Consider the following 114,552-nt stretch of genomic DNA (forward strand, 5'->3'; position numbering starts at 1 on the left):
GCGCTGCGGCAGATGCTCGGCGCGGTGCCAGGGCTGCGCGCGAGCACGGCGCTGAACCTGGCCATGCACATCGGCGTGGAGGACCGAGCGGTGCGGAGGCTGCTCGCCGAGCCCACCGACCATGTGCTGATCCCGGCCTTCACGTGCCCTCGATGCGGCGACGTCGGCGTCCTGGCCCTGCGCGCCAGCGCCCCGGACCTCGCCGACCGGCCCGTGGTGTGCACCGCGCCGGCCTGCCGAGACCAGGACGGCGTGCCGAGCATCTGGACGCAGGGGCAGCTGGCGGCCGCCCTCGAGGTCGGCCGGGCGGCCGCGTGATTCAGGACGACGACGAGCAGTGGTGGGGCACGGCGAAGCAGCTCAGGGAGCACACCCAGCTCCCGATCAGCGACGCCATGCTCCAGCACTGGGTGGCCCGCAAGGGCCTGCGCAAGGTCCGCGGCAGAGACGCCGCGGGCCGCCCGTGCGTGATCTTCCCGCTCGTCGAGGTGGCCGCAATCTGGCGTGCCGTCCACCCCAGTGCTTGATCATCGATCATGGTCTGTGGTAGGACTGTGCAGCAGCACAACTACGCCCAAATCCGGGCAAGGCGATGCGAGGCGATCATGGCCCGCGCCAAGAAGGTCTGCTCCACCTCCGGATGTCCCGCCCTGGTCGACACCGGACGCTGCGACAGCTGCAACGGCAAGGCCGAGGCGAAGCGCGGCAGCGCCGCCCAGCGCGGCTACGACGCACGCTGGCGACGAACCCGAGCAGCACACCTCGGCCGGCACCCGCTCTGCCCCTGCGGCAGCATCGCCACCGACGTCGACCACATCGACGGCCTCGGCCCCAAAGGCCCGCGCGGCCACGACCCCAGCAACCTCAGGTCCCTGTGCCACAGCTGCCACTCGCAGCGCACAGGACGTGACCAGCCTGGAGGGTGGGCTGCCAGGTGAGCGACATGCACATCAGCTTGGATGGCCTGGACGCCATGGCCCACGACCTGGACCAGGCCGGCGACAGGGTGGCTGACGAGCTGTACCCCGTGGCCAAGAAGGCAGCGCAGAACATCAAGACGGGCTGGCGCAAGCGGGCCAAGCGCAGCGCGGGCAAGCACGGCAAGCTCTACTACCTGGCCATCGACTACGACATCGCACGCCTTGGTGATCGCATCGACGCTGAGATCGGGCCACAGTCGGCCAAGCCACAGGGTGGCATGGGACGTGGCTTCGAGTACGGCAGCGTGCACACCGCACCCAAGCCCGACGGGCAAGCCGCGGTCGAGGCTGAGGCACCGAAGTTCTTCGCACAGGTTGAGGCAGCCATCATCAGGGCCCTCGATACCTGAGCATCACGCAGCGTGACGAATCCACGGACCTACATATAGACCCAGGGGGGTATCCCCCAGGGTCGATGGGCTAGGAGACCGCGGGGGAGGTCGCTGGAACCCGCGGAGGGTTCATAAGTTCAGACCCGCGCAGGGCGGTCGCGAAACGTGACTGACTGTAAGCACCGATGCCGCGAAACGCGGTTAGGGGTGATCGATATGGGTCGTGGTGGTGCACGTAATCGATCCGGCCCGGCGCCGGATCCGAAGTCGGGCCGCAGCGATCGACGGCAATACAAGCTCTCGGCACTGCCGGCCGCTGGCTACGACGGGGAAACCCCGGCGTTCCCGCTTCCCCAGGTCCGGGTATACATCGACTTCTCTGACGACGGCGAGCGCAAGCGCAAGTTCGACGAGGACGCAACCAAGAGCCGCCGCGAGCGCGAGCTCGAGCTGTGGGCCCAGGTGTGGAAATCGCCGCAGGCGTGCGCATGGTCGATGGCTTCGTGGCGCTGGCTCTCGGTTGCGATGTGGGTCCGTACCTTCGTGCTGTGTGAGTCCGCGGACGCCACAGCAGCCGACAAGAACTCGCTGCACCGCTTCGCCGACCAGGTCGGAATGACGCCCGCCGGACTCAAGGAAAACGGCTGGGCGATCGTTGACGACGAACTCTCAGCGAAGCGCTCCGAGCAGACGTTCGAGGACGACCCGGACGATCCTCGCGGCCGGTTCACGGTGATCCAGGGTGCCGGCTGAGCCGAACCCGTACGTCGTCGACTTCCCGACCCTGTGGGTAGTGCCGGCCTGGATCCAGAGGCACTGCATCATCCCGGACGGCTTCCGCAAGGGCCGCCCGTTCCGGCCCTACGACTGGCAGCTGTGGTGCACCGCGAACCACTACCGGATCAAGCCGGAAGCCCAGCAGGACCCGGACTACCTCATCGGTGACCCGGACGCCATCCCGATCCGCTCGGAGGCGTTCCACTACCGCCGGTCGCAGGTCATCGCCCCGCAGAAGACCGGCAAGGGACCCTGGTCAGCGGCCTGGGTCGCGGCCGAGGGTCTCGGCCCCGTGCTCTTCTACGACTGGGCCGGCGAGAACGACGCGTACGTGTGCGAGGACGTCGGCTGCGACTGCGGCTGGGTCTACCGGTACAAGCCCGGCGAGCCCATGGGCCACGCCTGGCCCACTCCCCTGATCCAGCTGCTCGCCACCAGCGAGGACCAGGTCGACAACGTCTACCGCCCGCTGCAGGCCATGGCCCGCGGGCCCCGCCTCAAGGGCAGGATGCTCGTCCGCGAGGGCTTCATCCGGCTCCGGGACGAGGACGGTGATCCGGATCAGAACCGCATCGATGTCGTGACGTCGAGCGCGCAGAGCCGGCTCGGTAACCCGATCACGTTCTGCCTCCAGGACGAGTCGCAGCTCTACACCACGACCAACAAGCTGGTCAGCGTCGCGCAGACCATGCGCCGCGGCGCAGCCGCGATGGGCGGTCGGTCGGGTGAGACGACGAACTGCTTCAACCCGGCCGAGAACTCGACCGCGCAGATGACGCACCAGTCATCGAAGAAGGACATTTTCCGGTTCTATGAGCCGCCGCCTGCCGACCTGAAATACGAGCTGAAGGCGGACCGGCTCAGGATCCACGCTTTCAACTACCGCGGTTCTCCGCACGCCGACCTGCACGGCATCAACGCCGAGGCCGAAGAGCTCATGGAGACCGACAAGGCCCAGGCCGAGCGGTTCTACGGCAACCGGCTGGTCTACGGCGCGAGCGCCTGGCTCGACGGCGACCTCTGGGACGGTTTGGCCCGGCTCCGGGAGGTTCCGGACCGCACGGTGGTCGTCGGCGGGTTCGACGGCTCGGACTCCGACGACTGGACCGGGATCCGGCTCCAGACGCGCGAGGGCTACCAGTTCACGCCGAAGTTCGCCGACGGCCGGCCGATGGTCTGGGACCCGAAGATGCACAAGGGCCAGGTGCCGCGCCTCGAGGTGCGCGCGGCGATGGCCGAGGTGATGTCCCGCTTCCAGGTCGTGCGTCTGTATGCGGACCCGCCGTGGTGGTCGACCGAGATCGACGACTGGGCCGAGGAGTTCGGCGACACGGTCGTCGTGCGCTGGTCGACGTTCCGCACGACGCAGATGCACGCCGCCGCGCAGCGCCTGCTCACGGACGTCGGTAAGGCGGCCGCGACGTTCAGGCACGACGGCTGCGAGATCACCAAGGTGCACGTGCGTAACGCGCGGAAGTCGCCCCGGACCAACGAGCGGTACGTGCTGGAGAAACCCTCGCAGGCTCAGAAGATCGACATGGCCGTCGTGTCGATCCTGTGCAACGAGGCCGCCGGCGACGTGACCGCGGATCAGCTCTGGACGCCGCCGTCGCGGCTGACCAAGGTGACAGGCCGCGTACGCGGCTACTGACAGAGGGGGCACGGTGCCAGCACAGCCCGACGCTCCCCTGACCCCGATGTGGTGGGTGAAGCGGCTCTACAAGCAGCTGCTCGTCCAGCGGGACCACTTCGAGCTGATGGACGCCTACTACCGCGGTGCACCCGCCTCAGTGCCGTGGCTCCCGGAACAGGCCCGGCGCGAGTTCTCCCGGCTGCTGAAGCTGACCAAGAGCAACTACATGGGCCTGGTCGTCGACAGCATGGTCGAACGGATGATCGTCGACGGGTTCCGCGTGGGCGACAACGCTGAGGCGGACAAGCCCACCTGGGACATCTGGCAGGCCAACAACCTCGACGCCGGCTTCGACCAGGTCCTGCTCGAGTCAGCGATCGGCGGTTCCGCCTTCCTGCTGGTGGCACCGAACACGGACCGGGTGGAGCGGCCCTTCATCTTCACCGAGCACCCGACGCAGGCGACGGTCGAGTACGAGCCGGGCACCTCCCGCCGCGTGCGCGCCGCCGGCCTGAAGTTGTGGGCCGACGACTGGACCGGCAGGACCTTCGCGACGCTGTACCTGCCCGAGAAGATCTACAAGTTCCAGACGGACAAGAAGTCCGTCATCGGTGAGGTGGCGGAACCTCGCTGGGAGCCGCGCCCGGTCCGCGGCGAGGCGTGGCCGGCACCCAACCCGCTCGGTGAGGTGCCGCTGGTCGAGATCGCCAACAACCCGCGCATGCTCGGCGGTGGCGTCAGCGAGATCGCCGACGTCGTCTCCATCCAGGACCGCATCTCGAAGACGCTCGCGGACCGGTTGATGACCCAGGACTTCGGCGCGTTCCCGCAGAAGTGGGCGATCGGCTTCCCGGACGAGGACGCCGACGGCAACAAGACCGAGATCGACGTCGGTCGGAACCGGATGGTCACCTCCGAGATGGCCGAGACGAAGTTCGGCCAGTTCGACGCGGCCCCGCTGGACCCGTACTCAGCGGCGAAGCGCGAGGACGTCAAAGACATCGCGTCGCGTACGCGCACACCGGCGCAGTATCTGCTCGGCGAGATGAGCAACGTCAACGGCGAGACGCTCAAGGCATCCGAGTCCGGTCTGGTCTCCAAAGTCCGGCAGCGCTCACGCACCTCTGGTGAGGGAGCTGAGGCGGGCGCCCGCCTGGCGCGCAGGACCGCCGGTCTGGGCGGCGACGACGAGTCGATGGAGACGATCTGGAAGAACCCCGAGTTCCGCACCGAGGGCGAGCTCGTCGACGCGCTGGTCAAGATGAGCACGCTCGGCGTCCCGCAGGAGGCGCTGTGGGAACGATGGGGTGCCTCGCAGGTCGAGATCCGCCGGTGGAAGACCATGCTCGAGGAGCAGGACGCCCGCGACCCGGTCGCGGCGCTCGCCCGGGAGCAGGCCGCCGCCGGCGGTAACGTGGTGTAGCCGGTGCGGGCCGAACAGGTCGCCCGAGCCCACCAGAAGCGCCGGGCGGCACTCGCCAAACGCGCCGGCCGCGAAGTCCGGAAGTTGTGGGGCCGCATCGACCTGGCGAACATCGTCCGGTCGTGGCAAGAGGCCATGCCAGACGTCCTTACGGTCGTGGAGTCCGCGCAGACAACCGCGGCGGCGTCGGCGGGGTCGTACCTCGGGCAGCTCGCGGAGGCGTATGACCTCGAGGACGACGGCGTCGCCGCGGTCCACGCGATCACATTCGCAGGACAGGCATCGGACGGACGTCCGCTGGACTCGCTGATGTTCCAGCCGGCGCTGACCGCGCTGACCGCGCTGAAGCAGGGCGCGACCGAAGGCCGGGCGCGGGCATCCGGGGCGTTCACCGCAGAGCTGATCACCCGGACGCAGGTCGCAGACGCAGGCCGGGCCGCGGACCAGGTGGCCCAGACCGTCCGTCCTCAGCTCGGCCGGTGGGTGCGGATGCTGTCGCTGCCGTCGTGCTCGCGCTGCATCCTGCTCGCCGGGACGGTCTACGCCTGGGACGCCCGGTTCAAACGGCATTCCGCGTGCGACTGCACGACCATCCCGGCGCCCGAAGCGGTCGCTGGGGACCTCACCACCGACCCGCGTGCCGCCTTCGAGGCGATGAGCACGGACGAGCAGGACAAGACGTTCACCGCCGCGGACGCCCAGGCGATCCGCGACGGCGCTGACATCGCCCAGGTGGTCAACGCCCGCCGCGGCATGACCGACGCCGGCATCACCACGACCGGCACCACACGCGCCGGCCTGGCCGGGCAACGCCTCGGCGCTCGCCGAGGGACGCGCGTGGTCCGGCTCACCCCCGCCGCGATCTACGTGCAGGCGGCTGGCGACCGAGGCCAGGCGCTGCTGCTGCTGCGGCAGAACGGCTACCTGATCTGAGACCACTCGGGCACCGAAACGGCGCCCGGAAGATCCCGAAACGGGTGTACGGACGATGGCAGAAGAGCAGGAGCAGGCCGGGACCGAGACCGAGACGACCGAAACGGACGTCAAGGACTGGAAGGCCGAGGCCGAGAAGTGGCAGGTGCTGGCCCGCAAGAACGAGGACCGGGCCAAAAGCAACGCCGGTGCGGCCAAGGAGTTGGAGAAGGTCCGCGCCGCGGCGATGTCCGAGCAGGAGCGAGCCGTCGCCGAAGCGAAGACCGCCGGCCAGACGGAGGCCTCCCGCGCCGCCGCGCCGCGCCTGGTACGCGCCGAGCTGCGCGCTGAGGCCGTCGAGGCCGGGCTAGCGAAGGAAGCGCTGGACGGCTTCCTCGAGTACGCCGACCTGTCCAAATTCGTCGGCGACGACGGAGAACCTGACTCGAAGGCCATCGCGGCCGCGGTCAAGCGGCTCGGTGGCGGCAAGGCCACCAACTTCGACGGCGGCCCCCGCACCACGGCCGCCAAGCCAGCCGACATGAACGCGCTCATCCGCCAAGCGGCGGGCCTGGGCTGATCCGGACGCAGCACCCCGTAGGGCGGGGACCGCTGCCCAGCAACAAGGAGTGATCCATGCCCTACAACAACCTGGTCAGCCGCACCGACGCCGGCTCACTGATCCCGGAGGAAGTGTCGACCGACATGATCCGCCGGGCGACGGACGACTCGGCCACGCTCGGCCTGTTCCGCCGTGTCCCGGTCGGCCGCGCGCAGGTCCGCTTCCCGGTTCTGTCCGCGCTGCCCCTGGCGTACTTCGTCAACGGCGACACCGGCCTCAAGCAGACCACCGAGGTCAACTGGGCCAACAAGTACCTCAACATCGAGGAGATCGCGGCGATCGTCCCGGTCCCCGACAACGTGGTCGCCGACGTCGACCTCAACGTCTGGGACGAGATGATGCCGTACCTCGTCGAGGCGTTCTACCGCTGCCTCGACGGCGCCGTGTTCTTCGGCACCAACGCCCCGGGCACCTGGCCCACGAACATCGCCGCAGCCGCGACCGCAGCCGGCAACGTCGCCACCGAAGGCGGCTCGACGACCGCCCAGGGCGGTTTCATGGGCGACATCGACAAGCTCTACGGGCTGGTCGAGGATGACGGCTTCGACATCGACGGCTTCGTCGCAGCCCGCGGTCTGCGCGGCAAGCTCCGTGCCGCCCGCGACACCCAGGGCCGCAAGCTCGACGAGAACCGCATCAGCGGTGCCCTCGACACGCTGGACGGCAACCGGATCGTCTACCCGATGCGAGGCATGTGGGGCACGGCTTCCGGCGCGCCGCGGGTCTTCGGCGGCGACTGGTCGCAGTTCGTCGTCGGTGTCCGGCAGGACATCACGATGAAGATCCTTACCGAGGCCGTGATCCAGGACAACACCGGCACGATCATCTACAACCTCGCCCAGCAGGACATGACGGCGATCCGCCTCACGTTCCGGGTGGGATGGCAGGTCGCGAACCTCCTCAACTACGACCAGCCGACCGAAGGCAACCGGTACCCGGTCGCCCGCCTCAACATCGCCTGATCGGAGACCTGAGAGATGACTGCGCCGTTCTCATCCGGGGTCACCCGGAACACCCCGCCGATCACCACGGTGGGAAACTCCCAGACCACGATCGTTCACTCGGTCCCCCGTGATGGCACCGTCACCTCGGTGACCTGGATCCCGACCGCGGCGGTCACCGGAGCGAACACCAACACCCGCTCGATGTCGCTGGTCAACAAGGGCACCGACGGGGCCGGCACCGCCGTAGTCGCCACGCTGCAGTTCGACGCCGGCGTCAACGCCACCGCCGCGGTCGCCAAGACCATCACGCTGTCGGGTACGCCTGCGAACCTGCAGGTCACCTCCGGACAGGTGCTGCAGTGGCAGTCCGCGGCGGTCGGCACCGGAATCGCTGACCCGGGCGGCCTCGTCAGCGTTGGCATCGTCGCGAAGTACGCCTGAGGAGGCTGGCATGGCAGCTCGTAAGCCTGTGGTGGAGGACCACCCGGAGAACAGCGCCCAGGGTCAGGACGTCAAGAAGGCCGCGATCGCGGCCGACACGTCCACCGCCGAGACGCAGCACCAGGTCGACGACGACCACACCCGCGGCTTCCGCGGCGTGGAAGTCGACCCGACACCGAACGAGAACTACTCGGTGGCCGGCGTCACCACCGGCCTGCCGACTCCGGAGACCGACGACGACCAGGCCGACGTCGCCCGGCGCGCATTGCGCACCGTGGAGACCCAGGTCGCCGGCATCGCCGGTCGCTGACACTCGGAGAGGGTGACGGCCCGTGCGGGTCCGCATCGACACGGACGGCGTCGTCACCTCCGCCGGTGACGACCTCGACCAGCCCTATATTCGCTTTCCGGTCAACTGGCAGCCGGAGCAGTTCATCGGGTTGAAGGTGATCACCGGCCTGTCGGGTCTCCGGCTACTGGTCGATGCCCAGCAGGTCCTGGCACGGGAGGACGTCGCGCCTGGTGACGCCACCCAGCCAGCCTCCGCGGCGATGGCCGCGGCGGTGACCGCGTACATGTCGGCCCACCCGGAGCTCAAGGGAGCCCCGGGGCCGCCCGGCGCGCCGGGATCGCCTGGGCTTCCGGGAGTACCGGGAGTACCGGGCGAGCCGGGTACACCCGGCGCGCAGGGCCCGGGTGGGCCTTCGTCGCTCCGAATCGCGGCGCCCGCGTCGCTGCCACTGCTCCTGATCGGCGTGTCGGTCGACGTCACGTTCACCTGGTCGACGCCGATGCCGACAGCGGGCTATTCCCACGACGTCGCCGTGAGCAGCGTCCTGCTGGGGAAGGTCACTCTGTCGCTCAAGTCGAAGACGGCGGCGGCGCTCACCCTGACGGTAACCCCGACCGCAGGGGTGGCCGCCGGCGGCATAGTCACGGCCGTCGGTTGGATCTCGTCATGACGTACAAACGCCGCCGGGACTACCAAGAATGGGAACTGGCGGCCGGGCACTCTGAGAACACCCGCACCGACCGGTTCGAACTCCTGGCACGCGCCGAGCACGACATCGGCGAGCTGACCCGGGCCACCGAATCGAAGATCACGAAATGGCTGGCGAACCCCGACTGGTCGACGGCGACACGGGCGACCTACTGGGGACACCTGCACAGCTACCTGGTCTGGGCACTAAAAGCCGGGATGATCGACAAAGACCCGATGATCAACTTGCCGCGACCGAAGGTGCCGAAGCGCAGCCCGCGTCCGGCCAGCCTCGAAGCCTACGAGCGGATCATGGCCGCCGGAGAGCAGCGCTGGCAGATCGCGGTCACCCTGGCCCGATACGCCGGGCTACGCGCCTCGGAGATCGCTCGCGCCCAGCGCGAGGACATCGACGACCGGCAGATCCGGGTACGCGGCAAGGGCGGTCGGGTCGACGTGCTCCCGACCCACGCCGAGGTCTGGAAGCTGGTGGCGCCCGCGCCACCCGGCCAGCTGGTGCTGGCGAAGAGCGGCCAGGCGTACAAGCCGGCGGGCATCTCGCACGCGTTCGGCGTCTACGCCCGCGATCTCGGCCTGCCGAGGCCTCTGGGTTTGCACATGTTCCGGCACCTCTACGGCACGCGGCTGCTGATGGACAAGGACATCGGTGGCGCCGGGGCGAACCTGCGGATTACCCAGGAGCTGATGCGGCACGCGAGCCCCGCGACGACCGCCGTCTACACCCAGGTCACCGACGAAGAGCGCCGCCGGGCCATCCTCGCGCTCTGACCAGACCCACCCCTCGCACTGGAGGCCCATGTGGCTGTCTACTCGCAGGCAGGCAAGTTCGGACCTGCACTAATCTCCGGAGCGCCGGTAGGGGTGCCGCTGCGGGTCACCGACCAGACCGGCGCCGGGGCACTGCTCTACGCCGATTCGTCGAAGAACAAAACCGTCAGCCCGATCGTGTACGCCAACGATGCCGGCCTCGTCACGTTCTTCGCCGATCCCGGCAGCTACACGGTCCGGTGGTCCGGTGGGTCCGCGGCTGTCACGGCTACCGGTGGTGTCGTGGATACCGGCCCGGTCGCGCCGGCCCCAGTAGCGGTGGCCCGGAAGTACAAGACGGGCAACCAGGCCGCGACCACGAACTTCGTGGTGGCCGTCACGCTCGACACCCTCGAATACAACCGCGACGCAACCGTCTTCGACACCTCGGTGGCCGACGTGATCAAGGTGCTCAAGCCCGGGCCCTACCTGGTGACAGCGAGCGTGAACTTCGTCGGCGGCACCTCAGGCGACCGAACCGGACTGATCACCGTCAACGGCGCCGTGGCCAAGGAATTTGGCCTCGCTGGCACGGACTCGCGGCCCGCAGCTGCAGACGTCCTGGTGCTCGCCGCTGACGCCGCGATCGGACTGTCGGTCTACACGGTCGGCGGAACATCGATCAACGGAAGCGTCCCCAAGGACGTCGTTCTCGCCGTCACCCGCCTCGGCGCCTGACATGGCCCTGCGGCAACTACCCGCCATCGTCGGGGGCACAATCGGACAGTCGTTCGTCGACCTGGCCGAAGTCGTCAAGAAGGGCGACCTGTTCTTCTGGAACGTCAAGGACCACGGGGTCAAGGGCGACGACTCCACCGACGACACCGTGGCACTCAAGGCAGCGATCGCCGCCTCGCCACCCGCGTCGACAATCGTCTTTCCTCCCGGCGTCTACCTGGTCAACACCTACATCCCGATTCCCGCCGGCCGCCACGTCCTCGGCCTCGGCTACTCGAAGGCCAGCGGCGCGGTCATCAAGCAGAAGAACGGCGCGAACATCACGACCCCCGCTGGCGCCGTGGGCCTATTTGTTCCCCCGGCCTGGGTCGCGAACTCCACCACCTGCGATGGCCAGATCCTCATCGAGAACATGGCCTTCGATGGAAACAGGGCCAACAACCCCTTGAGCACGGCCAGCGGCATCATCCTGATGAACTTCTGGTCGCAGATCAAGGACTGCTACATCTACGACATGCCGCGCAACTCGGTGCTGCTGACCGACGTCGGCAGGGACGACGTCACCGTCATCACCAACACGGCATCCGAGAACAAGATCACCACGACCAAGATGAACGGCTGCGGCCACACCGGCGTCAAGCAGATCTCCAGGAGCCTCAACTCCAACCTCGATGGGCTCATGAGGGACTGCGAGATCTCGTACATGGACCAGAATGCAATTGCGTTCGACAAGGGCTCCGGCTGGACCTTCGACAACACCCACACCTACGGGATCGTTGGCACCGCTATCAGCGTAAGTGGATGCTTTGCGACCAAGATCCTCAACAGCTACATCGAAGATTTTGGCGGCGAGGGCACCGACGGCACCTACTACTCCGGCATCGAGGTCAGCTGCCTGGACGGCCGCGGCAGCACCATCAGGGGCAACATCATCACCGGCAAGGAAGAGGGCCTCAGCTCCGTCTACCACTACATTCGCGTCAACGCGAACACGGGGCAGATGAATGCCGAGGCCATCGTCGCGGACAACATGCTCCGCGGCCTGAACACCGACCGGGGAACCGGCATCGTCGTGCAGCACTCCTCCGGCGGCAAGATGACCGTGACGGGCAACGACGGCAACATCCAGAACATCCACACCAAGCGCTACGTGGCCGGCGGCGACTCCTTCCCGATCGACCCACGGGACGCCATCGTTGCCACGGCACGGAAGTACAAGACCGGGAACCAAGCGGTCACATCCGGGGACGTCGTCGCCGTCACGCTCGGCACGACCCAGTACAACCGCGACCCGGACGTCTTCGACATGGAGACGGCGGACGTGATCAAGGTCCTCAAGCCCGGTGTCTACACCGCGAGCTCCAGCCTCAACTTCGTCGGCGGAACCACCGGGGACCGGACCGGAATCCTGACCGTGAACGGCGCCGTGGTCAAGGAGTTCGGCCTGGCGGGTACGGACTCGCGCCCGGCGGCGGCCGAGGATCTGGTGCTCGCGGCCAACGACACGGTCGGCCTGTCGGTTTACACGGTCGGCGGGACCTCGATCAACGGCTCGGCCTCCAAGGACGTCACCCTGACGCTCACGCGCGTCGGCAACTGACGCATCCCGCATACCAGTAAGTAACTCTCGTCCTCGAGGAGCGCCGTGGCTGACATCATCGGCGACGGCAAGGAGCGCTGGGACTGGGTGCCGGCGATCGCCGTCACCTCATCGCCCACCCTCGAGGAGCTCGCCGCCGGCGTGCGCATCTCGCAGTGGATGACCACCGACGGTGCATCAGGGTTCGCCCCGGACACCGCCGCGGTGTCGACCAGCTCGGTCGAGTTCAATGTCGACACCTCGGCGCCCGGACGCCGCTCGTACTCCGGCTCCCGGCTGCGGCTCAAGCGGCAGGACAACGCGGTCGACACGGCGTTCGATCTGCTCGCCGCCGACGCCGAAGGCTTCCTGGTCCGGCGCAAGTCGATCAGCGCCACGGTCGCGTACGACCCGGGCCAGCTGGTCCAGGTCTACCCGGCCATCTGCGGCGAGGTCGCGATCCTCGACCTCGAGGCAAACATGCCCGAGCGCTACGAGGTACCGATCTTCGTCTCGGCGCCACCGAGCCTGCGGGCCATCATCCCGGGCATCCCGACTCTGCCGGGCACCGACCCGACCCCGACGGACCCGACGCCCGTGGACCCGACACCGACGGACCCCACGCCGGATCCCAACCCGGCGAGCCCGTTCTCCTTCGACGTGGCCTCGGGCCTGGTGGTCATCGACGAGACCGCCGCCGGCGTCACCGAGGGCGCCGGCCTGGTGACCATCGACGAGGCGATCGTCTCCGGCACCACCTACGCCGACGGCCTGCTGACCGTCACCACCATCTGAGAGGCAACCCATGGCGCGGACCCTTGTCACCGTCGCCGGCGGCGAGATCGTCAACCACGACGTCATCAAGCTCGACAAAGTCGCAGACGGCGCTCTCAAGAAGCTGCTGACCGCCGACGAGCGAGCCAACCTGACCGCGCTCGGCATCGGCGGCTACATCAGCACCGTGCTCAAGACGGGCAGCTATTCGCTGATCCTCACTGACGCCGGCGCCCTGGTCGAGGTCAACTCGGCGTCGGCGGTCACGGTCACTATCCCCACCGCCGCGGCCATCGCGTTTCCGGTCGGGACGGTCGTCTCGGTGCTGCAGTACGGCGTCGGCCAGGTGACTCTCGCCGGAGCGGGCGGTGTCACCCTGCGCACCCCGAGCACCCTGACCACCCGCGCGCAGTACTCCTTGATCACGGCCCGGAAGCGATCGACCAACGAGTGGGTCGTCGGTGGCGATCTCACCGTGTCCGGAGGCGGCGGCGGAACTCCCGACCCGACGCTGACCACCCAGACGTACACAGCGTCGACGGAGATCTTCCCCAGCCCGGAGCGCGGCTTCTTCCAGTACACCGAGACCCATTACTCCGGCGGCTCGGGCTTCTCCGCGCTCAACACCTCGACGTTGCAGAGCACCCGGACCAGCTTGGGCCGGTCGCTGGTCTTCCGCTACTACGTCATGGAAGACATGCTCGGCGCCGACACCATCCCGTCGGCCTGGCTCACGGCACTCGCTAACGACATGACCGCGCTGCGGTCCGCGGGCTGCAAGATGCTCCCCCGGTTCTGCTACAACACCTCGGGCGACTACAGCCAGGTGACCGAACCGCCGCTCGCGCGGATCTTGTCTCACATCGACCAGATCGGCAACGTTCTCAACGCGAACGCCGACGTCATCCACGCCGTGCAGATGGGCTTCATCGGCATGTGGGGCGAGCAGTACTACACCAAGACCCTCGGTGGCGCGGCTGTCTTCGGTGACGTGGGCTCGACCAACGACACTCAGAAGAACAACCGCATGGCGGTCCTGAGCGGGTTGATGTCGAAGCTGGCGACGTCGATCTATGTGCAGGTCCGCTACGTCGGGCTGCTGCGCTGGGCCGCTGATGCTGGGCTCAACATGTCCCGCCTGGGCTTCCACAACGATGCGATCGGCTCACCGGACGGCGATTACGGCACGTACAGCACGTACAACTCGCAGTCCGAGGCCGACGCCCGCACCTACTTGATCAACCAGATCGAGCCGGGCCGGCCCCACGGCGGCGAGTCCGCCTCGAACAACCCGCCGGCCACCGACTACCCGGCGATGCGCTCCCAGATGAGCGCGCAGCACTGGAGCTACCTCAACCCCGAGTACTACGGCTCGGTTCTCGCGGGCTGGGGCTCGACCAACAGGGACGAGGTCTCCCGACTGCTCGGCTACCGGTTGCGGCTCGTCTCATCCAAAATGCCCACATCGTCGGCGGCCGGCGCCTCGGTCAGCGTCGAGTTGGTGATGGCCAACGACGGCTTCGGCCGAGTTCTCAGCAACCGGCCGTTGCAGGTGCGATTCGTCAACGGCGGCACCACGATCACTCGCGACCTCGGGTACGACGTCCGGACCATCCCCGCCCTTTCCTCGGGCGTGACGATCACCGGCACCGTCACTGCGCCGACGGCCGGGACCTGGGCAGTCCACCTGGCCCTGCCCGACCCGGCGAGCGGGCTGGCTGGGAATCCGGCGTACGCGATCCAGCTGGCCAACACCGGCCTGTGGGACGGGTCGACTGGCCGCAACAGCCTCGCCCGGAACCTGACCGTCTCCTAAGGAGAGCTACGTGCCGGACATCATCGGCGACGGCAAAGAGCGCTGGGACTGGGTCCTCACCATCGCGAACATCGCCGCGCCCACCGTCGACGAGCTCGCCGCCGGGCTGCGGATCTCGCCATACATGACCGCGGACGGCGCGACTGGGTTCGCCCCGGACACCGCCGGCGCTCCGACCTCGGGCCTGGAGTCGACCTTCGACACCGCGGTCAACGGGCGCCGGTCGTTCTCCGGCACTCGGCTGCGGCTCAAGCGGCAGACCGGCACTGACTTGGCGTTCAACGCGCTGACCCCGGACACCCGCGGCTTCCTGGTCCGCCGCAAGTCCTACGCGGCGGCCACCGCGTACGCCAACGGGCAGCTGGTCCAGATCTTCCCCGTCATGTGCGGGGAGACAGCTTTCCTCGACCTCGAGGCGAACATGCCCGAGCGCTACGAGGTACCGATCCTGATGACGAACCAGCCGAACCTGCGGGCCGTCGTGGCGGTCGGCAGCGGCGGGGGCGACCCCGATCCGGACCCCGATCCGGACCCCGATCCGGACCCGGATCCCGATCCGGATCCCGATCCGGACCCCGGGGTCTCGCCGTTCAGCTTCTACTCCGGGACGCCGGGGATCGTCTACGTCAACGACACCGCACCGGGCGTCAGCTACTCAGCCGGCGTCGTCACCATCGACGACTCGATCGTCCCTGGCACCTCATTCACGGGCGGCATCCTGACCGTCACCGCGGAGCCCGCCACAGGCGGCCCTGGCTTCGTCGTCGGCTCCAGCGCCCCGCCGAGCACGGGCACCCAGGTCAGCATCGACTTCCGAGCCCCGACCTACCCTCTCGACCAGCTCCGGTCGATCGGCTCGACGATCTCCACCTACGGCACCCCGCAGGGCAGCAACATCAACGCCAACGCTGCCCAGCGCACCGCACTGGCCACGCTCGGCCCGATCACCTGGCGGGTGCCGTTCCGGTACGCCGGCGGGTCCCCGGGCTCATCGGCAGGCGGTGCGAACACCGTCGGCGACGCGCTCGCCTACGTGCAGAACATCCGGGCGATGGGCGGCAACCCCTGCATCGCCATCGGCGGCAACGATTCTGACAATGTCTTCCCGGACTCCGACGTTAGTGGATTGGTGACCTTCTTCAACGTCACCAATGCCGTCGCCGCCGGCGGCCCTGTGACCGACTGGATCATCGGCAACGAACCCGAGAACGCCGGACCCAGCTCGGTCAACGCCTACATCGCCGCCCTGGCTGGCCGGATCGCCGCGGCGAAGACGGTCGACCCGACGATCGTGCTCTCCGCGCCGGCCGCTTCGTATTGGGACCCGGACACCATCGCCCGCGCTGCGGCCGTGGATGGTCTCGACGTCCTGAGCTACCACGCATATGACGGCGCGAACACCGACGGCTCGGGCTTCCCGAAGACGGACCAGTACCGGCAGCACATCGTCGACCTGCGAGCCATCAAGCCGGGCGCACGGGTAGGGCTCGAGGAGTTCAACTGGTCCCCGTCCTACGACGGGAAGGTCGACTTCTACACCTGGCGGAACTGCTGCTTCACCGCCTCGGTCATCGGCCAAACGCTGAGCGAGGGCGGCCACGCCTATCAGTACTCCGACTCCAACGGCGCCATCGGCCTGATGAACGACGGCGCTGGAAACGACGACCAGCCGGGATCCATCCGCACCCGATTCCCTGCCTTCTGGGGCATCGGGATGTGGACCGGCATGAACGGGACGTTCAAGCGCTTCGGCGACGCGGTCGTCGAGACCACCTGGACCGGTCAGCCGAACGTCGGCGGTATCGCGATGCTTGACGCGTTCGCTACCAGCAACGGCAAGGTCGTGTTGGTCAACAAGGACGCCACCGTGAACAGCACCATCACGATCGGGCTCGGTGGCCTCACCGCCGGCACCTACGTGACCTGGGCGACCAACCCCGCGGCACCGACCGCGGCCCCGACGCAGACCGGCAGCGGTTCCTTTACTGGCGGGAAGATCACGCTCACCGTGCCTGCCCGGACCGTCATCAGCCTCGACCTCACCACCGCCTAAGTCGGCAGGAGACAAACCCGATGGTTATGCGCAAACTGCCGACCGTCCGCGACAGCGACGGTGACCTGTTCGACCCCGGCGTCATCGACCTCGACGAGATCGCCGACGGCGCGAACAAGAAGCTGCTGACTCCCGCCGAGCGGGCCCGGATCGTGGCTACGTACGGCAGCGCGGCCCAGGCCACCAAGCTCAACAAGGACATCGCGTACCGCGGCGTCAACCTGAGCGGCGCCGAGTTCGGCCACTGGTCCACTGCGAATGCCACCCCGTCGCAGTGGCGGTGGCCGCTCGAGCAGGAGTGGCAGTACCTCGCCTCCCGCGGGCACAAGATCTTCCGTTTGCCGTACCTGTGGGAGCGGATCCAGCCGGACCTGACCCAGCCGAACAACGCGGCGCAGATGACCCTGCTCGACCAGCAGATCAGCTGGGCCGCGAAGTACGGGGTCAAGGTCGTCCTGGACCTGCACAACTACGGCGGGTACAAGGACGTGAAGTTCGGTGCGGTCGGCGGCCCGACCGAGGCCCAGTTCGCGTCGCACTGGGCTGAGATGGCCAACCGCTACAAGGACAACGAGACGGTCATCGGCCACGGCCTGATGAACGAGCCCGGGTCGATGCCGACGAGCGACATCGGCGACGGCCGCGGTTCGCAGACCGGTCAGTTCCGCTGGTACGCGTTCGCGCAGTCCGCGGTCAACGCGATCCGTGCGACCGGCGACACCACCGCGATCATGGTCTCCGGGTACGCCGCCGGCGTCGTCAACAGCTGGCTGAGCAACACCGCCGGCGTCGGCAACAAGGAGATCCACAAGTACGTCGTCGACCCCGTCCTGGACAACATCGTCTACGAGGGGCACATCTACTTCGACTCCAACGGCTCGTACCCGAACACCTACGCCAGCTACAACACCGCGTCGGGGCAGACCGACAGCCCGTACGCCGACGGCATCGTCAAGCTGCAGTGCACGCAGCTGCACGCCTGGCTCGACTGGGCGCAGGAGAAAGGCGTCCGGGTCTACCTCGGCGAGGTCGGCTGGCCCCGCATCGTGGGTGTCACCGACGCGGCTGGCTCGGCAGCCTGGAACGCGCTGGGTGACGAGTACTTCAAGCTGCTCGACGGCTACGGCGCGACCGCCTGGGCCAGCGTGTGGTCGACCGGCTCGAAGTGGAGCGCGGGCTACAACCTGCGCTACTACCTCTCCGGATCAGATCCGGACGTGCTGGCATCCCCAGCCGAGAACGCCGCGGTTGTGGAAGCGCACCCGACCTTCCGGGCCCGGTACGAGCCGCGCGGCCGCCGGCCGATGTCCGCTATCCGGCAGGGCCTCCAGTGGCGCGGGCAGAACGTCGCGGTCGAGACGTGCACCGGTGCATCGGCGATGGTCGCCGGGCAGGAGTTCGGGACCGTGGCCGCGATCGACAACGCAGGCTTCCTCTGCCGCGTCGTCGTCTACGTCGGCACCGCCGGAGCGACCCCGACCGCGGACCAGTGCTTCGCCGCGCTCTACGACCCCGACAGCGGCCTCGAGCTGGCCCGCACCGCAGACATCGGTAGCGTCCTGACCACGACCGGCTACCGGACCCTGGACATGACGACCCGCACCCGGGTGTTCCGCGCTGGCGAGCTGGTCGGCGTGAAGCTGCTCTGGAACGGTGGCACGGCTCCGCAGATTCTGAAGGCGCCGATGCCGGTCGCGGCGATCAACAGCCGGAAGTTCGGTGTGGTCAGCACTGGGGCCACCACGCTCACGTCCACGATGGCGATCAACTCCATGGCGATCGCGACGCAGCCCTTCTGGGCCGCCGTCTCCGGGTTCTGATCATGGCCGATCGTCTCGCCACCATCCCGGACCTGATGGCCATGCCCGGAGTCCCGGCCGACCTGCCGCCGACCACCGCCGGCCTGCTGCTCGACGCGGCCACCGCGCTGGTGCAGGGCATCGTCGGGCAGCGCCTGGTCGAGGTCGTCGACGACGAGGTGACGCTCTACGGCAGCACCGACTCGCTACTGCGCTTGCCGGAGCGGCCGGTCACCACGATCACGGCGGTGACCTACGACGGTGCCGACCTCGCCTACGGCACCAGCGGCGGCGCCTGGTGCACCGGGCCCGGAGGCCTGTGGCGCGAGCACGGCTGGTCCGCGGGCGCGGGATGCCGCCCGGTCCCCATCGTCGTGATCTACACCCACGGCTATCCCGACGGCGACCAGCACCTCGAGCTGGCTCGCACCTCCGCGCTGGCCCTCGCCAAAGGGCCGGCCACCAACCCGTCCGGGATCACGCGGATGGCGATCGACGACTACCAGGAGGCCTACGAGGCGACGAGCGCCGCCCTCGAGGCGTCCACGTCGCTAGCCACCGCGCTACGGCGCCAGTACGGCGCCAAGGCCGGCTCCGTCCGACTCACCTGACCTGGAGGTCCGATGTCCCGCGCTGCACTGCTGGCCCGGGCCCGGGCCGCCGCTGAGGCCGGCATGGTCGACGCCTGCACCATCCGCCGGGCTACCGGCGAGCGGGTGTCCGACGGATACGGCGACGTAACTGACGAGTACGTCGACCCCGACCCGTACGCCGGGAAGTGCCGGGTGCAGCTGTCGCGGTACTCGTCCAGCAGCGAGACCGACGTCGGCGAGGACCAGGTCGTGCTGCTCGCCGTCGAGGTGCAGCTGCCCATGAGCGTGGTCGGCCTCGAGGTCGGCGACGAGGTCCACATGACCGCGTCGCAGACGGACCCGGACCTGGTCGGCCGAGTCTTCGTCATCCGCTCACTGATGCACAAGACCGACGCGAGCTCGCGCCGCCCGCAGTGCACGGAGAGGACGGCCTGACGTGCGCAACGCCCACGCCGAGGCGTTCTTGACGCGCGCCCGCGCCGCTACCGGGCCCGCACTGTCGGTCTTCGACGGCTCGGTCCCTAGCAAGCCGCCGCCGAAGCCGCCGTACGTCGTCGTCTACTTCCGGTTCGTCACGCCGGACGGCGAGCGCGCCCCGCAGTTGGTCAACCTCGAGGACACCACGCTGCCGGTCGAGATGTACGCCTACGTCCACGCCGTCGGCGTGACCGCCCAGGCCGCCCGCGAAGTGGCCGACCGGGTCTTCGGACAGGTCATGGGGTGGACCCCAGAGATCACCGACCGCATCTGCGGGCCGGTACGGCACGACGATTCCCAGCCGCCCGAACGCGACGAGTCCACCGCCCTCGGGACGGTGTTCGACGCGGTCGACGTCTACAGGCTGCAGACCCTGCCCGCCTGAAACCCACGAGTAAGGAGCCGGACTTGCCGACCCCGAAAATCAAGACCTGGCTGGTCGACGAGACCGGCGACCATGCACTCATCGAGGGCGCCGACGAACGCGACCAGCTCCTCGCCCGCGGCTGGGCCGAGGCCAGCGAGCCGACGGGTACCCAGTTCTTGTGGGCGTCCCACGAGGGCGTCGAGAAGCCCGCGCGGTTCAACGCTCTCGCCTTCCCCGACTGGGCGGCACGCGGCTGGACGCCGTCCGGGCCGCCGGCCGATTCGGACCTGGCCGTGACGGCCGTCGACGCTGCGAACGGAGAACCCCGTGGCTGACATCATCGGCGATGGCAAGGAACGCTGGGACTGGGTGCCCAGCGTCGCGAACATCGCCTCCCCCACGCTCTCGGAACTGACCGCGGGCATGCGGATCTCGCAGTACATGACGGCCGATGGCGCGACCGGCTTCGCGCCGGACACCGCCGCAGCGCCGACGTCGAACTTGGAGTCGACCTTCGACACCGCGGTCAACGGCCGGCGGTCGTTCTCCGGGACCCGGCTGCGGCTCAAGCGCCAGACCACCCCGGACACGGCGTACACCACGCTCATCCCCGACGCGACCGGCTTCCTGGTCCGCCGCAAATCCCTGGCCGCCGCGGCCGCATACGTCGCGGCACAGCCGGTCCAGGTCTTCCCCGTCATGTGCGGGGAGGCAGCGCTCATGGACCTCGAGGCGAACATGCCCGAGCGCTACGAGGTGCCGATCCTGATGACCTCGCAGCCGAACCTGCGCGCGACCGTCGCAGCCTGACCCTGACGTGCGCGGCCGGTGCTTGTCCCGACACCGGCCGCGCACCTCGGGACTCGGGGCAGGAGGAAACCGTGAACGACTTTAGGACCCTGCTGGCCGAGGCCGGCCTGCCGGAGACCTCCGTCGAGGTCTGCATGGCCGCCCAGCTGACCGCCGAGTTCGAGCAGGCCGAGCGCGACCTCATCGCCGCCGAGCGAGCCGCGACCACAGGCAGCCTCGAGGGCACCGGAACCGGGGAGTACCTCGCCCGCCTGGACGAACTCCGCGAGCTGATGCAAGCCGGCAGCTACGTCTTCCGGCTGCGTGGCCTGCCACGCAAGCAGTTCCGCAAGCTCATCGACGCTCACCCCGCGCGTACCGATGACGAGGGGAACACCCTCGCCGAGGACCTCATCGCGATCCACGGCGTTGCCCGGTACGCCTTCAACACGTCGACGATGTATGAGCCGCTGCTGAAGGCCACCGTCTACGACCCGGCCGACCTGACCGATGACGAGTGGCGCGAGATGCTCGGCGACTCGGACGCCGAGCGGGAGCGCCGCGAGGCGGCAGGCCTGCCGGTCGAGGACGGGAAGCTGACGGACAGCCAGATCACCGAGCTGATAAATGCGGCCATGGGCGTCTGCGTAGGTGACGTGAGCGTCCCTTTCTCACCCGCCGCATCAAGGATTCGTCGGAATTCCGTGCGCGAGTAGAGCTCGCCGACCGCCTCGAGGTACCGCGCTCGCGGCTAGAGGGCCGCGAGCCGATCGAGGTCACCGAGCACGAGTACGACGATGCCGGGCGCCTCGTCAGGTCGGTCACCCGCCGTGAGGCGGAATGGACCGAGCAGGATGTCGCCGAGCAGCTCGCTCTGGCCGAGTACCGAAACAGCCTGTGTCCGCTGCACGGCGGCCCCCTGGAGGACTGCCAGACCGGTGAGAGCCAGGGCGGCGCGGCGTTCCGGCCGCAGGCGATCCGCTGCCGCGCGGAGTACGAAAAGCTCGCTGCCCAGGAGAACGACGCCCGGATGAAGGACCGCCCGGGCTCGCTGCTGTGGGCTGTCACGAAGGTGAGGTAACCGTGCGGTCGATCGTCGCCAAGGTCAGCCTCGACGTAGCCGAGCTCAAGCGCCGTGCGAAGGAAGGCGGCGAGGCGCTACGCGGGATCGGACGCGATGCCCGCGACGCTTCCCGCCAGGCCAGCACCGAGCTCAAAGCACTGACGAAGAACGCCGCCGACCTGGATAAGCAGATCGGCGACACCCAGAAGTCGATGCGGGACCTGGCCCGGGAGTTCGCGAAGACCGGCGACACCACGCTGCTCAAGCAACTGCAGGGCAAGAAGTCACAGCTGTCCGACCTGACCGGCGTACGGTCCCTGCTGCCGAGCACCGCCGAGCTGGCCAAGGCCGGCCGCAACGCGGGACAGCGCCTCGGGGACAGCATCGGCGATGGGCTAAGCACGGCCCTCACCAAGGCCGGCCCGCTCGCCGGGGGCGCCGGTATCGCAGGGGCGATCCTGGCCCCGACCATCGGTGCAGCCGTCGCCGGGGCGGTCGTCGGGGCCGCTGGCGCAGGTGGAGTCATCGGTGGTGTCGTCCTAGCGGCCCGCGACCCGCGTGTGAAATCTGCTGGTAAGGACCTGGGTGAGGGGATCCTCGGCGACCTGGAATCCCGGTCACGGATATTCATTGATCCCACCCTGAAAGGGATCAACACGGTACGCGGCGCGTGGCGCGGTCTGGGCCCTGACTTGGACAGGATCTTCCGCAGCGCATCCCAGTACGTCGACCCGCTCGTCCAGGGCGCCGGCAAGGGCATCCAGAAGGTCGTCTCCGGGGTCGCGGACGCTGTGGAGAAGGCCGGACCGGTTATCGACTCGTTCGGTAACGCCTTCAACGAGATCGGTGGCGCGGTCGGTGACGTGTTCACCGATCTTTCCCAGGATGCCGGCGCAGGTGCCTCCGCAATCGATGACCTGACCGCTGCCACCGTCAGCTTCGTGAAGGTGACCGGCGGCATCGCCGGCGGCCTCGCTGCGGTGAAGAGCCAATCAGACAGTCTCGATGTCCAGGTCGACAAGGCCCGCTACTGGATCGAGGACAAGTCCGGCCTGTCGAACACCCTGAAAGAGTGGGGTATCGGCCTGGACATTACTGCTGATGGATTTAAGAAGGGCTCCGCGGAAGCGGAAGCGTACCGTCGGCAGACGCTTGGGATCGCCACGGCTGCGGACGAGGCGCTGCTGTCGGGTAACCCGATCCCCGAGATGCTCGGCAAGACCGGGGCGGCCGCCGAGTCCGCGGCTGATGCTCTGGACCGGCAGCGGCGGGCCACCGAGCGCCTGGCTAACGATCTGCGAGCGGCTACGGATCCGGTGTTCGGGTTCATCGACGCTCAGGACAAGGTCGCCGCCGCGCAGAAGCGGGTGGCCTCAGCCACCCGTAAACACGGCGAGAACTCGGACCAGGCCAAGGCCGCCGTGCGCGACCTGACCCGAGAGTCCATCGGTTTGCAAGAGGCTGCCGGGAAGCTGGGCACTGAGTTCGACGGGACGATGACCCCGGCGCTACGGGCTACCCTGCTCGCTGCCGGGGCCAGCGAGGCAACAATCGGCCGCCTCGCCGGTCAGTTCAAAGAGGCGAAGAAGCAGGGCGACCGGTTCTCCAAGGAGTACCGGGCCCGGGTGCGGGGCCTGGACCAGCTCCGCGCGCTTGGGGAGGCACTCGCCCAGCTCCCCGGCCGCAAAGACGTCCTGGTGGCGCTGCGCGTCACGGGCAACACCAACGTCCAGTCGGTCCGTTCGGCCTTGGACAAGCAGTCTCGGAACGCCTACCAGCGCACCGGCGGCGTCATGACGGCCATGGCGGCCGGCGGCACCCTATCGGCGGGGATCTACCCGGCCAGCAACCCGCCGCTGGTCAAGTTCGCCGAGGCCGAGACCGGCGGTGAGGCCTACATCCCGCGCAACGGCAGCCGCTCGCGCAACCTGGAGATCTTGTCGCAGGTGGCGAGCTGGCCGTCGGTCAACGCCGCCCTGGTGCCGATGGCGCAAGGCGGGATCGCGATGGCCGGCGGCGGGTACGTCAACGTCTCCGGGTCGGCATCCTCGACGCCGGGCACCGCGCTCGACACGGCGGCGGCCAGCTTGGACGCGCGCAACGCTGTCCGCTCGCTCAGCGACTCGCTGAAGGAGAACGGACGCTCGTTCTCTGAGTCGACGAAGAAGGGCAGCGAGAACCGGGGCGCTCTCATCCAGGGGATCCGTGCGGCGCAGGACGCAGCGCAGGCCAAGTACGCCGAGACCGGCTCGGTGGCCGCGGCGAACCGCGAGTACGACAAGTACCTGCGGTCGCTGCGCAACGTCATCGGTCAGCAGAAGGCTTCGGCGGCGACGCTGAGGCAACTGTCCCAGCGGCCGAGCTACGACGACCAGGCGGGACCGCGTAACAGCGCCGGGAACATCGCCTACGTCCAGTCCCGGATGGCGCTGGCGGACGCCAAAAGCAAGGCCCGAACGTTCTTCGACGCGAGCTGGGGCAAGCCGGACTTCCACACCGGGACCAGCTTCGGCCGCGACAACCTCAGCACGCTGTTCGAATACCTCGGGTCCGCAGAGGCCTCCGCGCAGGCTCGGTATGCGCAGACCGGCAGCGCGAAGTCCGCCACCCGGCTCTACACCTCGTCGCTGGCGTCGCTGCGGAGCATCCTCGCCGGTGCCGGGATGAAGAAGTCCGAGATCGACGCGCTGCTCGCCTCGTACGGGCGGATCACCCTGGCCAACCGCGAGGGCGGCATCTACCCGATGGCTGGCGGTGGACTGTCCAAGGCCGGCTTCTACCCAGCCGGGGGTAAGCCGCTCTACCAGTTCGCCGAGCCGGGCACGGGCGGGGAATGGTTCCTGCCGCTCAAGGGCGACAAGCGCCGCGGCCAGCAGCTCCTCGCCGCAGCGGCCCCCCACTACGACATGTCCGCGGTCGCCTGGAAGCCCGGCCCGACAGGCCCGGCGGGCGGCGGGGGTGCTCGGAACATCACGGTCACCGCGCCGATCGTCATGCAGCTGGGCTCCGAGACGATCGCCCGCACCGTACGCCTGGAGATCGACACCGTCCTGGGCGAGGTCGCCTCGGCCAACGTCTACGAAACCGTCTGAGGGGCGCCATGGCGACGATCTTCACGGCCACCCCGCAGCCCAGCAACAACCCGCCGCGGACCCTGCTCGAGCTGACCTACACCGGGCAGACCCAGGCGACCGTGACCCGGCTCGACCCGGACGGTGCCGCCCGCGCCGTCCGGCTCGCCGAGCCCGCCACCCTGTCCGGCGGCGCCTGGGTCGGCTACGACTACGAGTCCTGGTTCGGCCGACCGACGACCTACACGGCGATCACCTCGGCGGGCAGCATCAGCACCGGCGCGGTCACCCTGGCCGTGGACCGGCCCTGGCTGCGGCACCCGGGCATCCCGTCGCTGTCCATGGAGATCGACTACCAGGGCGACGGGACACCGGTCCGCCCCGCCAACCTCAGCGTGCTCGAGCCGCTGGGCCGTAGCTCACCGATCGTGCTGTCCGACGGGCAGCGCAAATCCAAGCGCGGCACCATCACCATCCGCACCCGCACCCTGGGCGAGGCCGCCACCCTGCTCGCTCTCACCGACGACCTGAGCGTGCTGCTGCTCGACATCCCGCCGGGTCTGAACTACGGCATCACCCACGAGTACCGTGCCCTGGGCGACCTCAACGAGGACCGCCTGCAGCCCGATTGGTACAAGCACCCGTGGCGGATCTGGACGGCACCGTTCACGACCGTCGACCGACCCGCCGGCGGCCTGCAGGCGCAGCGCACCTGGGCCACCGTGATCGCCGAGGCCCCGACCTGGTCGGCGCTGCTCAACACCTACAGCACCTGGTCCGACGTCCTGACCGGTGACTCCTGATGTACCCGGTCACCAGCATCTTCGGCCCGGCCCTGCGTGCCTCGCACACCGTCGTGGTCCGCGTCGACGCCTACTACGCCGGCACCCTGCTCCTCCAGGACCTGCCGATCACCGGCGGCACGGTGACCGTCAACAGCGGCACCGGCGTACGCAGAACGCTCGACGTGACCATCGCCGACGAGTCGCTCTGGCCGCAGCTCGACGTCATCGGCATCGAGCTACGGCCCTACCGCGGTGTGCGGTACCCCTCCGGCGCGGCCGAGCTGGTGCCGCTCGGCGTGTTCTGCGTCGACTCGACCAGCATGCGGGTCCGGCCCGGATCGGGAATCCAGGTCCGGGCGGCCCCGGACCGCTGGGCCCGAGTCCAGCGCGCCCAGTTCGAGACCCCGCAGGCCAGCGTGCGCGGAAACATGATCCGGCAGGAGATCATCCGGCTGGTCACCGCCGCGGTGCCCGGCATAACGGTGACCGACACGACGACCGCGACGACGCTGGTAACGCCCCTGGTCTGGGACCGCGACCGGGCCGGCACCGCCGCAGACCTGGCCACCGCGATCGCCGCCGAGGTGTACTTCGACGTCGACGGCGGCCTGGTCCTCGAGCCCGCGCCGCTGCTCTCGCAGGTCCCGGTGTGGACCGTCGACGCGTCTGCCAACGGGATCCTGCTGGACGGCGACATCGCCCGCGACCGCAGCCGCACCTACAACGTCGTCGTGGCGAGCATGGGCGCCGTCGACGGGCGCACACCATTCGCCCCGCAGATCGCCGCTGACACTGACCCCACCTCGAGGACGTGGGTCGACGGGCCGTTCGGCCGGGTGCCCTACTACTACTCCAGCCCGAACCTGCACACCACCGCCCAGGCCCTGGCCGCGGCGAAGGCCCTGCTCGCCAAGGTCAAGGCCATCAACGCGCAGCTGTCCGTGGAGTCGGTGGTGCACCCGGGCCTGGACCGCGGCGACGTGATGACCGTGCTCACCCCGGCCGGGATCCTCGAGCGGCACCTCATCGACTCGCTCACCGTCCCGCTCGAGGTCGGCGGCGTGCAGCGCATCACCGCCCGCTCGTCACGGCCCGACGGCGACATCCCGGAAGGCGAGTGACCATGCTGACCGAAGGAGCTCGCCGGCTGGCGGCCGAGCAGCAGCGCGCAGGCCGGCCGCAGGGACAACCCCACGTCGTGATGCGCCCCGGCAAGGTGACCGCGGTAGCCGCCGGCGCCGCATCGGATGGAGCCGCGCTGCTCACCGTCACCTACGACGGCGCCAGCCAGGAGGTCGCCTACCTGGCCTCATACACCCCGACCATGGGCCACAACGTGGTCCTGCTGGTCAGCTCCGACGGGGCGCTGCTGTGCCTCGGCCGGGCTGTCGGAACCCCTTAGGAGAACGCCCGTGGCGACCACTGATCTCGGCCTCCCGTACCCGGCAATCACCGACGCTCCCAACGGCCCGGTGCAGATCGGCGACCTCGCCAAAGCGGTGGACGCGAGGCTGAAGCCGCTGACCGAGCAGACCTGGACCGGCTACACCCCGCTGTGGACTGCGTCCGGCGTCAACCCGGTCATCAACTCCCTCGGGAAGATCTCCGGCCGCTACCAGCAGACCGGCAAGCGCGTGCACTGCGTCGGCCGGATCTCCATGGGCACGAACACCAGCTGGGGCACCGGCCTCTGGTACGTCACCCTCCCCGTGCAGGCGCGCTGGGACAGCGACGTGCAATTCCAGATGCTGAGTCCCGGAGCTGCGTACTGCTTCGACAACTCGGACACCGGTAACCGCTTCGGCGCGATCGCCCTGATCGCTGACCCCAACAAGTTGATGTTCGTGACCAGCAACGGCGCCGGCAACGTGAGCCAAAACATCCCGTTCATCTGGGCCACGTCCGACCACCTGGACTGGTCCATCACCTACGAGGCGGCCTGATGAAGATGATCTCCCGCGCCGGGTGGAACGCCCGCGCGCCGAAGAAGACACCCGAGCACGTCGCGCCGAGCCATCGTGAGTACTTCGTCGTGCACCACTCCGGAGCCACGGCCACCCAGTCGGTCCGTGCCATCCAGGACTGGTGCATGGATGGTCGCGGCTTCGCTGACGTGGACTACAACTTCCTGGTCGACCAGGAGGGCAAGGTCTACGAGGGCCGCGGCTGGGACGTGGTCGGCGCGCACTGCACCGACTTCAACACCAACGGCATCGGCGTCTGCGTCATCGGCAACGACGACCTCTCCGACGCGGTCAAGGCCTCCCTGGCCGAGCTGTACCGGCTCGCGAATGCCCGCTGCGGCAAGACCCTCAAGCTGCGCGGCCACCGCCAGCTGGCGACCACTGGCACCACCTGCCCCGGCTCTCGCATCTACGCCTGGGTGCAGGCCGGCATGCCCCTACCCGCTAAACCCGCCCCTGTGGAGGACCCCATGGCACGACTCGACCCCGCAGACGTCGAGGCGATCGCCCAGCGCCTCGCCGAGCTCAACGCCGACGACAAGCTGGTCACCCTGACCAAGGCCACCGCCGAGCGCCTTGGCCGCGGCGAGAACGAGAAAATCCGCGGCGACCTCCTCGACCAGCGTGCGGTGATCGACGGCGTCGACAACCGCCGCGACATCAAGCAGATCCTCGCGATCCTGCAGGGGACCGCCCAGTCGGCGCCGAGCACCGCCGCCGACGGCCAGTAACCCCGGGAGGCCACTCCCAGAACCCCGTTTCGGAGGTCCACATGAAGATCCGAGACGTGCTTCTCAGCGTCTACGGCGCCGGGTGGGCAGCCGCTGTCGGCGTCGCTCTCTGGCGCACCGGCGAGGTGTCGCCCGTGCTGTGGGCCGCGCTGGCCGGCGGCGTGGGCGCCATCCTCGGGGCGTTCCGCGTCGAGGGCACCCCACCCCCGCCGGCCGCCCCGGCCGAAACCACGGAGGACGCACACCCATGAACTACATCGTCGAGAGCGTCGGCTCCTCGCTGATCGCGCTCACCATCGGCCTGGCCGTCGCACGGGCCGCCCGCGCCGCCTGGCGCACCGACCAGCAAGGGAGAAAGCGGTGAAGCTCAACTCGCGTGTCCTGGCCGGCGTGCTCGTAGGGGCATCGCTGGTCGGGATCGGCATGTCCGTGTGGACGCAGGTCGACCAGCACGACTCCGACGTACGCCGGGCCAAGACGGAGGCCTGCTACGACGAGGTCTTCAACCAGCTGGTCGAGGTCCTGCAGGACACCCGCGACGTCGCGGCGACCGAGCGCGAGACCCAGCGCAAGCTCTACCAGGAGATCCGGGACGACCCGGCCGGCTTCCGGCTGCGGCTCGACGACTACCTCACCCAGCTCAGCAGCGCCGAGGCCGAGCGATCGGCGCGCCCACTCCCGCTGCCACCGAAGGTCACCTGCGGCCATGACCGGGAAGAATGAGGCCATGAGCGCAGAGATCACCTTCGCCCAGGTCGCCGCGGTGCTCGACGAGCCGGGCGAGATCATGACGACCGCGCAGATCGCCGCCGAGCTCGGCGCCGACGTGGAATCGGTGCACGCGGTCTGCGAGCAGGCCTACCAGGGCTGGCGCACGACGAAGAACGGCACCCGGGACGGAAGCATCGCGGGTGTCCGGTGGAGTCTGCGTAACCCCCCTGAGCAGCAGGGCATGGATACCACCACGTAACTCTGATCGAGAGGATCACCATGGACTTCGGCCAAGCGCTCGACGCGCTGAAGAACGGCAGCAAGGTCGCCCGCGAGGGCTGGAACGGCAAGGACATGTTCGTCGTGCACCAGAAGGGCTACCCGGACGGCATCGGCGCCAACGCGAACACCGCCGAGGCGCTCGGGGTCGAAGAGGGCACCCAGCTGGTCTTCCGGCCGTACCTCACGATGCGGACCGTCGACGGCGACTTCGTGCCGTGGGTGGCCTCGCAGACGGACCTGCTCGCCGAAGACTGGGTCACGGCTCGATGACCACCGGCCTAACCGACCATGCCCGCCGTGAGCTCGCCGCGCTGGCTCAGGTCCGCGGGCCACGGCGGGCCGAAGCACTGCTCATCGCTCACCAGCGCCGTGACGTCCAGGGCTGCCTCTGCGGATGGGCGGAGCTGGGCAAGTCGCACGCCGGGCACCAAGTCGGGGTGCTCCGCGAGGCTGGGTTGCTCGTTCAGGACACGTAGTTCAGGTCGGGCGGTGAACCTTCACGCCGTCGTAGTCCTCGTCGTCGTCGACGACTAGCACGACGTCCTCGGGGTGCCTCCACCCGAACGACGGCAACGCCTCGACAAGGTCCTCGTAGGGGAAGAAGTTGCCGGTCATGGCCCACACCTGCCTGGCGCTGAATTTCGTGCCGCCGGCTAGATCCGTGTCCAACTCGACGAACTGCTGACGGCGCGACTGGTCGTTCTTGGCGCACCAGGCGTTTAGTCTGCCGATCGCCTCGTCCTCGAGGTCGCTTCCGACGTAAAGCACCATGTCAGTGATTCGACTCATGTCGGACATGGTCGCACCCGCGATGCCAGTGATACGACACCGTAGCCGTCAGAAGTGGCCTACCCCGGTCACCCACCCTGTTTCGGCTCGCGGCCGTCGATACTGCGGCGCCGCGCCAGCAGGGACCGGGGCAGATTGCCCAGGATAGTCCTGCTAGCTCAGCCGCTCGAGCAAGGCGCGGAGCCGCTGGAGCCGGGCCGGGTCTGAGTCGGAGGCGCTCAACTTCCGGATCGCCGGCATCAGGAGCAACACGAGCTCGTGCGCTTCGGTGTCGGTGAGGTTCACGCGGCGGCCAGGCATGATCTGCACTCTGCCAGCGCTTGCTGAAATCGTCCATTTGCACGTGCGCTGACCTGCGGTGGAGGGATTCGAGACAGTATCCCTCGACTTACATTTGTCGGGTTGAAATGCAAGTCGATCCTGGTTCTCCTACTTTGCTCCCAGGTTCTCCCAAACCTGGGAGAAAGCGCCCTCACCCCAGGCGGGGTGAGGGCGCTTCTGCGTGCCCGGCTCAAGTGGCGGCAGCTGGCTTGTGGTTGGGGCAGGCGCAGGCGATGCCGGAGACTTGCCCCTTCGGGCACTGCGCATGGTGGGCCGCTTTACGCTCCGCGGTGCGGACTGCGTAACCGTGGTGCTCCATCCAGCAGGCCATGCTCAGTGTCCGGGAGGCTGGATTATCGGTCGACCTGCTCATGCTCGCCTCCTCGCGATGATCTGACGCAGCCGGGCCGCGAGCACCTGCTTGCGCTTCAGCAGGATCAGCAAGGCCGCACGGCGAGCCGCTCTACCGCGGTCGCTCACCGCCCTGACCAGACGACCAGGGCGCCGGCCAGGACGACTACCGCGAACAGCACTACTCCGCCGGCCGCCTTCCCCGCGAGCTCGCGGGCCGCCCCCACGTAGCCGGCGGCGAGCACGCTGGCCTGGTGCGCCCGCTCGTACTTCCTACCGGAGCCGAACGCGGCCAGCGCTCCGACGAGCACTCCCAGACCGAACCCCACCATGACCTGCATGATCACCCTCCGTTGACCTTGACCGTGCACACGAGCGTGTGCACGGCACCCCCATAACCGTGTGCACGGCCCGTGCACACGGGTCTTACCAGGACAAACGCGTTCCCGTACGGGGCCGTGTGCACGGCCCCGTACGAACGCACTCGTCATGCACACTGCGTCACGCTGGCTGCCGGACGAGGATCCGGTACGTGCCCCGGCTGGACTTGCGCAGCCGCGGCTCGTCGCCCCTGCAGAGCAGCCCCAGCTGCTTGTGAACCCAGGACGCGGACATGCCGGTCTGCGCGATGACGCCACCCATCTGCTGCGGCTTGAAGTCCTCCTGGCCGGCCTCGGCCATCGCGTCGATCCGCTCCAGGAGCACCGCCCGGGCCTGTTCCGGGGACATGGCGGGCTCGTCGCTGCCGATCGGGATCCGCGGCATGCCGTCCGGGACGGTGATCGGCTGCGACGGGTCGACGTCGTCCGGCGGGTCGTCCGGGTCGACCGCGTCGTTGACCGCTTCCCTGGTCGGGGCCGGGTCGTCGGCGGGCACGACCACCGGCAGCGGCGCGGGCCCGGACCAGCCGCAGGCGTCGGCGACCATCTGCTCCCGGTCGAGGTCGGTGCAGATGTACGAGCGGTTCGGCGAGGCCCACATCGCCTGGTCCCGACCCATCCACTCGAGGTAGAAGTAGCCGGGCTTGGCGGACTTCCACGCCCACGGCCGGGCACCGGCGGCGATCGTGTCCTCGGACAGCGCCGCTTCCGCGTCGTCCTCGCCCTGGACACCGAGGACGACCCAGGTGGTGATGTTCGACCGGGCCGAGGTGGGGAGCCGGTCGTAGGTGGCGCGCTGCAGCTCGAGGATCAGGCAGATGCCGACCGACCGGACGCTCTCGGCCAGGTCGACCACGGTGGACGAGCGGGCGACGATCGCGGAGGCCTCGAACACCACGACCACCTCGAGCGGGATGCCGCACCCCTCCTCCCACTGCTTGTAGCCCGCCTCGCCGAGCTTCTTCGACCGCGCGCTGACCCGGGCGGGGAGGTCCTCGAGGAAGTCCTCGGCCGCTTCCAGCCCGAGCGCGGACTTCTTCGCGGCCTTGCTCACCCAGGCGGGCAGCTGCCCGCCCTTGCGGGCGTCGGCGATGTACAGGTCCGCGTCGTGGCGTGAGGCGACCTCGGCCAGCAGCCGCAGCAGCAGCTCGGTCTTGCCGGAGCCGGACATGCCAACCACACCCATGACGCCGACGGCGTTGCGGTGCACCTCCGGGTCACCGGACAGGATGATCTCGGCGGGGTCGCCGTTCTCGTCGCGGCCGAGCACCACAGGCAGGGCGATGCTGCCCCCCGGCGCGGACAGCCCGGGGTCGGGCAGAGCGTGCTTGAGCTGGTCGACGGGCACCACGGACATCGTGCCGCGGCGCTCGGAGTCCGGGTCCCGCTCGGTCCGGATCGCCGAGGCGGACACGTCGAGGTAGGACGCGGTCTGCGCGCGGGCGGCCTCCACCTCGGCGAACGTGCGCCCGGGTGGCATCTCGATCTCCACGGTCGCCTTCGCTCCGGTGACCTTCGGGCGGCTGATCGTGACGTCCTTCAGCTGCTTCACCGCGGCGCCCAGCTCGGAGAACTCGCCCTGCAGTACGCCGGGCTGCTCCGTGCCGCGGCCCTGCCGCATGACCCGGTACACCGCCACGGCGAGCGACATCAGCACGGTGCCGACCAGCCAGGCCGCCATGCTGAACACGTTGAACGGCCCGACAAGCACGGCGGGCACGGTCCAGAAGCAGCCCGCGACGACGTTGCCCACGGCCATGCCGCGCATCACGGCCCCCCGCGGCCGTGACGCCCAGGCGGTGAACGTCACGATGGCGACGCAGGCCAGCGCGAGCAGGAACCCGGTCCAGCCGGCCACCGGACCGGTGCCGAAGAACCGGTGCGCCACCCACGTGCCGGGCAGCGCCAGAAGGCAGGCGATCGGGGTGATCAGGTACGGCCAGAGCGGGACGCGGACGGTCCACGCGGTGTCGTAGCCATCATTGCTGGGGGTCATCTTCGGCGTCTTCACGGGCGAGCCTTGAAGGCGAATCCGGGGGTGCCCGCGGCCTGGTAGCCGGCGGCCTGGAGCTCCGGCATGTAGACGGCCTCGAACCGGTTCGACGCGGTGATGATGTACCGCGACGCCACGACCAGCGCCTCGGCGGCCTGCCCGATCGGCTTGGCGACGCGCCCGGCCCGGTAGCCGGAGGTGAGCCCGCCGACGACCAGGCCGCGGGAGACCTTGCGCAGCCGGGCGTCGACCTCGGCGGCGCAGATGCCCAGCTCGAGCGCGCCGGTGTGCAGCACGCGGCGGGACTGCTCACACCAGTCGATGAAGGCGATGTTGTCGGTCATCGGCCCACCGGGAGTCAGGAATCCGCGGGCCGAACTGCTTGTGGGCTGTGTCATTGTGTGGGTGCTCTCTGCGCGAAGTTGTGCGGTGGAGGGTGGCGCCGCCCGCCCGGGCTCTGGAATGCGTGGGGCGGGCGGCGCGCTGGCTACTTGACCGGCCAGAGCCAGCCGCCCTTGTCGGCCTCGTACTGCCGCTCGTAGACCTGCTTGGTGTGGGCGTCGTTAGGCTCGATGGGCTGGCCCGCCGGGTGGTCAGGTCCGCGGCGGTCGCTGTGGACCCAGTACGGGTCGCGGATGCCGTCGAAGAAGTGGATGGGGTCCTTGCAGCGGCTGCAGCGGGATCGCTTGCTGATGTGCTCCTTGCGGAACATCTCGCCGGCGCTCGTACCACCGAGCACCTCGGCCACGGCCGCTTTGTCCTTGGCCGTCGCCAGCGGGTGCTGGATCAGGAAGTCCTGGCCGTCCAGGTCGCTCTGCTCGACATCGCTGAGCAGCCTGCGCTGGCGTCCGTTCAAGTCCTGGTAGTTCACGTCGCGCTCCTTCTTCTTGGTGGGGTACTGCACGATGCTGGGCAGCCACATGCCCGTGATCCGGACGCTGGCCAGCAGCGCAGGGATACCGTCGCGAAGCCGTGTCACCAGTGCTTCGCCACGATCGCGACGGCGAGCACGAGGCCGGCGAACAGCCCGAGGCAGATGATCAAGATCTCCATGGGTCACACCTCCTTCGCGATGTCGGACCGGACCAGGTGGACCAGGGCGGCCGCCATGCCGAACACGGCGACCGGCAGGCAAGAGACGGCGGTCGTGATCTGCCACGGGGCCGCGGTTATGCCGGCGGCCGTCATCAGGTGGTAGGCCGTCTGGCCGCCCATGCCCAGAAGGATCGCGGCCAGCGACGACCAGGCGGCGAACGACCGGGCCCGTTCGGGGGCGCCCGGGTGCAGCCAGACATAGAAGGCGTACGCCGCGTAGGCCTCCATGCCGAGCGGCAGGGTGATCGCCGTGTCGACCGTCCAGCCGGACCAGAAGCCGGGCAGAAGGTTGACCTTCCCGAACCCGGTGAGCTTGCCGAGCGCCACCCACCCTGCCCAGATCGCGATGAACGCGCCGAGCGCCACGACCAGGACGGGCCAGATGGCCATAGGCCGCTTGACCTGCGACGGAAGGGCCTCGGACTGGGCAGGCGGACGGGGGCCTTCCATCGGCGTCGGTTGGCCTTCCGGCTGCACCGGGACTCCGTACCTGGTCCATGGGTTGACCGGGCCCATGCCGGGCGAGGTGGGCACGATGGCCGGGTCGTAGACGGTGGCCTTCACCTCGCGCCGGAAGGTCTTCGTCCGGGATCGGGAGGCCAGCACCTGGCCGCGACGAGACCGCGCCTTGGCCGCCTCGGTACGGAGATACTGGTGGATCTCGGTGGCCTTGGGCCGGCCGATCCGGAAGGTCCGCATGAGGCGGTCTTTCGACGGGACGGAACCCTCCCGCCGGGCGAGCTCGAGGGCGTCCGGGATGATCTGGTCGACGGGAGCGGTCATCGTGACGTCACCACGTCGTACCAGTTGCTCTTGATCTCGTGAGGACCGCTGTCGCGCGACACCGCGGTGACCGCCACGTAAGCGAGAGTGGCGTGGACGCCAGCGGCAGCGATAAAGATTTCCCGGTCCGCCTTCTTCCGCGCGGTCTCTGCCTTCTGCAGCAGCTCCTGTGCTCGCTGGTAGTGCTCAGGCCCTGTCATCGATTCACTCCTCGGGTTGTGTGGAAGATCGAGCCGTGCCAGAGGTGCTGGCCGGCATACCGCCAGGCGGTGCAGCGGCACATCTGCAGGTCGGTGGTCTCGCCCTGGCCGCCGAGCGGGACTACGCCGCGGCGAATTCCGGCTACGCGGTGCCAGTGCGGGCGCCACGTCAGCCGGGGCCTCACGGCTGCTCCTGGCGATCGGTGACGACGGCGAGGATCGCGCCGCCGTGGGCGTCTCCCAGCTGGCGCATAAAGGCCGGGACCTCGGCGCGAGGGATACGGATCAGAACCCGCCCGCTCCCGCGCTGCACAAGATCGACACCGTCGACGGTGATCCAGAACTCGATGTCCTCTGCCGGCACGGCGCCGGCGCTCGGAATCTCGATGGGGTTCTCGGGTTGCACGTTCACCTCCTCGTACGGCAGGACTTGTTTTTGTCTTGCCCGAGACACTAACGTAGGCCTAAGTCCTATATGTGTCAAGTGAGACAGAGGTACTAACGTGATCCACGTGCCGAGGCCGACCACCAAACTGACCGCCGACCAGCAGAAGCTGCTCGAAGCGGCGATCACGGCGGCGCAAAAGAGTGACGAGGCTGCGCGTCAGGCCAAGGCCATCGAGGAGGCGGCCTGGGACGCGATCATCACGGCGCGCAACGCGGGGGTGCCGGACGACCTGCTCTGCAAGCAGACGGGTTTCAGCCGGGCCACGCTCAACAGGAAGTTCGGCAAGCGTCCCGAGGTCGACTGAGCCCAAGACGCAGAGCAGCCCCCGTCCTCGAGGACGGGGGCTGCTGCGTTTCCGGTTGGTCAGCTGGTGGGTGTGACCGCACCGATCCCGCCGAACACGGCACCCAGGATCCAGATGATCGCGAACGGGTAGCCCAGGATGAGGCCGGCCACCGCCTGGCCTCGGCCGCTGCGTGCGCCATGCCGCGTGTCCTTGAGGGCGAAGTGACCTGCGATCACGGCCACGATGCAGGGCAGGCCGACGAAGCACCAACCACCGAGGACTCCGATGATGCCGAAGATCAGCGAGGTGACGGCCCAGGCCGACGTGGGCGGTCCGGCAGCGATGACCACCGGCTGCACGTAGACCGGCTGCGGCTGGCCTTGCGGCCCGGGGGCGGGGGGTTCCGGCGGGTAGCTCACGTCGACCTCGATGTCCGGGCTGGGATGGGCTGGTTGCCGCCGGCCCCAGCCCGGAGCCGACGACGTATACCCATCCCCCGGCGAAGGGCACGAAGTGACGGCCTCAGAAAAATCTGAACCGATCGGCCGTTAGAAATATCAACCGAACGGCGGCACCTGAAGATTGCCTTGCCCGGTTACGCTCGCGGAACTGCCCTCATATACGGCCCACCCCCGGCTCAGGACCGATCCTCCTGGCCGGGGGTGGGTCTTTCCAGTTCAGCACCAGACAGCGGACATGGCTATCCGAGTGACGCGCTTACTCAACCGGGGAAGATCCACATTGCTGTGGCACCACGCCGCAATGTGACGCATTGTTAATGATCAACAGTGCACTATTCCGTGCACTGACAGTCCCAGACAAGGACCGTCATGCACTGCCAACGGCAGGCCAGGCAGGGTATGGCAAGGATCTCTGACCAACTCGTAATGCGTAGGTCGACGGTTCGATTCCGTCAGGCGGCTCAGAATGATGCCCTGATCAGCACATGCTGATCAGGGCATCTTTTTGTCCCTGAGAAGCCCCGGATCGGGCGCCGGTGTGACGACCGGCGCATGAACCCCGGCACGTTCTTCTCGTCGTCCCTGCTGGCATCTGTGTTCAGCAGTACGGCGGGGAGGGGTTCCCATGACTTTGCCGATTGTCGAGGTCAGACCATGGCGAAATGGCGACCTGGCTCTGCTCCAAGCGGCGGGGGATTCGTTCTCGGCAGCAACTCTGACGTCCCGCTTCATGACCGGCACGCCGGTGCTCCCACCTGCTTACCTTCGCCGCCTGGAGCAGCTTGACGACCGGGAACAACGGCGGTGGGTCCAGGTGGCCCTCGTCGGCAGGAAAATCATCGGCGTCGCGGAATGCCTCGGCACTAAGAACGGCCGCGGATCCGCGGAGCTCGCCGTTTTCGTCGCTGACGCCTGGCAGCGCCGCGGCATCGGCACGAACCTCGTCAGCGACGTTCTGACGCAGTCCCTCGCCGCCGGGATGACGCACATCACCGCGTTGTCCACAGTTGGCAACGCGGCAACGGCCGCCCTTCTGAAGCCGCGTCAACGGCCCGGCTGGCGGGTCTCGTGCTCAACCCGCCAGGGCGTCCAGCAGTACCTCATCGAGCCGGACAGCTCCCTCTGACGGTCGACCAGGCGGCAGCTATCAACCCCGCGGCCTTCCGACAGGCCCGGCTCCCGTCAGCCGGGCGCGGCTCAGCTGTACTGCTCGTCGTGGGCCTGACGTGGGCCGCAGACCGAGGCGCGGCTGCAGGAGCAGCGGGAGCCGTCAGCGTCCATGCGGACCACCACCGCATCCTTGGGCACGCTGTGCGCGACCACCCGGCCGTCCCCCTCGGGGGTCGTGACGCGGGTGCCCACGGCCGGCGCCGAGGCCTGGAACTTCTGGTAGAGCGGATGCTCATATTTGAGGCAACACATGAGCCGGCCGCAGGCGCCTGAGATGCGCAGCGGGTTGAGCGGCAGGTCCTGGTCCTTGGCCATGCGGATGGTGACCGGCTCGAAGTCGGTAAGGAAGGTCGCGCAGCACAGGTCGCGGCCGCAGGAGCCGATGCCGCCCTGGACCCGGGCCGAGTCGCGGGCGGAGAGCTGACGCAGCTCGACGCGGCAGTGCAGGGTGGCGCCCAGATCGCGGACCAGGGATCGGAAGTCGACGCGGTGCGGTGCCGTGAAGTAGATCGTGGTGCGCGCGCCGCCCGCACCGCCCTGCTCCAGGACGTGGTCGACCGCGACGACCTTCATCGGCAGTTCGTGGGACTTGATCAGTTTCTTGGCGGCGACCTTCGCCTCGGCCTTGCGTTTTCTGAGCAGGTCGTCGCGACGCAGGTCGCCATCGTCCGCGAGACCGGCGACCTTGGGGAACCCGTCGGTGTCCTCGCTGACCCATTGCGCCGCCCAGACGCACTCCGCCACCTCGGGCCCGTCGTCGGTGGGGACCAGGACGCGGTCACCCACCTGGGGCGAGAACTCGCCCGGGTCGAGGTAGTAGAGGCGGCCGTACCGGTTGAAGCTGACCGCGCACAGCATGCCCATGCACCCACCCTACGGCGACGGACCTCGCGTGCGAAATAGCGCAGATAGCCATAGATCCCCGCAACCTGCTGCATCGAACCTCGTTGAGTACTTCCGTAGACGCCGCTGCATGCGGCAAGCCTTGGGGGAGGACTCTTCATGAAGCCTGCCATGCCCAAACGGGACAATCTGGCGGCGACCACTCGCCGCAATTCCGAATACGCAGCGCGGCCGAAACAGGACGACAAACCACGGACCAGCCGAATCAACCGAGCGGCCATCTCCCCGGCGATCGTCGAATTCTCCCGGGGTCGTCAACGCGCGGCGGTGCTGCGCTCGACCCAGCCGAATCCGCTGCCTGAGGTGCCCGCCGCGAATGACGGCGAAACGGCTGACGAAGGCGACGCACGACGCGGAGTTCAATGGCGTCGAGGGCTGACAACCATGGGCACCCTCGGTGCTGTGGGCATTCTTGCGGCACCATTCCCGGCCACTGCCGCGCCGATACCGTGCGGGCAGCCCGAGCGTTATGCCGCGCAATCCGGCAGTCAAATTCTCCGGATCAAAACCCTTGGCACGGGTACGCCCGGAGCCGCCCCGGACGATGCGATCGCCCACATCGGCGACGCCCGGTCCGCGCTGGTCGCCGACGCCCCGCTGAACTCAGCCGCCCTCGCCCGCATGATCGACGCGAAGGACGACGCCACCCCGGCCGGCCTCACGGACGCGGTCCAGCAGCAGGCTCCGCCCACGAACAAGACGCAGGCATCGCGCTCGACACCCGGCACCGAGGTGGGACCGGTCATGCTCGGCGACGGAAAGCTGACCGCTCATGCCCAGTGGCAGGCAGCCATGGCGTGCGCAGCGACCGTCGGTGAGGTCACGCGGGCCGCGGCGCAACTCAGTGACGCCGGGATCCTTTCGGACGGTGACAAGCCACTTGTACGCGTACCAAAAGTGACCAGCGAAAGCACCACGGAGCTGGAGCGGCACGACCTGGCCACGGCATCGGTGGCGACGGCCGGCCTCACAGGCGGTGGTCTTGACCTGTTCGACGGAGCCGTGCGGGTGAAGTTCCTGAAGCCGCCGTCCCTGCGCGCGAGCATGTCCACGAAGGACGGTGGCGAGATCCGGTACATCCCCGCCGTCGTGGAGGTCTCCGGCCCCGGCGTGGAGACATCGCGCCTGAACGCGGCCGGCGACAGCGTCAACGTCACGATCGCCGAGTCCGGACTAGACAAATCGGACGGTAGCGAGAAGCGCGGCGCGGCGAACGCCCCCGGCGACGACAACTCGGCGACGGGCGGGTCCAAGCAGGACGGGTCGAAGCAGGACAGGTCAACGGCTGACGGCTCAACAACTGACGGCCCAACAGCTGACGGCTCGGCGGCCGATGACGCAGCGGCGGACGGCTCGAAAACCGACGGCTCGGCGGCGAACGGCTCGAACGCTGGGTCGCTGGGTGAGATACCGCGTGCCGACGATCTCCAGGACGCCGGCGACGATGGGTCACTCCCTGAGATTCCGGATGTACCCGAGGTCAAGGAGCCCACCACCGAGAGTGCGCCGGTCACCGACTCCGGTACGACGGTAACGATCTCGCTCGGTGACGTTCAGCAAGCCGCCCGCAACCACGCCATCGCCGCCCGCGCGGCAGCCCTGTCGGTCACGATCACCCAAGCCCCGTCGGGCACGCGCCCCGCCCCCGGCTACACCGAGAGCCGCGAGATCGACTTCGATATGGGCGTCATGGAAGTAGCCGCCATCTCCCCCGAACCCGCCGGCTCAGACTCCGGCGGCGAAATCGCCGGAGCCACCCCCGACAAGGGCGGCACAGGCGGCGGCCTCCCCATCACCGGCCCCGCCGTCGACCGCATCATCCTCGGCGGCCTAGCCTTCCTCGCCGCCGGCACCGCAGCCCTGATCTTCGCCCTCCGCACCCGCCCCCGCCCCTGACCCCCACCCCACCAGGCCAAGCACCACCCCGGCCACCCACCCCGGCCCACGTCCACACCCGACACAACCCGCCAGCCAGGCACCACCCCCAGGCACACACCCCGGCCTACGTTCACTCCCGACACGACCCGCCAGCCGAGCGCCACCACGGGCACACACCCCGCCCGATCGAATCGTCCCAACTCCGCTCCCGCCGGCCGTCCGACCCGGTCGAACGCCACCCACGGGCACACGCCCCGCCCGATCGAACCGCCCCACTTCCACTCCCGACGGCCGCCCGACCAGATCGAGCGCTACGCCCCGTGCGCACCACACCCGGTCAAACCGCCCCACTTCCGCACGGCCGCCCGACCAGATCGAGCACTACGCCCCGGGCACACCACACCCGGTCAAACCGCCCCACTTCCGCACGGCCGCCCGACCAGATCGAGCACTACGCCCCGGACACACCACACCCGGTCAAACCGCCCCACTTCCGCACGGCCGCCCGACCAGATCGAGCACTACGCCCCGGACACACCACACCCGGTCAAACCGCCCCACTTCCGGCCCCTGACACCCGCCCCCACCAATCGAGCGCCACCGCGGGCACACGCCCCGCTTCCGCTCCTGGCGGCCGCCCGATCCCGCCGAAGGTGCTGCCGACCGGCCACATCCAGCCGCACTCCCCCCGACGGCGGCCTCACCCAACCGCAGCCTCGGCTAACGGCCTCTCACAACGCCGCAGCAGCACCCGGCTCAGCGCCCACGCGACCGCACTGGATCTTGTGTCCGAGATGCCGTTTGTCGCGTCAGTGGGTGAACGCCAACTCGGCCGACCGATGCAGCAGGTCCGTGCCCCGGTCGTAGGCATCGGCCACCGCCTGAAGCAGAAGAACGGCCAGATCCGGTGCGGCAGAGTCCACATTGTCCGTAAGGAGCGCGACAGCTTCCGTCGAAACGAGGGCTTCGGCGAGCGCATCCGCAACGGCGTCACGTGACGTTTGCATCCAGGCGATCAGGTTGTCGGCGAGATCGGCAGTGGCGTGCAGGCTGCTTCCCAGGCTGTCCGGGCCGGTGCTGAGCTGCTCAGCCACGTGGAGCCGGGCCCGGTCGTAAGCATCCGCCGCCGTTCCGGACCAGTCCCCCGGTGGAGGCAGTTCCGATGCCAGCGTGGCGCAACTGCCCGCCGTCGCCAGCAGCTCCGGGGACGCCTCGGCAAGGTCGCTGGGCCGTAACGCCGCGACCGCGCGCACGGCATCGCCGGGCAATAACCGTACGCGTCTGAGCGCACCCCAAACCGCATGCTCAGCAGGTGCCCCGGCATCACCGAGTGCCGCGTCCACCTTCCGCAGCAGCGGCCCGGCCGTGTCGAGGATGCGGTCGAGGCGGTCCATCAGTTCTCCCTGCCGGAGCGGCGGATCCGGCGGCCGGCCTCGTCGTCGGTTTCGGTATAGGCCTTCGCGGCGGCGCGCACCTCGGCTGCCAGCCCGGTTACATGGCGGGCGGCGTCGGCGGCCTCCCGCGACCGGGCGGCCAGTGCGGATGCCCAGAGCTGGTGCAGTTGCCCGCCGACCCGGCCCGGCAGCCCTTCGCCGTCCGCACCAAAACTGCCGGGTGACGCCGCGAGCATCGGCAACGCCCGTTCCAAACCGGTGAGCGAGTCGGCAGCGGCCTCCAATCGGTCGGCGATCCCCGTCACAGCTGCCCGCCCATCACCGGTCTCCGAGGGTGCGGAAGGCGCCGAAGATCTCGTCGTGGAGTTTCTCGCGGGCCCAGCGGGCCGCTTGGGCTGCGTTCGTGACCACCGCCTGCACCTCTCGAGCCAGTTCTGCCGCGTTCCGGTGTTGCAGGGAGCCGCGGATGCGGACGTCGGTGATGTCGCCCGCGGCCGTGACCAGCACCTCGATGGTGTCGTCCGGCGAGTGGACGGAGACCACGTGGGCCGTCACCGCTCGTTCGAATTCCGCGCGTAACGCGTCGATGCGGCGGTGCCGCTCGATTGCCTCGTCGATCCACGCTTCGTCGATCTCGCGGGGCATCCGTCGGCTCCTTACCGCGCGTACCGCTGATGCGTTACGGCTCAGAAGCGTAAACGGTGTTGCCCGTAAGACGCATCCCCTGTGGACAGCCACTGTGGATTGAATCCGACAGCGCTACGACGTTTGATCAGCTAAGAAGTGGGCACAAGATTTGGTTCAGCCGCGCCAGAGGCTGAGCATCATCGCCTCGACGGCGATCTTCGGCTTGACGTTCAGGTCGATCGCCTCGCGGCAGGCCAGCACCGCTTCCAGCCGACGCAGTGTGCTCTCCGGTGTCCACTTCTCGGCCGCCGCCGCGGACTGCACCGCGGTGTCCGTGTGGACCACCGCAACCGGCGCGCGCAGCGAGGTGATCAGCACGTCCCGGTAGAAACCCGCGAGATCCACCAGCGCCCGGTCGAGCGCGTCCCGCTGTGCCCGGGTGAGCCGCGATTTCTGCCGCTTCTCCAGCTCTTTCAGCTGCCCGGCGGCGCCACGCATCGCGCTTGCCGCGCCCTTGCCCGTTCCGCCGGCGCCGAGCGCCTGCTCGAGCGCAGACCGTTCCGCGCCGTTCGAGTCGATCGCGGCCGCGCCCGCCTCCGCCTCGGCGGCTTCGATCAGGGCGGACGCCGCGTCGAAGCAGGCTCCGACGCCGGTCAGCCTGCGGGGCACGGCCAGGACCGCATCCCTTCTGGCGCGCGCGTCCGAATCGTTCGCGAGTCGCTTGGCCCGGCCCACGTGACCCTGCGCGGCAGCGGCGGCCCATGCGGCCGTTGCGGGTGCGATGCCGTCACGGCGTACGAGAACCTCGGCAACGGCCTCGGCCGGTGGCTGCCGCAACGCAACGACGCGACAGCGGGATCGGATCGTCACGGAGATGTCGTCCGGGTGGGTGGACGGCGTGCAGAGCAGGAACACCGTCCGCGGTGGCGGCTCCTCGATGGCTTTGAGCAGGGCGTTCCCGGCCGCTTCGGTGAGCCGGTCGGCATCCTCGATCACCATGGCCTGCCAGCGGCCACCGGAGGGGGCGCTGCCGGCGCGCAGCACGAGGGCCCGCATCTCGCCGACCCCGATGGAAAGGCCTTCCGGCACGACGAACCGCACGTCGGCGTGGGTGCCGCCGAGCGCCGTACGGCAGCCGTGGCACTCGCCGCAGCCGATCCCGTCATGCTCGCATTCCAACGCGGCCGCCAGGGCACGGGCTGCCACCGAGCGGCCGGATCCGGGCGGGCCGGTGAAGATCCAGGCGTGGGTCATCGCCGCCGTCGCCGACAGGTCCCCGTTGACGATCCGGGCAGCAGCGGCCGCCGCCCGGCTCAGCGTCTCGACGGCCTCGTCCTGACCGACCAGGTCGGCGAACACACTCATGGCGTCAATTCTCGCTCGTTCACCGTCGCTCGCCCACCGGCGGATCGTCTTGATCCGGCCGGGCGCCGGCTCGATCCGGCAGATCCGCCGGGAAAATAACCTGCGTCGCGTCCGAACCGGGTGAAATCACCTGAGTCGCGTCAGGAGACCCGCCGGAGGCCGAAGCCACAGATCCAGGCGAGATGACCTGCGTAGCGTCAGAAGGCCCAGAAGGCCCAGGCACTGCCGGCGACCGGACGATCACCGTGGCGTCCGAGCCGGCAGGGTCCGAGCCGGCAGAGTCCGAGCCCGCAGGGTCCGAGCCCGCGCCGGCGGGGAAGGCCATCGTCGGCGCGAGGTCCGGAGCGGAGAAGTCAGGCTTGGGCGGAAGATCCGTGGAGGCCGGCTCCGGATGATGGTCGTCGCCCTCGGTGAGCAGCCCGTTGATCCGCGCGGCCACCACGTCGGCGATCTCCTCCACCGGCCGGGCGGCGTCGAGGACGAGGTAGCGCTTCGGGTCGGCGGACGCGAGGTCGAGGAAGGCGTACCGAACCCGCTCGTGAAAGGCCTTTGACTCGCTCTCCAGCCGGTCCGGGCCGGCGCCGCGGGTGTCGACCCGGCCGAGCCCCACCGTGGAGTCGACGTCGAGCAGCACGACCAGGTCGGGTTTGAGCCCGCCGGTCGCCCACGAGGACAGCCAGGAGATTTCCTGAACGGGCAGGGTCCGGCCGGCTCCCTGATAGGCCAGCGAGGAATCGACGTACCGGTCACTGATCACGACCGCGCCACGTGCCAGCGCCGGGCGTACCACTGTTGCCACATGATGGGCCCGGTCTGCGGCATAGAGCAGGGCTTCGGCCCGGGGTGACGGCGCGTCAGCGTCAGTGCCGTTGGAAAGCACCAGCGTGCGGATGCGCGCGCCCACATCGGTCGCCCCGGGCTCGCGGGTGACGACGACGTCGTGCCCGGCCCCGGTCAAGGCCTCCGAGAGCCGGAGGACCTGCGTAGATTTCCCGGCGCCTTCGCCGCCTTCGAAGACCACGAAGATGCCGGTACGCGTGAACGGCTCCCCCGGCGACAACGGCCGCCCCCGGATGGCACCCCAGAGATCGGCGAGCACGGGTACGCCGTGCTTGTCGTCCATCTGCCTGAACGCGCTGACCCCGCTCCAGATCCCGAGTGCACCCGCTACCAGGAGCAGCACCCGCGTGGACGAGATGTCGAACGAGAGGCTGCCGAGGTCGACCGTGCGCGAGCTGCCGATGCCGACCAGCACGCCGGCGAGCGAGATCGCGAGCAGCAGGACGAGCCGGGCGCCGATCTGCACCACGGCGAAGACCCGCCCGCGGACCTCGTCGTTGACCTGCCCGCCGAGCAGCGTGACACCGGCCAGGAACGCCATGCCCGCGCCGGCACCGACGAACAGCGCACCGAACAGCGCCATCGACAGGTGGAACGCGATGGAGAGGAAGGCGACCGCGCCGCTGGCGATCACCAGGCTGATGCCGAACCAGCGGCGCCGGGACAGCTCCTTGACGATCGCGGGGCCTAGCCCGATGCCGATGGCCAGGCCGATGAACAGGGTCGCGAAGAGCAGGTAGAACGCCGCGTCACCGGCGCCGAGCGAGGCGGTGAAGAAGCGGGCGGTGCCGACGACGATGCCCGCGCCGCCGAACGCACCGAAGATGCCGAGCACCAGGCCGCGCACGAACGGGGTGTTCCCGATGTACTTCCAGCCCTCGACGAACTGCTTCGACATGCTCTGTTCGGCGTTCTTCTCCTGGCGCTCGCGGCGCCCCTCGCTGATCTCCTTGATGCCGAAGAAGACCACCGCAGCCGTGGCGGCCCGGGAGAACGCGTTGATCCAGAGCGCGACCTGAACGGGTGACGCCCAGGTGGGCAGGCCGCCGACCGGGCCGCGGACGACTCCGTCGAGGGCGGCCAGCGCGAGGGCGGCGAGGATCGGCGTGATGCCGTACGTCGTGATCAGGGTGAGCTGGTTGGATGCCTCGAGCCGGCCCTTGGGGATCAGGTTGGGGACAGCGGCTTCCTTCGCGGGAATCCACATCAGCGTGATCGTCTCGCCGATGAACGTGGCGATGACCGTCCACGTGACCGTGAAGGCGCCGGAATCGCTGATCAGGGCGACGGCCGGGATGGAGCCGTACACGATGAACCGCAGGATGTCGCAGATCACCATCGTGTAGCGGCGGTCGAACCGGTCCGCCATCACGCCGGCGATCGGGCCCAGGATCAGGGCGGGCAGCAGGCGGATGGCGATCGTGCTGCTGAACGCGCTGCCCTGCGCGACGCTACCCGTGACCTGCTGCGATGCGAAGAGGGCCGTGGCGAGGATGCCGATCCAGTCGCCGAAGGACGCGACGCTGAGCACCAGCCAGAGCCGCCGGAACGGCCGGATCCGCAGTACGGAGCGCAGCGCTGCCGTACCGGATAGATCAACCGGGCCCGCGTCCTTGCGTGCCGAGCTCGTTTCGGTGTCGATGACCCTTACCTTCCCGTCGTCCTGCCCGAAGCACTCTAACGGGCGGGCGCAGCTCACCGTGGTTGCGCTCGTTCGGGTGGTGCAAAAATGAAGGTGTTTCGCATTGGCTCGCGAGCGGATAAGTTGCTCCCGTGATCGCCGAACGCAGCGAACTTCAGAAACGACTGGACCGCGCCACCGCCGACCTCGAGACGCCGATCGCCGTGGTGGATCTCGCCGCTTTCGACGCCAACGCGGCCGCATTGTCGCTGCGCTCGGCGGGCAAGCCGATCAGGGTCGCGAGCAAGTCGGTACGCGTACGAGCGCTGCTGGAGCGGGTGCTGCAACGCCCCGACTGGTCCGGAATCATGGCCTACACGCTGCCCGAGGCGATCTGGCTGGTCCGCAACGGCGTGAGCGATGACGTCCTGATCGGCTATCCGACAGTGGACCGCGCCGCGATCGCCGAGCTGACCGCCGACCCGCAACTCGCCGCCGCCATCACCCTGATGGTGGACAGCACCGCCCATCTCGACCTCATCGACGCGGTGACCGCCCCGGGAAAGCGTCCCGACGTCCGCATCTGCCTCGAGCTCGACGCTTCCTGGAAGCCGGCCGGGCCGCTGCACGTGGGCGTACGCCGCTCCCCCGTCCACTCCGCCGCGCAGGCCGGTCAGCTGGCCCGGCGCCTGGTGGCCCGCCCTGGTTTCGCCCTGGTCGCGATGATGGCCTACGAAGCGCACATCGCCGGGGTCGGCGACATGCCACCCGGCCAGGCCCTACGCGCCCGCGCGATCCGCATGATGCAGCGCCGCGCCCTCCCCGAGCTGCTCAAGCGCCGGATGGCCGCGGTGGCGGCAGTGCGTGAGCACGCCGACCTGGAGTTCGTGAACGGCGGTGGCACCGGCAGCATGGCGCTGACCGCGGCAGACCCGTCGGTCACCGAGGTCGCCGCGGGTTCCGGGCTGCTCGGACCGACCCTCTTCGACGGCTACCGGGCATGGCGACCCACACCTGCGGCCTTCTTCGGGCTTTCCGTCGTACGCCGCCCCGCGCCGAACATCGCCACGGTCCTCGGCGGCGGGTGGATCGCCTCCGGCCAGACCGGGCCCTCCCGCCAGCCCACCCCCTGGCTCCCCGAGGGCCTGCGCTTCAAGAGCGACGAGGGCGCCGGCGAGGTGCAGACCCCGCTGGTCGGGGCGGCCGCCGAGGCGCTACGGCCGGGCGATCGGGTCTGGTTCCGCCACGCCAAGGCCGGCGAGCTGTGTGAGCACGTCAACCAGGTGCACCTGATCGACGGCGACACGGCCACGCCGACCCCGACGTACCGGGGAGAGGGGTATGCGTTCCTCGGCTAGCCCGTGCCTAGGCCGGCACGTGGCGGTGCAGATACTCGCGGATCAGCGCCTTGGCCTCGGTCAGGACGGCCTCGTCGCCGGTCACCTCGCGGCGGAACGCGAGCTTGATCAGCGCGTCCGCCGATTCCACCGCGATCAGCAACGCGAACCGCAGCCGCGCGCGCTCCATCAGCTGGAACTGCTCCACGAGCAACTCGGCCAGCCGGTCGGCGATGACAGCGTTGTTGTCCCGCTCGGCGTCGAGCAGGTGCAGGTCCACCACATCACCGAAATGCAGCGTCCGGAATCCGGGCACGCTGCGGTGCATGTGAATGTATGCGTCGATCGCCGCGTCGACCCCGTCCCACCAATGGGCGAAGGTCTCATTGGCGAAACGCGCGGACAGGCTCTGCAAATACGCATCCATGTTGCGCATCGCAAGGGCCTGGACGATGGCCCGCTTGTCCGGGAAGAACTGGTAGACCGAGCCGATGGCTACCTCGGCACGCTCGGCCAGCAAGGTGGTGGTCAGGCCTTCGTACCCGACCTCGTCCACCAGCTCAGCACAGGCGTCGAGCATGCGCTGAACCCGGGCAACGCTTCTGCCCTGCACCGGTACGCGCCGCAGCGGTCCGGTGGTGACGGTTGGTGTCGACACGCGTCGCCACTCCCTCTCAGCAGTGATAATCGGAACGTTACTCGGATCAACGAGCGAGGGGCATCGACGGGACGCCGGGAACACCCGGCATTCCCGGTTTTGTGCGACTGTCCGCTCGTCGGGAGGACAAGGCCGGAATGACCAGTGACATAACGCTCCCTATGACCTCTAGCCGCTGGCAGAACTGGGGCCGCAACCAGCAGTCCCACGCCACCGACGTTCTCACCCCTGGCACCGTGGACGAGGTATCGGCCCTGGTCAAGGAGGCAGCAGCCACTGGCAGGAAGGTCAAAGCGGTAGGAAGCGGTCATTCCTTCACCGCCATCGCCGTGGCGGACGACCAGCGCATGGTCCTGCACCGCCTCAACCGGCTGATCTCGATCGAGGGCAATCTGGTCACTGTGCAGGCCGGCATGCCCCTCTATCGGTTGAACGACCTCTTGGCCCAGAACGGCCTGGCGATGCCCAATCTGGGTGACATCGACCAGCAGACAATCGCAGGAGCAATTTCCACGGGTACGCACGGAGCGGGCAATTCCCACTCAACGCTCGCGTCCTGCGTCGAAGCCGTCACCCTCGTAACCGGCTCCGGCGAGATCCTGCACGTCGACTCGACCTCGGAGCTCTTCCCGGCAGCGCGCCTGGGCATCGGCGCCCTCGGCATCCTCGTCGACGTGACCCTGCGCTGCGTCCCGGCCTTCGTCCTACTCGCCGACGAACGCCCGATGCCGATGCCGGACGTCCTGGCCATGCTCGACGAGGGCATCGCCACCAACGACCACTTCGAGTTCTACTGGTACCCCTACACCGACCGGGCCCAGCTCAAACGCAACAACCGCGTCGACGAGTCCCACACCCCGCTGTCAGGCTTCCGCGGCTGGCTCGACGAAGAATTCCTCTCCAACACGGTCTTCCAGGGCGCCTGCAGCCTCGGCCAGAAAATCCCGGCCGTGGTCCCCACCATCAGCGCGGTAGCAGCCCGAGCCCTCACAACCCGCACATACACCTCCCGCTCCGACCAGGTCTTCTGCACCTCCCGCCGCGTCCGCTTCGTGGAGATGGAATACGAGATCCCCCGCGAACACGTCGCCGAAGCCCTCGCCGAGCTCCCCAAAATCATCGGCAAGCTCCCCTTCAAGATCCAGTTCCCCGTCGAAGTCCGCTTCACCGGCCCCGACGACGTCTGGCTCTCCCACGGCTACGGCCGAGACTCCGCCTACATCGCCGTCCACCAGTACGCAGGCTCCCCTTACGAGCCCTACTTCAAAGCCTTCGAAGCCATCTGCGCCCCCATGGGCGGCCGCCCCCACTGGGGCAAACTCCACTACCGAGACGCAGACTCCCTCAGCAAGGCCTACCCCAAATTCGACGCCTTTCAGGCCGTCCGCAACCAACTCGACCCCCACCGAGTCTTCACCAACCCCTACCTCCAACAGGTCCTCGGCAGCTAACCATCGCCCAATATTCTGCGAAAAGCCGCCTGCGCAGAGGCCTGTCTGATCATCATTGCCAACTCCGCCGGCGCAATTACCTGAGTGTGCCTGCCGAGCAGGCCTTTGCGATACGCCGCTCGGAATTCGCGATCACGCGTCACGCAATACACCTCTGCCAACGGGTCGTCTCCGGCCAACGCCCGGCATGCCCCGTAAATCTTTCCGTCTTCATGGTCGAGCGGCGGATTGCCGTCCGGCAAGTACCGTTTAACAATTCCCCCGCCGGACAGGGTTACCAGGCCAAATATCAGTTCATCGAGGAGATCTTCGACTGACTCAGCGCTCCAGCCCAGCCCAGGGGTTTCATTCTTTTTACTAGGAACAACAGGACGCTCAAGAACATACCGAACCATTACGGCGATATGATACGAGGCCCAGACCTCTACGTTGTCAAGGTCGATCTGCACGGCATACGCGTAGTTCAGAGCGCGCAGCGAGTCAAAGGCCTCATCCTTGGGATGCGGCACGAGGACAGACTCCAATTTATCCACAACGTGGCGAAGCTTGCCCCAGGTAAAGGGCTCGCCGAGGACTCGTGCCGCGTCGAGGTAGATATTGCAGTCGAACACGACCACATACCGACTTGGCTGCCTATTTTTCTTCACAGTCAGACTCCGGAATCGGCGGGGCCGCGCTCCTCTGTCCCGTCTTCCTGTAAATACAATCTGTAGTCACCGAACGCAGAAGGCCACGGGTTTTCGCCCGGCGGATCGTCGAACTCGGGACCCAACGCCTCGATAAATGCACGGGCGTTGAAGGGTTCGGTGTTACGCCGGCCCTCGATGTAAAACGAAGGTGAGGCCAGATCCGCCGCCGAGAATTCCTGAAGCCGACGGTGAGCACGGACAAAATCGGCCATCGAAGCGCTACTGATGACAGCGGGACCGGGTGTGCCTTCGCGAAGGCCCCGCCGGGCCTCCCACCACGGAGTTTCGGTCTTGACCAACGAAGCCAACTCGTCAGAAGCCAGGAACCCGTAGGTGCGTACGACGAGCTCGATAAGGTCCACGACCTGATCGTCGAGCTCCAAGGTCTGAGACAATTCGTATCGGCGATCGTTCAGAACTTCCGGGAGAACCGGGCCTTCCGGCCAGGCCTCAAAATGCCCCCCGAAGAGCGGCTCACCCCTGACGGCCAGATGCCAGGACTGCACGTAATACAAAATCTTCTGCAAGCGCATGGGCTCGAGCCCATGACCACCCAATCGCGCTTCGATCACAGCGGCCACGTCGTGGGCCTTCAGCATGTGATCACCTCTTGCGGCTGCACGTACCAACTCGCCAAGCATCGCATACTCCCCAGTTAGACAGGGCCGCCGAGGATCGGCGGCGCCATACTCACTGGGCAAGAGGTTAGTAGTCAGCTTGCGCTATGACTACCCCTGCGGAGTGACAACTTTGCGGATGACTACTCGGCCGAGGCCGTTGCCTTCGCCGGGGCTGCCTTCTTCGGGGCTGCCTTCTTGGCGGCCGGAGCGGCGTTGGTGGCCTTGCGAGGGGCTGCCTTCTTGGCCGGCGTCTTCTTAGCGGTGGTCTTCTTGGCCGTCGTCTTCTTAGCGGCGGTCTTCTTCGCGGGGGCGGCGCCGTCGGCGGCGGCCTTGGCCGGGGCCTTCTTGGCGGCGGCCTTCTTCTTCGGGGCCGGGCCCTTGGCGCGCTTCTCGGCGAGCATCTCGGAGGCCTGCTCGATCGTCAGCTCTTCCGGCGTTTGGCCGCGGCGCAGGGAGGCGTTGTATTCGCCGTCGGTGACGTACGGGCCGAAGCGGCCTTCCTTGATGACCAGGGCGAGCTTGGTGGCCGGGTCCTCGCCCATTTCGCGCAGCGGGGGTGCGGCGGCGCGGCGCTGGCGGGTCTTCGGGGCGGCGAGGAGGGCGAGGGCCTCGTCGAGGGTGACCGTGAAGAGTTTGTCCTCGCTGTCGAGGGAGCGGTAGTCGTCGCCGCGCTTGACGTACGGGCCGTAGCGGCCGTTTGCCGCGAGGATGTCGGCGCCTTCCGGGTCCTTGCCGACCGCGCGGGGGAGGGTGAGGAGCTTGAGGGCTTCCTCCAGCGTCACCGTGTCGGGGGTCTGGGTCTTGAACAGGGAGGAGGTGCGCTCGCCGGCCTGGACGTACGGGCCGTAGCGGCCGGACTTGATGTGGACCTCGTCGCCGTTGTCCGGGTCCTTGCCGAGGGTGCGTTCGCCGCCGCCGCCGAGGAAGAGCTCGGCGACCTTCTCACGGGTGAGCTCGTCCGGGGCGACGCCCTCGGGGATGGAGACGCGGTCCTCTTTGGCTTCCTCGGTGGCGTCGGGGAGCTGACGCTGCAGGTAGGGGCCGTAGCGGCCGACGCGGACGACGACCTGGCGGTTGTCCTCGTCGACGAAGAGCGGGATGGAGTTGACCGAGCGGGCGTCGATGGAGGTGAGGTTCTCGGTGACCATCTTCTTCAGGCCGCCGGCCTTGGCGATGGTGTCGTCCTCGCCGGCGTTCTGGCTGCCGAAGTAGAAGGAGGTGAGGAAGTCCAGGGCGGCGTGGTCGCCACCGGCGATGTCGTCGAGCTGGGTTTCCATCGCGGCGGTGAAGTTGTAGTCGACCAGGCGGGGGTAGTGGCCCTCGAGCAGCCCGATGACCGCGAACGCGATGAAGGACGGGATCAGCACCTGACCGCGCTTCTCGACGTACCCGCGGTCCTGGATTGTCCTGATGATCGATTCGTAGGTCGACGGGCGGCCGATGCCCAGCTCTTCGAGGGCCTTGACCAGCGAGGCCTCGGTGTAGCGGGAGGGCGCGGAGGTGTGGTGGCCCACGGCGGCGAGCTGCTCGGGGGTGAGCGGCTGGTCCTTGACCAGGGTCGGCAGGCGACGCTCGGCGTCCTCGGCCTCGGCGTTCTCGTCGTCCGAGGACTCGACGTAGGCGCGCAGGAAGCCGGGGTCGGTGATCGTCTTGCCGGAGGCGCCGAAGTCGGCCTCTTCGCCGGCGGTGGAGACTGCGCGGATGCGTACGGAGACGGAGTTGCCTACCGCGTCGGTCATCTGCGACGCGATGGTGCGGCGCCAGATGAGCTCGTACAGCTTGAACTCGTCGGCGGAGAGCTCCTTGGCGACCTCTCCTGGCGTACGGAAATTCTCGCCTGCGGGACGGATCGCCTCGTGAGCTTCCTGCGCGTTCTTGACCTTGCTCGTGTAGCGGCGCGGCTGGGTCGGCACGTTGCGCTCGCCGTAGAGCTCGGCGATCTGGCGGCGCGCGGCGGTGATCGCGGTCTCGGAGAGGTTCACCGAGTCCGTACGCATGTAGGTGATGTAACCGTTCTCGTACAGCCGCTGGGCCGTGCGCATGGTCTGCGAGGCGGAGAAGCGCATCTTGCGTGCGGCTTCCTGCTGCAGCGTCGAGGTGATGAACGGCGCGTAGGGCTTGCGGCGGTAGGGCTTCTCCTCGACCCGGGTGACCGTGAAGGGCCGGTCCTCGAGGCGGGCGGCAAGGCCTCGTGCGCCGTCACCGTCGAGGTGCACGACCCCGGCGTTCGGCCTGACCTGCCCGGTCGTGGGCTCGAAGTCCTTGCCGGTGGCGATCCGGTCGCCGTCGAGGGCGACCAGGGTGGCGCTGAAGCTGCGGGCGCCTTCGGTCTTGCCCTGGACCGCCAGCTGGGCGTTGATGTCCCAGTACTCGGCCGAGCGGAACGCCATGCGCTGGCGCTCACGCTCCACCACGATGCGGGTGGCGACGGACTGGACCCGGCCGGCGGAGAGCCGGGGCATGACCTTCTTCCACAGGACCGGGCTGACCTCGTAGCCGTAGAGGCGGTCGAGGATGCGCCGGGCCTCCTGCGCGTCGACCAGGTCACGGTCGATGTCGCGGAGCTGGGTGACGGCCGCCAGGATCGCCGGCTTGGTGATCTCGTGGAAGACCATCCGCTTGACCGGGACCTTGGGCTTGATCGTCTCGATCAGGTGCCAGGCGATGGCCTCGCCCTCGCGGTCCTCGTCCGTCGCGAGCAGGATCTCGTCGACTTCCTTGGCCAGCTTGGTCAGTTTGGCGAGCTGGGCCTTGCGGTCCTGGGAGACGACGTAGAGCGCGTGGAAGCCGTTGTCGACGTCGACACCGAGCCGCGCCCACGGCTCGCCCTTGTACTTGGCGGGCACGTCGGCGGCGTTCTTCGGCAGGTCGCGGACATGGCCGAGGGAGGCCTCGACAAAGTAGTCGGGGCCCAGGTAACCGGCGATCGTCTTGGCCTTCGAGGCGGACTCGACGATGACCAGACGGGTCGTCCTGGCGTTACTCGGCACGGCACTCCCAAACTTCAGCTCACGGACGTTCAACGTAACGCGCCAGACAAGCTCGCATTCCCGGGGCAGGCCGAAGTCGGATGGTAACGGCCCGGCCACAGCATGCGTCCGACGGCGACACCGTACACCGGGAACGTAGCCTCTTGCCGCCCACAATCGGGGAAGATCACGCGGCCGCGCCGCCGGGCCACAGCCTTTCGGGGGCTGCTTCGGGTCGTTCACCGACCAGTTCGGCGAGGCGTGCTAAACGTCTGCGACCTGCGATCACGTACGTGCGACCGGCGTGCACGGTGCCCGCCAGACCCACCCTGGTCAACGCGGCATCGACGGCTTTGTCAAGCGACCCGTCGGGATCCAGACCGAGGGCGTACCCATGGGGGCGGGGTGCTCCTGCCGCGGCAACCCACAACCGCAACCGGGGCCCGTTGAGAAAAAGCCTTCCGGCCGGCGGCGGCCAGGCGTGGGCCAGGCCGTTCAACCTGCTGCTGTACGCCGTTCGCACCTCGAAAGCGACGGTCGGCTCGACCTCGTGCACCTCTTTATCTACACGTTCCGGCTCCGGCGTCGGGGAGTCGTCGTGCCCCTCGTCCACAGGAACCGACGTGAGTTCGGCCACGGGCTCTTCGCGAGGGTTCTCCGAAACGGGGTTCCAGTTGACGACAAGACCCCGGCCGACCAGTTCCTGGACCATGACGTGTACGCGCCAAGCGGCGTCGACGCGCACCGAAACGCGAGCGGTTCCACCCATTTTGCCCAGTGTCCCCGGCCCGGCGAGCAGCCCCGCCAGATCCGCCAGCGACGGGTCGACCGCCTCGACGCCGAAAACGGACAACTGTTTGCCGCCCGGAACCGTGGGCGTGGCTGTACGCCGTTTGCGCGGATGGGCGAGCTCGACCGGCGCGGGCAGCACCTCGCGCGGAATCAGCGGCCACCCGGGCTCGGCCACGGCCATGGTCAGCGGCGCCCTTTCATCTACATTCGGGTGCTTCGTCGAACGCGTCCTTGAGCTCCACCGACGCCAGATTGCTGGTGTCGAGCTCGCTGGCTGCGTACTCCGAGTTCAGGGTCTGCACGACCGTGCCCACCTTGGTGTAGAAGTCTTTCGCCGGGCTGATGGCCAGGGCTTCTATGCCGGTCTTGGCACGACCGTAAGAATCGCGCATCGCGCTGAGCGAAGCGAGGAAACTCTCCGAGACGGTCTTGCCGGCGTCGACATCCGGCACTCCTGCCTTCTCGACACCGGCGCGGGCCTTCTCGCTCGCGTCCTCGGCACCGCCGAAGAGCCGGGTCAGATTTTCCTTCGCCTGTGCGGGTGTCGTCTCCGCGGTCATCTGCTGCTGGGTGCGGGTCGTGAGGGTGCCTATCTCGGATCGCCACGGCGCCAGCACCTGGCAGACCGCGGCGGCCCACGCGCGGGGTGCCGGACCGCTCGAACAGGCACCCAGCGTCACGACGATGGAACAAACGAGGAGTAGGGGGATGGTGCGGGCCGTGCGCATGGCTTGCAGCGTACGGGCAAGAAGTGGCCGAGGGCACCCGGCGAGTGCCGGGTGCCCACATAGACCGCTTTACGGTCAGGCACTCACCCGCTTGCTCTCGGGTTCGGCCGCGGACGGCTCCTCACCCATCGAGATCGGCTTGCGCTTGCTCCACACGACGGCCGCCACGATGATCAGCGCCGCGACGACCGCGATGCTGACCCGCAGCGGGGTGTTCCGGTCGGTGCCGATGCTCCACGCCACGACCGCGGGCGCGATCAGCAGCGAGACCAGGTTCATCACCTTGAGCAGCGGGTTGATGGCCGGGCCGGCGGTGTCCTTGAACGGGTCGCCGACGGTGTCGCCGATGACCGTCGCGGCGTGGGCGTCGGAGCCCTTGCCGCCGTACGCGCCATCCTCGACCAGCTTCTTGGCGTTGTCCCAGGCGCCGCCGGAGTTGGCCAGGAAGACCGCCATCAGCGTGCCCGCGCCGATGGCTCCGGCCAGGTAGGAGGCCAGCGCGCCGGCGCCCAGGCCGAAGCCCACCGCGATCGGTGCCATGATCGCGAGCAGGCCCGGGGTGAGCAGTTCACGCTGGGCGTCGCGGGTGCAGATGTCGACAACTCGGCCGTACTCGGGGCGCTGCGAATAGTCCATGATGCCGGGGAATTCGCGGAACTGGCGGCGTACCTCCATGACAACCGCGCCCGCCGAGCGGGAGACGGCGTTGATGGCCAGGCCCGAGAAGAGGAAGACCACCGCGGCACCGATCAGCAGGCCGACCAGGTTGCGCGGGTTGGAGATGTTGAGCAGGTTGAGGATCTCCAGCCCGATCTGGTCGGGCTGGAGCCCGGCGTCGGCCAGCGAGCTCGAGAGCGTGTTCGTGTACGACCCGAAGAGCGCGGTCGCGGCGAGTACGGCGGTCGCGATCGCGATGCCCTTGGTGATCGCCTTCGTGGTGTTGCCGACCGCGTCGAGCTCGGTCAGGATCTGCGCGCCGCGCTCGTCGACGTCGCCGGACATCTCCGCGATGCCCTGGGCGTTGTCGGAGATCGGCCCGAAGGTGTCCATGGCCACGATGACGCCGACCGTGGTCAGCAGGCCGGTGCCGGCGAGCGCAACCGCGAAGAGCGACAACGTGATGGACGAGCCGCCCAGCAGGAACGCACCGTATACACCGGCACCGATCAACAGCGCCGAGTAGACGGCTGATTCGAGCCCGATGCTGATGCCGGCCAGCACGACGGTGGCCGCGCCGGTCTGCGAGGACTTGCCGATGTCCTGCACCGGACGCCGCTCGACCTCGGTGAAGTAGCCGGTCAGCGCCTGGATGGCGGCGGCGAGCACGATGCCGATGACCACCGCGCCGATCGCCACGAGCTGCGGGTTACGGCCGCTGGCGACCACCCCGGCATCCAGTGACGAGTCGTTGAAGCCGGCGAAGCTGTCCGGCAGGTAGAGGAAGCTGATGACCGCCACGATGACCGCGCTCAGCACCGCGGAGATGTAGAACGCCCGGTTGATGGCGGTCAGTCCGTTGCGGTCCGAGGCGCGCAGCCGGGTGATGAAGACACCCACGATCGCGATGACCACGCCGACCGTCGAGACGATCAGCGGGAAGATCAAACCGTCCTGGCCGAACGCCGCCTGGCCCAGGATCAAGGCCGCCACCAGGGTGACCGCGTACGACTCGAAGAGGTCGGCCGCCATACCGGCACAGTCACCGACGTTGTCGCCCACGTTGTCGGCGATCGTCGCCGCGTTGCGCGGGTCGTCCTCCGGGATGCCCTTCTCCACCTTGCCCACGAGGTCCGCGCCGACGTCGGCGGCCTTGGTGAAGATGCCGCCGCCGACCCGCATGAACATCGCGAGCAGCGCCGCACCGAAGCCGAAGCCCTCGAGCACCGTCGGGGCATCACTGCGGTAGATCAGCACGACCAGCGCGCCACCGGCCAGCCCGAGGCCGACGGTGAGGAATCCGACCACGCCGCCGGTGCGGAACGCGATACCCATCGCTTTCTCGCGGCCGCCTGTCTCGCTGGCGGCTGCTGCCACCCGTACGTTCGCCCGCGTCGCCAGCGCCATGCCGGCACCACCGATGAACGAACTGAAGACGGCGCCGACGATGAAGAACAGCGACCGGCCGATCTTGACCATGGTCTCGTTGTCGCCGGAACCGTGCACCGGCAGCAGGAACAACAGCACCACCGCGATGACGACGAAGATCGCCAGCGTCCTGAACTGCCGGATCAGGTAGGCGGATGCGCCCTCCTGCACGGCACCGGCGATCTCCTGCATGGAGGTGGTGCCGCGACCGGCCTTGAGCACCGATTGCACGAAGACCGCGGCGAATGCGAGCGCGACGAGCGCGAACACAATCGCGACGATGACGAATGTGACGTTAGAACCGGAGAGAGAGACCGCACCGCTTTCCGCGGCGAGAATAGTGGAGCTTCCGGACATCAATGTCCTCCTGTGCACCGTACGCACCGAACAGCGGACGAGACTGCTCGGCGCATCCCCTGGACGGGGAGACGACGAACCAGGTCCCGCGGGGTGCGGCACCCAGGGAGCAGTAGCTGATTACTGGCGTACTGTAACGGGAGAACGTGGTGATGGTCACATATCTTGAGCCCACGGCGTGGTGATGTTCTTCGCTGTGTCAGCGGTTGGCGTCCAGGTCGGACAGCCTTTAAGCTCCCGGCCCCAGGCAGCGTTGACCCACCGCTTGCGCCGGACGGCGTCCTTTTTGCGCTGAGCGGTTTCGACTTCGCTCGCTATTCGAGCTTTAGCGGCGACTTTTAACGGCGGTGGACGGGCCAGACCATGCGGACCTCGGTGCCGGCGCCCTCATCAACCGGGCGGACCTGGAGATCGTCGACAAATCCGGCCAGCAGTGCAAACCCGACACCGGTGGTCAGCGCCTCGTCCGTGAGCGACTCGTCGGCCAGCTCGTCGGGCGGCAACTTGGTCAGGCCGATGCTCGCCTCGATCGGGGCGCGGTCGATGACCCGCACCATGTACGAGTCCGAGTCGGACATTTCCACCATGACCAGATCCGGGATGCGGTACTGGTTGTGCAGCGCGACGGCCCTGGTGCAGGCCTCACCGATCGCGAGACGCACCTCGTCCAGCAATTCCTCGGCAACCCCCGCGCGCCGGGCCACCGCGACACCGACCAGGCGGGCAGTGCGCACGTGCACAGGAGCCGGCGAGAAGGACAGCCGTACCGTCGCCATCACGCCGTCGGAGGGTTGTCGTCGCGTTCGCCGGACGACGTCGAGATAGCCGCTTCGACGGAGGAATAGATCGGGAACACCTGGTCGAGCGCGGTGATCCGGAAAATCTTCAGCAACGGTTCCTTGGCGCAGACCAGGCCGAACGTGCCATTAGCGGCACGCAACCGCTTGAGCGCACCCACCAGCACACCCAGGCCGGTGGAATCCAGGAAATCGACGCGCGCGAGGTCCACCACGACATGCCGCGAACCGCCGTCAACCAGCTCCACGAGCCGTTCACGCAGGCGCGGTGCCGTGTAAACATCCACCTCACCGCCGACGTCGAGCACCGTGTGCTCGCCGACTGTCCGGGTCGTCAGCGACAGCTCCATCGGTCCTCCTCCCTCCGTGCCACATGCTCTCGGGGGGCCGATCTCCCCAGCGAATCTAACCACCGGCCGTCATTGCCCGGCGCGTCGCACCCTCCGTCGTACCCGTTTGGGGTTCCCGTCATACCGGTGTCAGAGTTCACGCGTGACCACGACCGTCCCCGGCGTCCCCGCCGCACGCAGCGGATCGGCCGTCCCCGGACCGTCTGCCGGGCCGTCCGTCGGGGCCGCTGATCTTCTGCATCGACTGCGGGCCGGACGCCCTTCCCGCGACGAATCACCGGTCACGCATGTCGAGCGCGTCGCGGCCAGGACCGGGCGAACGGCACCCTGGCCCGAGTGGGTGCCCGCCGCCCTGCGGGAGGCTTACGGCTTCGAGCCCTGGGAGCATCAGGCCACAGCTGCCGCGTACGCCCACAGCGGTCAACACGTAGTCGTCGCCACGGGGACGGCGTCCGGCAAGTCCCTCGCGTACCAGATGCCCGCCTTGAGCAGACTGCTGAGCGATCCCCGCGCGACCGTGCTGTACCTCTCCCCCACCAAGGCGCTCGCCGCCGACCAGCTACGAGCCGTCGCCCGCCTGGACCTCGACGGCGTCCGGCCGGCCACATACGACGGTGACACCCAGCGCGAGGAGCGCGAGTGGATCCGCGAGCACTCACGCTTCGTGCTCACCAACCCCGACATGCTGCATCACGCCCTCCTGCCGGGCCACGCCAAATGGGCCGTCTTCCTGCGCCGCCTCTCGTACGTCGTGATCGACGAGTGCCACACCTACCGAGGCGTCTTCGGCTCGCACGTCTCCCACGTCCTGCGCCGCCTGCGCCGCCTGGCCGCCCAGTACGGCGGTAACCCGACCTTCGTGCTGGCCTCGGCCACCTCGGGCGACCCTGCCGGAGCGGCGTCCCGGCTGACCGGCCTGCCCGTGACCGCGGTGACCGACGACGCATCGCCGCGCGGGGCGGTGACGTTCGCCCTGTGGGAGCCCCCGCTGGTCCCCCACGAAGATCCCGACCTGCCCCCGACCCGCCGGTCGGCACTGAGTGAAACGGCGGACCTGCTGACCGACGCGGTGGTGTCGGGCACCCGCACGCTCGCCTTCGTCCGCTCCCGCCGGGGCGCCGAGGTCGTCGCGTCCATGACCCATCGCTCACTCGACGAGGCCGTCCCGGGCCTGGGCAAACGCGTCGCGGCATACCGGGCCGGCTACCTGCGGGAGGACCGCCGCGCCATCGAACGGGCCCTGCTCTCGGGCGAGCTGCTGGCCCTCGCGTCCACGAACGCCCTCGAACTCGGCGTCGACCTCGTCGGGCTGGACGCCGTACTCATCTGCGGCTACCCCGGCACCCGCGCCTCCCTGTGGCAGCAGGCGGGCCGCGCAGGCCGGGCCGGCGGCGAGGCCCTCGCCGTCCTGATAGCCCGGGACGACCCCTTGGACACCTACCTCGTCCACCATCCCGAGGCACTCTTCGGCCGTCCCGTCGAGGCAACGGTCTTCGACCCCACCAACCCGTACGTCCTCGGCCCGCAGCTCTGCTCCGCGGCGTCCGAGGCTCCCCTGCGCCCCGCCGACCTCGACCTCTTCGGCGGCGAACCCGCCCGCCTCGCAGTCGAGGCCCTGACCGCCTCCGGAGCCCTGCGCAAACGCCCGTCCGGCTGGTACTGGACCCACCAGGGCCGTCCCGACGTCGACCTGCGCGGCACCGGCGGCGGCCCCATCGCCGTGGTCGAGCGGTCAACGGGCCGCCTGCTGGGCACGGTCGACGAGGGCTCCTCACACGTCATGCTCCACACCGGCGCGGTCTACCTGCACCAGGGCGTCACCTACGTGGTCGACGACCTCGACCTGGACGACGCCGTGGCCCTGGTCCACCCCGCCAACCCCGACTGGTCCACCCACGCCCGCGACGTCACCGACCTGTCCGTGGTCGCGATCAGGGACCGTGTCGACGCCGGCCCGGTCAGCCTCTTCGTCGGCGACGTCGACGTCACCAACCAGGTCGTCTCCTACCAACGCCGCCGCATAGCCACCGGCGAGATCATCGACACCCGCCCTCTCAACCTCCCCACCCGCCAACTCCGCACGGTCGCCGTCTGGTTCACCATCACCCCGGACGCCCTGCTCAAAGCAGGCGTCGAACCCCCGGACATCCCCGGCGCCCTCCACGCCGCGGAACACGCCGCCATCGGCCTCCTCCCCCTCATGGCCACCTGCGACCGCTGGGACATCGGCGGCCTCTCCACCGCCAACCACCAGGACACCGAAAGCCCCACCGTCTTCGTCTACGACGGCCACCCCGGCGGCGCCGGCTTCGCAGAACGCGCCTACGCCACAGCCACAGCCTGGCTGAGCGCCACCCGCGAGGCCATCGCCTCCTGCACCTGCGAAACCGGCTGCCCCTCCTGCGTCCAATCCCCCAAATGCGGCAACGGCAACAACCCCCTCGACAAACCCAAAGCAGTCCACGTCCTGGACACGGTCCTCACCCACCTCCCATCCCGCCCCTGAACGAGCGGCTCCTGACTGCTGGTCACCGACTGCCCGGCTCATGCCAGATCGCGGCCTCATAGCAAGCAGGCATTGAGCTGTACGCGCACCGACCCGCTCGTGCAGCCGCCGCGCGGTTCGAGGTCGAGTCGATCCCGTATCCGCGATGATCAACTGGCCCGGACAGGACGCACACCAGATTCAGGCGCAGTCCCCAGAACCAGCGCGAATGCGATGCCCAGGAGCCGCATCCGGCCCGCCCGGCCAAATCCGAGCGTCGCACCGCCGGTCGTGAGCGGCCCCACCCAACCGGCGTCAAGTCGGTCACCCACACGTCGTCATGCCTCAGATCAATGTCCGCCGCGACGACCCGGACAGCCCGTTTCAGCAGCGGCAAAGCAGCACCAAAGCCACCTGCCCTAGCCGGACTGACCCGGCGGATACGGGAACCCGCCTGGCAGACGGGCGAGCAGCAATCCCAGTCGGCGCGCCTCCGAAGGAACTCCGAGCAAGGCTTGGCCACGAGACCGTCAGCAACTCGGCGCCGGACAACCGAGATGGGCGACCGACCCCCCGAAGCCGTCCCAACAAGTCGTCGATTCCAGCCCGAGCCCGGCCCCGCCCCGGCCTCGGCCCCACCCCGAACCCCGCCCCGCAGCTCGCCCCGAACCCCGGCCCCGCCCCGCCCCGCGCCGCGCCGCAGCTCGGCCCGCCCCGCAGCTCGGCCCCGCCCCGCGCCGCAGCTCGGCCCCGCAGCTCGGCCCCGCCCCGCAGCTCGGCCCCGGGGCCGGGGCCGAGCGGGGACGGGCACGGGGCGCCGGGCGGGTCATGAGCCGTAGATCGGGCCCGCCCGGGCATTCGCGGTCGCGGGGAGGGTCATGCCGGGGAGGGGGCTCACCTCCACTTCGGCCGTGACGAGGATGGTGAAGCCGTCCGTGTGGCAGGCGGTGAGGGCGGCGTTGTTGGCGGTGACGATTTCGGCGGCTCGGGTGCAGGCGGGGGCCGGGCCTTCGGCGGCACGCATGGCTCCGGCCAGCGCGCCGAGGTCGGCTGCGGCTCGGGCCTGGTGACGGGCGACGCGAACTGCGCCGACCGTCGCGCCCGCGGAGCCAGCCATGAGCAATGCCAGCCCGACGGCCAGGACGAAGACCGTTGCCGCCCCGCGGTCGTCGTCGAATCCGAGACGCCGGCCGGGCTTCTCGACGAGCACCAGAGCATCCGTCATGCGTAGATCACCGGCTCTCGGGCCGCCACGGCCCGTGCCCGCACGGTGAGCCGCGGCAAGCTTCCGCCGAGCACGGGGATGGGCGCTTCCACGGTGACCGTGACGGAGTTCGCGGGGTCGGCGGCATCCGGGGTGATCGTGATCGTCGCGCCCGGCGGGGCGATGCCGGCCGCACGGTCCGCTCCGGGGCCCCCTCTGGCCTCGATGATGGCGCCTTCCCTGGCCGCGTCGACGCATCGGCCCCGGGCTGTCACCGCGCTGATCGCCGTGAGGCCGAAGAGCAGGAGAAGCATGAGCGCCGGCAGCCCACCCGCCAGCTCCACGGTGAACGAGCCCCGATCCTGTCGCACGGACACCAGGTCACGACAACGTCCACGCCATCCGCGGCGCGGTACGGGCTGCCGGCGCCCGGTCACTTCAGGGCCTCGAGGATCGTGTCCGTCAGGCGCTGCTTGATCGCGGAGCTGGTCAGAACCTCGTAGAGGACTATCGCCAGACCGGCCGCGGCGAGTGTCCCCACCGCGTACTCGACCGTGGACATGCCCTCGTCCTTACGAAATCCGGCGAGCCGCAGCCTGGTCGAGCGCGTGATGACCTGCCGAGACCCAACTGCACGGAAGCCGGCCCAGCACAGGGCGGCGAACCGTACGGCCGCAGAGCGCAGGGCCGTAGAACGCAGGGCAATCGAGCGCAGGGCAGCGAGGCCCGAGCCCGGGAAGCAAGGGCCCGGGGCTTGCGGGCCGGGGCGGGACGGCCCGGGGAGGCCGACGATCAGTTGGTGCACGTGGAGCTCCTTCTTCGTGGGGTTACAGGACGTCGCCGAGGACTGCGACGAGGACCGGCACGAGGCCGGCGAGCATGAAGGCCGGGAGGAAGCACAGGCCGAGGGGGATGACGATCAGGACACCGGCGCGACGGGCGGCTGCTTCGGTGGCGATCGCGCGGTCGGTGCGGAGGTCGTCCGCGAGACGGGTGAGGGCTCCGGCGAGGGCGGCGCCGCTGGCGCTGGTTCGCACGGCTGCCGAGGTGAGGCGTTCGGCTCCTGTCAGATCCGCGAGGTGGGCCCAGGCTTCGAGCGGCTCGGCGCCGAGCGTCAACGAGCGGGCCACCCGGTCGAGCCGTTCCCCCAGCGGGCCGCCGAGGGCCTGGGCAACCGCGGTTACCGCACGGTCGATCGGGAGACCGGCGCGGAGCACGGCGGCAAGTAGGTCGGCGCCGATGGGCAGGTCGGCGCTCGCCCGCTCGCGCCCCGCTCGAACGGCGGCGGGCACCTGACGCCCGAGCAGCCGGTTGGCTCCGTAGGCGACGACGACCGCCGGCACCAGGCCCCACCAGCGCCCGACGAGGTAGCCCACGGACGCACCACACAGCACCGCCATGAGGACCCTGCGTTTCACCGGGAACCCTCCATGATCAGAGTGGGAACCAGCAGCTCCTGGAACGGGCATCGCACCCACTCGGACGTGCGTGCGGCTCGCAGGAGGGCGGCGACGCAGCACGGTTGGAGCGGGACCTGGACCGGGCCGCCCCGGCGTTGGATCGCCTCGGCACCGCAGCGGAAGGCGGTCATGCGAACGGGCTCCTGATCAGGTGGTTGGACCACAACAGACCCGCGGTCTGGAGCAGGGCCGCCGCGATCGCACAGATGGCGCCGGCCGAGGTGTGCAGGAGCACCCGGAGCGGATCAGTCCCGAGGCCGTAGCCGATAGCTAGGCCGCCGAGCGGTAGAACCGCGAGCAGCAGGGCCGTCATCCGGGTGCCGGCGGCTTCCGCGTTGGCGCGGGCGCGGGCCCGGTCAGCGGTACGGGCGTCGGCCTCGATGCGGTCGACGAGGTCAGCGGTGGGTGCCCCTGTTTCGCCGGCCAGCCGTCCAGCGGCGGCTGTCAGCTCGCCCAGCCGCCCCCGGATCGGCGCGTGCGACGGTGCGGCGCCCGCACGCAGGTCCGCCGCGAGCGCGCTCAGAGCGTCGAGGTTCCGGGTGCGCTCGGCAGCGGCGCGCTTACGGGCAATGGAGTGGGCGAACTCCCGAGCGCCCAGGACCGCATAGACGAGCCCGAGAGTCGCGGCCACCGGACCGCCGAGCAACAGCCCCAGGAGCGCAGTGCCCGCTCCCGCAACCGCGGTGAGCCTCGTGGGAGACCAGACGGTGAGGGATATCCGGAACCGGGGTTGCCGGCCGAGGCGGGCCAGCCCGGACGGCGCGGGCAGGATCACGACTCCGGCTGCGAGAGCCAGCAGCGAGGCGGCGAGAAGCCAGGACAGCCCGTTCATCGCTGCGAACCCAGGACGGGTGGCACCGTCATGCCGCGCTCCGACAGCAGGCGGGCAAGCGTGACCGAACCGGGCCCCGCACCACGCCCACGCTGCCAGGCGGGGACCACGGTGGTGAGACGTTGTTCGCCGGATGGCAGCAGCACGCCGATCGAGTCGAGGACCCGACCGCGTGGAATCCGGCGGACCTGCAGGATGACCTGGAGGGCGGCGTTGAGCTGTGCGTGCAGTGCCGCCCGGGGCAGGCCGGAGAGCATCCCCAGCGCCTCGAGCCGAGCCGGCACGTCAGCCGGCGCGTTCGCGTGCAACGTGCCCGCGCCGCCGTCGTGCCCCGTGTTCAGAGCGGTGAGCAGGTCGGCGACCTCCGCGCCGCGGCACTCCCCGATCACCAGCCGGTCGGGGCGCATGCGCAGGGCCTGGCGTACGAGCTCGGTGAGACTGACCGCCCCGGCGCCCTCGGTGTTGGAGGTGCGCGCCTGCAACGCGACGACGTGAGGGTGCACGGGGCGCAGCTCGGCCGCGTCCTCGACCAGCACGATCCGCTCGCTCGAGGGCACGAGGCCGAGCAGGGTCGCGAGCAGTGTCGTCTTGCCGGAGCCCGTGCCACCCGTCACGAGGTACGCCAGCCGGCCCGCCACGATCGACGAGAGCACCTCGGCAAGCGCCGGCGGAACGGTGCCCTGCTCGATCAGATCGTCGAGGGTGAACGGGCGCTGGCGGAACGTCCGCAGCGAGAGATACGGCCCCGTGGTCGCCACGGGTGGGAGCACCGCGTGCAGCCGTGTGCCGTCGGGGAGACGGGCGTCCGCGTAGGGCAGGCCGTCGTCGAGCCGGCGCCCGCAGGCGGCGGCGAGGCGCTGGGCCAGCCGGCGGACGTCGTCGGGGCCACCGACGTTGACCGCAGCCCGTTCCAGGCCGCGCCCCCGGTCGACCCAGACCTCCTGGCGGTTGACCAGGACGTCGGTGACCGAGGCGTCCGCCAGCAGGGGTGTCAACGGACCGGCGCCGACGAGCTGGTCGCGCACCTGGCCGGCCAGGTGCAGCACCGTGGTGTCGCCGAGCACGGCGGCGTCGGCCTCGTGGCGCACGGCGCTGACAAGAGCCTCCGGCGTCGCCTCGCCGTGCTCCTCGGCGATGTAGCGCCGCACCCTCGCAGCAAGAGTCATGCCACGGCCTCGCTCTTCGCGACGAGCAGGCGTGCGATCAGCCGGCCGCAGAGCTCGGCCAGCGGACCGCGCCCGTCCTGGGTGGGGGCGTCACCGCGCTCCAGTCCGTTGCGCAGTGACTCCTCGGGGCGTAGTGCGCCGGCCAGCGGGAGTCCGAGTGAGCGCGCCACCTCGCGCGGTTTGAGGCGCCCGGGGGCCGGGCCCCGCACCACCACCGAGAGGTCGGGGCAGTGCAGGCGCGCCACCGCAGCCACCCGGGCAGCCGCCGCGGCCGCCCGCAACTCGGCCGGGACGACCAGGACTGCCTGGTCGGCTGCCTGCAGGGCGAGGGTCGCCGCGTCGTCGAGGTGGCGGGGCAGGTCCATCACGGTCACGTCGCGGCGGGCGTGTGCGGCCGCCAGAGCGCCGGCCATGACATCGCTCGGGACCGCGGTCAGGCCGTCGCGGGCGAACGAGAGCAGCACCAGGTCGCCTCGCTGGGGCAGGGCGCCGAGCAACGCCGGCGGATCGATATGGCCACCGGCCTCGGCGAGAGCCGGCCAGCGCAGGCCGGAGAGCCGCTCCCAGCCGAGCACGAGATCCAGGCCACCGCCGAGCGGGTCGGCATCGAGCAGCAAGGTGCGCAGGCCGCGGCGGACGGCGGTGACCGCCAGCCCGCCGGCCAGGGTGCTCGCGCCCGCACCGCCCCGGCCGCCGATCACGGCGATGGCCCGTCCCGCGGCGGGCGGCTGGATCGCGGCGGTGATGCGGTCGACGACCCAGGGCTCCGCCTCGGGCAGCAGGGCGAGGTGCTCGGCGCCCAGGCTCTCGGCGAAATCCCAGACGTCGTCGTCGATCGGGTTGAGGCCCACGACGAGCACACCGGGGCGGCGGGGCATCCCCGCTCGCAGGCAGCCCGCCGCCTGGTCGGAGCCGATCAGGATCAGGGGCGCGGACGGGTAGCGGGCGCGGGCCGCGGCAGGGTCGGCGGCCAGGTCGACCTCGGTGCCACCGGCTGCGGCGAGGCGCAGCAGGTCGTCGAGGAGGTCGGGGTCTTCGGTGATCACGAGCGGTAGAGGCATGACGCCACCGTGGCCGGACCGGTGATGATCGTTCAACCGGCCATCGCCGAGCCTGTGGATAACTCAGCAGCCTGTGGATAACTCGCTCCGGGAGCGTTGATCTGCTACGGGAAGGACCGCAAATGGGACACGCGAGGAGTGGAATCGGTGGCGATTGGGTATGTTGTCGGCCGACCCGATCAATGGAGTTGGCATGGACTTCCCGATCCGCAGCGCGCAAGGCGACGACGGCACCGCGGTCATGAGCGTGCTGGGCGAGATCGACTTCTCCAACTCCGACGAGGTCGCCCAGGGCATCCGGGACGCGGTCGCCCAGGATTCCCCGGAGCAGATCCGGATCGATCTGAGCGACGCGACGTTCATCGACTCGACCGGGCTCGGCGCGCTGATCGAGGGTTACCGCGCCGCCACCGAGGCCGGCTGCCGGTTCGTGGTGACAAATCCGAGCGACAACTTCCGGCGGGTGCTCGCCGTTACCGGGCTGATCGAACTGTTCGGGATGACGGACGACGCCCAAGCCGCGAATCTCAGTCGGGCAACGGGTTCCTGACACCAAACCCTGCAGACATGGAACGACCCCCGTCGGGGGTGACGGGGGCCGTCCTGGGATTCGGCTCAGGGGGGGTCGAGCCGAATCGGACCCGGTGATCGCGGGGGGCGCAACCACCGAGAATCCATACCACCGTGAATGCACGAAAACACGGGGTCGAGTTATGGGTAAAGCAGCGGCAGCCGGGTGCAACGTGAATCCCAGTCGCAACACAAGCATGCCTCAGTACCGCTCAACCGTCGAGTACCCACCGTCACCAGAAATGGCACCACCGCCACCCCGGCAGTATTCCGGGGTGGGTACGGCTACACTTTCGGGCCGTGGGCCAGAGCGCCGCATTCTTCGACCTCGACAAGACCGTCATCGCCAAGTCCAGTGCGCTGGCCTTCGGACGGCCGCTCTATCGTGATGGGCTGATCAGCCGGCGTGACGTCGTCAAATCCGCCTACGCCCAGCTCATGTTCCGGCTGGGTGGCACCGACGAGCAGACCATGGCACGCACCCGCGACTACCTCGCCACCCTCTGCAAGGGCTGGAAGGTCGAGCAGGTTCAGCAGATCGTCGGCGAAGCCCTGCAAGAGCTGATCAACCCTTATGTGTACGCGGAAGCCGCCGCCCTCATCGCCGAGCACCAGGGCGCCGGGCGCGACGTCGTGCTGGTTTCAGCATCCGGTGACGAGATGGTGCGCCCGATCGGCGCGCTGCTCGGGGTCACGGACATCATCGCGACGCGGATGGGCATCGTGGAAGGCCGCTACAGCGGTGAGATCGAGTTCTACGCCGCCGGGCCGAGCAAGGTCATCGGCGTGCAGGAGCTCGCGGACGAGCGCGGCTACGACCTTGCGGAGTGTTACGCCTACTCCGACTCGAGCAGCGATCTCCCCCTGCTGGAGGCGGTCGGGCATCCGAGCGCGGTGAATCCGGATCGCGCACTGCGCCGGGTCGCGCTGGAGAACCAGTGGCCGGTGCTGGAGTTCCGGCACCCCATCCCTCTGGGCCGCCGGCTGCGGGAACGGCCCGCCGTCCCGGTCGCGGCCGCAGCGCTGGGGGTGGGCGTGGGAGTCGCGATCGGCTTCGCGATCTACGGCCGGCACCGCCGCACGAAGGCCGCCCTGAGCTGACGTCAAGCGTCTGACTAATTACGTTAAGTAGCATTTGCCCTGGTGATCAAGGCGGCAGAGGCGTAGAAAGAAACCGCGGACCCGTTCATCGGATTCCGTGCACGGCCACCGGGAACCCACGCGCGATCAGCCACGGCAGGCACGTTGCGGCGGGACCCACCGGGAAACCGGCGGGACTGCCGACAACAGAACCCCAGGTGCACGCCTGATAACCCGGTAGGACGCGCAAGCGACGCCGCCTCACCCGTGAGGCGGCGTCCTTTATGTCGCGATCAGCCCGCCCGGGGCTGACCGCCCGATCAGCCCGCCCGATCAGCCCGCCCGATCAGCCCGCCCGGTCAGCCCGCCCGATCAGCCCCGGGCCGACCGCAGGTGCCGGTTGCGCAGCTCGTGGTAGACGTCGCGGAAGGCCTGCGGCCGACGATGGAAGTCCACGCCCTGGGCCCACAACTCGGTGTTGACCGTCGACCCGTCCCGCCGCTCGATCAGCACGGTCATGCCGCCGTGGATCTCCCACCGGCCCACCTTGTTGGTGTGCTTGTGCAGCCGCACCTGGGCGATCTCCTCCCACCGCAGCGTGCGCGACCGCAGCAACCCCCGGATCCGTAAACCCGCGGGCCGCACGTAGACGCCCATCTCCAGGATCCGCCAGCCGGCGAGCACCCACACCGCGGCGATGACCATCGCGAGGATGTGCACACCCGCGCCGGTCAGGTCGAAGAGCCCGACGCTCGCCCAGCCGAGGAGACCGAAGGCCACGGCTTCCCAGCCGATGACCAGCCAGCGGCCGGGGCCGGGTGAGTATGGCCGGACCCAATCGTCGTCCATCAACCGAGTATGGCAACCGCCAACGGCCGCAAAACGGGTAATTCGAACTTCGACGCATCACCCGCCCGAAGGTGCCAACACCTCATCGCCGATCCGGGGGATCTCGTCCGCACCCTCGATCACCGCGGCCGCGTAGTGCCGCAGCCACGATCGGACACCGTCCGGGGTGCCGGTCGCGTACGCCCCGGCCGATCCCACATATTCGGGCTCGCGGGTGAGATGGCCCGCCTCGACCCCGACCAGGCCGCGGGCGTCGAAGCCGCGGGAGACCAGGGTGAGCCGCGCGGCCGCCCGTGCGACGACACCCGCGGGCCCGGCGAAGGGCCGCAGAGTGATCAATTCGGCGTGCACGATCGCGGCGAGCAGCAGCGGTGGCGTCCGTTCGTTGCCGGCGACCAGCCCGGCGAGGGCGTCGATGCGGTCAGCGCCGGAGATCAGCCGGCCCAGGTCGGACTCCGCAACGGAGCCGCGGGCTGCCAGCATGTGGAGCCGGGCGAGCACCTGGCGGGGTGCGCGGGGCCAGAGATCGGTCATGCCGCCGAGCGACTCGGAGACGCGCAGAGCGCCCTGCACGATCGGGTCGGTGACCGTGCCACCGCGAACGTCGGCGAGGTCGTAGCGATGGTCTTCCAGGGCCGCGCTGGCCACGGCGGCGCGCAGGCCGACCTCGGCGGCGACCTGGCCCCCGTTGCGGCGCAGCGCCCGGTGCCGCAACGCGGCGTCGACGCGCTCCCGGGCCTCGGTGAAAGCGTCCTCGACCCCGGTCAGGGCGAGCAGCGGAGCCAGCGGATCGTTCGTCACCGGCATACCGTAACCGGAAAACCCTACGAAACACTTGCTGCGCATTAGGGCTCAGAAGTGGCAAGATTCGCGCAGCACCGATCAGGATCTGCCCGGTCGGCGCGCACTCTCCGCCACTCAGCGCGCGGGACGAGCACGGGTCGCCCGAGCGCAACTAGTGTGCACACAACAGAGCAGAGGAGCCGCCCTCATGAGCGAGACGCTGGAGAACCTGTATTCGGAGACGCGGCAGTTCCCGCCGCCCGCCGACCTCGCCGCCAATGCCAACGTCAAGGCCGAGGCCTACGACGAAGCCGATGAGAACCGCCAGTGGTTCTGGGAACAACAGGCGAAACGGCTCAGCTGGGCCAAGCCGTGGGAGCAGGTCCTCGACTGGTCCAACCCGCCCTTCGCCAAGTGGTTCGTCGGCGGCGAGCTGAACATCGCGTACAACTGCGTGGACCGTCATGTCGAGGCCGGGCATGGCGACAAGGTCGCGATCCACTGGGAGGGCGAGCCCGGGGACACCCGTTCGATCACCTACGCCGACCTGCTCAAGAGCGTCAGCCAGGCCGCCAACACGCTCACCGAGCTCGGCATCACGGCCGGCGACCGGGTTGCCATCTACCTGCCGATGATCCCCGAGGCCGCGGTGGCGATGCTGGCCTGCGCGCGGATCGGCGCGACCCACAGCGTCGTGTTCGGCGGGTTCTCGGTGGACGCCCTCTCCACCCGCATCCAGGACGCGGACGCGAAGCTCGTGATCACCGCGGACGGCGGATACCGGCGGGGCAAGCCGTCCGCGCTCAAGCCGACGGTCGACGACGCTGTCGCGCAGTGCCCGAGCATCGAGCACGTGCTCGTCGTACGCCGCACCGGTGAAGATGTCGCCTGGGGTGAGAAGGACCTCTGGTGGCACGAGACGGTCGAGCAGGCGAACGACAAGCACGAGCCGCAGGCCTTCGACTCCGAGCACCCGCTGTTCATCCTCTACACCTCGGGCACGACGGGTAAGCCGAAGGGCATCCTGCACACCACGGGCGGATATCTGACGCAGACGTCGTACACGCACAACGCCGTCTTCGACCTGAAGCCCGAGAGTGACGTCTACTGGTGCACCGCCGACATCGGCTGGGTCACCGGGCACTCGTACATCGTCTACGGGCCGCTCTCCAACGGCGCCACCCAGGTCATGTACGAGGGGACGCCGGACACGCCGAACCGCGGCCGGTTCTGGGAGATCGTCGACAAGTACAAGGTCACCATCCTCTACACCGCGCCCACCCTCATCCGCACCATGATGAAGTGGGGCGACGACATCCCGGCGAAGTATGACCTGTCGTCGCTGCGCGTGCTCGGCAGCGTCGGCGAGCCGATCAATCCCGAGGCCTGGATGTGGTACAGGGCAAATGTCGGCCACGACAACTGCCCCATTGTGGACACCTGGTGGCAGACCGAGACCGGCTCGATGATGATCTCTCCGCTGCCCGGTGTCACCAGCACCAAGCCCGGCTCCGCGATGACCGCACTCCCCGGCATCTCGGCGGACGTTGTCGACGACGAGGCCCGCTCGGTGCCGAACGGCGGCGGCGGGTTCCTGGTGCTGCGCGAGCCGTGGCCGTCGATGCTGCGCACGATCTGGGGTGACGACCAGCGCTTCATCGACACCTACTGGTCGCGCTTCGGCAAGGGCGCCGGTGTCGGTGAGGACTGGATCTACTTCGCCGGCGACGGAGCGAAGAAGGACGACGACGGTGCGCTCTGGCTGCTCGGCCGGGTCGACGACGTCATGCTGATCTCCGGGCACAACATCTCGACCACCGAGGTCGAGTCGGCCCTGGTGTCGCACCCGTCCGTGGCCGAGGCCGCGGTCGTCGGCGCCACCGACCCGACAACCGGGCAGGCCATCGTGGCGTTCACGATCCCCCGGGGCAACGTCGACACCAGCGGCGAGGCCGGCGAGAAGCTGATCCAGGAGCTGCGCCTGCACGTCGCCAAGAAGCTGGGCCCGATCGCCAAGCCCCGGCAGATCATGCTCGTCGCCGAGCTGCCCAAGACCCGGTCCGGAAAAATTATGCGACGACTGCTGAAGGACGTCGCGGAGAACAGGTCGCTGGGCGACGTCACGACGTTGCAGGACTCCACGGTCATGGACCTGATCTCGTCAGGCATGACTTCGGCCAAGTCCGAGGACTGACCGCACACGCATCGGCGGCAGTGGGTGACAATCCACTGCCGTCGATGTTATGACCTAACTGGACCTTGCCAGGCATCGCTATATCTGCATACGTTCTCTCCAGCCCCGGATCCGGGGCCTGCTAGGCCGCCCGCCGAACCACGGCGTGCGGTCCTGTCAACGGAGGTAACGTAGTGCGCAAGGTAGTCGTGGGACTGCTGGGCGCCGCGATGGTGACCAGTGTCGGGATCTCGCTCCCGACCGTCGCCAACGCTGCTCCACCTGCCGATCCGGCACCGGCCAGTCAGGCCGGCACCGCCACCGTCGACGACATCCCCAACCCGTTCAACGACAAGACCCGGGCGCTGCGCCAGCAGGCCATCACCGATGTGCTCACCGGCCGCGCCAAGCCGATCGAGCGCAACGGCAGCACGGTGGTCAAGGTCGGCAAGACCCAGGGCGTGTCAGCGCTCAACAAGACGGCGACCACGAACGACGACGGCGTCGACCAGTACGTCGAACTCGAGCGTGAGAACACCGACCGGATCTTCGTGATCCTCGCGGAGTTCGGCAACGACCGGCACCCCAGCTACCCCGACGTGGACAGCGACCCGGCGACCGCCGGCCCCGCGACGTTCGAGGGTCCGCTGCACAACTCGATCCCGGAGCCCGACCGCGGCGTGGACAACTCCACGATCTGGCGGTCCGACTACAGCTCCGACTACTTCCGCAACCTCTACTTCGGCGACGGTGCGGGCACCGAGTCGCTGAAGACCTATATGCAGACGCAGTCGTCCGGCCGCTACAGCGTCGACGGCGAGGTCACCGACTGGGTCAAGGTCAAGTACAACGAGGCCCGGTACGGTCGCGACCTCTGCGGCAGCCACGTGTGCAGCAACGTCCAGCAGCTCGTCCGTGACGCCGCGAACCAGTGGGTCATCGACCAGCGGGCCGCCGGGCGTACCGAGGATCAGATCGTCGCGGACCTGCAGTCGTTCGACCAGCACGACCGGTACGACTACGACAACGACGGCGACTTCAACGAGCCGGACGGCTACATCGACCACTTCCAGATCGTGCACGCCGGTGGCGACCAGGCCGACGGTGACCCGCAGCAGGGTGAGGACGCCATCTGGAGCCACCGCTCCTATGTGAGCTCGGGCGACGCCGGCTCCACCGGCCCGTCGGGCAACCTGCGCGGCGGCACCCAGGTCGGCGACACCGGCCTCTGGATCGGTGACTACACGATGCAGCCGGAGAACGGTGGCCTCGCCGTCTTCGCCCACGAGTACACGCACGACCTCACGCTGCCGGACGACTACGACACCACCGGCGGCGGCGACAACGCCAACGAGTACTGGACGCTGATGGCGCAGAACCGCCTCAGTGCCACGGGCGACCAGGGCATCGGCACCCGCCCGGGCGACATGGGGGCGTGGAACAAGCTCCAGCTCGGCTGGCTCGACTACGAGGTCCTGGTCAAGGGTCAGCAGAAGACCCTCGAGCTCGGCCCGGAGGAGTACAACACCGCCAAGGCGCAGGCCGCGGTCGTGGTGCTCCCCGACAAGCAGGTCGTCACACCGCTGGGCGCACCGTACGCCGGAACCAAGCAGTACTTCTCCGGCAACGCGGACGACCTCGAGACCGCGCTGACCAAGGACGTCGACCTCACCGGTAAGGCCACCGGCTCGGTCACGCTCAAGGGCCGCTACGCCATCGAGGTCGACTACGACTACCTCTACTTCGAGGCGTCGACCGACAACGGCAGCACCTGGACCCGGCTCAACGGCACGGTCAACGGCGCCGCCTTCCCGACCGACGGCAGTGGCAACCCGGCGCTGACCGGCAGCACCGGTGGCGCCTGGGCGGACATCGCTGTGCCGCTCAACGCGTACGCGGGCCAGAAGGTCAAGTTCCGCCTGCACTACCTGACCGACGGCGGCGTCTCCGAGGGCGGGTTCTTCGGCGACAACCTGACGGTCACCACCGACGGCACCGTGGTGTCGACGGACGGCGCTGAGACCACCCCGACCTGGACCCCCGCGGGCTTCAGCGTCGTCGGTTCCTCGACCAGCGCGGCGTACGACAACTTCTACATCGTCGGCAACCGCTCGTACGTCGGCTACGACCAGTACCTCAAGACGGGCCCGTACTTCTTCGGCTACCCGGCGAAGCCCGACTTCGTGGATCACTTCTCGTACCAGCAGGGCGTGCTGATCTCGTACTGGGACACCTCGGTCTCGGACAACAACGTCAGCACCCACCCCGGCACCGGCCGCAACCTGTACGTCGACGCGCACCCGGAGCCGGTCTACAACCTGGAGGGTGTGCCGTGGCGCGCCCGGGTGCAGATCTACGACGCACCATTCGGGTTGAAGAAGGCCGATTCGTTCACGCTGCACATCAACGGCAAGGCCAGCTACATCCGTGGCCAGGCCGCGCAACCGACGTTCGATGACACCCAGAAGTACTTCTACGACGAGACCCCGGCCGCAGGCGTCAAGCTGCCCGCCGCCGGCGTCAAGATCCAGGTCACCGCACAGTCCGGCACCTCGGCGACGGTGAAGTTCAGCTAAAGCACCATCATGGAGGCGGCGCTGGGAAAACTCTCCCGGCGCCGCCTTTCACGTGTGTAAAGATCTTGATTAATTTCACTACATCACTTCCACGTATCTAATTTTTTGCATACGTTCACCTGGGTCCCGAACACGGGACCTCTGCATGCCGAGCCGCTGCACCCCAGCGATTCGGGCACGTCGACGGAGGTACGTAGTGCGCAAAGTAGTCGTGGGACTACTCAGCGCCGCCATGGTCACCAGTGTCGGGATCGCTCTCCCGACCGTGGCTCAGGCGGCGCCTCCGGTGGAGCCCGTCCCGGCGGCCGCGAAGGCCCCCAAGAAGGACGATCTCCCCAACCCCCTTGAGGACAAGCGCCGCGAACTGCGCCAGACCGCCATTCAGGGAGTCCTGAAGGGCAAGATCAAGACGCAGAAGCGGAACGGCAGCACCGTTGCGAAGGTCGGCAAGACCCAGGGCGGCGGCCTCGCCGACCGTACGGTCGCGGCCACCGGCCAGGACCAGTACGTCGAGCTCGACAACGAGCGCACCGACAAGATCTTCGTGATCCTGGCGGAGTTCGGCAACCAGCGGCACCCGAACTACCCGGACGTCGACAGCGACCCGGCCACGCCGGGTCCGACCACGTTCGAGGGTCCGCTGCACAACTCGATCCCGGCGCCCGACCGGGCCCAGGACAACACCACGGTCTGGCAGGCGGACTACAACAAGGAGCACTACGAGTCGCTGTACTTCGGCGACGGCTCCGACGCCGAGTCGCTCAAGACCTACTACCAGACCCAGTCCTCGGGTCGCTACAGCGTCGAGGGCGAGGTGTCCGACTGGGTGAAGGTGCCCTACAACGAGGCCCGCTACGGCCGCGACTGCGACATCAACGGTCTCTGCACCGACACCAACGCCTGGGCGCTCATCAAGGACGCCGTGGCGCAGTGGGTCGCGACCCGCAAGGCCGCCGGCAAGACCGACGCCGAGATCGCCACTGAGATCAAGCAGTTCGACCAGTGGGACCGTAACGACTACGACGGCGACGGCAACTTCAACGAGCCCGACGGTTACATCGACCACTTCCAGATCGTCCACGCCGGCGGCGACCAGTCCGACGGTGACCCGCAGCAGGGTGAGGACGCCATCTGGGCGCACCGCTGGAACGCCTACCTGAACACCGTCGGCATCGACGGCCCCTCGTACAACAAGTACGGCGGCACGCAGGTCGGCAACACCGGTGTCTGGATCTCCGACTACACCATGCAGCCGGAGAACGGCGGCCTCTCGGTCTTCGCCCACGAGTACGGGCACGACCTCGGCCTGCCGGACGACTACGACACCAGCGGCGGCACGAACAACAACAGCGAGTTCTGGACCCTGATGGCGCAGAGCCGTCTCTCCGGGGCCGGCGAGCCGCTCGGCACGCGCCCGGGTGACATCGGCGCCTGGAACAAGCTGCAGCTCGGCTGGCTGGACTACGAGGTCGTGGTCAAGGGCCAGCAGAAGACCCTCGAGCTCGGTCCGCAGGAGTACAACACCAGCAAGGCCCAGGGTGCTGTGGTCGTGCTGCCGGACAAGCAGGTCACCACGCCGCTCGGTGCGCCCTACGCCGGCACGAAGCAGTACTTCTCCGGCAACGACGACGGCCTCAACACCACGCTGACCAAGGCGGTCGACCTGACCGGCAAGACCAGCGCGTCGCTCGACCTCAAGGGCCGCTACAACATCGAAGAGGGGTACGACTACCTCTACTTCGAGGCCTCGGAGGACGGCGCCACCTGGACCGCCCTTGACGGCACTGTGGACGGTCAGCCGCTCGGTACCGACGGCGGAGAGCCGGGTCGTCCCGCGGTTTCCGGCACGAGCAACGGCGCGTGGCAGAGCTTCCACATCCCGCTCGACGCGTACGCCGGCAAGAAGATCTCGCTCCGCCTGCACTACCTGACCGACGGTGGCGTCTCCGAGGGTGGTTTCTTCGGCGACGACCTGGCGATCACGGCGAACGGTGCCGTTGTCTCCACCGACGGTGCCGAGACCACCCCGACCTGGACCGCCAAGGGCTTCAGCGTCGTCGGTGCCTCGACCAGCGCGGCGTTCGACAACTTCTACATCGTGGGCAACCGCAGCTACGTCGCCTACGACAAGTACCTCAAGACGGGCCCGTACAACTTCGGCTACCCGACCCGGCCGGACTACGCGGAGCACTTCGCGTACCAGCAGGGCGTGCTCATCTCGTACTGGGACACCTCGGTGGCGGACAACAACGTCAACGTCCACCCGGGCTCCGGCCGTAACCTGATCATCGACGCGCACCCCGAGCCGATCTACAACCTCGAGGGCGTGCCGTGGCGGTCGCGGATCCAGCTGTACGACGCTCCGTTCAGCACCACCAAGGCGGACTCGTTCACGCTGCACGTCAACGGCAAGGCCAGCTACATCCGTGGCCAGGCCGCGTCGACCACGTTCGACGACACCCAGAAGTACTTCTACGACGAGACCCCGTGGGCGGGCGTCAAGCTTCCCGCCGCCGGTGTCAAGATCCAGGTCACCGCGCAGTCCGGAACCTCGGCCACGGTCAAGTTCTCCTGATCTCTCGCGTCGGCTGAGCTGCCCGGGGACCTTCTGGTCCCCGGGCAGCTCTGTTTTCAGGACCAGATTTCCAGGACCAGGTTTCCAAGGCCAGGTTTCCAAGGCTGGGCGGGAACCTGCCAGGCCGATCAGTGGTCCCACTCCCCATGACCTCTATGGGTACGCGCACAGCGGCCGCACTGACAGCGATAACCCTTTCGGGCTGCGCCGCAGCCACTCCTCCTTCGGCAGCGCTTCCCTCGACGACCCCCGCGCGTCCCTCGACCACTCCCGCGCTCCCCTCGACGACCCCCGCGCTTCCTTTCAACTCGGTCCCCACCGGTCCTCCCCCCGGCCTCACCAAGCCCGTCAAGCCCCCGAAAACTCCCACGGACGTCATCCAGAGCCCCGGCTGGACCGAGGGCTACGTCCTGCGCGGCGGGAGCGGTCCGTGCTACGGCCTGCTCGACATGGACGGTTTTCCCTATGCGATGTACTCCGACACGGGCACGGCGCTGAAGAAGGGCGATCACGTACGGGTCCGGGTCGTTCCCGCCACGCTGCGTATCTATTGCGGCGAAGGCACACCGGTACGCATGGAGGCCGTCGAACACGTCTCGTAACCGCAACGTCCGAACCCTGTGTGTTGCCCGTACGCTGGACTTCATGAGTTCGCAGGTGGACGAGGCAGCCGTGCTGACCGAGGGACCCTGGACCCACCGTTTCGTCGGGGCCAACGGCAGCCGGTTCCACGTCGTCGAGGCGGGCACCGGGCCGCTCGTGTTGCTGCTGCACGGTTTCCCCGAGTTCTGGTGGGCCTGGCACGAAATGCTGCCCCGGATCGCCGACGCGGGATTCCGGGCCGTCGCAATCGACCTGCGCGGCTACGGCGCCAGCGACAAGCCCCCGCGCGGCTACGACGGCTACACCATGGCCGCCGACGTCACCGGTCTGATCCGCGCGCTCGGCGAGCGCTCCGCGATGATCGTGGGCGCCGGCGCGGGCGGCATGATCGGCTGGGCCGCCGCCGCGTTCCATCCCAAGATGGTCAGCCGGCTGGTGGTGCTCGGCGCCGCCCACCCGCTGCGCTTGCGTGCGGCTCTGTTCGCCGACCCCCGCGGCCAGCTCGCCGCGACGTCCTCGATCCTCAAGTTCCAGGTCCCCCGCTACGAGCATGTCCTGACCAAGGGCGACGCCGCGATGGTCGGCGAGCTGATCGAGCACTGGAGCGGTCCGGAGTGGACCCGGACCCCCGAGTTCGCCGCGTACGCCGCCCGGTGCCGGGAAGCCATCCAGATCCCGCAGGCGGCGTTCTGCGCGCTCGAGGCGTACCGATGGGTGTTCCGTTCGGCACTGCGGCTGCAGGGCTACCGCTTCGTCAAACTGATGCAGGCGCCCCTGGTCACCCCGACCCTGCAGATGCACGGCGCCCTGGACACCGCGGTCCTGCCCCGCACCGCCCAGGGCTCAGGCCGCTACGTCATCGCGCCCTACGAGTGGCGACTGATCGAAAACGCGGGCCATTTCCTGCACCAGGAAGCCCCCGACCTCGTCACCGGCGAGATCCTGCGCTGGATCAAGAGTTAGATGCGGTGCTCGTAGAGCTCGGTGACCTCGCCGGCCGGCGCCCAGCCCTGGTAGACACCGAAGTCGAATTCCTCGAGCCCCAGCGCCTGCGCGACCGGTGAGCGACCACCGGTGTATTCCACCCGCAGCCACGCGTCAGCCTCAGCCAGCACGATGAACGGCTGCCCACGCCACGTGCAGGTGGTCCGCACGTAGGTGAGGTCGGAGAATTCCCCCTGTCGCAGCACGCGCACGAAACGCCCCGGACGGGACTCCTCGAAACCGGCGCCGGGCTCGGGCGCGTAGATACGCACGTTCTCACCGTCGGGCGAGGCGTCGTATTCCCGCCCCTGCCACGTCACGACGTATCCGTCACGCATCCTGCTCACCAACCCTGCGCCACGCCGGTGCGTCACTGTCGAACATCGCGATGATCCGCTCGTTGCCGTCCGCGTCGATGCGCCAGAGCTGCGCCCCGTGCGGCAGCCGGACGCTGTCCACCTTGAACTCGGCGATCACCGCGCTGCCCTCACCCGGAGCGAACCCGTTGCCCCGGAACGGCGGGCGTTCGATGACCCAGCCGTCCATGGCTCGCAGCGCCTGCTCGTTCTGCCCGCCGTACGGAATCCGGTAGAGACTCGGGCGGTGTGCCGGCCACCGGAGCAGGAAGGCTTCCTTGGCGTCCGCCTGGAACGGCGAACCCTCGTAGGCCAGCCCCAGCGCGGCGAAGAGCTCGACCGGGTTGTTCAGGTGCTCCACCTCGGCCACCCGATGCACGAACCCGGCGATCCGGTCGTAGCCCCGGTCCAGGTAGAAGTCCACCTGATCCTGCGGCACGGCCTTCTGCATCATCGTCGGCTGCGCGTCGGCCTCGGCGTCCTGCTGCTGTTCGCTGTCATCGACCGGGGTCTCGTCGTAGTCCCCGCCCAGCCCGGCCTCCGCAGCCCAGCTCGCGAGCGCGATGACCTGCGGACCCGGATACTTCGCACCGATCACGGAACCGGGGTTGACCGCGAACGCCCAGGCCGGGTCGGGCCAGTTGTGGATCAGCTCGACGAACCGCACACCGGCCGTACGGATCGGCTCGTCGAAGTGGTCACCCAGCCGGTCCTCGCTGCTGAAGACGACCAGGAACCGCTCGCCCTCGACATCCTCGGTCCGGTAGGCGAACCCGGCCTCACCCGGTGCGCTGCCGGGGCGGGAGTCGTCCGCGACCGGCACCAGAACGGTGGCGAGCAGCAGTGTCGAGAGGAAGGAATCCGTGCTGTGCTCGAGCGAGGCCTGGTAGAGGTCGCGCTCGACCTCGTTGGCCGGCACGAACTCGGTCGCGTAAGGATGCGGGGCCATGGCAGCACTGCTGAGCGCGGCCGCACCCATGCCACCCTGGTCCATCTGGCTGCTCGCGGGCGGAATGCCCGGCCGGGACGCCGGCGCGGGAACGCCCGCCCCGGGGATCACCGGCGGCGCGACGCTGCCGGCGAGCCCGGCCTGCGCTCCGAAACCCGATTGGGCTCCTTGACCGGGCTGAGTTCCGAAACCCGGCTGGGCTCCGAAACCCGGCTGGGCTCCGAAACCCGGCTGGGCTCCGAGACCGGGCTGGGCTCCGAGACCGGGCTGGCCGCTGAACGCGGTCGGCTGTGCGGGGCGCGGAGCGGATGTCTGCATGGTCGGGCCCGGCAGGATGAGCTTGGACGTGACCGCGGGGTCGGCGGAGGTCGGCGGCACCTCGGTGGCGTTGCCCGGGGTGGCACCTGCCGCGCCCATGGCGGTGAGCGCCTGCGCGGCGGCCGCCATGGTGGAAGGCTGGTCCGCGGAGGCCGGAGCCTGCCTGCGGGGCAGCCCGTTCGCGGTCGTCTGCGGTGCCTCGGCACCCGCCTCACCCGGGACCGGCGTGGGGAGGTGGCCGGGAACCGGCGGCGTCTGCGCCATGGGCGTACGCGTCGGAAGTGGTCCGTCCAGAGGCTGGAGCGGCGGCAGATCGCGTGATCCACTGGCCGGGACCACAGGGGTCTCCGCCGGCCGGTTGCCGCGGCTACCGAGAGCGTCGAGCGCGCTCGGGCCGCTCGCCGGGGCTGTGGTGCCGGACCTGCTGGCCAGCGCGTCCAGGGCACTGCCGCTGGGCAACGCGGAACTGGTGAAACCACTGGGACTCGTCGGGATCGCGCTCACGCTGCTCGCGGCGGGCTGCGCGAAGCTCGGCGGCATCGGCGGTGCCACGGGAGCCGGCTCGGGCGGGCTCACCGGGGCGCTCTGGCCGCCGCCACCCGTCTTGAACCCGCTGAACGACGTGGTCGGGCCGCCCCCACCCATGCCGGGCGGGGTTGACGGGACGCGCGAGGGCAGACCGCTGGGGAGGACAGCTCCGGGCGTACGTAAGGGGAGTCCGCCTGGACCCATCGAGGAGCCGGAACCGGCGCCCGAAGCCTCTGTCGCGGTCTTTTCCGCAGTTCCGAAGCTGGCCGGTGGGCTGAATCGGTCTGCTGCCGAGCCGCTGGTAGCCGGAGCAACCGTGGACGGGGCGCGGAGCGTGGAGAGGCTGGTGGTCGGGGCATTCGTTGCCGAGGCGCCGTAGCCACCCTCCGGCGCTGTGCCCGCGCCGAAGCTCGTAGGCGCGGCTGTGTCGGGGCCGTAGCCGGAGGGGCCCGCGTAGTTGGCCGGTGCGGCGCTCGTGGGCGCGTAGTCGTACCCGGCGGCCTGCGCTGCCTGCGCCCCCGCCTGTGCCGCACGATAACCGGAACCCAGGTCCTGGTGCGGCGTGCTCGCAGCCGTCGCACCCGCGCCCAGGTCAGCAGGCATGCCGCCGACGCTCGCGCCCGAAACGGGACCACCGGATGCCGGGTTTGCGTAGCCCTGCGCCGCGGCAGCACTGGCCGCCATGGCCGCTGCCTGCAGATCCGGGATGCGGCTGGGCGCGTTACTGCCGTCGCGGCCGGGGCCACGGGTCGGCATGCGCAGATCGCCGCGGCTCAGCTGGGCGACGAACCACGCGGGGAGGTAACCCTCGATCGGCAGACCGGGGTTGACCGCCATCCACCACTCGTAGTTCGGCCAGGTCTCGGCGAGCTCCTGATACGCGACCCGTCGCGCCGAGCCGGTGTAATCGGCTAGGCAGGACTGGAGCGCGGACGGAGATGTGAATGCCAGCACGTGCGTACGCCCGCCGGTGCTCCATGTTCCCCAGCCCAGCGGCTCGAGGCCGGCCAGGGCATCCGCGGAAACAGGCAGCAGCAGGTCGACGCCGGCGAGAATGCGGAAGTACGACTCCTGGTCGTCGGCGCGCAGAGCATTGCGCATGGCGACTTCGGCATCAGTACCCGGTTCCCACTCGGTCACGTCCACCTCTCCCTTCGCGGCGAACGGGCCACCTCAACGCGTACAACCTACAAGGTCAGGCCCCGATCACAATGGGCGGCAGCACGCCTACACCAAACCGAACCCGTATCGGTCCGAATAGTTGCTCAGTGACACTAAGCAATAACTTTTAGTAGCCACATTTCGGATCAGCGCTGTCAAAGCCGACGGCGGGCTCGGAAACCGCACTGCGGGTGGTGGTCGACCATCGCGGGTCTCCCGAGCGCGACAATGCCTCAAATGCCACATTTCGGATATCACCCGCTCTCACCTCAGCCGCCACCTGCGAATTCAGACGCTCGTCGCGCGCCACACCAACAGACTGCCCGCTTTACCCACGCCGGCTGCCCTGTTACCCCCCGACTCACTCCTTCGGCTCCCTGAAAAACAGTTCGGCCGGGACACCCTCAGGGGTGACCCGGCCGCACCGTGCTGGTCCCGACAGGTCAGGAGAAGCGCTTCGTCGCGTTGTTCTCAGTCGTGGTGTAGTCCTGTGCGGACTGGTCCACCGCGACCTTGATGTTGTGCAGGATGTTCTTCAGGTCGGTGGACGCGGACGACCACTTCTTCTGACGCTCGGAATACGCCTGCTGGGCGGCGCCGTCCCAGGTCGCCACGAGCGGGCGGGCAGAGGCCTCGAGGTCAGCGAGCTTCTGCTCCATCTCGCTGACGGCCTTCTGGATGTCGGCGCCGGCCTGGGCCAGCGTGCCGAAATTAACCTTGAGCAGACCATCGGTCATCGCGTGATCCCCCGCCTTCAGTTCTCGAGCGGCAGGTAACCGCCGCCGCCGGCCTTGGTCATCGAGTCAGCGGCCGACTCGTCCGTGGTGTCGTAGTTGACACCCGACTCCTTGATGGCCACCGCGGTCTCGGCCAGAGCCTTGTTGAGCTGGCTCAGGTCCTGCTGGTACTGAGCCCGGACGTTCTCGAACGCCCTGGCACCCCGGCCCGCCCATGCCGTCTGGAGCACCGAGAGCTCCGACATGAGCCGGTTGAGCATGCTCGTCAGATCCTGGTTGACCTGGTCGAACTTCGCGGCGGTCTGCGCCATCACCGCGGATTCAGCCTGCGTTGACGCCACCCGGACGTCACCCCGCTTTCTCTTCTAGTCTGTCGCCCCGTGTCCTGAATGGACGAGCCGTGCTGCGTTTTTCCGGCTATCGGTGCATTGACGTTCCATCAGGTTAACCCGAGTCACGCAACCGTGGGGGGCGCCCCTGACCTGGCCTTTGTCCGGCAACATCGCCGACAGTAGCGCCCTACACACGTACGCGGTAACTCAGCGGTTCAACCTGTGGATATCTATGTCCGGTCCGGGCGGTTATCCACAGGCCCGCCCCCCGCTGGACGCCGCGACCTCCTACGATGAGCGTCGCAGGAAAAAATCCCGGACATTTGAAGGGCGGCGCAGGGTGACGGCTCAGATGGCGAGTGGCCGCAGCTTCCCGGAGCTCAGCGGCGCCGGCCGGCAACTGCCGAAACTACGCACCAAGCGCGTCCGACATGGACGAATTTTCGGCATTCGCATCGGTCAGCTCGTCAGCACCCAGGTGGCCGCAGCGGTCCTGCTCATCGGCGCGATCAACGGGCCTATCGCCCTGGCAGCCGCGTCATTTGTGGCAATCATCATGCTTTCTGTCACCTGGCTACGTCTGCGTCGCCGGTGGGCATTCGAGTGGATCGGCACGGCCATGCGCTTCTCGGGCCGCCGTCACGCCGCGGCGGTCAACACCTCGCCCACCGCGCTGCTCGAGTTCGTGTCACCCGGATCACGGATCGAGCAGACCGAGCTGGCCGGTGACCCCGCCGCCATCATCGTCGACGCGCTCGGTCTCACCGCGGTCCTGGAGCTGGGCGACCCGACCGGCATGCTCGCCGAGGAAGTCAGCGCGGTCCCGTCCCCGGTGAGCCTGCTCCCGCCGGCCGGCACCGAGCACCCGCCGTGCCGCATCCAGCTACTCCTGACCGGCGCGCCGGCGCCATCACTGCGCGCCGGCGGCGGCACCCCCGCAAACTCCTACCGCCAACTCACCGAGGGACGGCTGCTGGGTTACAGCCGGGCCTTCCTCGCGGTCCGGGTGTTGCAGGCCGAGGGCTGGTCCGAGGAAGACCTGCGCCGCGCCCTGTCCGGCCTGGTCCGCAAACTGCTGCGCCGCCTCTCACCGACACCGGCCCGCCCGCTCGGCGAGACGGCCGCGCTCAGGGTCATCGCCGAGCTCGCCCACGACGACGGTGTCGGCCAGGCCCAGGAGACCTGGCCGGGTCTGCGGGTCGGCACCATGACCCAGGCGACGTTCCGGTTGTCACGCTGGCCCGACATGCGCATCGAGACCTCCCGCCGGCTCGTGGCCCGGATGCTCGGCCTACCCGCCGCGGCGACCACGGTCTCGCTGGGCGCCGGCCCCCGCTCCTTCAACGGCGCCGACACCGCGATCGACCTGACGATCCGTCTGGCAGCCCCCGACTCGGCCAGCCTCTCGGTGGCGTCCCAGGCGCTTCGCAAGCTCCTCGCCAACGAGCGGGCCACCGCCCGCCGCCTCGACGGTGAACACCTCGACGGCCTGACGACGACACTCCCCCTGGGCATGCCCACCACAGCGGCCATGCCCGGTCGCGCCGCCTCGGTGACCATCGAGGAAAGCCAGCTCGAAGGCCTGGACCTCCCCGTCGGCAACGCCGGCCTGATGCTCGGCCAGAACAGGCACAAGGACCCGGTCATCGCCCGCCTGTTCCGCCCGGAGCAGACCCGCGCCCTGCTGGTCGGCGGCGTCCGCTGCGCCCAGCTCATGGCCCTGCGAGCCATGGCCGTCGGCGCCCGCGTGGTGGTCCAGACCGCCCGCCCCCAAGCCTGGGAGCCCTTCGTCCGAGGCGCCGCGGTCCCCGGCGAGGCCATCGCCGTGATCCCCCCGGGCCGAGCCCTCGACATCCCACCCGGCTCCGCCCTGAACCCCCTCCTCGTCCTGGTCGACATCGGCCCCGTCGGCGCCGACAACCGCCCCGGCGCAGGCTGGCAGGCAACAATGGTCATCCGCGACGACTTCAGCCCCGCCGACGCCGACGTCGCCTCCCGAGCCGACCTCCTCCTGGTCCAACCCCTGCGCCCCCAAGAAGCCCAACTGGTCGGCGCCGCCCTCGGCCTCGGCGAAACCGCAGACTGGCTAACCAAAATCCGCCCCGACATGCTCGGCGTCATCAACCGCCGCGCCGTCCGCTGGGCCGTCCTCTCCCAAACCCCCATCGAATCCCAGCTAATCGGCCCCCCAGTCCGAGGCTGACCCCAGCCGTCGCAGGTGGGAACCCTCCGGGGCCGCAGCCTCCTCCCGCAGCTGGCCGCTGTGCTTGCGACCACGGGCTGAGACTGCGGTTGCCGGCTGCTGCTGGGGCTGGCTGCCGCGGTTGCAGGCGGCGGCTTCGGCTGCGGGCTGCGGCTTCGGCTGCGGGCTGCGGCTTCGGGCTGCGGGCTGCGGCTTCGGGCTGCGGGCTGCGGCTACCTGTCGCTGCAGCATGCGGCTGTGCGCTGCGGCAGGTGTCGGGCCGTGGGCCCCCAAACACTGCCGATGCCGTTGCGGGCTCTAGCAGCTGCTCTGGGCTGCAGAACGGCTGGCGAGCCGTCCGCCACATGCTCCCTACAGACTGCAAGTCGCGGCCGCGGTTGCGCCTGCCGCTAGTGGCCCTGGCAGCTGCGACTGGCGACTGCGGCTGGAGCTGGCGACTACAGGCTGCGGACGCCCCCTGCGGGCCGCGTTGATCGCGGGTCGCGTTGATCGCGGGCCGCGTTGATCGCGGGTCGCGTCGATCGCGGGTCGCGTCGATCGCGGGTCGCGTCGATCGCGGGTCGCGTTGATCGCGGGTCGGCCTCATCCCTGCCGAAGTTCTCGTAGTTCAACCACAGACCGGCCGAGGCCGCGCCGTTCGATGACAGCCAGGCCAGGGCCCGCACCGTTCAAACGCAGCGCCACGGGGGCATCGTCGCTCAGCGACAGCCCTACCGAGACCTTCAACGTTCAGCGCCAGCGTTCGCCTCCGCTGCGCCCTTTTCCCTGCTCTGGATGCGCGCTGAGGTGAGCAGCGCTGCAGGCTGGAGTTGTGACAGTGGGTGGGATGGGCGTTCGATTTCTGTTACACGGGGGCGCCGGGAAGGGGCTGGAAGTGCGGGGATGTCGATTCGTGTGGGGGTGATCGTGGAGTGTCGCCGTGTGTGGTGGCTTGGGCGTGGCACCATCGCGTGGCATGGGCATCATCATTCGGCTGGTTGTCACTGCTGTTTCGTTGTGGATAGCTACCCTGGTCGTTGACGGGATCCGGCTTGATACCGACTCAGTGTCCGGGAAGGCTGGGACGCTGCTGGCCGTTGCGGTGATCTTCGGGATCATCAATGCGGTGCTGCGACCGATCATCAAGACGGTGGGATGCGGGCTCTACGTTCTGACCCTTGGTCTGATCTCGCTGGTGGTGAACGGGCTGCTGTTCATGCTCACCAGCTGGATCGCGGGTCAGCTCGATCTGCCGTTCCACGTCGACGACTTCTGGCCCAGCGCCGTACTGGGTGCGCTCATTGTCGGCATTGTCAGCTGGGTGCTCAACATGCTCGTCCCCGACGGCGGCGACGACTGAGCGGTCGGCATGCTGTCCGACTGCCCAACCGGAGGGTCGGTTCGGGAAAGGGCCGCGGTTGGTCCCGGGGGCAGGCTTTACCGTCGGCCAGAGACAGACTCGACGACGCCCCGTGGGAGCACGACGGCGAGGTGAGCCACAAGGCTGGGTGAGACACCGGACTGGGTGAGCCGCAGGGCTCGGTGAGACACCGGGCTGGGTGAGCCGCAGGGCTCGGTGAGACACCGGGCCGGCGCCCGTCGAGCTCCGTGACTGCGCTCAGGGACGCTTGGGCTTCGGGCCGGTCAAGATACTGAGCTCGAGGTCAAGTGCAGTCGGGATCGAGGCCGCGTGCGGGACCGGATCCAGGCACGTTCGGGATGCAGACCTGGCTCAGCGGCAACCCGGACGAACTCAGGGCCGCTCAGACAGGCAGGCGCAGGCCAGGCAGACGGGCCCGGGGCCAAGCTGACGGGCTCGGGCTCGGGGTAAGACTCAAAGGCTTGGGCTTGGGCCCCGTGTAAGGCTGAGAGGCTCGGGGTCGGGCGTCGGGGGTCGGGCTGACAGGGTCGGAGGTCGGGGTCGCCGACAGGCTCGGGTCGGGGATCGGGCTGACAGGCTCGGGGTCGGGTGCCGTCGGGCTCAGGGTGGCCGGAGCTATAGCGCGCCGACGGATTTCGGGCATGATTGTCTTGGAACTGTGATCGGCGGGCGGGTATGCGGCGCCCCAGGACGGGCTTGCCGGCAGCGGGCGAATGAGGGACGCGCACGGCGGAAGCGGGTTGGCCCGGTCTGCAGCGGACCGCGCAAACACAGAATTCTCGCCGGCGGCGAGTGCATGCGCGCCGAACAGCCAGCTGACGCAGGCCGCAGCAGACGCAGGCCGCAGCAGACGCAGGCCGCAGCAGACGCAAGCGCCACCGACGCAGGCCGCAGCAGACAGCCTCGGTGTGTGCTGCGCGGGGGCCGGATGCTGGCTGCGTGAGGTTTGACATAGGCAAGGACCGGTGGGGGTTTCGGCCCTTACGGTGTGGGCTATGGGTGAAGAGCGGCGTGGATATCTTTACGGGCTCACGGCGTATGTGCTCTGGGGATTTTTCCCGATTTATTTCAAGTTGCTGCAGCCTTCGCCGCCGCTGGAGATCCTGGCGCACCGGATCGTGTGGTCGGTGGTGTTCATCAGCCTGATTCTGGCGGCCCTGCGGAACTGGCGTTTCCTACCGAAGCTGGTGCGGGACAGGAAGCTTCTGGGTGGGGTGAGCCTGGCGGCGCTGCTGATCGCGATCAACTGGGCGACCTACATTTACGGCGTCAATTCTGATCGGGTCGTGGAGACCGCGCTGGGCTACTTCATTACGCCGTTGCTGCTTGTTGTGCTCGGGGTGACGGTGCAGCGGGAACGGTTGACGATGTGGCAGTGGACGGCTGTGGGGATCGGGGTCGTGGCGGTCGGGGTGCTGACCGTCGACTACGGGCACCTGCCCTATATCGCGCTGACTCTGGCGGTTAGCTTCGGGTCGTACAGTTTGGTGAAGAAGCGGTTGAAGTTGCCTCCGGCGGAGGGGTTGTTCGTCGAGTCGGCGGTGCTTGCGGTGCCCGCGCTGGGTTATCTCGTGTGGTTGAACGTTGCCGGCAAGGCGGAGTTCGGGCATGTGAGCGCCGGGCACACCGTGTTGATGGTGCTTTCCGGGATCGCGACCGCCGTGCCGCTGCTGTTGTTCGCCGCGGCGGCCAATCGGGTGCCGTTGGTCGGGATCGGGATTCTGCAGTACGTTGCGCCGATTCTGCAGTTGGCGTGTGGCGTGCTGCTCTTCCATGAACCGTTGCCGGGTCCGCGGCTGGCCGGGTTCGCGCTGGTGTGGGTCGCCTTGATCATCTTTACGGTCGACGGGTTGAACAGTGCCCGGAGAAGAAGGACAGTGGCCGGCCCCGCGGCCGCCACCGCAGAGCCGGCCACCACCCTTCCGCCGCGCTGACCCGCCTCACTGAGAAGCAGGTCAGGGGACGTCGTACGCCAGCAGTTCCCGTCCGTCGTTACGCACCAGCGCCAAGCGGGAGAGAACCCCGTCGGTGAAGTGCGTGAAGCCGGACATGCTGACTTCTTTACCGGGCGCTGCGGTCCACGAGCCGAGCTGTTCGCTCTCCTCGTCCGGGCCGTAGGCCATCAGGCGAATTGTGTACGGCTCGGAGTCCGCGTCACCCCGGTTGTACGCGCAGATGAGGTTGACCCGCGTCCCGCCTTGCGCCCCGGCGAGGTTGAGCTGGGCGGAAACCTGCACCCGCTCGTTGTCGGGGGTCATGGCGATGGTCGGCCCCGCCGTGTCGCCGTCCGGTGTGCTGCTGCGACCCATGACGAACACCGCGCCGATGCCGACGACCAGGGCGAGACAGGCAGCGGCGAGTGCGGTGCCCATGACCCGCCAGCGGATTCGTTTGCGTTCCTGGCGGCGGGTGGTCTGCACGGCGGAGACCAGGTCCGGCGAGGTCGTGCGGCGCCGGGGGATCGGCGGCGGCGCGGTCAGCCGTTCGAAGTCGGCCGGGTCGAGACGGCCGAGCAGGCCGGGCAGGACCGCGATCTCGGCGACCGCCTCGCGGCAGAAGGAGCAGGTCGCGAGGTGCCGCTCGTATGCCATGCGCTCGGCCGGGGCGAGGGCGCCCAGGACGTACGCTCCGTCGTCATGTTCGTGGTCGCATCTCATCCCGTCACCCCCATCTCGTCCAGAACCATGCGCAGCGAGCGCAGGGCATAGTGCGTGCGTGATTTGACCGTGCCCGCCGGCACGCCCAGCAGCGCGGCTGTCTCAGCGACCGAGCGCCCCTGGTAGAAGCACTCGACGAGGACCTCGCGATGGGTTTCCGAGAGCCGTCCCAGCGCTTCGGCGACCGTCCAGGCCTCCACCGCCCGGTCCGCCTCGTCCGCACTGGGCGGAGGCTCGGGAATCATGTCCGTGACCACCTCGCCGACCCGTACCGACCGGCGTCGCCAGGCGTCGATAGCCAGGTTCCGCGCGGTGGTGAACAGCCATGACCGCACCGTGCCCCGCTCGAGGTCCAGCGATTCCGGATTTCGCCAGGCTCTCAGCAGGGTTTCCTGGACGAGGTCCTCGGCGCGTTGCCGGTCGCCGCCGGAAAGGCGTACGGCATGGGCGTAGAGGGCATCCCCGTGCTCGTCCTGAAGCGCGCGCAGCAGCTCGGCGTCCTGATCTTCCAAGCCTGCCGACCTCCCTCGCGTCTCCCATCCAGTCTTACGGCCGGGGGACGCGGGTGGTTCAACGCTCAGGCTGTCGCAGCGTCACCAGTTGACAACGCCTCAGCCACATTCCGGGCAGCGGCCGTCAGTTTGGCACGTACCACTCGCGCGGAAGTGAGCATTTCCGCTGCTGGGAGCGAGCAGGAGAGCACGAGCCTGCGTTCCATGTCACGGTCGGAGATGACGTTCACGGCGGCGCCGGCGAGGCCTTGGCGCCACTGGCCCATCTCGAGCTGCATGCCGCGCCGCTCACCGGCGGCCAGGTCGGCCTCAAGCGCTTCGGGCGTGATCAGCGTTGCCGGGGTGAAGGCCCGCATGCCCCAGTCGCGCAGGTATCGGGCGCGCTGGTCGGCGGTGAGGGTGGCGAGCAGTGCCTTGCCCAGCGCGGTGGCGTGGCCGCCCTCGTCGAAGCCGGGAACCATGTCGTCCATGAACGGCGAGCGCGGGCCCTCGGCGGAGGCGGTCACGGCGATGCGCCCGCCGACGAACCGGCCGAGGAAGTGGCTGTAGCCGGTGTCGACCGCCGCGCGGCGCAGCGCTTCGCCGACGGTGGGCGGGCCGCGGAACGCGGAGACCAGCTCGCGATAACGGTCTGCGATCTCCAGGCCGACTATGTACGTGCCGTCCTCACGGCGGATCACGTAGCCCTCATAGGCGAGAGTGCGGACAAGGTGATACGTCGTCGCCACGGTCAATTCGCACCGTCGAGCGATCTGTTTCACAGTTAGTCCGCGCGGAGCCCGCCCCACCGATTCGAGTACGCGCAAAGCGCGTGACACGCTCCGGATGAGATCTGACGGCTCCGCCAGGGGGTCGCGCACAGCTACCTCCGACGCCGGGGACTTACACCATATGAATAATCTTCCCCGGAAGGAATGCCTGACGCCTGTCGATCATGCTCGATCTCTACGGCACGTGTGGTTGTTAGCACTCACCGTCCAGGAAGACCGGGCGCGGGCCTGCCCTCGCCAGTGCTGATCGACTCTGCCATCTCGCCCTCTGACAAGGCCGCGACCAGCAGTAACAGGATCCGGCCCAGGCGGGCTGCCGACAGCGCCCTTACCACGACCATCGCCTGCTCCGTCCCGGTGTTTCTCATCGGGGGACTCGCAGTACAGACCGACGACGAATTGAAATTCTCGCCGGCGGGGCTCGGACTCGCCGTTCCCGCGTACTTCGGAGCCGGCGCGCTCGCCTCCGTACCTATCACGATCGCGGCCGCGACCCGGTCACTGTGGACACTCATCGCAATCCTGGCCCGTCATGGCATTGACCGTCGGATGGCGGTGGGCTTTCGTGGCGGCTGCAGCGGCCCGCTGAGCCTCGGAGCGGTCGCATCCGGCGCGGGCCACCCCACTATGTGGACGGTTGCGGCAGAGGCGATGCTAGGGGCCGCAGCGCTGATGGTGGTCGGCAGCCGGATGCTGCGAAACCGCAGGGGCTAGCTCGTGCGGTCGGCGATGAAGTTGCAGAGGGCTTCCATCGCGCGGCGGGGCGGGCTGTCCGGCAGCGGCGCGAGGCAGGCGCGGGCCTCTTCGGCGTAACTGCGGACCGTCTCGCGGGCCCGCTTCATCGCCGCGGACTCCCGCAGCAGGGCGAGGGCCTCGGCGTGCAGCGCGTCGTCGACCAGCGGCCCGGAGCCGAGGAGCTCGCGCAGGCGCACCGCGGAGGCGTCGGCGTCCTCGTCGGCCAGGGCGTAGAGCACCGGCAGGGTCGGCACGCCCTCGCGCAGGTCGGTGCCGGGGGTCTTGCCCGACTGCACCGATTCCGACGCGATGTCGAGCAGGTCGTCGGAGAGCTGGAACGCGACGCCGATCGTCTCGCCGTAACCCGCGAGGGCCTCGACGTGCTCGGTGGACGCCCCGGAGAACATGCCGCCGTAGCGCGCGGACGTCGACATCAGCGAGGCGGTCTTCTCCGCGATGACGAACAGGTAGTGCTCGATGGGGTCGGTGCCCCGCGGCCCCACCGTCTCGGCGATCTGACCGTGCACGAGCCGCGAGAACGTCTGTGCCTGCAGCCGGACCGCTTCCAGACCCAGCGTGGCGGCGATGTCCGCGGCGCGGGCGAACAGGAAGTCGCCGACCAGGATCGCCACGGAATTGTCCCAGCGGGCGTTCGCGCTGGGCGCCCCGCGCCGCACGTCGGCCTCGTCCATGACGTCGTCGTGGTAGAGCGTGGCGAGATGGGTGAGCTCCACGACGAGCGCGGCCGGCACGATCTCGGCCCGCTGCGGGTCACCGAACTGCGCCGACAGCGCCAGGATCAGCGGCCGGAACCGCTTCCCGCCGGCGTCCATCAGGTGCCGCGACGCCTCGGCGATCAGCGGATCGGCGGAGGTCACGTTCTTACGCAGCGCTTCCTCCACCACGGCCAGCGTCGCGGTGACCGACGCGTCGACCTGCGGGTCGATGTCGATGCCGAACGACGTCAGCGCTGTGTCAGGGGTGCTCACCACAGTTTCACGATGCCATACCGGTCCGGCATCAGCAGGGCCAGGGGGGTGAAGATCAAAATCAGTCTTGAAGTACGCCCGACCCCAAGCTGGCCGCCCTCCCCCGCGAGGTCCTGCCGGGTTGCGCCTTTGCCGCGTCCGCCGGGCTCAGCTGCCGTCCCGGCTGCCCGTGATGGAAAACGGACAGGCCCCGGCACGATGCCGAGGCCTGTCCAAACAAAGCGCTATATGACAGTTATCTGACGAACTGGGCCGGCGCACCGCACGAACGCGGCCTGCCCAACTTGACGCCGGGCCTGCCCTACCGCACGCCGACCTGCCCTACCTGACGCCGACCTGCCCTACCGCACGAACTGCGCGGCGTCGTTGGTGAGATCCAGCAGCGGCGCCGGCACCACACCCAGGGCGAAGGTCGCGATCACGCCGATGGCCAGGGCCGCCGCCGTGAGGAAGCCCGGGATCGACACCGCCGGAGTGGTCTCGCTCGGCTCGGAGAGCCACATCAGCACGACCACCCGCAGGTACGGGAAGGCCAGCAGCATGCTGGTGATCACACCGAAGATGACCAGCCACGTCTGCCCGCCCTCGACAGCCGCGCCGAAGACCGCGAACTTGCTGGTGAAGCCGCTCGTCAACGGGATGCCGGCAAACGCCAGCAGGATGAACGAGAAGACCGCGGCGAAGACCGGGCTCTTGCGGCCCAGCCCCGCCCAGCGCGACAGGTGGGTGGCCTCGCCGTCCGCGTCCCGGACCAGCGAGACGATGCCGAACGCGGCCAGCACCGAGAAGCCATACGCCACCAGGTAGAACATCGTGCTGGACAGCCCGCTCTTGTTGAGCGCGAGCACGCCCACCAGCAGGTAACCCGCGTTCGCGATGGACGAGTACGCCAGCAGCCGCTTCATGTCGGTCTGGGTGACCGCCAGCACCGCGCCGGTGAGCATCGTCAGCACCGCGATGACGCCCAGCACCGGCTGGAAGTCCCACTGAACCCCGTCGAACGCCACGTAGAGCACGCGCAGCAGCCCACCGAACGCCGCGACCTTCGTGCAGGCCGCCATCAGCGCCGTGATCGGCGTCGGGGCACCCTGGTAGACGTCCGGCGTCCACACGTGGAACGGGACCGCCGCGCTCTTGAAGAGCAGGCCGATCGAGACCAGCGCCAGGCCGCCGAAGAGCAGCACCTCGCTGCGCGCCGGGTCGGCGACCGCGGCGTGGATCGAGGCGAAGTCGACGGCGCCGCTGAAGCCGTAGATCAGCGCGACCCCGAAGAGGAAGAACGCGGAGGCGTACGAGCCCAGCAGGAAGTACTTCATCGCGGCCTCCTGGCTCAGCAGACGCCGGCGGCGGGCCAGCGCGCAGAGCAGGTAGAGCGGCAGCGAGAAGACCTCGAGCGCGACGAACATGGTCAGCAGGTCGTTCGCGGCGACGAAGAGCAACATGCCCCCGAGCGCGAACAGCGTCAGCGGGTAGACCTCGGTCGCGCCGGGCTGACCGCCGGCCTGCTTGATGTCCTTCTGCGAGCCGACGGTGATCGCCGCCTGGGAGACGAACGCGCCGCCCGGCTCGAGCGTGCGCTCGCCGATGAGCAGCAGCGACACGACGCCCAGCAGCAGGATCGAGCCCCACAGGAACACCGCCGGGCCGTCGACGGCGACCGCGCCGCCGATGGTGACGACCCGGGTGTTGCGCTCCACGATCACCGTGACCAGCGCGGCGACCAGGGCGAGCAGCCCGAGGCCGAGCTGGATGCCGTGGCGCCGGTTACGGGGCAGCAGTGCCTCGAACAGGACGCCGATGCAGGCCGCCCCGAACAGGATCAACATCGGCGCGAGCGCGCCGTAGTCGATGTCGGGCAGTTTGAGGTCGTCCATGGCTACCGCGCCACCCTTCCATTCGCGACCGCCGTGGGACCGGGATCGGTGGTACCGACGTCCTGCATGGTCTGCTCGACCGCCGGGTTGATCACATCGGTGACCGGCTTCGGGTAGAAGCCGAGGAGCAGCAGCAGGAGCACCAGCGGCGCGACGACGATCTTCTCGCGCAGGGTGATGTCCTTCCGCATCGCCGGGACCTCGGTCAGCACCGGGTTGAGCGTGCCCTGCGTGGTGCGCTGCACCATCCAGAGCACGTACGCCGCCGCGAGGATGATGCCGAACGTGGCGATGACCGCGTAGACCTTGTGCGTGGTGAACGTGCCGATCAGCACCAGGAACTCGCTGATGAACGGCGCGGTGCCGGGCAGCGCCAGGGAGGCGAGACCGGCGAAGAAGAGCACCCCGGCGAGGACCGGGATCAGCTTGCCCGCGCCACCGAAGTCACTGACCAGCGACGACCCGCGACGGGACACGAACATGCCGACGACCAGGAAGAGCAGGCCGGTGGCGAGGCCGTGGTTGACCATGTAGAGCACCGAGCCGGTGCCCGCCTGGGTGGTGAAGGCGAAGATGCCGATGCCGATGAAACCGAAGTGCGCGATCGACGTGTACGACACCAGCCGCTTGAGATCGTTCTGCCCCACCGCCAGCAGCGCGGCGTAGAGGATCCCGATGACGCCGAGGACCAGCGCCGCGGGGGCGAACCATCGCGACGCCTCAGGGAACAGCGGCAGGCAGTAACGCAGGATGCCGAACGTGCCCACCTTGTCGAGCACGCCGACGAGCAGCGCGGCAGCGGGTGCCGGAGCCGCGACACCTGCGTCGGGCAGCCACGTGTGGAACGGGAAGAACGGCGCCTTGACCGCGAACGCGATGAAGAAGCCGAGGAACAGCCAGCGCGCGGTGTTCGTGTCGAACGCCGCCGAGGCGCCCTTGAGCGTCTCCCAGTCGAACGTGTGGTGCCCGCCGACCACCCAGAGCCCGATCACGGCGGCCAGCATGAACAGACCGCCGACCAGCGAGTACAGGAAGAACTTCACCGCGGCGTACTGACGGCGCTGGCCGCCGTACGAGCCGATGATGAAGTACATCGGCACGAGCATGACCTCGAACAGCACGTAGAACAGGAAGACGTCGGCGGCCGCGAAGACGCCGATCATCGTGCATTCCAGCGTCAGCAGCAGTGCGAAGTACGTCGGCACCGACCGCTGGGTCTCGTCGACGTCGTTCCACGAGGCCAGGATCACCAGCGGCACGAGCAGCGCGATCAGCACCAGCATGACCAGCGCGATGCCGTCCGTGGCGAAGGTGAACCGGGCGCCCCAGGTGGGGATCCACTGGTAGGACTCGCGGAACTGGAAGCGCTCGCCGCCGGCCTGGAACGCGATCCACATGACCACGCTCAGCGCGAGCACCACGAGCGACCAGGCCAGCGCGATCGTTTTGGCCAGGTTGCCCCGGGCCCGCGGGATGAAGGCCACCACTGCCGCGCCCACCAGGGGGAGCAACGTCAGGATGGACAGGAACGGGAAGTCCTTCATTACGCCAACCACCCCAGCTGGATCGCGAGGAACGCGCCGACGACCAGCACGGCGCCGGTGAGCATGGACAACGCGTACGAGCGGACGAAGCCGGTCTGGAGCCGGCGCAGGCGACCGGAGCCGCCCCCGACCGCGGCGGCGAGGCCGTTGACCGCGCCGTCGATGCCCCGGTTGTCGAGGTAGACGAGCGCGCGGGTCAGGTAGATGCCGGGCCGCTCGAACACCGCCTCGTTGAACGCGTCGGTGTAGAGGTTGCGGCGGGCCGCGGTGACGACCACACCGGCGGGTTCGGGCGCGAGCGCCGTGCCCCTGCGGAACATCGCCCAGGCCAGACCCGCGCCGAGCACCGTGACGACCAGCGACAGAACCGTGATCAGCCAGTGCGCCAGGACCGGTTCGTGCTCGACACCCTCGGCGCCGAGGACCGGCTCGAGCCAGTGCGCCAGGTCGCCCCAGACGAGCAGGCCACCCGCGACGATCGAGCCGAGGGCCAGCAGCATCAGCGGCACCGTCATGATCAGCGGCGACTCGTGCGGATGCTTGTTCTCCTCGGTGTAGCGCTCCGGGCCGTGGAACGTCAGCACGAAGAGCCGGGTCATGTAGAAGGCCGTGAGGCCCGCGCCCAGCAGCGCCGCCATGCCGTAGAGCCAGGACGTCCAGTCACCGCGCTCGAAGGCCGCCGCGATGATCGGCTCCTTGGAGAAGTAACCGGACAGCGGCGGGATGCCGATGATCGCGAGCCAGCCCATCATGAACGTGAGCCAGGTCCAGGTCATGTATTTGCGCAGCCCACCGAAGCGGCGGATGTCGACCTGGTCGTGCATGCCGTGCATGACCGAGCCGGCGCCGAGGAACATGTTGGCCTTGAAGAAGCCGTGCGCGAGCAGATGGATGATCGCCAGCGCGTACGCCCCGCCGCCGAGCCCGACGCCGAGGAACATGTAGCCGATCTGGCTCACCGTCGACCAGGCCAGGACGCGCTTGATGTCGTCCTTGGCCGCGCCGATGATGCAGCCGATGAGCAGCGTGAGCGCGCCGACGCTGACCACGATGGTCTGCAGCGTGTGGTTCGCCGAGAAGATCGGGTTGGAGCGGGCGATCAGGTAGACGCCGGCGGTGACCATCGTCGCCGCGTGGATCAGGGCCGAGACCGGGGTCGGGCCCTCCATCGCGTCCGGGAGCCAGGCCTGCAGCGGGAACTGGCCGGACTTACCGGCCGCACCGAGCAGCAGCAGGATGCCCAGGATCAGCACTGTGCCGCCGGACAGCGCGGAGACCTGGCTGAACACCTCGTCGTACTGGGTGGTGCCCAGCTGAGCGAACAGCAGGAAGATCCCGATGGCCAGGCCGGTGTCGCCGACCCGGTTCATCAGGAACGCCTTCTTGCCGGCCGTGGCCGCCGAGGGACGCGTGTACCAGAAGGAGATCAGCAGGTACGACGCCAGACCGACGCCCTCCCAGCCGAAGTAGAGCATCACGTAGTTGTTGCCGAGAACCAGCAGCAGCATCGCCGCGACGAAGAGGTTGAAGTAGGCGAAGAACCTGCGGCGCCCCGGGTCGTGCTCCATGTAGCCCACGGCGTACAGGTGGATCAGCGAACCGACACCCGTGATCAGCAGGACGAAGACGCCGGAGAGCGGGTCGAACAGCAGCCCGAAGTCGACGTGCAGGTTGCCGACGACGATGAAGTCCCACAGGCTCTGCTGGGCCGACCGGGCGTCGTCGTCCAGCCCGCGGAGGCTGAGGAACATCGACAGGCCGAGCACGAAGGTCGCCGCTACCGAGAGGACGCCGAGCCAGTGTCCCCACTTGTCGGCCCGCTTGCCGAGCAGCAGCAGGACCGCCGCACTGGCCAGCGGAATGGCGACAAGTAACCAGATACCACTCAAAAGGCCCGTGGCGTGGGCATACGTCTGTTCCACGTGACGGCCCCTTTAGTACTTGAGGAGGTTGGCGTCGTCGACACTCGCGGACCGCCGGGTCCGGAAGATCGACATGATGATCGCCAGCCCGACCACAACCTCGGCAGCCGCGACGACCATCACGAAGAACGAGATGATCTGGCCGTCGAGGGTGCCGTTGATCCGGCTGAAGGTGACCAGCGCGAGGTTCGCCGCGTTCAGCATCAGCTCGATGCACATGAACAGGACGATCGCGTTGCGGCGCACGAGCACACCGGCAGCGCCGATGGTGAAAAGTATCGCCGCCAGTACGAGGTAGTAGTCAGGAGTCACTTCTCTGTCCTCTTCGGTGCAGCCTCGTCAGCGGTCAGCTCACGGACCGGAAGGATCGGCGAGAGGGTGCGCTCGGAGCCGTTGCCGTCCGGCAGGCGACCCGGCGCGGCGACCGACATGGTGTTGGCGTAGACGCCCGGGCCCGCCTTGGGACCGGGGTAGTTACCGGGCCGGAAGCGCGCCTTCATGCGCGTGACCTGGTCCGCGACATCCGCCTTGGCCCGCTCCACGTGGGCGAGCACCATCGCGCCGACCGCCGCCGTGATGAGCAGCGCGGACGTGACCTCGAAGGCGAAGACGTACTTGGTGAACAGCAGCTTGGCGATGCCCTGCACGTTGCCGGCCGAGTTGGCGTCGGCGAGCCCGGCCACGGCGGTGTCGCCCAGCGAGCGGGCGAGGCCGGTCGCGATCAGGATGCCGAAACCGGCGCCGAGCAGGACCGCCGCGACCCGCTGGCCCCGAAGGGTCTCGATCAGGGAGTCGGAGGCGTCCCGGCCGACGAGCATGAGCACGAAGAGGAACAGCATCATGATCGCGCCGGTGTAGACGATGATCTGCACCGCGCCGAGGAACGGCGCGCCGTTGATCACGTAGATGAAGCCCAGGTTGAGCATCGTCACGACGAGCCAGAGCGCCGAGTGCACCGCGTTGCGCGACAGCACCGTGCCGAGGCCGCCGATGACCGCGAGCGTGCCGAGGATCCAGAACGCCCAGGCCTCACCCGTGGAGACCTGCGCGCCTGCCGCGGCGGCGACGACCTCGTTCATCGGGCCGTCTCCTTCGCGACCTCACCCGCGGAGTCGGCGGCGTCGTGCGTACCCGTGTCGGACCAGGGGGCCCGCTCGGCGCCGGCCGAAGTGCCGGGGTTGGTCAGCGCACCGAGGTAGTAGTCCTTGTCGGTGTCACCGAGGCGCATCGGGTGCGGCGGCTGCTCCATGCCCTCGAGCAGCGGCGCCAGCAGCTCCTTCTTGGTGAAGATGAGGTCCTGGCGGTTGTCGCGGGCCAGCTCGTACTCGTTGCTCATGGTCAGCGAACGGGTCGGGCAGGCCTCGATGCAGAGCCCGCAGAAGATGCAGCGGGCGTAGTTGATCTGGTAGATGCTCGCGTAGCGCTCACCGGGCGAGAAGCGCTCCTCGTCGGTGTTGTTGCCACCCTCGACGTAGATCGCGTCGGCCGGGCAGGCCCAGGCGCACAGCTCACAGCCGATGCACTTCTCCAGGCCGTCCGGGTGCCGGTTGAGGATGTGCCGGCCGTGGAAGCGCGGGGCCGGCGTCGGCGGTGTGAACGGGTAGTCGGTGGTGATGACCTTGCGGAACATGTGCGCGAAGGTCACCCCGAAGCCCTTGAACGAGCCGGTGAACGTACCCACGTCACACCTCCTTCTCTACATCGGGGGCGCCGTCGTCGTCGCCCGCTGCGCCGACCGTTGCCGGCTGGCGTTCGGCGACCGCGCGGCGGGCGCGCGGGCTGGGTGGGACCTGCAGATCCATCGGGGGCACCGGGAAGCTGCCCGGTGGGCGCGCCGCGAGCTGCTCCTCGATGGAGTAGACCCGTTCCTTCTTGCTCGCCGGCCAGAGCAGCGCGATGCCGAGCACGATGACCGCGGCCACGACGTAGACCAGGTAGCGCTGGCCACCGTCGATCTTGTCCTGGGTGACCCGCACCCCGGCCAGGAAGAGGATCCAGACCAGGCTGGCGGGGATGAGCCCCTTCCAGCCGAACCGCATGAACTGGTCGTAGCGCATCCGGGGCAGCGTCGCCCGCAGCCAGATGAAGCCGAAGAGCAGGATGAGGATCTTGCCGAACCACCACAGCAGCGGCCACCAGCCGGAGTTGGCGCCCTCCCAGAACGTGGTGATCGGGGCCGGGGCACGCCATCCGCCGAGGAACAGCGTGGTCGCGAACGCCGAGACGGTGATCATGTTGATGTACTCGGCGAGGAAGAACAGCGCGAACTTGAACGACGAGTACTCCGTGTGGAAACCGCCGACCAGCTCCGACTCCGCCTCGGGCAGGTCGAACGGGGCGCGGTTGGTCTCGCCGACCGCCGCGATGCAGTAGATGACGAAGCTGGGGAGCAGCAGGACGGCGTACCAGCTGGGTGCCGTCGGGTTCCAGCCCAGGATGTCGAAGCTGGTCGAGCCGTTGCCGGCCTGCGCCTTGACGATCTGCGACGTCGACATCGTCCCGGCCGTCATGAAGACCGCCACGATCGACAGCCCCATCGCGACCTCGTACGAGATCATCTGCGCACTCGACCGCAGCCCACCGAGCAGCGGGTATGTCGACCCGGACGCCCATCCGGCGAGCACCACGCCGTACACGCTCATCGAGGAGCAGGCGAGCAGCACGAGCACCGAGACCGGCACGTCGGTGAGCTGCAGCGCCGTGTGATGGCCGAAGATCGACACGACCGGGCCGAACGGGATGACCGCGAAAGCTGTGAAGGCGCAGGTCGCGGAGATCACCGGGGCGATGAAGTAGACCACCTTGTCGGCGGTCTTCGGGATGATCTCCTCCTTGAACGGCAGCTTGACGCCGTCCGTGAGGCTCTGCAACCAGCCCTTGGGCCCGACCTGGTTGGGGCCCGGCCGGACCGCCATCCGGGCCACGACCTTGCGCTCGTAGACGATGGTGAACAGCGTCAGCAGCAGCAGGACCACGAAGACGGCGAACAGCTTGATCAGCGTGATCCACCAGACGTCGTTCTCGAACGTCTGCAGCGTCGGATCCTGCGCCGCGGCGAGGATGTTCATCGGTTGGCCCCCTGCGCCAGGATCGGACCGGGCTTGACGACCGAGAGCCGCACGACGGCTCCGGACGTGACCCCGAGGCTGCGCCGCAGCGTGGAGCCCGGCGAGTTCGTCGGCAGCCACACGACCTGCGGCGGCAGTTCGGTGATCGCCACCGGCAGGGTGATCGCGCCGCGGTCGGTGCCGACCGTGACGGCGTCGCCGTCGGCGACCCCGAGCGACTCGGCCAGGTCCTTGCCGATCCGCACCACCGGCGGGCGGGCCGTCCCGGCGAGCACCTCGTCGCCGTCGAGCAGCGACCCGTTGTCGATCAAGTGGTGCCAGGAGGCGAGCACGGCCTCGTCCTTGCCGGGCTTGGGCAGGCTGCCCGCATCGAGTGCGGGCTGTGCCGGGCGGGCCGACCCGCTGGCCGGCATCGCGCCGAGCTCGCGGCGAATCGCCCCGACGTCGCCGGTGCCGAGCGTGACGTCCATCAGGGCACCGATCGCCTCGAGCACCCGGCCGTCGGTCATCGCGCCGGTCGGGAGCACGGTCTCGAAGGTGCGCAGGCGCCCCTCCCAGTCCATGAAGGTGCCGGACTTCTCGGCGGCCGGTGCGATCGGCAGCACGACGTCGGCGCGCCGGGTCACGGCGCTGTGCCGCAGCTCGACGCTGACCAGGAACGGCACCGCGTCGAGGGCCTGCTCGGCCAGCCGCGGGTCGGCGAGGTCGGCGGGGTCGACACCCGCCAGCAGCAGTCCGCCGAGCGTGCCGTCCGCGGCGGCCGCGACGATCGCGTCCGTGTCGCGGCCGACCGTCGCCGGCAGCGAGCCGGTCTCGAGATCCCAGGCCGTCGCGAGCTCCGCGCGGGCGCTCGCGTCGGTGACCGGTCGGCCACCGGGCAGCAGGTTCGGCAGGCAGCCCGCGTCGACAGCGCCGCGGTCACCCGCGCGCCGCGGCACCCAGGCGAGCCGGGCACCGGTCTTCGCGGCGAGCGACGCGGCGGCGGAGAGCCCACCGGGCACGCTCGCGAGCCGCTCCCCCACGATCAGGAGCGATCCCGGCTCGGAAAGCGCGGCGGCTACCGTCGCGTCGGTGCCGAGCAGTCGTGCCTCGTCACCGGGCACGGCGGCGACCAGGGTCGCACCGAGCTTCTCGAAGCCCCGGCTCAGGAACGGCGCCACCGCCGTCACCTTGAGCGACTTCTTCCCGTGCCCCTTGCGCAGGCGCAGGAAGAGGATCGGGCACTCCTCCTCGGGCTCGAGCCCGACGATGACCGCCGAGGGCGCGTCCTCGACGTCCTCGTACGTGACGTCGGTGACCCCGGCGACCGAGGCTGCCAGGAAGTCGGCCTCCTCGGCGGAGAGCGGGCGGGCCCGGAAATCGATGTCATTGGTGCCGAGCGCGACGCGGGCGAATTTCGCGTACGCGTACGCGTCCTCCACCGTGAGCCGCCCGCCCGTGAGCACCCCGACGCCCCGGCCCTTCGCAGCGGTCAGCCCCTCGGCCGCGGCGAGCAACGCCTCGGACCAGGAAGCGTCGCGCAGCTCACCGGTGGCGGCATCGCGGATCAGCGGCGTGGTGATGCGGTCGTTGGCGGTGGTGTAGCGGAAACCCCAACGGCCCTTGTCGCAGTTCCACTCCTCGTTGACCGCCGCGTCGTCACCGGCCAGCCGGCGCAGCACCTTGCCACGGCGGTGGTCAGCGCGGATCGCGCAGCCCGCGGAGCAGTGCTCGCACGCAGTCGGCGAGGAGACCAGGTCGAACGGGCGGGCCCGGAATCTGTACTGCTCGCCGGTCAGCGCGCCGACCGGGCAGATCTGGATCGTGTTGCCGGAGAAGTACGAGTTGAAGGCGACGTCACCCGGACCGTCACCGACCTGCCCGTCCCCGGTGCCGTCGCCGCCGAAGAAGTCATCGCGGTAGACGTTGATCTGCTCGCCGGACGAGCGGTCCATCAGGTCGATGAACTTGTCGCCGGCGATCTCCTCGGAGAAGCGGGTGCAGCGCTGGCAGAGGATGCACCGTTCCCGGTCCAGCAGCACCTGGCTGGAGATGTGGATCGGCTTCTCGTACTCACGCTTGTGCTCGTGAAACCGCGACTCCGTGCGCCCGCTGCTCATCGCCTGGTTCTGCAGCGGGCACTCGCCGCCCTTGTCGCAGGTCGGGCAGTCGAGCGGGTGGTTGGCCAGCAGCAGCTCCATCACGCCGCCCTGCGCCTTCGCGGCGACCGGCGAGCTGAGCTGGGTCTTGACCACCATGCCCTCGGCGACCGTCTGCGTGCAGGAGGCGACCGGCTTGCGCTGGCCCTCCACCTCCACCAGGCACTGCCGGCAGGCACCGGCCGGGGCCAGCAGCGGGTGGTCGCAGAACCGCGGGATCGCGATGCCCATCCGCTCGGCGACGCGGATGACGAGCTCGCCCTTGGCGGCCGTCACCTCCACGCCGTCGATGGAGAGCGTGACTTCATCGGTCTTCTTGGCGACGTCGGTCATCAGTGAGCACCTACCAAGGTCTTCGCGGACAGCCGCGGGGCCGTCCGCCCCTCGATGTAGCCGAGGTAGTCGTCCCGGAAGAACTTCAGCGTGGACATGACCGGGGTCGCCGCGCCGTCACCCAGACCGCAGAACGAGCGGCCGAAGATGTTGTCCGCGGTGTCCTGGAGGGTGTCCAGGTCCTGGACGGTGCCCTCGCCGGAGAGGATCCGGCGGTACGTGCGCACCATCCAGTAGTTGCCCTCGCGGCACGGAGTGCACTTGCCGCAGGACTCGTGGTGATAGAACTCCAGCCAGCGCCAGGTGGCGTACACCGGGCAGTCCTGGTCGGAGAAGATCTGCATCGCGGTCGTGCCGAGGATCGACCCGGCCGCGGCGACCCCCTCGAAGTCCATCGCCGTGTCGATGTGGTCGGCGGTGAGCAACGGGGTGGACGAGCCGCCCGGGGTCCAGAACTTGAGTTCGTGGCCCTCCTGCATGCCGCCCGCGAGCTCGATCAGCTCCCGCAGCGTGATGCCGAGGCCGCACTCGTACTGACCCGGGTTCTTCACCCGGCCGGAGAGCGAGTAGATCATCGGGCCGGCCGACTTCTCGGTGCCCATGCTCTTCCACCAGGCCGCACCGCCGAGCACGATGTACGGCACCGAGGCGATGGTCCCGACGTTGTTGACCACCGTCGGGCTCGCGTACAGGCCGGCCACCGCGGGGAAGGGCGGGCGCAGCCGGGGCTGGCCGCGGAACCCCTCGAGCGAGTCGAGCAGCGCCGTCTCCTCGCCGCAGATGTACGCGCCGGCGCCGCTGTGGATCACGAGGTCCAGGTCGAACCCGGAGCCGAGGATGTTCTCGCCGAGGTAACCCTTGGCGTACGCCTCGTTGACCGCGTGCCGCAGCCGCCGTGCCGCGTGCACCGCCTCGCCACGGATGTAGATGAACGCCCGGCTCGCACGGATCGCGTAAGCGGCGATGATCGCGCCCTCGATCAGCGAGTGCGGGTCGTACGTCATCAGCGGAACGTCCTTGCAGGTGCCCGGCTCGCCCTCGTCGGCGTTGATGACGAGGTAGTGCGGCTTGCCGTCGCCCTGCGGGATGAAGCTCCATTTGAGGCCGGTGGGGAAGCCCGCACCGCCCCGGCCGCGCAGCCCGGAGTCCTTGATCAGCGCGATCAGGTCGTCGGGGTGCACGTCGAGCGCCTTGCGCACCGCGGCGTACCCATCGAGTTGTTCGTAGTTCTCGATCTTCCAGGCGTCGGGCGAGAGCCAGCGCTTGGTGAGGACAGGGGTTAGTTTTTGGAGAACCTCACGCCTGGGCTGAGTCACTTTGTCTCCTCGTCCGAGCCTTTTCGGCTTGGGTTTTCCGCCGCGGGTGAGGCACTGCTGTCACCGGCTGGCTTGCCATCGCCGGCGGGCTGGTTGGCCGCCACCCCCGCCGATTCGGCCGGGTTCTGCGGCGCGGCGCCGGATTCGGGGAGCCCCGTCTTCGCGGCTCCCGTCGCGGGCGTCGATGCGGTGGTGTTGCGGTGCTCGGCCGTGCGTACCTCGGGGTCCTTGACGTCCCCCGCCTTACGGTGCTCGACCCGCTCCTCGACCTTGCCCACCACGGCCTTGACCGCGTGAGCCGCCTTCGCGACGAAGCCCTCCTTGGCCGGAGCCGCGGGCGCATTCGGCCCCGGGTCCTTGACGGCCTTGGCGGACTCGTCGCGAGCCGGCTTCGTCGTCGGGATCGCGGTGTCGATGTTGAAGTCGGCGACCGCGACGCCGTGCTCCTGCGCAAGGCTCACCCCCCGCAGCGACGGCGCACCGGCCCGGCCGTCGGCGACCGCGCCCTCCCGCTCGTCGGCGAAACCGGCGAGCTGGATCTGCATCTCCTTGAGCGTGCAGATCCGGGAACCGCGGGCCGGCGTCGGGCGCTCACCGCGACGCAGCTGCTCGGCCAGCTCCACCGCCGCGGCGGGTGTGGCCTGGTCGATCGCGTAGTCGTAGTTGACCGTCACGACCGGCGCGTAGTCACAGGCCGCGAGGCACTCGGCGTGCTCCAGCGTGATCGAGCCGTCCGCCGTGGTCTCGTCATGACCGACGCCGAGGTGCTCGACGAGGCCGTCGTAGACCTCCTGCCCGCCCAGCACGTTGCACAGGGTGTTCGTGCAGACGCTGATCAGGTAGTCGCCGGTCGGCCGGCGCTTGTACATCGTGTAGAAGGTCGCCACCGCGCCGACCTGCGCCTTGTTGATGCGCAGGATCTCGGCGCAGAACGCCACGCCGCCGGGGGTGACGTAGCCGTCCTCGGTCTGCACGAGGTGCAGCAGGGGCAGCAGCGCGGAGCGCTCCCGGCCCGTGGGGTAGCGGGCGAGGATCTCCAGCGCGGGGGCGAGGAGCTTGTCGGCGAGCGGCGCCGCAGCCGGGGAGAATTCCAGCGTTGTGTCGGACATCTATCGGTCACACCCACCCATCACGGGATCCAGGGAGGCGCCACCGGCGATGACGTCGGCCAGCAGCGCACCTTCGGCCATCGCGGGGATGGCTTGCAGGTTCACGAAGCTCGGATCGCGCATGTGCACGCGGTACGGATGCGTGCCCCCGTCGGAGACGGCGTGGACGCCGAGCTCTCCGCGCGGGGACTCGATGCCGACGTACACCTGGCCCGGGGGAACCCGGAAACCCTCGGTCACGAGCTTGAAGTGGTGGATCAGCGACTCCATCGACTGACCCATGATCTTGGCGACGTGCTCCAGCGAGTTACCCATGCCGTCGACGCCGATGGCCAGCTGGGCCGGCCACGCGATCTTCTTGTCGGCGATCATGACCGGGCCGGGGGTCAGCTTGTCCAGGGCCTGCTCGACGAGCTTGAGCGACTCGCGGATCTCCGCCATCCGGACCAGGTAGCGGCCCCAGACGTCGGCGGTCTGCGCGGTCGGCACGTCGAACTCGTAGTTCTCGTAGCCGCTGTAGGGCATCGTCTTGCGCAGGTCCCAGGCGAGGCCCGAGGCGCGCAGCACCGGGCCGGTGACGCCCAGCGACAGGCAGCCGGTCACATCGAGCACGCCGACGTTCTGCGTACGTTCCTGCCAGATGATCTGGCCGGACAGCATCGCCTCGTATTCCTTGAGCTTCTTCGGCATGTAGACGAGGAAGTCGCGGATCTTCTTGATCGCCGAGGCGGGCACGTCCTGCGCGACGCCGCCGGGACGGAAGTACGCGTGGTTCATCCGCAGCCCGGTGGTCTCCTCGAAGATGTCGAGGATGTATTCGCGTTCGCGGAAGCCGTACAGCATCATCGAGATCGCGCCGAGCTCCATGCCCGTGGTGGCGATCCAGACCAGGTGCGACGAGATCCGGTTGAGCTCCATGAAGAGCAGCCGGATCGTCCGCGCCCGGTCGGTGATCTGCTCCTCGATGCCGAGCAGCTTCTCGACCGCGAAGACGTACGCCGCCTCGTTGAACAGCGGCGCGAGATAGTCGGCGCGGGTGACGAACGTCGTGCCCTGGGTCCAGTTGCGGTATTCGAGGTTCTTCTCGATGCCGGTGTGCAGATAACCGATGACCGGGCGGGCCTCCGTGACGGTCTCGCCCTCGAGCTCGAGGACGAGCCGGAGCACGCCGTGCGTCGACGGGTGCTGCGGACCCATGTTGACAACGATCTTCTCGTTGCTGAGCGGGTCGATGCTGCCCGTGACCGTGTCCCAGTCGCCACCCGTGACGGTGAAGACGCGGCCCTCGGTGGTTTCGCGTTCGGTTGCGTATCCGGAAGTTGTCACTGGTAGACCCTCCGCTGGTCGGGAGGCGGAATCACGGCGCCCTTGTACTCGACGGGCACGCCGCCGAGCGGGTAGTCCTTGCGCTGCGGGTGGCCTTCCCAGTCGTCCGGCATGAGGATCCGGGTGAGGTTGGGGTGGCCCTCGAAGACGATGCCGAACATGTCGTACGTCTCCCGCTCCTGCCAGTCGGCGGTCGGGTAGACGGCGGTGACGCTGGGGACCGGGGTCCCGGGCGCCACGGCGACCTCCAGGCGGACCCGGCGGCGGTACGTCAGCGACGTCAGGTGGTAAGCGACGTGCAACCGGCGGTTGTCGGAGCCGAGATAGTCCACACCGGACACCGACGAGCAGAGCTCGAAGCGCAGGGACTCGTCGTCCCGCATGATCTGGCAGACCTCGGCGATCTTCTCCGGCGCGATGTGCAGGGTGAGCTCGCCACGGTCGACGATCACCTTCTCCACCGCGTCGGCGAAGGCCGGGTAGGCCTCCTCCAGCGCGTCGTGCACCTCGTCGAAGTAACCGCCGAAGGGCCGGGGGCTGTCGGCATTGGCCGGCCGGCGCCGGACCAGGCCACCGAAACCGGAGACGTCGCCGGTGCCGTGGATGCCGAACATGCCCTTGTCGGGACTCGCCGGGGTCTGTGCCGGGGCGCCCAGGTTCGCGCCTGCCGGTTCGGCGTTGGGTTCGACGCTCACTTTCCACCCTCCCGCAGGTGCGGCTGGAGCTTCATCCAGTTCTCGATGCGAAGCTGCTCCTCGCGGCCTTCCTTGACGGCCTGCGTCCACTCCGCACGACGCACCTTGTCGGCGCGGTAGGAAGAGGGCATCGCGCCGGGGGCCACGATCGGGACGTCGCCGCGCTCGCGCCGGGCCTCGAGCATCTTGCGGCCGTTGGGGCCGAGCGGCGTGGCCATGACCTTCTCGCGCATCTTGAGGATGGCGTCGATCAGCATCTCCGGCCGCGGCGGGCAACCCGGCAGGTAGATGTCGACCGGCACGATGTGGTCGACGCCCTGCACGATCGCGTAGTTGTTGAACATGCCGCCCGAGGAGGCGCAGACGCCCATCGAGATGACCGAGCGGGGCTCCGGCATCTGGTCGTAGATCTGGCGCACGACGGGGGCCATCTTCTGGCTGACCCGGCCCGCGACGATCATCAGGTCGGCCTGGCGGGGCGAGGCCCGGAAGACCTCCATGCCCCAGCGACCCAGGTCGTAGTGGGGGCCACCGGCCGCCATCATCTCGATGGCGCAGCAGGCCAGTCCGAAGGTCGCGCCCCAGAACGACGACTTGCGCGCCCAGTTGGACAGTTTCTCGACCGACGTAAGCAGGATGCCGCTGGGGAGTTTCTCTTCGATTCCCATAGCGCGCCTCTCAGTCCCAGTTGAGGCCGCCGCGTCGCCACACATACGTGTAGGCGATGAAGACGGTGACGATGAAGAGGACCATCTCGACAAACCCGAAGAGGCCCAGCGCCTCGAAGTTGACGGCCCACGGGTAAAGGAAAATCGTCTCGATGTCGAAGACGATGAACAGCATCGCGGTCAGATAGAACTTCACCGGGAACCGACCGCCGCCGATGGGCTGCGGCGCCGGCTCGATGCCGCACTCGTACGCCTCGAGTTTGGCTCTGTTGTAACGCTTGGGACCGACGATCGGGGCGATCGACACCGAGAAGAGGGCGAAGAGCGCGCCGAGGATCAGCAGCCCGACGATCGGTACGTAGGGATTGAGCGTCATACCGTCTCCTGCTCGACTGTTAGCCGCTTCACACTATTTGTGTGCTTTTGCCTGTTGTCGACCGGGGTGCCCCGATTTCTACACCGCCGGTGCCACCTTCGTGAGGGCATTGATGACCCGGTCCATGGCGTCGCCGTCCCGGGGGTCAGTGAGGTTCGCGAGCAGCTTCAGGACGAAGCGCATCAGCGTGGGGTGGGGCATGCCGTGCTTGGTGGCGAGCCGCATGATCTGCGGGTTGCCGATCAGCTTCACGAAGATGCCGCCGACGCGGTAGTAGCCACCGAACCGGTCCTTGAGCTCGGCCGGATAGGCGTGCAGTGCCCGCTCGCGGTCAGCACCGGCGGCGCGTGCGAGCGCCTGCACGGCGACCTCAGCGGCCAGTTCGCCGGACTCCATCGCATAGGCGATGCCCTCGCCGTTCATCGGGTTGACCATGCCGCCCGAGTCGCCGACCAGCAGCATCCCGCGGGTGTAGTGCGGCACGCGGTTGAAGCCCATCGGCAGCGCCGCGCCCAGGATCGGGCCATCGGCGTTGGCCTCGTCGCGCATCCCCCAGTCCTCGGGGGTGGTGGCGAGCCAGTCGGTGAGCAGCGACTTGTAGTTGGTCTTGCCGAACGCCGTGGACGAGTTGAGGATGCCGAGGCCGACGTTGACCCGGCCGTCGCCGAGCCCGAAGATCCAGCCGTAGCCGGGCAGCAGCCGGTCCGGGTTCTGGGCGCTGCGCAGCTCCAGCCAGGACTCGAGGTAGTTGTCGCCGTCCCAGCCGGGCGCGTTGTAGTAGCGCCGGACCGCGACGCCGAGCGGGCGGTCGTCGCGCTTGGCGAGCCCCATCGCGAGCGGGAGCTTGCCGGACACACCGTCCGCCGCGACGACCAGCGGTGCCCGATACTGAACGGGCTCCTTACCGGGACCGACCTTGGCCTCGACCCCGATGGCCCTGCCGTCGGCGTCCAGCACCGGGCCCGTGACGTTCACCCCGGTGCGGAGCAGCGCCCCGGCCTCGACCGCGCGCTTGGCCAGCATGTCGTCGAAATCAAGGCGGGTACGAACGAGACCGTAGTTGGGGAAGCTGGCGAGATCGGGCCAGTCGAGCTCGAGGCGAACCCCGCCACCGATCACCCGCAGCCCGCGGTTGTGCAGCCAGCCGGCTTTCTCGGAGGTGTCGATGCCCATGCGGACGAGCTGGCGGACGGCCCGCGGAGTGAGTCCGTCGCCACATACTTTCTCCCTGGGGAACTCCGTCTTTTCCAGGAGAAGTACTCTCAGCCCGTGCCTGGCCATGTGGTAGGCCGCAGCGGATCCGCCCGGCCCTGCTCCGACCACGATGACGTCAGCCTCGTCAGCGACGATCTCGTTCACGGCACACCTCCGCTTCACTGGACCAGTGAGACTTTCGCTAGTGAAACAGTTCACAAGCTGGTCCGGTTCGGAGTCTAAGACCGGCATCGAGACGGATCAGGGTTAGGGAACCCTAACTGTTTCGTGCTGATGAAATGCCCGCAATGCGAGGATCACTCTCCGTAGATAACGGGACGTCCTTGCACTCGCGGCGGACCGCCTCGACGTAGTCGCGGAATCGGCCCTCCAGGACCTCATCCAGCGACTCCACGAGCTCGTCCAGGAGCATTTGCGCATACGCGGGATTACTCACCGCAACGGTACGCAGGGCATCCGCCAGCTTCAGAGCTTTGCGCTCACCCTCGTCACGATCGTCGATCGGGACGTCGATATCCGCATCGTCGACGGTCAGGTCGATAGTCGTCATACACCGAGCTAACACCCGACAGGCCCACGAAACGGGCTAAAAGCCGTTTTTAGTTCCTTGTGGCGCGGTGCAGGGCGACAACACCACCGGTCAGATTGCGCCAGGCGACCCGACCCCATGCCCCGGACTCCTGAATGCGGGCGGCCAGCGCTTCCTGGTCGGGCCAGGCGCGAATGGATTCCGCGAGATAAACGTACGCATCGGGGTTGCTCGACACCGCGCGCGCGACCGACGGCAGATTCCGCATCAGATACGACAGGTAGACCGTGCGGAACGCCGCATTGGTGGGACTGCTGAACTCGCACACCACCAGGCGCCCGCCCGATCGGGTCACCCGGGCCAGCTCACGCAGAGCAGCCCCGGTGTCGACGACGTTGCGCAGGGCGAAGGAGATCGTGACAGCGTCGAACGTGTCGTCGGCGAAGGGCAGCTTGAGCGCGTCCCCGGCGACCAGCGGCACCTTGCGCCCGCTGCCCCGCCCGGCCCGCAACATTCCCGTGGAGAGATCCGCGCCGACCGCATACGCCCCGGAGCGTTCCAGCTCCTCGGTCGACACCCCGGTGCCGGCGCCGACGTCGAGCACCCGCTCGCCGGGCCGCAGGGCCAGCGCCGCCCGGGTGGCCCGCCGCCAGCCACGGTCCTGTCCGAAGGAGAGCACCGTGTTGGTCAGGTCGTACCGCTGGGCCACGCCGTCGAACATCTCGGCGACCTCATGCGGCTGCTTGTCCAGGTCTGCGCGCGTCACACCACGAGTTTGCCCCACGCGGACACAGAACGGGCGGGATGGTGACCCATCCCGCCCGTTCCTTACGCGTTATATATACGACCGCCATCGGTCGGGTCCGCACCCACCCCGCCGGCGGTCAGATGCCTCGGCGACGCTTCAATCTTGCTTGTTACCAGGGCAACGTAACCAGCGAGAACGCGCTGTACCAGAGCCAAACACCCCTCGTTACCGAGGAGCAATCCACCCCTGTTCGGCAGGCCCACGGGCACCTGGCCGATCGGCCGAGCCGGACGGTCGTACGGTCGAGTCAACCCCCCGAACAGGTGGCTACGAGGCCTCGACGAGCGGGAGGTTCTTGCGGCCGCCACCGGGCATCGCCGTCGAGGAGAAGTGCGAGGCCACACGCTCGTCCGTCGGGTCGTCCGCGGGGTTCTCGTGCACCGTGAGGTGGCGGTAGAGGGTGTCGCGCTGCGCCGGGGTGCGGCCCGCCGTGCGGATCATCGAGATCAGCTCCATCAGGTTGGAGCGGTGCCGGGCGCCGGCGGAGGAGATGACGTTCTCCTCCAGCATGATCGAACCGAGGTCGTCCACGCCCATGTGCAGCGAGAGCTGGCCGACGTCCTTGCCCGTGGTCAGCCACGAGGACTGCAGGTGGGCGACGTTGTCGAAGAAGAGCCGCGAGACCGCGACGAAGCGCAGGTATTCGATCCGGGTCGCCTGGGTGCGGCCCTTGAGGTGGTTGTTCTCCGGCTGGTAGGTCCAGGGGATGAACGACCGGAAGCCGCCGGGGCCGTCCGCGGCCTCGACAGCGGAGTCGGCGTAGCCGTTGGCCACGGCCAGATCCTGCACGTCACGGATCATGCGGATGTGCTCGATGCGCTCGGCGTTGGTCTCGCCGGTGCCCATCATCATGGTGGCCGTGCTGCTCAGGCCGTTGCGGTGGGCGGTGGCCATGACCTCGAGCCAGCGCGCCCCGGACTCCTTGAGCGGGGCGATCGCCTTGCGCGGGCGATCGGGGAGCATCTCCGCGCCGGCGCCCGCGATCGAGTCGAGGCCCGCCGCCTTGATCCGGAGGATCGCGTCCTCGATCGAGACGCCGGAGACCTTGGCCATGTGCAGGATCTCGCTGGGCCCGATCGAGTGGATGACCAGCTGCGGGTAGGCCTGCTTGACCGACGAGAACAGGGTCTCGTAGTACTCGACGCCGTAGTCGGGGTGGTGGCCGCCCTGGAGCATGACCTGGGTGGCACCGAGGTCGAGGGCCTCGCCGCAGCGGTGGAGGATCTCCTCCATCGGGTGCGACCAGCCCTCCTGGTGCTTGGGCGCCCGGTAGAACGCACAGAACTTGCACGCCGTGACGCACACGTTCGTGTAGTTGATGTTGCGATCGATCAGGTAGGTGACGATGCCGTCGGGATAACGCCGGCGGCGCACCGCGTCCGCTGCCTCACCGAGGCCGTGGAAGGGCGCGTCGGTGTAGAGCAGCAGTGCCTCCTCGGGCGTGATCCGCCCGCCGTCCGCCGCACGCTGCAGAATGCTGTCGATCTCCGCGTTCACCGTCACGTCCTGAAGACTACGTCCGATCCGCTCCCCGAGTCAGCGGCGAGGGTCACTGACCGCCGTAGCCGCACCGGGTCGTTAATCTCGACGGGGCGGACGGGATCGGAGTCGCAGTGCTGGTCGTGCAGGGTGGGTGGACGGCGGGGCAGCTTGTCCTCTGGGCGGAGGACCCTGATCTCCCCCGGGGCACGTCCGCGCGGGCGAGGCGGCGCCCGCATCCCTTCGCGGTGTCGGCGGACGGGCTGGCAGCGGCACTCACCGACGCCGTTCCGCATGACGCCGGTCACGATCTGCTGACGCTCCAGCTTCCAGGCACCGGTTCCGGGCCGCTCCCGTCTCCCGAAACCGGCCTCGAGCCCGCGAAGCGGGGCGTGAAGCTCGGCTCCTGGGACACGCCGGTCCTGCTGATCCCGGGCGACCGGGCCCTGTCCGCTCTGGCGGCCCTCGCCGAGCCGGCGGACCCCGACGGCCCCTGGACGCCGGCCGCGTCCCTGCGATACCTCTCGCTGCTCGCCGGGTGGGGCTTCGACCTGGCCCGTCGCGGCCGGATGCTGCCCCAGCTCGTCACCGAGGCCGGGGTGGCGACCGGGCGCTGGCGACCCGTGCTGACCGGGCCGGACGGCGCCGCGTTCCGGGACTTCGCGGTCGCAATGCCCCCGGTGTGCCGGGCGGCCGGCGGGACGGCGGCGGTGACCCTGCGCGGGGCGCTCGACGCCGTGACCGACTCCGCGGCACGGCAACTTCTTCCCGAACGGCTACTTCTCGGCGTACGCCCCGGGCCGAAAGCGGATCTCGGCGACCGCTGGGTCTCGTCGCTGACCGCCGCCGACCCCACCCTGCCCGGCGCACGGCCGGCCGACATCGCCCAGCTGGCCAAGCCGCTCGAAGCCTGGCTGCGGGCCGCGCACGAGGCGAACGCGCCGATCCGGGTCAGCTTCCGCCTGGTCGAGCCGGAGGAGGGCGAGGACGAGTGGGGGCTCGA

At 68.9% G+C, this 114,552-nt stretch carries 116 protein-coding genes and 2 pseudogenes (2 of these 118 only partly in view); 55 read left to right on the top strand and 63 right to left on the bottom strand.

Going from position 1 to position 114,552, the window contains the following annotated elements:
• The 26 genes from Aco04nite_RS41285 to Aco04nite_RS41410 form a co-directional block, all read left to right on the top strand.
• On the top strand, positions 1-318 hold the 3' portion of the coding sequence (locus tag Aco04nite_RS41285; RefSeq protein ID WP_213002629.1) for a hypothetical protein. The gene continues 306 nt to the left of window position 1, outside the view; only the last 318 of its 624 coding nucleotides appear in the window; its start codon lies off the left edge, out of view; it ends in the stop codon at positions 316-318.
• Positions 315-527, top strand: a complete 213-nt coding sequence (locus Aco04nite_RS41290; RefSeq protein ID WP_213002630.1) for a hypothetical protein — start codon at positions 315-317, stop codon at positions 525-527. Before Aco04nite_RS41285 ends, Aco04nite_RS41290 begins: the two co-directional genes overlap by 4 nt.
• A 78-nt stretch (positions 528-605) precedes the next feature.
• Positions 606-938, top strand: coding sequence for an HNH endonuclease signature motif containing protein (locus tag Aco04nite_RS41295; protein ID WP_213002631.1), 333 nt, complete (start codon positions 606-608; stop codon positions 936-938).
• Positions 935-1,330, top strand: a complete 396-nt coding sequence (locus tag Aco04nite_RS41300; RefSeq protein ID WP_213002632.1) for a hypothetical protein — start codon at positions 935-937, stop codon at positions 1,328-1,330. The genes Aco04nite_RS41295 and Aco04nite_RS41300 overlap by 4 nt, the downstream gene beginning before the upstream one ends.
• Positions 1,331-1,519: 189 nt before the next feature.
• Positions 1,520-2,065, top strand: a complete 546-nt coding sequence (locus tag Aco04nite_RS41305; RefSeq protein ID WP_213002633.1) for a hypothetical protein — start codon at positions 1,520-1,522, stop codon at positions 2,063-2,065.
• Positions 2,055-3,740, top strand: coding sequence for a terminase large subunit domain-containing protein (locus Aco04nite_RS41310; protein WP_213002634.1), 1,686 nt, complete (start codon positions 2,055-2,057; stop codon positions 3,738-3,740). Before Aco04nite_RS41305 ends, Aco04nite_RS41310 begins: the two co-directional genes overlap by 11 nt.
• 13 nt (positions 3,741-3,753) lie before the next feature.
• Entirely contained in the window at positions 3,754-5,145 is a 1,392-nt protein-coding gene (locus Aco04nite_RS41315; RefSeq protein WP_213002635.1) for a phage portal protein, read from the top strand.
• Positions 5,146-5,148: 3 nt separating this feature from the next.
• Positions 5,149-6,078 (top strand): VG15 protein, encoded by a 930-nt coding sequence (locus tag Aco04nite_RS41320; RefSeq protein ID WP_213002636.1) that lies wholly within the window; start codon positions 5,149-5,151, stop codon positions 6,076-6,078.
• A gap of 55 nt (positions 6,079-6,133) precedes the next feature.
• Positions 6,134-6,637, top strand: a complete 504-nt coding sequence (locus Aco04nite_RS41325; RefSeq protein WP_213002637.1) for a hypothetical protein — start codon at positions 6,134-6,136, stop codon at positions 6,635-6,637.
• Between the two features lie 56 nt (positions 6,638-6,693).
• On the top strand, positions 6,694-7,641 hold the full coding sequence (locus tag Aco04nite_RS41330; RefSeq protein WP_213002638.1) for a phage major capsid protein: 948 nt from the start codon (positions 6,694-6,696) through the stop codon (positions 7,639-7,641).
• A 15-nt stretch (positions 7,642-7,656) separates the two neighbouring features.
• Complete coding sequence (locus tag Aco04nite_RS41335; protein ID WP_213002639.1) at positions 7,657-8,064, top strand: hypothetical protein; 408 nt, start codon at positions 7,657-7,659, stop codon at positions 8,062-8,064.
• A gap of 10 nt (positions 8,065-8,074) precedes the next feature.
• Entirely contained in the window at positions 8,075-8,374 is a 300-nt protein-coding gene (locus tag Aco04nite_RS41340; protein ID WP_213002640.1) for a hypothetical protein, read from the top strand.
• 22 nt (positions 8,375-8,396) lie between these two features.
• Entirely contained in the window at positions 8,397-9,026 is a 630-nt protein-coding gene (locus Aco04nite_RS41345) for a hypothetical protein (protein ID WP_213002641.1), read from the top strand.
• The gene (locus Aco04nite_RS41350) at positions 9,023-9,832 is read left to right on the top strand and encodes a tyrosine-type recombinase/integrase (RefSeq protein ID WP_213002642.1); all 810 of its coding nucleotides are present in this window, start codon (positions 9,023-9,025) and stop codon (positions 9,830-9,832) included. Before Aco04nite_RS41345 ends, Aco04nite_RS41350 begins: the two co-directional genes overlap by 4 nt.
• Before the next feature lie 30 nt (positions 9,833-9,862).
• On the top strand, positions 9,863-10,549 hold the full coding sequence (locus Aco04nite_RS41355) for a hypothetical protein (protein WP_213002643.1): 687 nt from the start codon (positions 9,863-9,865) through the stop codon (positions 10,547-10,549).
• 1 nt (position 10,550) lies between these two features.
• Positions 10,551-12,149, top strand: a complete 1,599-nt coding sequence (locus Aco04nite_RS41360) for a glycosyl hydrolase family 28-related protein (protein ID WP_213002644.1) — start codon at positions 10,551-10,553, stop codon at positions 12,147-12,149.
• A 45-nt stretch (positions 12,150-12,194) separates the two neighbouring features.
• Positions 12,195-12,923: a phage tail tube protein gene (locus Aco04nite_RS41365; protein ID WP_213002645.1), complete on the top strand. Its 729-nt coding sequence runs from the start codon at positions 12,195-12,197 to the stop codon at positions 12,921-12,923.
• A gap of 10 nt (positions 12,924-12,933) precedes the next feature.
• On the top strand, positions 12,934-14,718 hold the full coding sequence (locus Aco04nite_RS41370) for a DUF4874 domain-containing protein (protein WP_213002646.1): 1,785 nt from the start codon (positions 12,934-12,936) through the stop codon (positions 14,716-14,718).
• Between the two features lie 10 nt (positions 14,719-14,728).
• The gene (locus tag Aco04nite_RS41375; RefSeq protein ID WP_213002647.1) at positions 14,729-16,771 is read left to right on the top strand and encodes a phage tail tube protein; all 2,043 of its coding nucleotides are present in this window, start codon (positions 14,729-14,731) and stop codon (positions 16,769-16,771) included.
• A gap of 20 nt (positions 16,772-16,791) precedes the next feature.
• Positions 16,792-18,591, top strand: a complete 1,800-nt coding sequence (locus Aco04nite_RS41380; RefSeq protein ID WP_213002648.1) for a glycoside hydrolase family 5 protein — start codon at positions 16,792-16,794, stop codon at positions 18,589-18,591.
• A 2-nt stretch (positions 18,592-18,593) separates the two neighbouring features.
• Positions 18,594-19,181 (top strand): hypothetical protein, encoded by a 588-nt coding sequence (locus Aco04nite_RS41385; protein ID WP_213002649.1) that lies wholly within the window; start codon positions 18,594-18,596, stop codon positions 19,179-19,181.
• A gap of 12 nt (positions 19,182-19,193) precedes the next feature.
• Positions 19,194-19,598 carry a DUF6093 family protein gene (locus Aco04nite_RS41390; RefSeq protein ID WP_213002650.1) on the top strand — a complete coding sequence of 135 codons (405 nt, stop codon included), beginning with the start codon at positions 19,194-19,196 and terminating at the stop codon, positions 19,596-19,598.
• Between the two features lies 1 nt (position 19,599).
• Positions 19,600-20,025 (top strand): hypothetical protein, encoded by a 426-nt coding sequence (locus Aco04nite_RS41395; RefSeq protein ID WP_213002651.1) that lies wholly within the window; start codon positions 19,600-19,602, stop codon positions 20,023-20,025.
• Positions 20,026-20,048: 23 nt separating this feature from the next.
• Entirely contained in the window at positions 20,049-20,342 is a 294-nt protein-coding gene (locus Aco04nite_RS41400) for a hypothetical protein (protein WP_213002652.1), read from the top strand.
• Entirely contained in the window at positions 20,335-20,817 is a 483-nt protein-coding gene (locus tag Aco04nite_RS41405) for a phage tail tube protein (protein ID WP_213002653.1), read from the top strand. Before Aco04nite_RS41400 ends, Aco04nite_RS41405 begins: the two co-directional genes overlap by 8 nt.
• A gap of 71 nt (positions 20,818-20,888) precedes the next feature.
• Entirely contained in the window at positions 20,889-21,512 is a 624-nt protein-coding gene (locus Aco04nite_RS41410) for a hypothetical protein (RefSeq protein WP_213002654.1), read from the top strand.
• 35 nt (positions 21,513-21,547) lie between these two features.
• Here Aco04nite_RS41410 and Aco04nite_RS41415 read toward each other — a convergent pair whose 3' ends face one another.
• Positions 21,548-21,706: a hypothetical protein gene (locus tag Aco04nite_RS41415; protein ID WP_213002655.1), complete on the bottom strand. Its 159-nt coding sequence runs from the start codon at positions 21,704-21,706 to the stop codon at positions 21,548-21,550.
• Between the two features lie 173 nt (positions 21,707-21,879).
• Between Aco04nite_RS41415 and Aco04nite_RS41420 the strand changes: the two genes are divergently transcribed.
• From Aco04nite_RS41420 to Aco04nite_RS41470, 11 genes are all read left to right on the top strand, one after another.
• Entirely contained in the window at positions 21,880-24,951 is a 3,072-nt protein-coding gene (locus Aco04nite_RS41420; RefSeq protein WP_213002656.1) for a hypothetical protein, read from the top strand.
• Between the two features lie 8 nt (positions 24,952-24,959).
• On the top strand, positions 24,960-25,733 hold the full coding sequence (locus Aco04nite_RS41425; protein WP_213002657.1) for a hypothetical protein: 774 nt from the start codon (positions 24,960-24,962) through the stop codon (positions 25,731-25,733).
• Entirely contained in the window at positions 25,733-26,836 is a 1,104-nt protein-coding gene (locus Aco04nite_RS41430; protein ID WP_213002658.1) for a DUF5047 domain-containing protein, read from the top strand. Before Aco04nite_RS41425 ends, Aco04nite_RS41430 begins: the two co-directional genes overlap by 1 nt.
• 2 nt (positions 26,837-26,838) lie before the next feature.
• Positions 26,839-27,117: a hypothetical protein gene (locus Aco04nite_RS41435; protein ID WP_213002659.1), complete on the top strand. Its 279-nt coding sequence runs from the start codon at positions 26,839-26,841 to the stop codon at positions 27,115-27,117.
• 10 nt (positions 27,118-27,127) lie between these two features.
• On the top strand, positions 27,128-27,658 hold the full coding sequence (locus Aco04nite_RS41440) for a hypothetical protein (RefSeq protein WP_213002660.1): 531 nt from the start codon (positions 27,128-27,130) through the stop codon (positions 27,656-27,658).
• Positions 27,658-28,410, top strand: coding sequence for an N-acetylmuramoyl-L-alanine amidase (locus Aco04nite_RS41445; RefSeq protein WP_213002661.1), 753 nt, complete (start codon positions 27,658-27,660; stop codon positions 28,408-28,410). The genes Aco04nite_RS41440 and Aco04nite_RS41445 overlap by 1 nt, the downstream gene beginning before the upstream one ends.
• Before the next feature lie 41 nt (positions 28,411-28,451).
• A complete protein-coding gene (locus tag Aco04nite_RS41450; RefSeq protein WP_213002662.1) occupies positions 28,452-28,661 on the top strand; it encodes a hypothetical protein in 210 nt (69 codons plus the stop codon).
• A gap of 109 nt (positions 28,662-28,770) precedes the next feature.
• Positions 28,771-29,133 (top strand): hypothetical protein, encoded by a 363-nt coding sequence (locus Aco04nite_RS41455; RefSeq protein ID WP_213002663.1) that lies wholly within the window; start codon positions 28,771-28,773, stop codon positions 29,131-29,133.
• A gap of 4 nt (positions 29,134-29,137) precedes the next feature.
• The gene (locus Aco04nite_RS41460) at positions 29,138-29,380 is read left to right on the top strand and encodes a hypothetical protein (RefSeq protein WP_213002664.1); all 243 of its coding nucleotides are present in this window, start codon (positions 29,138-29,140) and stop codon (positions 29,378-29,380) included.
• 20 nt (positions 29,381-29,400) lie between these two features.
• The gene (locus Aco04nite_RS41465; RefSeq protein ID WP_244876675.1) at positions 29,401-29,673 is read left to right on the top strand and encodes a DUF2829 domain-containing protein; all 273 of its coding nucleotides are present in this window, start codon (positions 29,401-29,403) and stop codon (positions 29,671-29,673) included.
• Positions 29,670-29,879, top strand: coding sequence for a hypothetical protein (locus Aco04nite_RS41470; protein WP_213002665.1), 210 nt, complete (start codon positions 29,670-29,672; stop codon positions 29,877-29,879). The genes Aco04nite_RS41465 and Aco04nite_RS41470 overlap by 4 nt, the downstream gene beginning before the upstream one ends.
• A gap of 1 nt (position 29,880) precedes the next feature.
• On the opposite strand, the gene Aco04nite_RS41475 is transcribed toward Aco04nite_RS41470, so the two are convergent.
• The 9 genes from Aco04nite_RS41475 to Aco04nite_RS41515 form a co-directional block, all read right to left on the bottom strand.
• Positions 29,881-30,192: a hypothetical protein gene (locus Aco04nite_RS41475; RefSeq protein ID WP_213002666.1), complete on the bottom strand. Its 312-nt coding sequence runs from the start codon at positions 30,190-30,192 to the stop codon at positions 29,881-29,883.
• Between the two features lie 153 nt (positions 30,193-30,345).
• Positions 30,346-30,492 carry a hypothetical protein gene (locus tag Aco04nite_RS41480; protein WP_213002667.1) on the bottom strand — a complete coding sequence of 49 codons (147 nt, stop codon included), beginning with the start codon at positions 30,490-30,492 and terminating at the stop codon, positions 30,346-30,348.
• A gap of 497 nt (positions 30,493-30,989) precedes the next feature.
• Positions 30,990-31,205: a hypothetical protein gene (locus Aco04nite_RS41485; protein ID WP_213002668.1), complete on the bottom strand. Its 216-nt coding sequence runs from the start codon at positions 31,203-31,205 to the stop codon at positions 30,990-30,992.
• Between the two features lie 160 nt (positions 31,206-31,365).
• On the bottom strand, positions 31,366-33,255 hold the full coding sequence (locus Aco04nite_RS41490; protein ID WP_213002669.1) for a hypothetical protein: 1,890 nt from the start codon (positions 33,253-33,255) through the stop codon (positions 31,366-31,368).
• Positions 33,252-33,581: a hypothetical protein gene (locus tag Aco04nite_RS41495; protein ID WP_244876676.1), complete on the bottom strand. Its 330-nt coding sequence runs from the start codon at positions 33,579-33,581 to the stop codon at positions 33,252-33,254. Before Aco04nite_RS41495 ends, Aco04nite_RS41490 begins: the two co-directional genes overlap by 4 nt.
• 143 nt (positions 33,582-33,724) lie before the next feature.
• On the bottom strand, positions 33,725-34,216 hold the full coding sequence (locus tag Aco04nite_RS41500; protein WP_213002671.1) for a hypothetical protein: 492 nt from the start codon (positions 34,214-34,216) through the stop codon (positions 33,725-33,727).
• 77 nt (positions 34,217-34,293) lie between these two features.
• Positions 34,294-35,115 carry an ABC transporter permease gene (locus tag Aco04nite_RS41505; RefSeq protein WP_213002672.1) on the bottom strand — a complete coding sequence of 274 codons (822 nt, stop codon included), beginning with the start codon at positions 35,113-35,115 and terminating at the stop codon, positions 34,294-34,296.
• The gene (locus tag Aco04nite_RS41510; RefSeq protein ID WP_213002673.1) at positions 35,112-35,315 is read right to left on the bottom strand and encodes a hypothetical protein; all 204 of its coding nucleotides are present in this window, start codon (positions 35,313-35,315) and stop codon (positions 35,112-35,114) included. Before Aco04nite_RS41510 ends, Aco04nite_RS41505 begins: the two co-directional genes overlap by 4 nt.
• A 181-nt stretch (positions 35,316-35,496) precedes the next feature.
• On the bottom strand, positions 35,497-35,721 hold the full coding sequence (locus Aco04nite_RS41515) for a hypothetical protein (RefSeq protein ID WP_213002674.1): 225 nt from the start codon (positions 35,719-35,721) through the stop codon (positions 35,497-35,499).
• A 106-nt stretch (positions 35,722-35,827) separates the two neighbouring features.
• Here Aco04nite_RS41515 and Aco04nite_RS41520 point away from each other — a divergent pair, with 106 nt between their 5' ends.
• On the top strand, positions 35,828-36,067 hold the full coding sequence (locus tag Aco04nite_RS41520; protein WP_213002675.1) for a hypothetical protein: 240 nt from the start codon (positions 35,828-35,830) through the stop codon (positions 36,065-36,067).
• Between the two features lie 59 nt (positions 36,068-36,126).
• Here the strand turns inward: Aco04nite_RS41520 and Aco04nite_RS41525 are convergent, their stop codons facing one another.
• A complete protein-coding gene (locus tag Aco04nite_RS41525; RefSeq protein WP_213002676.1) occupies positions 36,127-36,468 on the bottom strand; it encodes a DUF4190 domain-containing protein in 342 nt (113 codons plus the stop codon).
• A gap of 667 nt (positions 36,469-37,135) precedes the next feature.
• Here Aco04nite_RS41525 and Aco04nite_RS41530 point away from each other — a divergent pair.
• Positions 37,136-37,636 carry a GNAT family N-acetyltransferase gene (locus tag Aco04nite_RS41530; protein WP_213002677.1) on the top strand — a complete coding sequence of 167 codons (501 nt, stop codon included), beginning with the start codon at positions 37,136-37,138 and terminating at the stop codon, positions 37,634-37,636.
• 71 nt (positions 37,637-37,707) lie between these two features.
• Here the strand turns inward: Aco04nite_RS41530 and Aco04nite_RS41535 are convergent, their stop codons facing one another.
• A complete protein-coding gene (locus Aco04nite_RS41535; RefSeq protein WP_213002678.1) occupies positions 37,708-38,544 on the bottom strand; it encodes a PSP1 domain-containing protein in 837 nt (278 codons plus the stop codon).
• Between the two features lie 441 nt (positions 38,545-38,985).
• On the opposite strand from Aco04nite_RS41535, the gene Aco04nite_RS41540 reads away from it, so the two are divergent.
• A complete protein-coding gene (locus tag Aco04nite_RS41540; protein ID WP_213002679.1) occupies positions 38,986-40,479 on the top strand; it encodes a hypothetical protein in 1,494 nt (497 codons plus the stop codon).
• Between the two features lie 791 nt (positions 40,480-41,270).
• Here Aco04nite_RS41540 and Aco04nite_RS41545 read toward each other — a convergent pair.
• The 5 genes from Aco04nite_RS41545 to tmk form a co-directional block, all read right to left on the bottom strand.
• Positions 41,271-41,855 carry a hypothetical protein gene (locus Aco04nite_RS41545; RefSeq protein ID WP_213002680.1) on the bottom strand — a complete coding sequence of 195 codons (585 nt, stop codon included), beginning with the start codon at positions 41,853-41,855 and terminating at the stop codon, positions 41,271-41,273.
• Complete coding sequence (locus Aco04nite_RS41550; RefSeq protein WP_213002681.1) at positions 41,855-42,160, bottom strand: type VII secretion target; 306 nt, start codon at positions 42,158-42,160, stop codon at positions 41,855-41,857. Before Aco04nite_RS41550 ends, Aco04nite_RS41545 begins: the two co-directional genes overlap by 1 nt.
• A 13-nt stretch (positions 42,161-42,173) precedes the next feature.
• Positions 42,174-42,500, bottom strand: a complete 327-nt coding sequence (locus Aco04nite_RS41555; protein ID WP_213002682.1) for a YbaB/EbfC family nucleoid-associated protein — start codon at positions 42,498-42,500, stop codon at positions 42,174-42,176.
• A gap of 156 nt (positions 42,501-42,656) precedes the next feature.
• Entirely contained in the window at positions 42,657-43,847 is a 1,191-nt protein-coding gene (locus Aco04nite_RS41560; protein ID WP_213002683.1) for a DNA polymerase III subunit delta', read from the bottom strand.
• Positions 43,848-43,866: 19 nt separating this feature from the next.
• Positions 43,867-46,218: a dTMP kinase gene (tmk, locus tag Aco04nite_RS41565; protein WP_244876696.1), complete on the bottom strand. Its 2,352-nt coding sequence runs from the start codon at positions 46,216-46,218 to the stop codon at positions 43,867-43,869.
• A 242-nt stretch (positions 46,219-46,460) separates the two neighbouring features.
• Here tmk and Aco04nite_RS41570 point away from each other — a divergent pair, with 242 nt between their 5' ends.
• Complete coding sequence (locus Aco04nite_RS41570; RefSeq protein WP_213002684.1) at positions 46,461-47,666, top strand: amino acid deaminase/aldolase; 1,206 nt, start codon at positions 46,461-46,463, stop codon at positions 47,664-47,666.
• A gap of 7 nt (positions 47,667-47,673) precedes the next feature.
• On the opposite strand, the gene Aco04nite_RS41575 is transcribed toward Aco04nite_RS41570, so the two are convergent.
• On the bottom strand, positions 47,674-48,303 hold the full coding sequence (locus Aco04nite_RS41575) for a TetR/AcrR family transcriptional regulator (protein WP_203836876.1): 630 nt from the start codon (positions 48,301-48,303) through the stop codon (positions 47,674-47,676).
• A 161-nt stretch (positions 48,304-48,464) separates the two neighbouring features.
• Between Aco04nite_RS41575 and Aco04nite_RS41580 the strand changes: the two genes are divergently transcribed.
• The gene (locus Aco04nite_RS41580) at positions 48,465-49,754 is read left to right on the top strand and encodes a D-arabinono-1,4-lactone oxidase (protein WP_244876677.1); all 1,290 of its coding nucleotides are present in this window, start codon (positions 48,465-48,467) and stop codon (positions 49,752-49,754) included.
• Here the strand turns inward: Aco04nite_RS41580 and Aco04nite_RS41585 are convergent.
• From Aco04nite_RS41585 to Aco04nite_RS41620, 8 genes are all read right to left on the bottom strand, one after another.
• On the bottom strand, positions 49,751-50,371 hold the full coding sequence (locus Aco04nite_RS41585) for a hypothetical protein (RefSeq protein ID WP_213002686.1): 621 nt from the start codon (positions 50,369-50,371) through the stop codon (positions 49,751-49,753). The two genes, Aco04nite_RS41580 and Aco04nite_RS41585, sit on opposite strands and share 4 nt — an antisense overlap.
• A 32-nt stretch (positions 50,372-50,403) precedes the next feature.
• Complete coding sequence (locus Aco04nite_RS41590) at positions 50,404-51,042, bottom strand: Panacea domain-containing protein (RefSeq protein ID WP_213002687.1); 639 nt, start codon at positions 51,040-51,042, stop codon at positions 50,404-50,406.
• 161 nt (positions 51,043-51,203) lie between these two features.
• Positions 51,204-54,053, bottom strand: a complete 2,850-nt coding sequence (topA, locus tag Aco04nite_RS41595) for a type I DNA topoisomerase (RefSeq protein ID WP_213002688.1) — start codon at positions 54,051-54,053, stop codon at positions 51,204-51,206.
• Positions 54,054-54,219: 166 nt separating this feature from the next.
• Positions 54,220-55,005: a hypothetical protein gene (locus tag Aco04nite_RS41600; protein WP_244876678.1), complete on the bottom strand. Its 786-nt coding sequence runs from the start codon at positions 55,003-55,005 to the stop codon at positions 54,220-54,222.
• Between the two features lie 16 nt (positions 55,006-55,021).
• Positions 55,022-55,552: a hypothetical protein gene (locus tag Aco04nite_RS41605; protein ID WP_203836871.1), complete on the bottom strand. Its 531-nt coding sequence runs from the start codon at positions 55,550-55,552 to the stop codon at positions 55,022-55,024.
• Between the two features lie 75 nt (positions 55,553-55,627).
• Positions 55,628-57,994, bottom strand: coding sequence for a sodium-translocating pyrophosphatase (locus Aco04nite_RS41610; protein ID WP_213002689.1), 2,367 nt, complete (start codon positions 57,992-57,994; stop codon positions 55,628-55,630).
• A 338-nt stretch (positions 57,995-58,332) separates the two neighbouring features.
• Positions 58,333-58,773 carry an ATP-binding protein gene (locus tag Aco04nite_RS41615; protein WP_213002690.1) on the bottom strand — a complete coding sequence of 147 codons (441 nt, stop codon included), beginning with the start codon at positions 58,771-58,773 and terminating at the stop codon, positions 58,333-58,335.
• Positions 58,770-59,141, bottom strand: a complete 372-nt coding sequence (locus tag Aco04nite_RS41620) for an STAS domain-containing protein (protein ID WP_203836868.1) — start codon at positions 59,139-59,141, stop codon at positions 58,770-58,772. Before Aco04nite_RS41620 ends, Aco04nite_RS41615 begins: the two co-directional genes overlap by 4 nt.
• 235 nt (positions 59,142-59,376) lie before the next feature.
• Here Aco04nite_RS41620 and Aco04nite_RS41625 point away from each other — a divergent pair, with 235 nt between their 5' ends.
• Positions 59,377-61,647, top strand: a complete 2,271-nt coding sequence (locus Aco04nite_RS41625) for a DEAD/DEAH box helicase (protein ID WP_244876697.1) — start codon at positions 59,377-59,379, stop codon at positions 61,645-61,647.
• Positions 61,648-61,804: 157 nt separating this feature from the next.
• On the opposite strand, the pseudogene Aco04nite_RS50305 reads toward Aco04nite_RS41625, so the two are convergent.
• The 9 genes and pseudogenes from Aco04nite_RS50305 to ssd all read right to left on the bottom strand — a co-directional run.
• A pseudogene (locus Aco04nite_RS50305) lies at positions 61,805-62,265 on the bottom strand (IS982 family transposase); the annotation flags it as partial.
• Positions 62,266-62,452: 187 nt separating this feature from the next.
• Positions 62,453-62,851, bottom strand: coding sequence for an Rv3654c family TadE-like protein (locus Aco04nite_RS41630; protein ID WP_213002692.1), 399 nt, complete (start codon positions 62,849-62,851; stop codon positions 62,453-62,455).
• A complete protein-coding gene (locus tag Aco04nite_RS41635) occupies positions 62,848-63,207 on the bottom strand; it encodes a TadE family type IV pilus minor pilin (protein ID WP_244876679.1) in 360 nt (119 codons plus the stop codon). Before Aco04nite_RS41635 ends, Aco04nite_RS41630 begins: the two co-directional genes overlap by 4 nt.
• 56 nt (positions 63,208-63,263) lie before the next feature.
• On the bottom strand, positions 63,264-63,635 hold the full coding sequence (locus tag Aco04nite_RS50310; RefSeq protein WP_438874989.1) for a DUF4244 domain-containing protein: 372 nt from the start codon (positions 63,633-63,635) through the stop codon (positions 63,264-63,266).
• 22 nt (positions 63,636-63,657) lie between these two features.
• Positions 63,658-64,299: a type II secretion system F family protein gene (locus Aco04nite_RS41645; protein ID WP_213002693.1), complete on the bottom strand. Its 642-nt coding sequence runs from the start codon at positions 64,297-64,299 to the stop codon at positions 63,658-63,660.
• Positions 64,245-64,421, bottom strand: a complete 177-nt coding sequence (locus tag Aco04nite_RS41650; RefSeq protein WP_213002860.1) for a hypothetical protein — start codon at positions 64,419-64,421, stop codon at positions 64,245-64,247. The genes Aco04nite_RS41645 and Aco04nite_RS41650 overlap by 55 nt, the downstream gene beginning before the upstream one ends.
• Positions 64,418-65,122, bottom strand: coding sequence for a type II secretion system F family protein (locus Aco04nite_RS41655; RefSeq protein WP_244876680.1), 705 nt, complete (start codon positions 65,120-65,122; stop codon positions 64,418-64,420). Before Aco04nite_RS41655 ends, Aco04nite_RS41650 begins: the two co-directional genes overlap by 4 nt.
• Complete coding sequence (locus Aco04nite_RS41660; RefSeq protein WP_213002694.1) at positions 65,119-66,288, bottom strand: TadA family conjugal transfer-associated ATPase; 1,170 nt, start codon at positions 66,286-66,288, stop codon at positions 65,119-65,121. The genes Aco04nite_RS41655 and Aco04nite_RS41660 overlap by 4 nt, the downstream gene beginning before the upstream one ends.
• The gene (ssd, locus tag Aco04nite_RS41665; RefSeq protein ID WP_213002847.1) at positions 66,285-67,331 is read right to left on the bottom strand and encodes a septum site-determining protein Ssd; all 1,047 of its coding nucleotides are present in this window, start codon (positions 67,329-67,331) and stop codon (positions 66,285-66,287) included. The genes Aco04nite_RS41660 and ssd overlap by 4 nt, the downstream gene beginning before the upstream one ends.
• Positions 67,332-67,542: 211 nt before the next feature.
• On the opposite strand from ssd, the gene Aco04nite_RS41670 reads away from it, so the two are divergent.
• Positions 67,543-67,899 (top strand): STAS domain-containing protein, encoded by a 357-nt coding sequence (locus Aco04nite_RS41670; protein WP_213002695.1) that lies wholly within the window; start codon positions 67,543-67,545, stop codon positions 67,897-67,899.
• Positions 67,900-68,219: 320 nt separating this feature from the next.
• A complete protein-coding gene (locus Aco04nite_RS41675; protein WP_213002696.1) occupies positions 68,220-69,020 on the top strand; it encodes an HAD family hydrolase in 801 nt (266 codons plus the stop codon).
• Between the two features lie 351 nt (positions 69,021-69,371).
• Here Aco04nite_RS41675 and Aco04nite_RS41680 read toward each other — a convergent pair whose 3' ends face one another.
• Both Aco04nite_RS41680 and Aco04nite_RS41685 read right to left on the bottom strand, forming a co-directional pair.
• Positions 69,372-69,848, bottom strand: a complete 477-nt coding sequence (locus Aco04nite_RS41680; protein WP_213002697.1) for a PH domain-containing protein — start codon at positions 69,846-69,848, stop codon at positions 69,372-69,374.
• Positions 69,849-69,905: 57 nt separating this feature from the next.
• On the bottom strand, positions 69,906-70,649 hold the full coding sequence (locus Aco04nite_RS41685; RefSeq protein WP_213002698.1) for a Fic family protein: 744 nt from the start codon (positions 70,647-70,649) through the stop codon (positions 69,906-69,908).
• Positions 70,650-70,839: 190 nt separating this feature from the next.
• Between Aco04nite_RS41685 and acs the strand changes: the two genes are divergently transcribed.
• The 5 genes from acs (at position 70,840) to Aco04nite_RS41710 (ending at position 79,521) form a co-directional block, all read left to right on the top strand.
• Positions 70,840-72,825: an acetate--CoA ligase gene (acs, locus tag Aco04nite_RS41690; RefSeq protein ID WP_213002699.1), complete on the top strand. Its 1,986-nt coding sequence runs from the start codon at positions 70,840-70,842 to the stop codon at positions 72,823-72,825.
• A gap of 188 nt (positions 72,826-73,013) precedes the next feature.
• On the top strand, positions 73,014-75,380 hold the full coding sequence (locus Aco04nite_RS41695) for an immune inhibitor A domain-containing protein (RefSeq protein ID WP_213002848.1): 2,367 nt from the start codon (positions 73,014-73,016) through the stop codon (positions 75,378-75,380).
• 211 nt (positions 75,381-75,591) lie between these two features.
• On the top strand, positions 75,592-77,955 hold the full coding sequence (locus Aco04nite_RS41700) for an immune inhibitor A domain-containing protein (RefSeq protein ID WP_438874992.1): 2,364 nt from the start codon (positions 75,592-75,594) through the stop codon (positions 77,953-77,955).
• Between the two features lie 155 nt (positions 77,956-78,110).
• On the top strand, positions 78,111-78,557 hold the full coding sequence (locus Aco04nite_RS41705) for a hypothetical protein (RefSeq protein WP_244876681.1): 447 nt from the start codon (positions 78,111-78,113) through the stop codon (positions 78,555-78,557).
• Positions 78,558-78,600: 43 nt separating this feature from the next.
• Positions 78,601-79,521, top strand: a complete 921-nt coding sequence (locus Aco04nite_RS41710) for an alpha/beta fold hydrolase (protein WP_213002702.1) — start codon at positions 78,601-78,603, stop codon at positions 79,519-79,521.
• On the opposite strand, the gene Aco04nite_RS41715 is transcribed toward Aco04nite_RS41710, so the two are convergent.
• The 4 genes and pseudogenes from Aco04nite_RS41715 to Aco04nite_RS41735 form a co-directional block, all read right to left on the bottom strand.
• Entirely contained in the window at positions 79,518-79,880 is a 363-nt protein-coding gene (locus Aco04nite_RS41715; protein ID WP_203836856.1) for a UCP033725 family protein, read from the bottom strand. The two genes, Aco04nite_RS41710 and Aco04nite_RS41715, sit on opposite strands and share 4 nt — an antisense overlap.
• A gap of 598 nt (positions 79,881-80,478) precedes the next feature.
• A pseudogene (locus Aco04nite_RS41720) lies at positions 80,479-82,833 on the bottom strand (SseB family protein); the annotation flags it as partial.
• Positions 82,834-83,297: 464 nt separating this feature from the next.
• Positions 83,298-83,591: a WXG100 family type VII secretion target gene (locus Aco04nite_RS41730; protein ID WP_213002703.1), complete on the bottom strand. Its 294-nt coding sequence runs from the start codon at positions 83,589-83,591 to the stop codon at positions 83,298-83,300.
• A 17-nt stretch (positions 83,592-83,608) separates the two neighbouring features.
• Positions 83,609-83,932, bottom strand: coding sequence for a WXG100 family type VII secretion target (locus tag Aco04nite_RS41735; protein WP_213002704.1), 324 nt, complete (start codon positions 83,930-83,932; stop codon positions 83,609-83,611).
• A 343-nt stretch (positions 83,933-84,275) separates the two neighbouring features.
• Here Aco04nite_RS41735 and eccE point away from each other — a divergent pair, with 343 nt between their 5' ends.
• The 3 genes from eccE (at position 84,276) to rarD (ending at position 89,420) form a co-directional block, all read left to right on the top strand.
• Complete coding sequence (eccE, locus tag Aco04nite_RS41740) at positions 84,276-86,126, top strand: type VII secretion protein EccE (RefSeq protein WP_213002705.1); 1,851 nt, start codon at positions 84,276-84,278, stop codon at positions 86,124-86,126.
• A 955-nt stretch (positions 86,127-87,081) separates the two neighbouring features.
• Entirely contained in the window at positions 87,082-87,465 is a 384-nt protein-coding gene (locus Aco04nite_RS41745; RefSeq protein ID WP_213002706.1) for a phage holin family protein, read from the top strand.
• A gap of 1,016 nt (positions 87,466-88,481) precedes the next feature.
• The gene (gene rarD / locus Aco04nite_RS41750) at positions 88,482-89,420 is read left to right on the top strand and encodes an EamA family transporter RarD (RefSeq protein ID WP_213002707.1); all 939 of its coding nucleotides are present in this window, start codon (positions 88,482-88,484) and stop codon (positions 89,418-89,420) included.
• Positions 89,421-89,441: 21 nt separating this feature from the next.
• Here rarD and Aco04nite_RS41755 read toward each other — a convergent pair whose 3' ends face one another.
• The 3 genes from Aco04nite_RS41755 to Aco04nite_RS41765 form a co-directional block, all read right to left on the bottom strand.
• Positions 89,442-90,143 carry an anti-sigma factor family protein gene (locus Aco04nite_RS41755; RefSeq protein WP_213002708.1) on the bottom strand — a complete coding sequence of 234 codons (702 nt, stop codon included), beginning with the start codon at positions 90,141-90,143 and terminating at the stop codon, positions 89,442-89,444.
• Positions 90,140-90,634, bottom strand: coding sequence for a sigma-70 family RNA polymerase sigma factor (locus Aco04nite_RS41760; protein ID WP_239158829.1), 495 nt, complete (start codon positions 90,632-90,634; stop codon positions 90,140-90,142). The genes Aco04nite_RS41755 and Aco04nite_RS41760 overlap by 4 nt, the downstream gene beginning before the upstream one ends.
• Before the next feature lie 86 nt (positions 90,635-90,720).
• A complete protein-coding gene (locus Aco04nite_RS41765) occupies positions 90,721-91,515 on the bottom strand; it encodes an IclR family transcriptional regulator (protein ID WP_203836848.1) in 795 nt (264 codons plus the stop codon).
• Between the two features lie 150 nt (positions 91,516-91,665).
• Between Aco04nite_RS41765 and Aco04nite_RS41770 the strand changes: the two genes are divergently transcribed.
• Positions 91,666-92,139, top strand: coding sequence for a hypothetical protein (locus Aco04nite_RS41770; RefSeq protein WP_213002709.1), 474 nt, complete (start codon positions 91,666-91,668; stop codon positions 92,137-92,139).
• Here the strand turns inward: Aco04nite_RS41770 and Aco04nite_RS41775 are convergent.
• The 19 genes from Aco04nite_RS41775 to mqnC form a co-directional block, all read right to left on the bottom strand.
• Entirely contained in the window at positions 92,136-93,128 is a 993-nt protein-coding gene (locus tag Aco04nite_RS41775; RefSeq protein WP_438874993.1) for a polyprenyl synthetase family protein, read from the bottom strand. The genes Aco04nite_RS41770 and Aco04nite_RS41775 overlap by 4 nt on opposite strands.
• 362 nt (positions 93,129-93,490) lie before the next feature.
• Complete coding sequence (nuoN, locus tag Aco04nite_RS41780) at positions 93,491-95,023, bottom strand: NADH-quinone oxidoreductase subunit NuoN (RefSeq protein ID WP_213002710.1); 1,533 nt, start codon at positions 95,021-95,023, stop codon at positions 93,491-93,493.
• A gap of 2 nt (positions 95,024-95,025) precedes the next feature.
• A complete protein-coding gene (locus Aco04nite_RS41785; protein WP_203836846.1) occupies positions 95,026-96,567 on the bottom strand; it encodes an NADH-quinone oxidoreductase subunit M in 1,542 nt (513 codons plus the stop codon).
• Positions 96,567-98,489: an NADH-quinone oxidoreductase subunit L gene (nuoL, locus tag Aco04nite_RS41790; RefSeq protein WP_213002711.1), complete on the bottom strand. Its 1,923-nt coding sequence runs from the start codon at positions 98,487-98,489 to the stop codon at positions 96,567-96,569. The genes Aco04nite_RS41785 and nuoL overlap by 1 nt, the downstream gene beginning before the upstream one ends.
• A gap of 12 nt (positions 98,490-98,501) precedes the next feature.
• A complete protein-coding gene (gene nuoK, locus Aco04nite_RS41795; RefSeq protein ID WP_023357573.1) occupies positions 98,502-98,801 on the bottom strand; it encodes an NADH-quinone oxidoreductase subunit NuoK in 300 nt (99 codons plus the stop codon).
• On the bottom strand, positions 98,798-99,568 hold the full coding sequence (locus Aco04nite_RS41800; RefSeq protein WP_203836844.1) for an NADH-quinone oxidoreductase subunit J: 771 nt from the start codon (positions 99,566-99,568) through the stop codon (positions 98,798-98,800). Before Aco04nite_RS41800 ends, nuoK begins: the two co-directional genes overlap by 4 nt.
• Positions 99,565-100,170, bottom strand: coding sequence for an NADH-quinone oxidoreductase subunit NuoI (nuoI, locus tag Aco04nite_RS41805; protein WP_213002712.1), 606 nt, complete (start codon positions 100,168-100,170; stop codon positions 99,565-99,567). The genes Aco04nite_RS41800 and nuoI overlap by 4 nt, the downstream gene beginning before the upstream one ends.
• Before the next feature lies 1 nt (position 100,171).
• Positions 100,172-101,557 carry an NADH-quinone oxidoreductase subunit NuoH gene (gene nuoH / locus Aco04nite_RS41810; protein ID WP_213002713.1) on the bottom strand — a complete coding sequence of 462 codons (1,386 nt, stop codon included), beginning with the start codon at positions 101,555-101,557 and terminating at the stop codon, positions 100,172-100,174.
• Positions 101,554-104,028 (bottom strand): NADH-quinone oxidoreductase subunit G, encoded by a 2,475-nt coding sequence (locus Aco04nite_RS41815; RefSeq protein ID WP_213002714.1) that lies wholly within the window; start codon positions 104,026-104,028, stop codon positions 101,554-101,556. The genes nuoH and Aco04nite_RS41815 overlap by 4 nt, the downstream gene beginning before the upstream one ends.
• A complete protein-coding gene (gene nuoF / locus Aco04nite_RS41820) occupies positions 104,028-105,344 on the bottom strand; it encodes an NADH-quinone oxidoreductase subunit NuoF (protein ID WP_213002715.1) in 1,317 nt (438 codons plus the stop codon). Before nuoF ends, Aco04nite_RS41815 begins: the two co-directional genes overlap by 1 nt.
• Positions 105,341-106,453 carry an NADH-quinone oxidoreductase subunit NuoE gene (gene nuoE, locus Aco04nite_RS41825; protein WP_213002716.1) on the bottom strand — a complete coding sequence of 371 codons (1,113 nt, stop codon included), beginning with the start codon at positions 106,451-106,453 and terminating at the stop codon, positions 105,341-105,343. The genes nuoF and nuoE overlap by 4 nt, the downstream gene beginning before the upstream one ends.
• Positions 106,454-107,779 (bottom strand): NADH-quinone oxidoreductase subunit D, encoded by a 1,326-nt coding sequence (locus tag Aco04nite_RS41830; protein WP_213002717.1) that lies wholly within the window; start codon positions 107,777-107,779, stop codon positions 106,454-106,456. It abuts the gene before it with no gap.
• A complete protein-coding gene (locus Aco04nite_RS41835; protein WP_213002718.1) occupies positions 107,776-108,474 on the bottom strand; it encodes an NADH-quinone oxidoreductase subunit C in 699 nt (232 codons plus the stop codon). The genes Aco04nite_RS41830 and Aco04nite_RS41835 overlap by 4 nt, the downstream gene beginning before the upstream one ends.
• Complete coding sequence (locus tag Aco04nite_RS41840; RefSeq protein WP_203836836.1) at positions 108,471-109,142, bottom strand: NuoB/complex I 20 kDa subunit family protein; 672 nt, start codon at positions 109,140-109,142, stop codon at positions 108,471-108,473. The genes Aco04nite_RS41835 and Aco04nite_RS41840 overlap by 4 nt, the downstream gene beginning before the upstream one ends.
• Positions 109,143-109,152: 10 nt before the next feature.
• On the bottom strand, positions 109,153-109,518 hold the full coding sequence (locus Aco04nite_RS41845; protein WP_067494557.1) for an NADH-quinone oxidoreductase subunit A: 366 nt from the start codon (positions 109,516-109,518) through the stop codon (positions 109,153-109,155).
• 78 nt (positions 109,519-109,596) lie between these two features.
• Complete coding sequence (locus tag Aco04nite_RS41850) at positions 109,597-110,877, bottom strand: geranylgeranyl reductase family protein (RefSeq protein WP_213002719.1); 1,281 nt, start codon at positions 110,875-110,877, stop codon at positions 109,597-109,599.
• Positions 110,878-110,989: 112 nt separating this feature from the next.
• Entirely contained in the window at positions 110,990-111,283 is a 294-nt protein-coding gene (locus tag Aco04nite_RS41855; protein WP_213002720.1) for a hypothetical protein, read from the bottom strand.
• A gap of 49 nt (positions 111,284-111,332) precedes the next feature.
• Complete coding sequence (locus Aco04nite_RS41860; RefSeq protein WP_438874990.1) at positions 111,333-112,028, bottom strand: demethylmenaquinone methyltransferase; 696 nt, start codon at positions 112,026-112,028, stop codon at positions 111,333-111,335.
• A 309-nt stretch (positions 112,029-112,337) separates the two neighbouring features.
• Positions 112,338-113,573, bottom strand: coding sequence for a cyclic dehypoxanthinyl futalosine synthase (gene mqnC / locus Aco04nite_RS41865; protein WP_213002722.1), 1,236 nt, complete (start codon positions 113,571-113,573; stop codon positions 112,338-112,340).
• A gap of 110 nt (positions 113,574-113,683) precedes the next feature.
• On the opposite strand from mqnC, the gene Aco04nite_RS41870 reads away from it, so the two are divergent.
• On the top strand, positions 113,684-114,552 hold the beginning of the coding sequence (locus Aco04nite_RS41870) for a DEAD/DEAH box helicase (RefSeq protein WP_213002723.1). 2,134 nt of this gene lie beyond the right edge of the window; only the first 869 of its 3,003 coding nucleotides appear in the window; its start codon is at positions 113,684-113,686; its stop codon lies beyond the right edge, outside the window.

The organism is Winogradskya consettensis (genome assembly GCF_018332715.1).
GTDB classification, from domain to species: Bacteria; Actinomycetota; Actinomycetes; order Mycobacteriales; family Micromonosporaceae; genus Actinoplanes; species Actinoplanes consettensis.

Bases quoted from the DNA above. Each gene is read 5' to 3' on its own strand.
- Aco04nite_RS41715 (WP_203836856.1), bottom strand. From the start codon at position 79,880: ATGCGTGACGGATACGTCGTGACGTGGCAGGGGCGGGAATACGACGCC.
- Aco04nite_RS41370 (WP_213002646.1), top strand. From the start codon at position 12,934: ATGGCGCGGACCCTTGTCACCGTCGCCGGCGGCGAGATCGTCAACCAC.
- Aco04nite_RS41475 (WP_213002666.1), bottom strand. From the start codon at position 30,192: ATGAGTCGAATCACTGACATGGTGCTTTACGTCGGAAGCGACCTCGAG.
- Aco04nite_RS41605 (WP_203836871.1), bottom strand. From the start codon at position 55,552: ATGCGCACGGCCCGCACCATCCCCCTACTCCTCGTTTGTTCCATCGTC.
- Aco04nite_RS41855 (WP_213002720.1), bottom strand. From the start codon at position 111,283: ATGACGACTATCGACCTGACCGTCGACGATGCGGATATCGACGTCCCG.
- Aco04nite_RS41710 (WP_213002702.1), top strand. From the start codon at position 78,601: ATGAGTTCGCAGGTGGACGAGGCAGCCGTGCTGACCGAGGGACCCTGG.
- Aco04nite_RS41730 (WP_213002703.1), bottom strand. From the start codon at position 83,591: ATGACCGATGGTCTGCTCAAGGTTAATTTCGGCACGCTGGCCCAGGCC.
- Aco04nite_RS41560 (WP_213002683.1), bottom strand. From the start codon at position 43,847: ATGAGTGTGTTCGCCGACCTGGTCGGTCAGGACGAGGCCGTCGAGACG.
- Aco04nite_RS41610 (WP_213002689.1), bottom strand. From the start codon at position 57,994: ATGTCCGGAAGCTCCACTATTCTCGCCGCGGAAAGCGGTGCGGTCTCT.
- Aco04nite_RS41460 (WP_213002664.1), top strand. From the start codon at position 29,138: ATGAGCGCAGAGATCACCTTCGCCCAGGTCGCCGCGGTGCTCGACGAG.
- Aco04nite_RS41670 (WP_213002695.1), top strand. From the start codon at position 67,543: ATGGACTTCCCGATCCGCAGCGCGCAAGGCGACGACGGCACCGCGGTC.
- Aco04nite_RS41620 (WP_203836868.1), bottom strand. From the start codon at position 59,141: ATGGAGCTGTCGCTGACGACCCGGACAGTCGGCGAGCACACGGTGCTC.
- Aco04nite_RS41785 (WP_203836846.1), bottom strand. From the start codon at position 96,567: ATGAAGGACTTCCCGTTCCTGTCCATCCTGACGTTGCTCCCCCTGGTG.
- nuoH (WP_213002713.1), bottom strand. From the start codon at position 101,557: ATGAACATCCTCGCCGCGGCGCAGGATCCGACGCTGCAGACGTTCGAG.
- Aco04nite_RS41755 (WP_213002708.1), bottom strand. From the start codon at position 90,143: ATGAGATGCGACCACGAACATGACGACGGAGCGTACGTCCTGGGCGCC.
- Aco04nite_RS41600 (WP_244876678.1), bottom strand. From the start codon at position 55,005: ATGGCCGTGGCCGAGCCCGGGTGGCCGCTGATTCCGCGCGAGGTGCTG.
- Aco04nite_RS41680 (WP_213002697.1), bottom strand. From the start codon at position 69,848: ATGGACGACGATTGGGTCCGGCCATACTCACCCGGCCCCGGCCGCTGG.
- Aco04nite_RS41655 (WP_244876680.1), bottom strand. From the start codon at position 65,122: ATGAACGGGCTGTCCTGGCTTCTCGCCGCCTCGCTGCTGGCTCTCGCA.
- Aco04nite_RS41660 (WP_213002694.1), bottom strand. From the start codon at position 66,288: ATGACTCTTGCTGCGAGGGTGCGGCGCTACATCGCCGAGGAGCACGGC.
- Aco04nite_RS41485 (WP_213002668.1), bottom strand. From the start codon at position 31,205: ATGCAGGTCATGGTGGGGTTCGGTCTGGGAGTGCTCGTCGGAGCGCTG.
- Aco04nite_RS41650 (WP_213002860.1), bottom strand. From the start codon at position 64,421: ATGACCGCCTTCCGCTGCGGTGCCGAGGCGATCCAACGCCGGGGCGGC.
- Aco04nite_RS41845 (WP_067494557.1), bottom strand. From the start codon at position 109,518: ATGACGCTCAATCCCTACGTACCGATCGTCGGGCTGCTGATCCTCGGC.
- Aco04nite_RS41350 (WP_213002642.1), top strand. From the start codon at position 9,023: ATGACGTACAAACGCCGCCGGGACTACCAAGAATGGGAACTGGCGGCC.
- Aco04nite_RS41840 (WP_203836836.1), bottom strand. From the start codon at position 109,142: ATGGGAATCGAAGAGAAACTCCCCAGCGGCATCCTGCTTACGTCGGTC.
- Aco04nite_RS41555 (WP_213002682.1), bottom strand. From the start codon at position 42,500: ATGCCCCGCGAGATCGACGAAGCGTGGATCGACGAGGCAATCGAGCGG.
- Aco04nite_RS41445 (WP_213002661.1), top strand. From the start codon at position 27,658: ATGAAGATGATCTCCCGCGCCGGGTGGAACGCCCGCGCGCCGAAGAAG.
- Aco04nite_RS41590 (WP_213002687.1), bottom strand. From the start codon at position 51,042: ATGCTGAAGGCCCACGACGTGGCCGCTGTGATCGAAGCGCGATTGGGT.
- Aco04nite_RS41425 (WP_213002657.1), top strand. From the start codon at position 24,960: ATGGCGACGATCTTCACGGCCACCCCGCAGCCCAGCAACAACCCGCCG.
- Aco04nite_RS41800 (WP_203836844.1), bottom strand. From the start codon at position 99,568: ATGAACGAGGTCGTCGCCGCCGCGGCAGGCGCGCAGGTCTCCACGGGT.
- Aco04nite_RS41815 (WP_213002714.1), bottom strand. From the start codon at position 104,028: ATGACCGACGTCGCCAAGAAGACCGATGAAGTCACGCTCTCCATCGAC.
- Aco04nite_RS41530 (WP_213002677.1), top strand. From the start codon at position 37,136: ATGACTTTGCCGATTGTCGAGGTCAGACCATGGCGAAATGGCGACCTG.
- Aco04nite_RS41325 (WP_213002637.1), top strand. From the start codon at position 6,134: ATGGCAGAAGAGCAGGAGCAGGCCGGGACCGAGACCGAGACGACCGAA.
- Aco04nite_RS41470 (WP_213002665.1), top strand. From the start codon at position 29,670: ATGACCACCGGCCTAACCGACCATGCCCGCCGTGAGCTCGCCGCGCTG.
- Aco04nite_RS41510 (WP_213002673.1), bottom strand. From the start codon at position 35,315: ATGACAGGGCCTGAGCACTACCAGCGAGCACAGGAGCTGCTGCAGAAG.
- Aco04nite_RS41480 (WP_213002667.1), bottom strand. From the start codon at position 30,492: ATGCCTGGCCGCCGCGTGAACCTCACCGACACCGAAGCGCACGAGCTC.
- Aco04nite_RS41450 (WP_213002662.1), top strand. From the start codon at position 28,452: ATGAAGATCCGAGACGTGCTTCTCAGCGTCTACGGCGCCGGGTGGGCA.
- rarD (WP_213002707.1), top strand. From the start codon at position 88,482: ATGGGTGAAGAGCGGCGTGGATATCTTTACGGGCTCACGGCGTATGTG.
- nuoE (WP_213002716.1), bottom strand. From the start codon at position 106,453: ATGTCCGACACAACGCTGGAATTCTCCCCGGCTGCGGCGCCGCTCGCC.
- Aco04nite_RS41545 (WP_213002680.1), bottom strand. From the start codon at position 41,855: ATGGACCGCCTCGACCGCATCCTCGACACGGCCGGGCCGCTGCTGCGG.
- eccE (WP_213002705.1), top strand. From the start codon at position 84,276: ATGGCGAGTGGCCGCAGCTTCCCGGAGCTCAGCGGCGCCGGCCGGCAA.
- Aco04nite_RS41295 (WP_213002631.1), top strand. From the start codon at position 606: ATGGCCCGCGCCAAGAAGGTCTGCTCCACCTCCGGATGTCCCGCCCTG.
- Aco04nite_RS41340 (WP_213002640.1), top strand. From the start codon at position 8,075: ATGGCAGCTCGTAAGCCTGTGGTGGAGGACCACCCGGAGAACAGCGCC.
- Aco04nite_RS41465 (WP_244876675.1), top strand. From the start codon at position 29,401: ATGGACTTCGGCCAAGCGCTCGACGCGCTGAAGAACGGCAGCAAGGTC.
- Aco04nite_RS41745 (WP_213002706.1), top strand. From the start codon at position 87,082: ATGGGCATCATCATTCGGCTGGTTGTCACTGCTGTTTCGTTGTGGATA.
- Aco04nite_RS41430 (WP_213002658.1), top strand. From the start codon at position 25,733: ATGTACCCGGTCACCAGCATCTTCGGCCCGGCCCTGCGTGCCTCGCAC.
- Aco04nite_RS41335 (WP_213002639.1), top strand. From the start codon at position 7,657: ATGACTGCGCCGTTCTCATCCGGGGTCACCCGGAACACCCCGCCGATC.
- Aco04nite_RS41630 (WP_213002692.1), bottom strand. From the start codon at position 62,851: ATGACGGATGCTCTGGTGCTCGTCGAGAAGCCCGGCCGGCGTCTCGGA.
- Aco04nite_RS41645 (WP_213002693.1), bottom strand. From the start codon at position 64,299: ATGCCCGTTCCAGGAGCTGCTGGTTCCCACTCTGATCATGGAGGGTTC.
- Aco04nite_RS41390 (WP_213002650.1), top strand. From the start codon at position 19,194: ATGTCCCGCGCTGCACTGCTGGCCCGGGCCCGGGCCGCCGCTGAGGCC.
- Aco04nite_RS41380 (WP_213002648.1), top strand. From the start codon at position 16,792: ATGGTTATGCGCAAACTGCCGACCGTCCGCGACAGCGACGGTGACCTG.
- Aco04nite_RS41495 (WP_244876676.1), bottom strand. From the start codon at position 33,581: ATGACCGACAACATCGCCTTCATCGACTGGTGTGAGCAGTCCCGCCGC.
- acs (WP_213002699.1), top strand. From the start codon at position 70,840: ATGAGCGAGACGCTGGAGAACCTGTATTCGGAGACGCGGCAGTTCCCG.
- Aco04nite_RS41535 (WP_213002678.1), bottom strand. From the start codon at position 38,544: ATGGGCATGCTGTGCGCGGTCAGCTTCAACCGGTACGGCCGCCTCTAC.
- Aco04nite_RS41435 (WP_213002659.1), top strand. From the start codon at position 26,839: ATGCTGACCGAAGGAGCTCGCCGGCTGGCGGCCGAGCAGCAGCGCGCA.
- Aco04nite_RS41580 (WP_244876677.1), top strand. From the start codon at position 48,465: ATGACCTCTAGCCGCTGGCAGAACTGGGGCCGCAACCAGCAGTCCCAC.
- Aco04nite_RS41705 (WP_244876681.1), top strand. From the start codon at position 78,111: ATGGGTACGCGCACAGCGGCCGCACTGACAGCGATAACCCTTTCGGGC.
- Aco04nite_RS41360 (WP_213002644.1), top strand. From the start codon at position 10,551: ATGGCCCTGCGGCAACTACCCGCCATCGTCGGGGGCACAATCGGACAG.
- Aco04nite_RS41505 (WP_213002672.1), bottom strand. From the start codon at position 35,115: ATGACCGCTCCCGTCGACCAGATCATCCCGGACGCCCTCGAGCTCGCC.
- Aco04nite_RS41385 (WP_213002649.1), top strand. From the start codon at position 18,594: ATGGCCGATCGTCTCGCCACCATCCCGGACCTGATGGCCATGCCCGGA.
- Aco04nite_RS41330 (WP_213002638.1), top strand. From the start codon at position 6,694: ATGCCCTACAACAACCTGGTCAGCCGCACCGACGCCGGCTCACTGATC.
- nuoN (WP_213002710.1), bottom strand. From the start codon at position 95,023: ATGGACGACCTCAAACTGCCCGACATCGACTACGGCGCGCTCGCGCCG.